The 112,536-nt window shown below is 71.8% G+C and carries 99 protein-coding genes and 1 tRNA gene (2 of these 100 cut by a window edge); 43 read left to right on the top strand and 57 right to left on the bottom strand.

What is annotated here, in order from left to right; genetic code table 11:
* Together ACFVFQ_RS08095 and ACFVFQ_RS08090 are read right to left on the bottom strand one after the other, a co-directional pair.
* Positions 1 to 690: the 5' portion of a 2-keto-4-pentenoate hydratase gene (locus tag ACFVFQ_RS08095; RefSeq protein ID WP_383410692.1), read on the bottom strand. 165 nt of this gene lie to the left of the window's left edge; the window shows 690 of its 855 coding nt (coding positions 1-690); its start codon is at positions 688 to 690; its stop codon lies beyond the left edge, outside the window.
* On the bottom strand, positions 687 to 2,144 hold the full coding sequence (locus tag ACFVFQ_RS08090) for a 2-hydroxymuconic semialdehyde dehydrogenase (protein ID WP_383410689.1): 1,458 nt from the start codon (positions 2,142 to 2,144) through the stop codon (positions 687 to 689). Before ACFVFQ_RS08090 ends, ACFVFQ_RS08095 begins: the two co-directional genes overlap by 4 nt.
* Before the next feature lie 177 nt (positions 2,145 to 2,321).
* Between ACFVFQ_RS08090 and ACFVFQ_RS08085 the strand changes: the two genes are divergently transcribed.
* Both ACFVFQ_RS08085 and ACFVFQ_RS08080 read left to right on the top strand, forming a co-directional pair.
* Positions 2,322 to 3,260, top strand: a complete 939-nt coding sequence (locus ACFVFQ_RS08085) for a LysR substrate-binding domain-containing protein (RefSeq protein ID WP_383410686.1) — start codon at positions 2,322 to 2,324, stop codon at positions 3,258 to 3,260.
* 155 nt (positions 3,261 to 3,415) lie between these two features.
* Positions 3,416 to 4,894, top strand: a complete 1,479-nt coding sequence (locus ACFVFQ_RS08080; protein ID WP_383410683.1) for a carboxylesterase/lipase family protein — start codon at positions 3,416 to 3,418, stop codon at positions 4,892 to 4,894.
* Positions 4,895 to 4,928: 34 nt separating this feature from the next.
* Here the strand turns inward: ACFVFQ_RS08080 and ACFVFQ_RS08075 are convergent, their stop codons facing one another.
* On the bottom strand, positions 4,929 to 5,390 hold the full coding sequence (locus ACFVFQ_RS08075) for a hypothetical protein (RefSeq protein ID WP_383410680.1): 462 nt from the start codon (positions 5,388 to 5,390) through the stop codon (positions 4,929 to 4,931).
* Positions 5,391 to 5,574: 184 nt separating this feature from the next.
* Here ACFVFQ_RS08075 and ACFVFQ_RS08070 point away from each other — a divergent pair, with 184 nt between their 5' ends.
* From ACFVFQ_RS08070 to ACFVFQ_RS08050, 5 genes are all read left to right on the top strand, one after another.
* Positions 5,575 to 6,735, top strand: a complete 1,161-nt coding sequence (locus ACFVFQ_RS08070) for a sensor histidine kinase (RefSeq protein ID WP_383410677.1) — start codon at positions 5,575 to 5,577, stop codon at positions 6,733 to 6,735.
* A gap of 97 nt (positions 6,736 to 6,832) precedes the next feature.
* A complete protein-coding gene (locus tag ACFVFQ_RS08065) occupies positions 6,833 to 7,465 on the top strand; it encodes a response regulator (protein ID WP_383410674.1) in 633 nt (210 codons plus the stop codon).
* Between the two features lie 212 nt (positions 7,466 to 7,677).
* Positions 7,678 to 8,556, top strand: a complete 879-nt coding sequence (locus tag ACFVFQ_RS08060) for a TIGR03620 family F420-dependent LLM class oxidoreductase (RefSeq protein ID WP_383410671.1) — start codon at positions 7,678 to 7,680, stop codon at positions 8,554 to 8,556.
* A 43-nt stretch (positions 8,557 to 8,599) separates the two neighbouring features.
* Entirely contained in the window at positions 8,600 to 8,962 is a 363-nt protein-coding gene (locus ACFVFQ_RS08055; RefSeq protein ID WP_383410668.1) for an ArsR/SmtB family transcription factor, read from the top strand.
* A 47-nt stretch (positions 8,963 to 9,009) separates the two neighbouring features.
* The gene (locus ACFVFQ_RS08050) at positions 9,010 to 9,885 is read left to right on the top strand and encodes an NmrA family NAD(P)-binding protein (RefSeq protein ID WP_383410665.1); all 876 of its coding nucleotides are present in this window, start codon (positions 9,010 to 9,012) and stop codon (positions 9,883 to 9,885) included.
* 109 nt (positions 9,886 to 9,994) lie between these two features.
* Here the strand turns inward: ACFVFQ_RS08050 and ACFVFQ_RS08045 are convergent, their stop codons facing one another.
* Both ACFVFQ_RS08045 and ACFVFQ_RS08040 read right to left on the bottom strand, forming a co-directional pair.
* Positions 9,995 to 11,056, bottom strand: a complete 1,062-nt coding sequence (locus ACFVFQ_RS08045) for a tartrate dehydrogenase (protein ID WP_383410663.1) — start codon at positions 11,054 to 11,056, stop codon at positions 9,995 to 9,997.
* Between the two features lie 114 nt (positions 11,057 to 11,170).
* Entirely contained in the window at positions 11,171 to 12,073 is a 903-nt protein-coding gene (locus tag ACFVFQ_RS08040; RefSeq protein WP_383410660.1) for a LysR family transcriptional regulator, read from the bottom strand.
* A gap of 141 nt (positions 12,074 to 12,214) precedes the next feature.
* On the opposite strand from ACFVFQ_RS08040, the gene ACFVFQ_RS08035 reads away from it, so the two are divergent.
* Positions 12,215 to 13,003, top strand: coding sequence for a phosphotransferase (locus tag ACFVFQ_RS08035; RefSeq protein ID WP_383410657.1), 789 nt, complete (start codon positions 12,215 to 12,217; stop codon positions 13,001 to 13,003).
* Between the two features lie 150 nt (positions 13,004 to 13,153).
* Here ACFVFQ_RS08035 and ACFVFQ_RS08030 read toward each other — a convergent pair whose 3' ends face one another.
* A complete protein-coding gene (locus ACFVFQ_RS08030; protein ID WP_383410654.1) occupies positions 13,154 to 13,810 on the bottom strand; it encodes a TetR/AcrR family transcriptional regulator in 657 nt (218 codons plus the stop codon).
* Positions 13,811 to 13,913: 103 nt separating this feature from the next.
* Between ACFVFQ_RS08030 and ACFVFQ_RS08025 the strand changes: the two genes are divergently transcribed.
* Positions 13,914 to 14,132, top strand: a complete 219-nt coding sequence (locus ACFVFQ_RS08025; RefSeq protein WP_383410652.1) for a hypothetical protein — start codon at positions 13,914 to 13,916, stop codon at positions 14,130 to 14,132.
* On the top strand, positions 14,129 to 14,287 hold the full coding sequence (locus ACFVFQ_RS08020; protein WP_383410649.1) for a hypothetical protein: 159 nt from the start codon (positions 14,129 to 14,131) through the stop codon (positions 14,285 to 14,287). The genes ACFVFQ_RS08025 and ACFVFQ_RS08020 overlap by 4 nt, the downstream gene beginning before the upstream one ends.
* Positions 14,288 to 14,399: 112 nt before the next feature.
* On the opposite strand, the gene ACFVFQ_RS08015 is transcribed toward ACFVFQ_RS08020, so the two are convergent.
* Complete coding sequence (locus ACFVFQ_RS08015) at positions 14,400 to 15,896, bottom strand: hypothetical protein (RefSeq protein ID WP_383410644.1); 1,497 nt, start codon at positions 15,894 to 15,896, stop codon at positions 14,400 to 14,402.
* Between the two features lie 325 nt (positions 15,897 to 16,221).
* Here ACFVFQ_RS08015 and ACFVFQ_RS08010 point away from each other — a divergent pair.
* A tRNA-Met gene (locus ACFVFQ_RS08010) sits at positions 16,222 to 16,295 on the top strand.
* A gap of 184 nt (positions 16,296 to 16,479) precedes the next feature.
* Here ACFVFQ_RS08010 and ACFVFQ_RS08005 read toward each other — a convergent pair.
* Positions 16,480 to 17,112: a class I SAM-dependent methyltransferase gene (locus ACFVFQ_RS08005; protein WP_383410640.1), complete on the bottom strand. Its 633-nt coding sequence runs from the start codon at positions 17,110 to 17,112 to the stop codon at positions 16,480 to 16,482.
* A gap of 276 nt (positions 17,113 to 17,388) precedes the next feature.
* Entirely contained in the window at positions 17,389 to 18,018 is a 630-nt protein-coding gene (locus tag ACFVFQ_RS08000; protein ID WP_383410802.1) for a class I SAM-dependent methyltransferase, read from the bottom strand.
* Between the two features lie 475 nt (positions 18,019 to 18,493).
* On the opposite strand from ACFVFQ_RS08000, the gene ACFVFQ_RS07995 reads away from it, so the two are divergent.
* Genes ACFVFQ_RS07995 through ACFVFQ_RS07985 form a run of 3 tightly spaced genes read left to right on the top strand, consistent with a single transcriptional unit; the run spans position 18,494 to position 24,318 of the window.
* Positions 18,494 to 19,477, top strand: a complete 984-nt coding sequence (locus ACFVFQ_RS07995) for a hypothetical protein (RefSeq protein WP_383410637.1) — start codon at positions 18,494 to 18,496, stop codon at positions 19,475 to 19,477.
* 57 nt (positions 19,478 to 19,534) lie between these two features.
* Positions 19,535 to 21,382, top strand: coding sequence for an HSP90 family protein (locus tag ACFVFQ_RS07990; RefSeq protein WP_383410634.1), 1,848 nt, complete (start codon positions 19,535 to 19,537; stop codon positions 21,380 to 21,382).
* A gap of 2 nt (positions 21,383 to 21,384) precedes the next feature.
* Entirely contained in the window at positions 21,385 to 24,318 is a 2,934-nt protein-coding gene (locus tag ACFVFQ_RS07985; RefSeq protein ID WP_383410631.1) for a hypothetical protein, read from the top strand.
* Between the two features lie 76 nt (positions 24,319 to 24,394).
* Here ACFVFQ_RS07985 and ACFVFQ_RS07980 read toward each other — a convergent pair whose 3' ends face one another.
* Genes ACFVFQ_RS07980 through ACFVFQ_RS07970 form a run of 3 tightly spaced genes read right to left on the bottom strand, consistent with a single transcriptional unit; the run spans position 24,395 to position 27,094 of the window.
* A complete protein-coding gene (locus ACFVFQ_RS07980; protein ID WP_383410628.1) occupies positions 24,395 to 25,177 on the bottom strand; it encodes a DNA polymerase beta superfamily protein in 783 nt (260 codons plus the stop codon).
* Positions 25,174 to 25,878 (bottom strand): DNA polymerase beta superfamily protein, encoded by a 705-nt coding sequence (locus tag ACFVFQ_RS07975; RefSeq protein WP_383410626.1) that lies wholly within the window; start codon positions 25,876 to 25,878, stop codon positions 25,174 to 25,176. The genes ACFVFQ_RS07980 and ACFVFQ_RS07975 overlap by 4 nt, the downstream gene beginning before the upstream one ends.
* A gap of 55 nt (positions 25,879 to 25,933) precedes the next feature.
* On the bottom strand, positions 25,934 to 27,094 hold the full coding sequence (locus tag ACFVFQ_RS07970; protein WP_383410623.1) for an MFS transporter: 1,161 nt from the start codon (positions 27,092 to 27,094) through the stop codon (positions 25,934 to 25,936).
* Between the two features lie 254 nt (positions 27,095 to 27,348).
* On the opposite strand from ACFVFQ_RS07970, the gene ACFVFQ_RS07965 reads away from it, so the two are divergent.
* Positions 27,349 to 28,104, top strand: a complete 756-nt coding sequence (locus tag ACFVFQ_RS07965) for a DeoR/GlpR family DNA-binding transcription regulator (RefSeq protein ID WP_383410621.1) — start codon at positions 27,349 to 27,351, stop codon at positions 28,102 to 28,104.
* Between the two features lie 60 nt (positions 28,105 to 28,164).
* Positions 28,165 to 28,743: an HAD-IA family hydrolase gene (locus tag ACFVFQ_RS07960; protein ID WP_383410618.1), complete on the top strand. Its 579-nt coding sequence runs from the start codon at positions 28,165 to 28,167 to the stop codon at positions 28,741 to 28,743.
* Between the two features lie 42 nt (positions 28,744 to 28,785).
* Here the strand turns inward: ACFVFQ_RS07960 and ACFVFQ_RS07955 are convergent, their stop codons facing one another.
* Positions 28,786 to 29,691, bottom strand: a complete 906-nt coding sequence (locus ACFVFQ_RS07955; RefSeq protein WP_383410615.1) for a LysR family transcriptional regulator — start codon at positions 29,689 to 29,691, stop codon at positions 28,786 to 28,788.
* Between the two features lie 136 nt (positions 29,692 to 29,827).
* Here ACFVFQ_RS07955 and ACFVFQ_RS07950 point away from each other — a divergent pair, with 136 nt between their 5' ends.
* Positions 29,828 to 30,796: a DMT family transporter gene (locus ACFVFQ_RS07950; RefSeq protein ID WP_383410612.1), complete on the top strand. Its 969-nt coding sequence runs from the start codon at positions 29,828 to 29,830 to the stop codon at positions 30,794 to 30,796.
* Positions 30,797 to 30,916: 120 nt separating this feature from the next.
* Here ACFVFQ_RS07950 and ACFVFQ_RS07945 read toward each other — a convergent pair whose 3' ends face one another.
* From ACFVFQ_RS07945 to ACFVFQ_RS07885, 13 genes are all read right to left on the bottom strand, one after another.
* A complete protein-coding gene (locus ACFVFQ_RS07945; protein WP_383410609.1) occupies positions 30,917 to 31,774 on the bottom strand; it encodes a hypothetical protein in 858 nt (285 codons plus the stop codon).
* A 120-nt stretch (positions 31,775 to 31,894) separates the two neighbouring features.
* Positions 31,895 to 34,492, bottom strand: coding sequence for a rifamycin-inactivating phosphotransferase (gene rph, locus ACFVFQ_RS07940; protein WP_383410604.1), 2,598 nt, complete (start codon positions 34,490 to 34,492; stop codon positions 31,895 to 31,897).
* Between the two features lie 261 nt (positions 34,493 to 34,753).
* Positions 34,754 to 35,287, bottom strand: coding sequence for a hypothetical protein (locus tag ACFVFQ_RS07935; RefSeq protein WP_383410601.1), 534 nt, complete (start codon positions 35,285 to 35,287; stop codon positions 34,754 to 34,756).
* Between the two features lie 133 nt (positions 35,288 to 35,420).
* Positions 35,421 to 35,597, bottom strand: coding sequence for a hypothetical protein (locus tag ACFVFQ_RS07930; RefSeq protein WP_383410598.1), 177 nt, complete (start codon positions 35,595 to 35,597; stop codon positions 35,421 to 35,423).
* Positions 35,598 to 35,622: 25 nt separating this feature from the next.
* On the bottom strand, positions 35,623 to 36,726 hold the full coding sequence (locus ACFVFQ_RS07925) for an NAD(P)-dependent alcohol dehydrogenase (RefSeq protein WP_383410595.1): 1,104 nt from the start codon (positions 36,724 to 36,726) through the stop codon (positions 35,623 to 35,625).
* A 197-nt stretch (positions 36,727 to 36,923) separates the two neighbouring features.
* On the bottom strand, positions 36,924 to 38,165 hold the full coding sequence (locus tag ACFVFQ_RS07920) for a beta-ketoacyl-[acyl-carrier-protein] synthase family protein (protein ID WP_383410592.1): 1,242 nt from the start codon (positions 38,163 to 38,165) through the stop codon (positions 36,924 to 36,926).
* The gene (locus tag ACFVFQ_RS07915) at positions 38,162 to 38,431 is read right to left on the bottom strand and encodes an acyl carrier protein (protein WP_383410590.1); all 270 of its coding nucleotides are present in this window, start codon (positions 38,429 to 38,431) and stop codon (positions 38,162 to 38,164) included. Before ACFVFQ_RS07915 ends, ACFVFQ_RS07920 begins: the two co-directional genes overlap by 4 nt.
* Positions 38,404 to 39,507: a beta-ketoacyl-ACP synthase III gene (locus ACFVFQ_RS07910; protein WP_383410587.1), complete on the bottom strand. Its 1,104-nt coding sequence runs from the start codon at positions 39,505 to 39,507 to the stop codon at positions 38,404 to 38,406. The genes ACFVFQ_RS07915 and ACFVFQ_RS07910 overlap by 28 nt, the downstream gene beginning before the upstream one ends.
* Before the next feature lie 25 nt (positions 39,508 to 39,532).
* Positions 39,533 to 40,375, bottom strand: a complete 843-nt coding sequence (locus tag ACFVFQ_RS07905; protein ID WP_383410582.1) for an SDR family NAD(P)-dependent oxidoreductase — start codon at positions 40,373 to 40,375, stop codon at positions 39,533 to 39,535.
* A complete protein-coding gene (locus ACFVFQ_RS07900; RefSeq protein ID WP_383410578.1) occupies positions 40,372 to 41,481 on the bottom strand; it encodes a 3-oxoacyl-ACP synthase III family protein in 1,110 nt (369 codons plus the stop codon). Before ACFVFQ_RS07900 ends, ACFVFQ_RS07905 begins: the two co-directional genes overlap by 4 nt.
* Positions 41,478 to 43,337, bottom strand: coding sequence for an acyl-CoA dehydrogenase (locus ACFVFQ_RS07895; protein ID WP_383410575.1), 1,860 nt, complete (start codon positions 43,335 to 43,337; stop codon positions 41,478 to 41,480). Before ACFVFQ_RS07895 ends, ACFVFQ_RS07900 begins: the two co-directional genes overlap by 4 nt.
* Positions 43,309 to 44,256: an acyltransferase domain-containing protein gene (locus tag ACFVFQ_RS07890; RefSeq protein ID WP_383410572.1), complete on the bottom strand. Its 948-nt coding sequence runs from the start codon at positions 44,254 to 44,256 to the stop codon at positions 43,309 to 43,311. Before ACFVFQ_RS07890 ends, ACFVFQ_RS07895 begins: the two co-directional genes overlap by 29 nt.
* A 266-nt stretch (positions 44,257 to 44,522) precedes the next feature.
* A complete protein-coding gene (locus ACFVFQ_RS07885) occupies positions 44,523 to 45,887 on the bottom strand; it encodes a hypothetical protein (RefSeq protein ID WP_383410570.1) in 1,365 nt (454 codons plus the stop codon).
* A 428-nt stretch (positions 45,888 to 46,315) separates the two neighbouring features.
* Between ACFVFQ_RS07885 and ACFVFQ_RS07880 the strand changes: the two genes are divergently transcribed.
* On the top strand, positions 46,316 to 47,662 hold the full coding sequence (locus ACFVFQ_RS07880; protein WP_383410565.1) for a hypothetical protein: 1,347 nt from the start codon (positions 46,316 to 46,318) through the stop codon (positions 47,660 to 47,662).
* Positions 47,663 to 47,995: 333 nt separating this feature from the next.
* On the opposite strand, the gene ACFVFQ_RS07875 is transcribed toward ACFVFQ_RS07880, so the two are convergent.
* From ACFVFQ_RS07875 to ACFVFQ_RS07865, 3 genes are all read right to left on the bottom strand, one after another.
* On the bottom strand, positions 47,996 to 48,736 hold the full coding sequence (locus ACFVFQ_RS07875) for a 1,4-alpha-glucan branching protein (protein ID WP_383410560.1): 741 nt from the start codon (positions 48,734 to 48,736) through the stop codon (positions 47,996 to 47,998).
* Between the two features lie 202 nt (positions 48,737 to 48,938).
* Positions 48,939 to 49,388: a GNAT family N-acetyltransferase gene (locus ACFVFQ_RS07870; protein ID WP_383410556.1), complete on the bottom strand. Its 450-nt coding sequence runs from the start codon at positions 49,386 to 49,388 to the stop codon at positions 48,939 to 48,941.
* A gap of 98 nt (positions 49,389 to 49,486) precedes the next feature.
* Positions 49,487 to 50,398, bottom strand: coding sequence for a LysR family transcriptional regulator (locus ACFVFQ_RS07865; RefSeq protein WP_383410553.1), 912 nt, complete (start codon positions 50,396 to 50,398; stop codon positions 49,487 to 49,489).
* Between the two features lie 87 nt (positions 50,399 to 50,485).
* Between ACFVFQ_RS07865 and ACFVFQ_RS07860 the strand changes: the two genes are divergently transcribed.
* Complete coding sequence (locus tag ACFVFQ_RS07860) at positions 50,486 to 50,839, top strand: DoxX family protein (RefSeq protein ID WP_383410550.1); 354 nt, start codon at positions 50,486 to 50,488, stop codon at positions 50,837 to 50,839.
* A gap of 40 nt (positions 50,840 to 50,879) precedes the next feature.
* Here ACFVFQ_RS07860 and ACFVFQ_RS07855 read toward each other — a convergent pair whose 3' ends face one another.
* From ACFVFQ_RS07855 to ACFVFQ_RS07840, 4 genes are all read right to left on the bottom strand, one after another.
* Positions 50,880 to 51,506: a hypothetical protein gene (locus ACFVFQ_RS07855; RefSeq protein WP_383410547.1), complete on the bottom strand. Its 627-nt coding sequence runs from the start codon at positions 51,504 to 51,506 to the stop codon at positions 50,880 to 50,882.
* Positions 51,503 to 51,787: a hypothetical protein gene (locus ACFVFQ_RS07850; RefSeq protein ID WP_383410544.1), complete on the bottom strand. Its 285-nt coding sequence runs from the start codon at positions 51,785 to 51,787 to the stop codon at positions 51,503 to 51,505. The genes ACFVFQ_RS07855 and ACFVFQ_RS07850 overlap by 4 nt, the downstream gene beginning before the upstream one ends.
* Positions 51,788 to 51,902: 115 nt before the next feature.
* Complete coding sequence (locus ACFVFQ_RS07845) at positions 51,903 to 52,898, bottom strand: hypothetical protein (RefSeq protein ID WP_383410541.1); 996 nt, start codon at positions 52,896 to 52,898, stop codon at positions 51,903 to 51,905.
* Between the two features lie 249 nt (positions 52,899 to 53,147).
* Complete coding sequence (locus ACFVFQ_RS07840) at positions 53,148 to 53,291, bottom strand: hypothetical protein (protein ID WP_383410536.1); 144 nt, start codon at positions 53,289 to 53,291, stop codon at positions 53,148 to 53,150.
* 130 nt (positions 53,292 to 53,421) lie between these two features.
* Between ACFVFQ_RS07840 and ACFVFQ_RS07835 the strand changes: the two genes are divergently transcribed.
* Positions 53,422 to 53,994 (top strand): RNA polymerase sigma factor, encoded by a 573-nt coding sequence (locus ACFVFQ_RS07835; RefSeq protein WP_383410532.1) that lies wholly within the window; start codon positions 53,422 to 53,424, stop codon positions 53,992 to 53,994.
* A 641-nt stretch (positions 53,995 to 54,635) separates the two neighbouring features.
* Here the strand turns inward: ACFVFQ_RS07835 and ACFVFQ_RS07830 are convergent.
* The 9 genes from ACFVFQ_RS07830 to ACFVFQ_RS07790 all read right to left on the bottom strand — a co-directional run bounded on the left by ACFVFQ_RS07830 (position 54,636) and on the right by ACFVFQ_RS07790 (position 66,788).
* On the bottom strand, positions 54,636 to 55,484 hold the full coding sequence (locus ACFVFQ_RS07830) for an ABC transporter permease (protein ID WP_383410529.1): 849 nt from the start codon (positions 55,482 to 55,484) through the stop codon (positions 54,636 to 54,638).
* Positions 55,481 to 56,371, bottom strand: a complete 891-nt coding sequence (locus ACFVFQ_RS07825; protein ID WP_383410526.1) for an ABC transporter ATP-binding protein — start codon at positions 56,369 to 56,371, stop codon at positions 55,481 to 55,483. The genes ACFVFQ_RS07830 and ACFVFQ_RS07825 overlap by 4 nt, the downstream gene beginning before the upstream one ends.
* Before the next feature lie 84 nt (positions 56,372 to 56,455).
* Positions 56,456 to 58,090: a nitroreductase family protein gene (locus ACFVFQ_RS07820; RefSeq protein WP_383410523.1), complete on the bottom strand. Its 1,635-nt coding sequence runs from the start codon at positions 58,088 to 58,090 to the stop codon at positions 56,456 to 56,458.
* Positions 58,087 to 59,034: a hypothetical protein gene (locus tag ACFVFQ_RS07815; RefSeq protein ID WP_383410520.1), complete on the bottom strand. Its 948-nt coding sequence runs from the start codon at positions 59,032 to 59,034 to the stop codon at positions 58,087 to 58,089. The genes ACFVFQ_RS07820 and ACFVFQ_RS07815 overlap by 4 nt, the downstream gene beginning before the upstream one ends.
* Before the next feature lie 137 nt (positions 59,035 to 59,171).
* On the bottom strand, positions 59,172 to 60,911 hold the full coding sequence (locus ACFVFQ_RS07810) for a hypothetical protein (RefSeq protein ID WP_383410518.1): 1,740 nt from the start codon (positions 60,909 to 60,911) through the stop codon (positions 59,172 to 59,174).
* Positions 60,912 to 60,973: 62 nt separating this feature from the next.
* A complete protein-coding gene (locus ACFVFQ_RS07805) occupies positions 60,974 to 62,995 on the bottom strand; it encodes a TOMM precursor leader peptide-binding protein (RefSeq protein WP_383410515.1) in 2,022 nt (673 codons plus the stop codon).
* Positions 62,988 to 65,132 (bottom strand): hypothetical protein, encoded by a 2,145-nt coding sequence (locus ACFVFQ_RS07800; RefSeq protein ID WP_383410510.1) that lies wholly within the window; start codon positions 65,130 to 65,132, stop codon positions 62,988 to 62,990. The genes ACFVFQ_RS07805 and ACFVFQ_RS07800 overlap by 8 nt, the downstream gene beginning before the upstream one ends.
* A 93-nt stretch (positions 65,133 to 65,225) precedes the next feature.
* Positions 65,226 to 65,432 carry a hypothetical protein gene (locus ACFVFQ_RS07795; RefSeq protein ID WP_274917858.1) on the bottom strand — a complete coding sequence of 69 codons (207 nt, stop codon included), beginning with the start codon at positions 65,430 to 65,432 and terminating at the stop codon, positions 65,226 to 65,228.
* A 252-nt stretch (positions 65,433 to 65,684) separates the two neighbouring features.
* Positions 65,685 to 66,788: an LLM class flavin-dependent oxidoreductase gene (locus tag ACFVFQ_RS07790; RefSeq protein WP_383410507.1), complete on the bottom strand. Its 1,104-nt coding sequence runs from the start codon at positions 66,786 to 66,788 to the stop codon at positions 65,685 to 65,687.
* A 249-nt stretch (positions 66,789 to 67,037) separates the two neighbouring features.
* On the opposite strand from ACFVFQ_RS07790, the gene ACFVFQ_RS07785 reads away from it, so the two are divergent.
* A complete protein-coding gene (locus ACFVFQ_RS07785) occupies positions 67,038 to 69,845 on the top strand; it encodes an AAA family ATPase (RefSeq protein WP_383410504.1) in 2,808 nt (935 codons plus the stop codon).
* A 905-nt stretch (positions 69,846 to 70,750) separates the two neighbouring features.
* Positions 70,751 to 72,172, top strand: a complete 1,422-nt coding sequence (locus ACFVFQ_RS07780) for an FAD/NAD(P)-binding protein (RefSeq protein ID WP_383410501.1) — start codon at positions 70,751 to 70,753, stop codon at positions 72,170 to 72,172.
* A 116-nt stretch (positions 72,173 to 72,288) separates the two neighbouring features.
* Here the strand turns inward: ACFVFQ_RS07780 and ACFVFQ_RS07775 are convergent, their stop codons facing one another.
* Complete coding sequence (locus ACFVFQ_RS07775; protein ID WP_383410499.1) at positions 72,289 to 73,962, bottom strand: APC family permease; 1,674 nt, start codon at positions 73,960 to 73,962, stop codon at positions 72,289 to 72,291.
* 402 nt (positions 73,963 to 74,364) lie between these two features.
* Between ACFVFQ_RS07775 and ACFVFQ_RS07770 the strand changes: the two genes are divergently transcribed.
* Positions 74,365 to 75,585 carry an erythromycin esterase family protein gene (locus tag ACFVFQ_RS07770; protein ID WP_383410496.1) on the top strand — a complete coding sequence of 407 codons (1,221 nt, stop codon included), beginning with the start codon at positions 74,365 to 74,367 and terminating at the stop codon, positions 75,583 to 75,585.
* A gap of 8 nt (positions 75,586 to 75,593) precedes the next feature.
* On the opposite strand, the gene ACFVFQ_RS07765 is transcribed toward ACFVFQ_RS07770, so the two are convergent.
* Positions 75,594 to 76,433 (bottom strand): helix-turn-helix transcriptional regulator, encoded by an 840-nt coding sequence (locus tag ACFVFQ_RS07765; protein ID WP_383410493.1) that lies wholly within the window; start codon positions 76,431 to 76,433, stop codon positions 75,594 to 75,596.
* Positions 76,434 to 76,565: 132 nt separating this feature from the next.
* On the opposite strand from ACFVFQ_RS07765, the gene ACFVFQ_RS07760 reads away from it, so the two are divergent.
* Both ACFVFQ_RS07760 and ACFVFQ_RS07755 read left to right on the top strand, forming a co-directional pair.
* Positions 76,566 to 77,009 carry a nuclear transport factor 2 family protein gene (locus tag ACFVFQ_RS07760; RefSeq protein WP_383410490.1) on the top strand — a complete coding sequence of 148 codons (444 nt, stop codon included), beginning with the start codon at positions 76,566 to 76,568 and terminating at the stop codon, positions 77,007 to 77,009.
* Positions 77,006 to 77,875 carry an ergot alkaloid biosynthesis protein gene (locus tag ACFVFQ_RS07755; RefSeq protein WP_383410488.1) on the top strand — a complete coding sequence of 290 codons (870 nt, stop codon included), beginning with the start codon at positions 77,006 to 77,008 and terminating at the stop codon, positions 77,873 to 77,875. Before ACFVFQ_RS07760 ends, ACFVFQ_RS07755 begins: the two co-directional genes overlap by 4 nt.
* A 24-nt stretch (positions 77,876 to 77,899) precedes the next feature.
* Here ACFVFQ_RS07755 and ACFVFQ_RS07750 read toward each other — a convergent pair whose 3' ends face one another.
* The gene (locus ACFVFQ_RS07750; RefSeq protein WP_383410485.1) at positions 77,900 to 78,715 is read right to left on the bottom strand and encodes an aminotransferase class IV family protein; all 816 of its coding nucleotides are present in this window, start codon (positions 78,713 to 78,715) and stop codon (positions 77,900 to 77,902) included.
* A gap of 377 nt (positions 78,716 to 79,092) precedes the next feature.
* Between ACFVFQ_RS07750 and ACFVFQ_RS07745 the strand changes: the two genes are divergently transcribed.
* Entirely contained in the window at positions 79,093 to 79,848 is a 756-nt protein-coding gene (locus ACFVFQ_RS07745; protein WP_383410482.1) for an SDR family oxidoreductase, read from the top strand.
* 73 nt (positions 79,849 to 79,921) lie between these two features.
* Here ACFVFQ_RS07745 and ACFVFQ_RS07740 read toward each other — a convergent pair whose 3' ends face one another.
* Positions 79,922 to 80,857: an alpha/beta fold hydrolase gene (locus tag ACFVFQ_RS07740; protein ID WP_383410479.1), complete on the bottom strand. Its 936-nt coding sequence runs from the start codon at positions 80,855 to 80,857 to the stop codon at positions 79,922 to 79,924.
* A 129-nt stretch (positions 80,858 to 80,986) separates the two neighbouring features.
* Here ACFVFQ_RS07740 and ACFVFQ_RS07735 point away from each other — a divergent pair, with 129 nt between their 5' ends.
* Complete coding sequence (locus tag ACFVFQ_RS07735) at positions 80,987 to 81,625, top strand: TetR/AcrR family transcriptional regulator (RefSeq protein ID WP_383410476.1); 639 nt, start codon at positions 80,987 to 80,989, stop codon at positions 81,623 to 81,625.
* 78 nt (positions 81,626 to 81,703) lie between these two features.
* On the opposite strand, the gene ACFVFQ_RS07730 is transcribed toward ACFVFQ_RS07735, so the two are convergent.
* Positions 81,704 to 82,282: a hypothetical protein gene (locus ACFVFQ_RS07730; RefSeq protein WP_383410471.1), complete on the bottom strand. Its 579-nt coding sequence runs from the start codon at positions 82,280 to 82,282 to the stop codon at positions 81,704 to 81,706.
* Positions 82,283 to 82,486: 204 nt separating this feature from the next.
* Here ACFVFQ_RS07730 and ftsH point away from each other — a divergent pair, with 204 nt between their 5' ends.
* Both ftsH and ACFVFQ_RS07720 read left to right on the top strand, forming a co-directional pair.
* Complete coding sequence (gene ftsH / locus ACFVFQ_RS07725) at positions 82,487 to 84,412, top strand: ATP-dependent zinc metalloprotease FtsH (protein WP_383410468.1); 1,926 nt, start codon at positions 82,487 to 82,489, stop codon at positions 84,410 to 84,412.
* A gap of 425 nt (positions 84,413 to 84,837) precedes the next feature.
* Positions 84,838 to 85,155 carry an SHOCT domain-containing protein gene (locus ACFVFQ_RS07720; RefSeq protein ID WP_383410465.1) on the top strand — a complete coding sequence of 106 codons (318 nt, stop codon included), beginning with the start codon at positions 84,838 to 84,840 and terminating at the stop codon, positions 85,153 to 85,155.
* 68 nt (positions 85,156 to 85,223) lie between these two features.
* Here ACFVFQ_RS07720 and ACFVFQ_RS07715 read toward each other — a convergent pair whose 3' ends face one another.
* The 3 genes from ACFVFQ_RS07715 to ACFVFQ_RS07705 form a co-directional block, all read right to left on the bottom strand.
* On the bottom strand, positions 85,224 to 85,769 hold the full coding sequence (locus tag ACFVFQ_RS07715; protein ID WP_383410462.1) for a hypothetical protein: 546 nt from the start codon (positions 85,767 to 85,769) through the stop codon (positions 85,224 to 85,226).
* A gap of 103 nt (positions 85,770 to 85,872) precedes the next feature.
* Positions 85,873 to 86,523: a SixA phosphatase family protein gene (locus ACFVFQ_RS07710; RefSeq protein ID WP_383410459.1), complete on the bottom strand. Its 651-nt coding sequence runs from the start codon at positions 86,521 to 86,523 to the stop codon at positions 85,873 to 85,875.
* A 324-nt stretch (positions 86,524 to 86,847) separates the two neighbouring features.
* Positions 86,848 to 90,201 (bottom strand): molybdopterin-dependent oxidoreductase, encoded by a 3,354-nt coding sequence (locus ACFVFQ_RS07705; RefSeq protein ID WP_383410456.1) that lies wholly within the window; start codon positions 90,199 to 90,201, stop codon positions 86,848 to 86,850.
* A 230-nt stretch (positions 90,202 to 90,431) separates the two neighbouring features.
* Between ACFVFQ_RS07705 and ACFVFQ_RS07700 the strand changes: the two genes are divergently transcribed.
* The 4 genes from ACFVFQ_RS07700 (at position 90,432) to ACFVFQ_RS07685 (ending at position 93,351) form a co-directional block, all read left to right on the top strand.
* Positions 90,432 to 90,812: a VOC family protein gene (locus tag ACFVFQ_RS07700; protein ID WP_383410453.1), complete on the top strand. Its 381-nt coding sequence runs from the start codon at positions 90,432 to 90,434 to the stop codon at positions 90,810 to 90,812.
* 383 nt (positions 90,813 to 91,195) lie between these two features.
* Entirely contained in the window at positions 91,196 to 91,693 is a 498-nt protein-coding gene (locus ACFVFQ_RS07695; protein ID WP_383410799.1) for a DUF402 domain-containing protein, read from the top strand.
* 222 nt (positions 91,694 to 91,915) lie between these two features.
* Positions 91,916 to 92,254: a DUF3040 domain-containing protein gene (locus tag ACFVFQ_RS07690; RefSeq protein WP_383410450.1), complete on the top strand. Its 339-nt coding sequence runs from the start codon at positions 91,916 to 91,918 to the stop codon at positions 92,252 to 92,254.
* Positions 92,255 to 92,364: 110 nt separating this feature from the next.
* Positions 92,365 to 93,351, top strand: coding sequence for an SDR family NAD(P)-dependent oxidoreductase (locus tag ACFVFQ_RS07685; RefSeq protein ID WP_383410447.1), 987 nt, complete (start codon positions 92,365 to 92,367; stop codon positions 93,349 to 93,351).
* Between the two features lie 180 nt (positions 93,352 to 93,531).
* Here ACFVFQ_RS07685 and ACFVFQ_RS07680 read toward each other — a convergent pair whose 3' ends face one another.
* Positions 93,532 to 93,810 (bottom strand): acylphosphatase, encoded by a 279-nt coding sequence (locus ACFVFQ_RS07680; protein WP_383410444.1) that lies wholly within the window; start codon positions 93,808 to 93,810, stop codon positions 93,532 to 93,534.
* Positions 93,811 to 93,920: 110 nt separating this feature from the next.
* A complete protein-coding gene (locus ACFVFQ_RS07675) occupies positions 93,921 to 94,298 on the bottom strand; it encodes a 5-carboxymethyl-2-hydroxymuconate Delta-isomerase (protein WP_383410442.1) in 378 nt (125 codons plus the stop codon).
* Positions 94,299 to 94,707: 409 nt separating this feature from the next.
* On the opposite strand from ACFVFQ_RS07675, the gene ACFVFQ_RS07670 reads away from it, so the two are divergent.
* Positions 94,708 to 94,866, top strand: coding sequence for a hypothetical protein (locus tag ACFVFQ_RS07670; RefSeq protein ID WP_383410439.1), 159 nt, complete (start codon positions 94,708 to 94,710; stop codon positions 94,864 to 94,866).
* A gap of 358 nt (positions 94,867 to 95,224) precedes the next feature.
* Positions 95,225 to 95,584, top strand: a complete 360-nt coding sequence (locus ACFVFQ_RS07665; protein ID WP_383410436.1) for a hypothetical protein — start codon at positions 95,225 to 95,227, stop codon at positions 95,582 to 95,584.
* Positions 95,585 to 95,629: 45 nt separating this feature from the next.
* Here ACFVFQ_RS07665 and ACFVFQ_RS07660 read toward each other — a convergent pair whose 3' ends face one another.
* On the bottom strand, positions 95,630 to 96,775 hold the full coding sequence (locus ACFVFQ_RS07660) for a LuxR C-terminal-related transcriptional regulator (RefSeq protein WP_383410434.1): 1,146 nt from the start codon (positions 96,773 to 96,775) through the stop codon (positions 95,630 to 95,632).
* Positions 96,776 to 97,070: 295 nt separating this feature from the next.
* Here ACFVFQ_RS07660 and ACFVFQ_RS07655 point away from each other — a divergent pair, with 295 nt between their 5' ends.
* From ACFVFQ_RS07655 to ACFVFQ_RS07640, 4 genes are all read left to right on the top strand, one after another.
* Complete coding sequence (locus ACFVFQ_RS07655; RefSeq protein WP_383410431.1) at positions 97,071 to 97,502, top strand: helix-turn-helix domain-containing protein; 432 nt, start codon at positions 97,071 to 97,073, stop codon at positions 97,500 to 97,502.
* A 233-nt stretch (positions 97,503 to 97,735) separates the two neighbouring features.
* Complete coding sequence (locus ACFVFQ_RS07650; protein ID WP_383410428.1) at positions 97,736 to 98,551, top strand: alpha/beta fold hydrolase; 816 nt, start codon at positions 97,736 to 97,738, stop codon at positions 98,549 to 98,551.
* 63 nt (positions 98,552 to 98,614) lie between these two features.
* Positions 98,615 to 100,000: an MFS transporter gene (locus tag ACFVFQ_RS07645; RefSeq protein WP_383410425.1), complete on the top strand. Its 1,386-nt coding sequence runs from the start codon at positions 98,615 to 98,617 to the stop codon at positions 99,998 to 100,000.
* Positions 99,997 to 101,193, top strand: coding sequence for a M20 family metallopeptidase (locus ACFVFQ_RS07640; protein WP_383410422.1), 1,197 nt, complete (start codon positions 99,997 to 99,999; stop codon positions 101,191 to 101,193). The genes ACFVFQ_RS07645 and ACFVFQ_RS07640 overlap by 4 nt, the downstream gene beginning before the upstream one ends.
* An 83-nt stretch (positions 101,194 to 101,276) precedes the next feature.
* On the opposite strand, the gene serS is transcribed toward ACFVFQ_RS07640, so the two are convergent.
* On the bottom strand, positions 101,277 to 102,563 hold the full coding sequence (gene serS, locus ACFVFQ_RS07635) for a serine--tRNA ligase (protein ID WP_383410419.1): 1,287 nt from the start codon (positions 102,561 to 102,563) through the stop codon (positions 101,277 to 101,279).
* Positions 102,564 to 103,154: 591 nt separating this feature from the next.
* On the bottom strand, positions 103,155 to 103,478 hold the full coding sequence (locus ACFVFQ_RS07630; RefSeq protein ID WP_383410416.1) for an Lsr2 family protein: 324 nt from the start codon (positions 103,476 to 103,478) through the stop codon (positions 103,155 to 103,157).
* 481 nt (positions 103,479 to 103,959) lie between these two features.
* On the opposite strand from ACFVFQ_RS07630, the gene ACFVFQ_RS07625 reads away from it, so the two are divergent.
* Complete coding sequence (locus ACFVFQ_RS07625; RefSeq protein WP_383410413.1) at positions 103,960 to 104,793, top strand: SGNH/GDSL hydrolase family protein; 834 nt, start codon at positions 103,960 to 103,962, stop codon at positions 104,791 to 104,793.
* Between the two features lie 203 nt (positions 104,794 to 104,996).
* Positions 104,997 to 105,473, top strand: coding sequence for a hypothetical protein (locus tag ACFVFQ_RS07620; RefSeq protein WP_383410408.1), 477 nt, complete (start codon positions 104,997 to 104,999; stop codon positions 105,471 to 105,473).
* 183 nt (positions 105,474 to 105,656) lie between these two features.
* Here the strand turns inward: ACFVFQ_RS07620 and ACFVFQ_RS07615 are convergent, their stop codons facing one another.
* Both ACFVFQ_RS07615 and ACFVFQ_RS07610 read right to left on the bottom strand, forming a co-directional pair.
* Positions 105,657 to 107,381 carry a styrene monooxygenase/indole monooxygenase family protein gene (locus tag ACFVFQ_RS07615; protein ID WP_383410401.1) on the bottom strand — a complete coding sequence of 575 codons (1,725 nt, stop codon included), beginning with the start codon at positions 107,379 to 107,381 and terminating at the stop codon, positions 105,657 to 105,659.
* A gap of 94 nt (positions 107,382 to 107,475) precedes the next feature.
* On the bottom strand, positions 107,476 to 108,696 hold the full coding sequence (locus ACFVFQ_RS07610; protein WP_383410396.1) for a styrene monooxygenase/indole monooxygenase family protein: 1,221 nt from the start codon (positions 108,694 to 108,696) through the stop codon (positions 107,476 to 107,478).
* Positions 108,697 to 109,151: 455 nt separating this feature from the next.
* Between ACFVFQ_RS07610 and ACFVFQ_RS07605 the strand changes: the two genes are divergently transcribed.
* Both ACFVFQ_RS07605 and ACFVFQ_RS07600 read left to right on the top strand, forming a co-directional pair.
* Entirely contained in the window at positions 109,152 to 110,138 is a 987-nt protein-coding gene (locus ACFVFQ_RS07605) for an AraC family transcriptional regulator (protein WP_383410393.1), read from the top strand.
* A gap of 492 nt (positions 110,139 to 110,630) precedes the next feature.
* Positions 110,631 to 112,536, top strand: the 5' portion of a protein-coding gene (locus ACFVFQ_RS07600; RefSeq protein WP_383410390.1) for an NACHT domain-containing protein. It continues 776 nt past the right edge of the window; the window shows 1,906 of its 2,682 coding nt (coding positions 1-1,906); it begins with the start codon at positions 110,631 to 110,633; the stop codon falls past the right edge of the window.

Below are 112,536 nucleotides of genomic sequence, written 5' to 3'. Positions count from 1 at the left end.
CCGCAGCGGATGGCCGAACCGCACCAGGGTGTCGGCCAACCACAGTGCGGCGTTGAGGGGATGGCCCAGGCAGGCCGCGCCGGTCCCGGTGGAGACCTGCTCGCCCCGGCGCTCCAGGACCATGCCGCACAGCCGCAGGTCCAGGTCGACCAGTCGGGTCGGGCGGTTGCCGAGTACGTACATGCCGCTGGAGGCGTTGTCGGCGATGGTGTCGGTCAGCGCGATGTCCCAGTCGCGGATGCGGCTGCCGACCACCTCGATCGCCGGAAGTGCGAACGCGGTGGCGCGCAGCAGATCGGCGACGGTGTGCCGCTCGTGGGTCAGGTCCCGCTCCAGTACGAGGGCGACCTCGGCCTCCGCGCGGGGTTGCAGCACCGCGCCGGCCGGGATCTGAGCGCCGTCCGGGACCGCCATGTCGGAAAAGAGCGTCCCGAAGTCCGGGCTGTCGACGCCGAGTTGGCGCTGCACCTCGGGCGAGGTCAGGCCGATCTTGCGGCCGACGGGCCGGCGGCCGGCGGCCGTCCAGGAGCGGATCAGGCACTCCTGGACCGCGTACGCCTCGTCCAGGCCGTCGATCAGTTCGCGCACCGGGTCGCAGGGCGTCCGGGTGGCGTGCGCGGCGAGCAGCCGCCGGGCGGCGGCGCCGACGCCGAGGTCGCGGGAGGTGGCCACTGTTGTCACGGCGCTCATGCCCCGATCCGGACGCAGATGTTGGTGGGTTCGGAGAAGAAGTCCAGGGAGTGCTGGCCGCCCTCCCGACCGACGCCGGACGCCTTCCGCCCGCCGAACGGGGTGCGCAGGTCGCGCAGGTTCCAGCAGTTGACCCAGACGATGCCGGCCTCGATGCGCGGCGCCACCCGGTGCGCCCGCGACAGGTCGCGGGTCCACACCGTCGCCGCCAGGCCGTAGGGGCTGTCGTTGGCGAGCTCGACCGCCTCTTGTTCGGTGTCGAACGGGGCAATGTGGCAGACCGGTCCGAAGACCTCCTCGGTGACCGCGCGGGCGGTCGGCGGCAGCCCGGTGAGCACGGTCGGTTCGGCGTAGAAGCCGTGGTCGCGGTCGTCGCCGAAGACCGGGGCGCCGCCCCCGGCGACGACCGTCGCGCCCTCCTCGACCGCCAACTTGACGTACGACAGCACCTTGTCGCGGTGGCGGGCGGAGATCATCGGCCCGTAGCCGGAGAGCTTGCGGGCCTGGGCGCCCAGTGCGGCGACGAACCGGTCGAAGACCGGACGCTCGACGTAGACCCGCTCGGTGCACAGGCAGATCTGCCCGGAGTGGGTGAACGCCGAGCGGAGGGTGCCGGCCACCGCCTCGTCGAGGTCGGCGTCGGCGAAGACCAACGCCGGGTTCTTGCCGCCGAGTTCGAAGGAGACCGGGGTGACGTGGTCGGCGGCGGCGCGCATGATGGCGGAGCCGGTGGCCGACTCGCCGGTGAACGCGATGGCGTCCACGTCCGGGTGCGCGGTGAGGAACTCGCCTGCGGCGCCCGGCCCGTGCCCGTGGACGACGTTGAACGCGCCGTCTGGCAGGCCCACTTCGTCGATCACCTCGGCCAGCAGCGTCGCCGTGGAGGGGGTTTCCTCCGAGGGCTTGGCGACCACCGCGTTGCCGGCCGCCAGCGCGGGCGCCACCTTCCAGGTGAGCAGCAGCAGCGGGAGGTTCCACGGCGCGATCACGGCGACCACGCCGAGCGGGCGGCGGACGGTGTAGTTCAGTGCCTGTCCGGTGCCGTCGCTCCAACCGGGCACGTCGGTGAGGTAGGCGCGCTCCGACTGGCCGTAGAGCAGGTCGGCGTAGGCGCGGAAGTTGCCGATGGCGCGCGGGATGTCGACGGTGGCGGCCAGGTCGCGGGGCTTTCCGGTGTTGGCCGACTCCGCAGCCACGAACGCCTCGAAGCGCCGCTCGATGCCGTCCGCGATCGCCCGCAGCGCGGCGGCCCGCTCGGTCGCCCCGGCCCGGCCCCACGGGCCCCGCAGTGCCTGGCGCGCCGCGTTCACCGCCGCGTCGACCGTCTCGCGGGTCGCCTCCGGGACCCGCCCGACCACCGCCCCGTTCGCCGGGTCGATGAGCGGGAAGCCGCCGCCGGTGGCCTCGGGCTCCGGGGGCTGGAATGCCCCGCCGATGTAGTGCGCCGGCTGCATACTGATACCGCTCCTCTCGGGTGGTTCCCGGACCGGTTTCGCCCGCCGGTCCGTGTGCTCATCATTCGTCGCCCGAGATATGCTCGTCCAATACCAATTCGCAAGACAGGTATAGCGATTCGGGTATAGCGATGCGGGTGCGGCCGCGGGGTCGGGCCCGGTAGGGGTGAGGGTGAGATGGACCTGCTGAACGGACGGCTCAAGCTGCGGCACCTGGTGCTGGCGGTGGCCATAGAGGAACACGGCAGCGTGCTGCGCGCCGCCGAACACCTGCGGCTGGCACAGCCCGCGGTGACCCGGAGCCTGCGCGAACTCGAAGACATCCTGGGCGTGGAGCTGTTCCTCCGCGGCCCCCGGGGCGCCGCGGCGACGCTCTTCGGCGCGGCCTTCATCGAGCACGCCCGCTCCGTCCTCGCCGAACTGCGCCGCGCCGGCGAACGGATCACCGGGCTGGCCGACGGGGAGGTGGGCACGGTCACCGTCGGCACCCTGATCGCCGGCTCCAACGTCCTGCTCCCCAGGGCCATCGCGGCGCTGAAGGCCACCCGGCCGGGCATCACCGTCGTCGTCCAGGAAGCCCCCTTCGACACCCAGGTGCCCCGGCTGCTGGACGGCGAGATCGACCTGATCCTGGGCCGGCTCAACCCCATCGACGACCAGCCGGCACTGCGCCAACTCACCCTCTACCGCGAGCCGGTGCAGCTCGTCGCCCGCCCCGGCCACCCGGCCCGCTCCCGTCCCCACCTGACCCTCGCCGACCTCCTCCAACACCCCTGGGTCCTCCCGCTCCGCCAGACCGCCCTGCGGCAGGAGTTGGAGGAGGTCTTCCGCGACGCCGGCCTGCCGCTTCCCGCCAACCGCGTGGAGTGCTCCTCGGCCCTCACCGTCCGCACCCTCGTCCGCGACACCGACATGATCGCGGCGCTCCCGGAACTGGTCGCCCGCACCAACGGCGAGGTCCTCCCGCTGCCCATCCCGCTGGAGCCGGTGCGCCGCACGGTCGGCGTGACCTTGCCGGACCGGCGCCCGCTCACGCCGTCGGCCCGGCTGATGCTGGATCATCTGGAGGAGCAGGCGGCCGTGTTGACCGGGTCGCAGGGGGAGGCGCCGGAGTGAGGGCGCTGCCTGGCGCGCGGCGCGGGGCGGGCCGCCACTGGCTCGGACCGGCACCGTCGGGATAGAACGGGCCCGGCAGGTGCCCGGCAGATCCACCACAGGTGCGCGGCACAGAGCGACACAGTGCGTAACAGTGATGCACGAAGGGTGAGCAGATGACGCAGGACAGCGACCAGATCGTGGCCACCGAGCAGGGCCGGGTCCGCGGCCGGGCCGAGGGCGGGGTGGCGGCCTTCCGGGGCATCCCCTACGCCGCCTCGCCCGTCGGCGAGTTGCGGTTCGCGCCGCCCCGACCGTGCCCCCAGTGGCCGGACATCCGGGACGCGCTGCACGCCGGCCCCGCCACACCCCAGAACCCGTCCCGGCTGGAGGCGGTCATGGGCCGCCGCACCCCCGACTGGGACGAGGACGACTGCCTCACCCTCAACGTCTTCGGCCCGTCCGCGGACCGCCGGGACGGCACGCCCCGCCCGGTCCTGCTGTGGTTCCACGGCGGCGGCTTCAGCAGCGGCTCCGGCGGTTGGGACTGGTACGACGGCGCCCGGCTCGCCGCCCGCGGCGACCTGGTCGTGGTCACCGCCAACTACCGCCTGGGCGCGCTCGGTTACCTCCACCTCCCGCAGATCGGCGCGGACAACCTCGGCTCCCAGGACCAGGCGGCGGCGCTGCGCTGGGTGCGGGACAACATCGCGGCGTTCGGCGGCGACCCGGACGCCGTGACGGTCGGCGGCCAGTCGGCCGGCGCGTTCTCGGCCCTGGCGCTCGCGACCGACCCGCAGACCAGCGGGCTCGTCCGCCGCGTCCTGCTACAGAGCGGACCCTGGGGCCTGCCCCCGCAGGACCCCGCCCTGGCCGCCGAACACGCCCACCAATACCTCCGCCTCCTCGACGTGGCCGACCAGCCCGACCCGGCCAAGGCCCTCCGTGCCCTCCCCGTTGAACAACTCCTCGCCGCCCACGGCCAGTTGGCCGCGCAGGTCGCCCAGGCAGGCAGCGTCGCCCCGGCGATGTACCCGGTGCTCGGCGGCGCCGGCAACCCCCATGCCTGGCGCGACGCGCTGGCCGCCGGCGCCCTGGACGGCAAGGACCTGCTGATCGGCACCACCCGCGACGAGATGGCCGCGTTCCTGGGCCTCGTCCCCGCCATCCAGTCCCTCAGCCGCGACGGCGCCCTGGGCATCCTCACCCGCCTGGCCCCCGGCGACGGCGAGGCCGAGCGGCTCTACCGGCGGTACGCCGACCAACTCCCCGACGCCACCCCGGGGTGGATCGTCATCGCGGCCCAGTCCGACAGCGATTTCCGCAGCGGCGCACTGGAGATCGCCGACCACCACGCCGCCGCCGGCAACCCCACCCACGTCTACCAGTTCGACTACGCGGCCCCCGGCGCCGACAACCCCCTCGGCGCCTGCCACTGCGTCGAACTCCCCTTCCTCTTCGGCACGTTCGACACCTTCGTCGACAGCCCCATGCTCGGCCACCCGGACGCCGCCGCCCGCGCGCTCGGCGACGCCTTCGCCGACGCCGTCGCCACCTTCGTCACCACCGGCACCCCGCAGGGCATCCCGGCCTACGCGCCCGCCACCCCCGAGAACGTCCGCCACTTCGCCCCGACACGGAACGCCGGGCACTGACCGCGCGCCGGGCCGCCGCCGGCAGCGCCTTTGGTCAACGACCGGACAGCCCCGCCGCGGCGGCCCGCCGCACCAACACCAACTGCTGCGCCAGCAACACCACCCCGAAGTAGAACAGCACGGTCACCGCGCCCAGTTGGGCCGCGACCGCGGTGTCGATCAGGAAGTGCTGCCCCAGGCTGACGATCCACAGCGCCGCGGTGAGCGCCGTGCCCTGCCGCATCACCCGCCCACCGCGCACCGACAGCCGCACCGTGAACGCGCGCACCGCCGCCAGCAGCACCCCGACCGCCAGGCTCGCCACCACCACGGCACCATCCCGCCACGACAGCGGCGACGAGGTGACATACACCCCGGTCTCGACCGCACCGATGACGAGCAGCACCAGGCCGACCGGGGACCGCTCCCGCAGCGGCCGCTCGGTGAGCTGCCGGGAGAGCAGCCACACCAACACGACGGCGGTGATGGCGAGATTGGTGGCGGTGGGATTGTTCATGACCCCCAGGACCTTCCCTGCGACGACGAGCAAGACGGGGCGGCGGACACCGCCCGACCCCTCCACCCTGTGGTCCGCCGGGCGTCCGCGGATCGGCCACCGGGTTGGAGAAACGGGTGGAGAAATGGACCAAGACCACACCCCGTGGACCCGTCCCCGGCCCGTGATCCCGCAGGATGGAGCCGTGCGGAACGACAACGTCACACCGAGCAGACCGGCCGGCGGGTTCCGGGACGGCCTCGATGCCACCCGGCTCCGCAGGCTCGCCCTGCACGCCCTGGCCCTGGCCCTCGCCGTGGTCTTCCACACCTTCACCGCCCATCCGCCTTGGAACAGCGCCGCGTTCGCCGCACTGCTCGCCCTGTGGGCGGGGACCGCGACCTTCCGGCACGTACTGGCCCGACCCTGGCCGGGCGCGGCGTGGAGCGCACTGCTCGTCGGCGGCGCGGTGCTGGCCGGGCTCAGCCCCACCGACCCCTCCGCACCGGCGTTCGTGGGTGCGGCCGGCCTGTTCATGCTGATCTCGGCCGCCGAGACCCCGGTGCGCTGGACCGGTGGCGCGCTCGCGCTCGGCGTGGCCGGTTTCGTCCTCGCCCATGAAGCCGCCGGCGGCAGCCCCCGGGTCGCCGTCTCGGTGCTGATCTCCGCCGTGACCGCCGGCGGCTTCGGCTTCCTCGCCCGCCTCAACGCCCTCGACCGCCGGACCGAACGCGGCGCCGCCGAACGACGGGCCGAGCACGCCGTACGGGAGGAACGCGCCCGGATCGCCCGGGACATCCACGACGTCCTCGCCCACTCGCTCGGCGGCCTGGTGATCCAACTCGACGCCCTGGAGGCGGTGTCGGTGGCCCGTGGCGGGGACCCGGACGTGCTGACCCGAGTCCGCGGCGCCCGCACCATGGCCGCGGACGGACTGGTGGCCGCCAAGCGCGCCGTGGACGCCCTGCGCCGGCTCCCCGCCGGCATCGACGCGGCCCTCGGCGAGATCGTCGCCGGCGTCCGCGCGCAGGGCATGACGGTGGACGTCGACGTCCGGGGCGAGTCGTCCCGAGTACCCGAACCGGTCGGCGAGGTCCTCGCCTCCCTCACCGTCGAGGCCCTGACCAACGCCCGCAAACACGCCCCCGGCGCACCCGTCTCCGTCACCGTGTCGGCCGGCCGGGACGCCGTGGAACTACGCGTCACCAACCCACTGCCGCCGCCCGCCGACCGCCCGGAACCCGACATCACCGGCGGCCACGGCGTCCCCGGCATGCGGGAACGCGCCGAGATCGTCGGCGGCAGCCTGACCGCCGGCACCGCGAACGGAGACTGGATCGTGGAATGCCGGGTGCCCTATGAGTAACCAACCGACACAACCAACTCAGCCAACTCAGACGAGCCAGCCTAGCCAGACGAGCCAGCCAACCCCACCGACTTCACGGTCCGGTCCGATCCGGGTGATGGTCGTCGACGACCAGGCCGCGGTGCGCGACGGCCTGGTGACCATCCTCGACCACGAACCCCGGATCGACGTCGTCGGCTCCGCGGCCGACGGCGCCACCGCCGTGGACCTGGCCCGCCGCCTCGCCCCCGCCGTGGTGTTGATGGACCTGCGCATGCCCGGCGTCGACGGCGTCACCGCCACCCGCACCCTCACCACCCTCGACCCGGCCCCCGCGGTCCTGGTGCTCACCACCTACGCCGACGACGAGTCCATCGTCGGCGCCCTCCAGGCCGGCGCCGCCGGCTACCTCACCAAGAGCGCCGGACGCGCCCAGATCGTCTCCGCGATCACCGCCACCGCCGACGGACACCGCACCTTCGCCCCCGAGATCGCCTCCGCCATGGTGCGCGGCCTGACGCACCGCACCGCCCTGGAACGCCTGGCCGCGGCGCACGCGTTGACGGTGCAGGAGACCCGGGTCCTCCAACTGCTCACCGAGCGCCGCACCAACCGCGCCATCGCCGAGTCCCTCTACGTCTCCGTCGCCACCGTCAAGACCCACGTCAACAACCTCTTCGGCAAGCTCCACGTCACCAGCCGCGCGGAGGCCGCGGCCCTGGTCGAACGGGTCCGCGACCAGGGCCTCTAGCGCCGTCGCTCGCAACTCCGGCCCCTGCGGGCCGCTCCGCCCTCTTGTGCTTCATATCGAAATTCTGCGATAGTTCGATGCGCTCGTTCGTGCGCTACGCGTTCGGACCTTTCGCTCGCGGTCCGTTCGTGATCCGTCGATCCGTTGATTCGTGTTCCGTTGCTGATCCGTCGGCTTCGCACGCCGGCGACATGCGTGAGGAGGGATGTGCCATGGGTGGCATTGACGGCCTGGATCTCGGGAAGTTCGGGATCTTCACCCTCGATTTCGAGGAGCAGCCGGCGGCGCAATTGCGCGATTCCGTCCAGGAGTTGGAGCAGCAGGGATGGCGGGCGTTCTGGATCCCTGAGATCGGTGGGCGCGAGGCGCTCACGCATGCCGGCTTCCTGCTGTCCTGCACCGAGCGGATGCACCTCATCAACGGCATCGCCCGGATCTGGTCCCGCGGCGCCCAGGCGACCTACGGCGCGAGCCTCCTGCTGGCCGACGCCTACCCCGACCGGCACGTCCTGGGGTTGGGATTCGGCGGCCAGCCGCAGCCCGGCATCAAGCCCCTGGCCGCCATGAACGCATACCTCGACGAACTGGACGCGCTCCAGACGCCCAACCCCCGCCCGCGGGCCCGGATGCACCGCATCCTGGCCGCGTACGGGCCCCGCATGCTGGAGTTGGCGCGCGAGCGTTCGGCCGGAGCCCACCCCTACCACGTCAACGTGGCGCACACCGCCCAGGCACGGGAGATCCTCGGCCCGGACGCGTTCCTGGGAGTGGAGCACGCGGTGCTGTTCGAGTCCGATCCGGAGGTGGCGCGCGCCCGTGCGCGCGAGCATCTGAAGGACTACTTGGGCACGCCCTACAACATCGCGAAGTTCCGTCGACTCGGCTACGCGGACGAGGAGATCGCCCACGGCGGCAGCGACCGACTCGTCGACGACCTGGTGTTCTGGGGCGACGTCGACTCCGTCGTCGAGAAACTGCACGACCATCTGCGCGCCGGCGCCGACCACGTGGCCGTGCAGGTGATCGGGACCGAGCCGGGCCGCACCGCGATGCCGCACTGGCGCAGGCTCGGCGAGGCACTGCTGCTCTGAGTCAAATCATCCGAATCAAGGGTGGGAATCTATACTCCGGGTCATGACTGACACCGCCCCTGCCGCCGCGACCCCGCCGGTTTCGCCCGACCCCGACGTCTCCGAACTCATGGATGCCGTAAGGGCGTTGGCGAATCCGATGCGGTTGCAGATGCTGGTGTGGCTGCGGGACCCCGTGCGGCACTTCGCGGAGTGGGAGGAGATCGCCGACCCGATCGAGGTGGGGGTCTGCGTGGGCCACATCCAGGCAAAGGCGGGCCTGGCCCAGTCAACGGTCTCGGCATACCTGGCGGAACTCCAGCGCGCGGGACTGGTGCGGGCGACCCGGGTCGGCAAGTGGACCCACTACAGGCGCGACGAGCAGCGCATCGCCCAGTTCGTCGCCCTGCTCGGCAGAACGTTGTAGCGACGAAACGCGGCAGCACCGCCGCTCGCATGGAGGATGGGAAGCCCATGACCGTGCTGGTCACCACACCGAACGGCATGGTGGGGCGCTATGTCACCGAGGCGCTGCGCGACCGTACCGACGCGCGGTTCCTGGTGCGTTCGGCGGCGAGCGCCGAGGCGCTCGCCGGCCTGGTGCGCGGCGAGATCATCCGCGGGGACGCCACCGACGCCGCGGCGGTGCGGCGCGCGGTCGAGGGCGTCGACCGGCTCTTCCTCGCGCACCCCTTCGCCGAGGACCAGATCGCCGCGGAGACCACGCTCGGCCTGACCGCGCTCGACGCCGGGGTGCGACGGATCGTCAAGCTGGGCGCCAGGCGGTTCGGCGGCGGTCGCACCCCCGATGCGGTCACCGGCAACCACGACATCATCGCCGACCGCCTCCGCGAGGCCGGCGTCGCCGAACTGACGGTGCTTCAACCCGACCGATTCCTCCAGAACTTCCTGCCGTCGGCCGCCTCGATCGCCCGCGGCACCCTCGCCGACGCCGCGGGCCCTGGCGCACGGGGCTACGTGGACGTGCGCGACATCGCCGAGGCCGTGGTCGCCGAACTCCTCACCGACCACCCCACGGGCGGCGAGATCGAACTCAGCGGACCGGCGTCCCTGAGCCTGTCGGAGCTCGCCGCCGTCTTCGGGGCCGCGCTCGATACGCCGGTGCGCTACGTCGACGTGCCACTCAACGACGCCTGGCGTACCGACCTGGCGGACCGCGGCACCGCCCCCAGCATCATCGACGGGCTCCACGACCTCTACGCCAACTACCGCCACGAGGGCACCGCGGACCTCGGTAACGGCGTACAACGTATCCTCGGCCGCCCACCACGCTCGGCCGAGACCTTCGCCAGGGAACTGCTACGGCCGGCGGCGCTCGGGAGTGCCTGAGCGAGGAGAGGGCCACGACCGGGTCCCACCTCTTGGATCCGGGCCCGTTCCCGGTACCTCCAGCGGGCGAGGTGGGATCAGTCCCAACAGGCCGTGCCCGCAAGGGCGTTCAGAGGTGACTCAGGAGCGCCTCGGTGAACTGTTCGGTGGAGGAGGTGCCACCCAGGTCGGGCGTGCGGATGTCCGTCGTGGCCAGGAGGGAGGCGATGGCGTCGGTGATGTCGTGGGCCGCCTGGGGGTGGCCCAGGTGGTCCAGCATCAGTGCGGCCGACCAGATCGCGCCCAACGGGTTGGCGATGCCCCGGCCCGCGATGTCTGGCGCGGAGCCGTGCACCGGCTCGAACATCGAGGGGAACTCCCGCTCCGGGTTGAGGTTGGCGGCCGGGGCGATCCCGATGGAGCCGGCCACGGCGGCCGCCAGATCGCTGAGGATGTCCCCGAAGAGGTTGGAGGCGACGATCACGTCGTAGCGGTCCGGGGCGAGGACGAGTTTGGCCGCGAGGGCGTCGATGTGTTCCTGGTTCCAGGGGACCTGCGGGTGGCCGGCGGCCCGTTCGGCGACCAGTTCGTCCCAGAAGGGGAGGGTGTGCACGATGCCGTTGGACTTGGTTGCGGAGGTGAGCCGACCGCCGCGGCCGGCCGCCAGCCTGAAGGCGTAGTCGACGACACGCGTCACCCCGGCCCGGGTGAACACCGCCTCCTGCACGGCCAGTTCCTCGGGAAGGCCGCGGTTGAGGCGCCCGCCGATCTCGCTGTACTCGCCCTCGGTGTTCTCGCGCACCACGACGAGATCGACCGCACCGGGGACCGCACCCCGCACCGGACTCTCGATCCCCTCGAAGACCCGCACCGGCCGCAGATTGACGTACTGCCGGAAGGCACGGCGGATCGGGATCAGCAGCCCCCACAGCGAGACGTGGTCCGGCACGTCCGGGTGGCCGACCGCGCCGAGCAGGATCGCGTCCGCCCCGCGCAGCCGGTCGAGACCGTCCTCGGGCATCATCGCTCCCTCCCGCACATACCGAGCGCAGGACCAGTCGTCGTACGAGGTGTAGGCCAGGTCGATGCCGTGCCGACGGGCGACGGCGTCAAGCACGCGACGCGCCGGGGGAAGCACTTCGGCGCCGATGCCGTCGCCGGGAATCAGGGCGATGCGGTGGGTCGTGGTCATGCGGTCGATTCCAACAAGCCGGGGCGCGGGGCGTCCAAGACATGATGCTGATCTGGCTGATTGGCCTGGGTTATCAGGTAGCGGAAACAGGTAGCGGACATCAGTCATCCGCCATCAGCCATCAACCGCCGGCGGATTGGCCTCCAGCGCGGTGTGGACGAACGCCGCGGCGGCCGGGGACAGGACGCCGCGGCGGCTGATCAGGCCGATGCGCAGGGCGGTGCGCGGTTCGATGTCCAGCACCCGGGCTCCGGCGCGCTCGGCCAGGCCGCGCCAGGACTCCGCCAGTACGGCCACGCCCACACCGGCGAGCACCAGGGGCAGCACGGACACCCGGTGTTCGGTCTCGGCGGCGACGACCAACTCGATGCCGCGCTCGCGCAGGCCGTCCACATACGCCCGCATGCCGGTGCCCCGCTGGCCGACGATCAGCCGCTGGCCCGCCAACTCCTCGCTGCTGATGGCGGATTGACCGGCAAACGGACCGTCGGAACCGCCCGGCGCTACCACCACGAAGCGCTGCTCGCCGAGGGGATGCACGGCCACGTCCCGGTCCGGCAGCGGGCCCGACACGGCCAGCAGCCCCACCTCGGCCGCCCCGGTGCGCACCCGCTCCACCACCTCCTCGGCGGTGAAGGCGGCCCTGATCGCCACGCACACCCCGGGATGGCGTTCGCCGAAGGCGCGCACCACCGTCGTCAACGGCTCCACCGCCTGCGACGGCATCGACGCCACGTCCAGCCGCCCGGTGCGCAGTTCCTGCACGGCCGCCACGCTCGCCCGGGCCGTCGCCAGGCTGCGGACGGCCGCCCGGGCCGGCTCGATCAGCGCCTGCCCGGCCTCGGTGAGCACCGCCCGCCGGCCGATCCGATGGAACAGTTCGCCGCCCAGGTCGCGTTCCAGCCCCCGGATCGCCTGGGACAGCGACGGCTGGGACACGTACAGCGCGGACGCCGCTCGGTGGAAGCCGCCGTGGTCGACGATGGCGAGGAAGCTCTCCAGCTGTCGGATGTCCATAGGGCGCATTCTGACGTGGTGGGGGAGGCGGACGGGTGTCGGTACCGGCAGACACGCAACCGGCACGTCGCCCGTGGGTTGCGCGATGCAGGAGAGAAAACCGAAGGTGAGCCCAGGCGCGCGTGATCTACGGTGGCAACCATGACTTCGTTGCCTTCGTTGACTTCGTTCTCCGAGGGTTGGGACAGCGAGGCGCGACTGGTCGAGGGCCGTTGGGTGGAGCGTCGCCCGCGCAGGCCGGAGGTCGCCAGGCAACTGCACACCGAGGTGCGCCTGCTGCCGTGGCTGGCCCCGCAACTGCCGCTCCCCGTTCCGGCCCCGACCGTCACCTGCACGGAGCCGCTGCTCGTGCGGCACGAACTGGTCCCAGGCGAGGCCCTCACGACGCCGGATGTCGCACAGGCCCGCCGCCTGGGCGGCTTCCTGTGCGCCCTGCATGCGGCCGATCCCGCGGAGGCAGTGCGCCGCGGTACACCGCCCGCGGAACGGGTACGCGAACAACGCACAGCCATGGTCGCGGAGTTCGACTCCCGCGTGCTGCCCCTGCTCCCCGCTGAGCGGCGGGAGTCGGCGGCCGCCCTCCTTGCCGAGGTGGCGGCGCTGCCGGCCCACACCCTCGTCCACGGCGACCTCGGGCCGGAGCACATCCTGACCCGTGACGGCGAACTCACCGGCGTCATCGACTTCGGCGACGTCCACATCGGTGACCCCGCCATCGACCTTGCCTGGGCGCTGAACGGCACCCCGCCCGCGTTCGCCGACGCGCTGGCCACCGCCTACGCCGCCAGCCCGCAACTTCGCCAACGCGCCCTGGTCTGGCACCAGTTGGGCCCCTGGCACGAGGTCACCCACGGTCTTGACCTCGACGATGCGGAGATCGTCCGGGGCGGAGTGGACGGGATTCTCGACCGACTGGACGACGGGACCTGACGCGTCGGCGGTCGCCGCCGCCGGTCGGTTCGCCACCGCGTGACGGTAACCGTTGGTGGGCGGCGCCTCTTCGGGCCGCAACTACCTTGTTGCATCGGCTCGTTGCCGTCAACCGCCAACCGCTGCTCGCTCAACGGGGCTCGCTCGGGTTTACCGTGTCGCGGTCTCCGAGGGCGACGCCGTTTCCTCCGGCGACGACAGGTCATCGAGATGCCTGGCCAGAATTTCCACGCACGTTGGTGGCGCGAGGACCTCGGGGTGGAGGACTGCGCTGAAGGCCAGTCCGTCCAGGAGCGTGGTCAGGCGCTCGGTTTCCAGGGCGAGGTCGAGGTCGGGGTGCAGGGCGCCCGCCGCGTCGAGCCGGGTGAGTACGCCGCGCACCAGGCGCCTGGTGGCCTCCGCGGTCTTGCGCGACAGGTCGCGGATCGCCGGGTTGCTGCGGGCGGCGGCGTTGAAGTCCATGAAGACGGCGACCTCGGCGCGGCGGCGCTCGTCGAGCGGTAGAAGCTCGGCCAACAGGTCGGTGGCGAGCCGAAGTTGAACCCCGCGGGGATGGCCGCTCAGGTCGCCGATCCGCTCGACGTGTGCGAGCAGGCGGTCGGTGACCCGGTCGAGCATCGACTGCATCGCGAAGTGCATCAGGTCGTGCTGACTGGCGAAGTAGTGGCGCAGGGAGCCGATGTTGAGGCCCGCCTCGGCGGCGACCGCCCGCAGCGAGGTGCGCTGGAGGCCGTCGCGGACGACGACGCGGAACAGTGCGTCGACCACGAGGCGGCGGCGGGCTTCCGGATCCACGTGCTTGGGCATGGAGCCTTTCTATCACGCCTGTGATACAACGGGGTTGCCAGGGAAATATCACAGGTGTGACAGAACGGGTGGAGGCTTTTCCGTGGAGAGGTACCTCAATTTCATGCTGATCAGGTTCGGCCTGATCGCGGGCGGAGTGGTGGTGCTCGCGCTGCTGATCTTCGCGGTTGCGGTGGTGCTCAGGCGCAAGGGGAAGCTGGAGGACGCCCGCCGGTACGCCGACCCTATGGTGCGGGCCGGACTCCGGGCCGCCGCCCGGCGGTTCGAGGACGGCGGCAGGTCCCGGGACTCCCGGACGCGACGTTGGGACGGCCGGCGGTGAGCGGCCTGGCGATGGGGTCGTCCGAGCTCCTGCATCACCTGCTGATCGACCGCGCCATCAAGATCGTCATCGTGGTGGCGGCCCTGGGCGTGGTCGCGTTGGGAATGGCGGTGATCTGGCGGTGGGCCGGCCGCCCGCGGGACCGACGGGACTGAGGCGGTTGGGGGTGGAGCGGTAGGGACGCGGCGCGGTGGAGCCAAGGGGCGCCGCCGCGTGCCATCGCCACGCGAGGTTTCCATGCAAGGTCTCCACGCAAGGTCTTCGCGCTCATTGGCCTCCGCAGCCGTGCCCTCCGCAACCATGGCCGCCTCCGCAACTGTGCCCTCCGCCGCCATGGCCGCCGCCATGTCCGCCTCCGCCATGGCCGCCTCCGCAGCTGTATCCCCCGCAGCCATGGCCGCTTCCGCAGCCGCCGCCCCCGCCGCCCCAACTGTTGGTCTTGCCATACGACCGACCGTTCGCCCCGCCGCTACGGCCCCAGCTCCTTCGCCGCGCCGAATAGGCCCGTTGCTGCTCGTGCAGACGCCGTGCCCGCTCCTCCAGACGCGTGGCCCGCTCCTCGTCCCACTTGCGCCTCTTCTGCTCCTCCTTGCGGATCTCTTCGCGCCGGGCGGCGTCCCGCGCTGCGCCGTCGGCCGGTTCCCACGGGTCGAGGCCGTGGCAGCGTCGCGGCAGCAGCGGGGCGACCATGACACCCGCATACGTGTGCTCCGACGCCTGGTATGCACTGCGTTCGATGACGGCGTACTCCAGGGCGACCTCGGCTCCCTCCCAGGGCGCGCCGTACAGGACCGCCTCGAAGGGTTCGCTGTGCGGGTCGATGTCGTAGTGCCCGTCGCTGACTTGGTAGGTGGAGCTCGTGCCCAAGAGGCGCGCCGTGCTGTCGGCGTCCCGGTCCTTGGGGAAGTACGCGATCAGGGGCCGCCCCGAGGTGGTGTGGGCATCCGGATACAGCCAGTGGTGGCCGTCCGGCGCGATCCGTACGCCCACCAACAGGGCCGGCTGGGGCTCCTCTTGTAGGCGGCGCGCCGCTCGGAACGCGACGTGGCCGCGCCCGTACACAGTGGTGCCGGCAACGAGGAACAGCAGGGCGGCGACCTGTTGCCCGACGGCGTTGTACGCGGGTGCGTGGTCCGGTGCCGTCAGGCTCTCCACGAGTCCGTCGGCGAGGAGGGCGCCGGCGATGAGACAGAGGACGAGCCCGAGGTAGAACTGCGGGTAGCCGCGGTAGTCGTCCGTCTCGGGCGTCCGGTCCGGGAGTTCGAGACGGCGTGGGCCGGCCGCGGCGAGTGCGAGCGCCCGCTGCTTGCGGCGGGCCCGAAGCCGCAGGCACGCACCGACCAACGCCCAGGCGGAGGCGGCCAGAGCCAGGACGTATCCGCTTCTGTCCAGTTGGTCGCCGGCGTTGGGCGACGCCACGGACACCGCCGCGTCCACCGCGACCACGACCGCCGCCGGCACGGTCGGCACCGGCAGATACCGGTACCACAACGGCAGCGCGACCAGCAGGACCATGGCGGGATAGCCACACCAGTCGGTGCCGCCGGACGTGGACCCGCCACCGCTCCAACGCGAGGCCGCGAACCCGGACGTCAGAACGTAGGAGACGGCGACCAGGACGACGAGGACCCAACTGCCCGCGACCGGGGCGAAGACCGCCGGGACGCGAGCCTTCCTCCAGCGCTCGGCGTCGGCGACGGACCAGGACGCCACGCCCCCCTCGGGCAAGGCTCCCAGGGGTAGGCGCTTGACGTAGTCATCCATGGCCCGCTCCTTTCTCCTTCCGCAGCACGCCGGGCAGCCGCGGCCACGGCTTTGGGCGAGAGACGTCCATCCCCATGCTGGGAGCGGCCGATGAAATCGCCGTGAACCAGCGACGAGCCGCGATCCGCTAGCCGGCGCGCTACGGTCGTACGACCGGCCAGTACGGGCCCCCAACCTCAGCAAGTAGCCGCAGACCAGGGCGGGTTGGAGGGAAGCCGCCCAGGCATCACCTCGCTCGTCCGTGAATCACCGCCGGCGAGCCGGTGAGACAGCGAACAGCCGATTGGGCCGATCCGGGCAAGTGACGTACAGTTAATCCTGCCGTCGCGGGGTGGAGCAGCTCGGTAGCTCGCTGGGCTCATAACCCAGAGGTCGCAGGTTCAAATCCTGTCCCCGCTACTGAAAGGGAAGGCCCGGTATCCACCGGGCCTTCCCTGTTTCCCGCTGCGGGAGCCTGGGAAATCCGGCCACGTGAGCAACGGCGCGCAACGCTCTCCCTCCGAGGGGCAAGCTGCCACATGGGCAGAGCAGGACGAAGAGGAGCGGGGACACCTCGGCGCGGTCGCTCACAGATAGGCGTCAACTATTGGCTGCTGAAGAGGCGAGTGCCCCAGATCTCGACAAATGCGCCCGCACTCACATGGTTGACCTCGAACCCGGCCCCGGCAACGGCATCGGCGAACGCCCCGGCGTCCCAGACCGTGTACCAGCGGCGCCCGTCGGGTTCGTCGAGCCAGCCGGTGTGGCCGACGGACTTGAGGCACGCGTACAGCTTGCCGCCGGGGCGCAGCAGCTCGGCGAACTGGCCGAGCACATCGATGGTTTCGGACTCGCGCAGATGCACCAGCGACGCGCAGGCCCAGATGCCGTCGAACGTCCCGGCCGGGAACTGGGACCCGACCTCACGAAGGTCGCACTGTGAGGTGGGCGCATGGGCGTTGGCCATGGCGACGAACACCGGGTTGAGGTCGACGCCCCGGGCGCGGTGACCGTGGGCGGTGAACCGCGCGAGGTCGCGGCCGGGGCCGCATCCGGCGTCCAGGATGCGTGCGGGCGTCGGCAGCGAGTTGGCGAACTGCGCAACCCGATCGGCCATCTTGGGGGCGTGGTTGACCGCGTAGTCGTCGGCGTGGTCGCTGTAGACCGCGACGGACTCGGCAGCCGGGTCGACCAGCGGCTCGCTCCCACTGGTCGAGTTCGGTGAAGTCTCTCGCAAGGGGTTCTCGTTTCCCTCGTCACCGCAACGTCTCAGGCCGATGTCTCCAAGCGCTCCGCTGGAACGCGAGGGTGCTGGGCGAGAGGGGGCTGGGTGACTCGGCGGCATCTGTCCATGATCCCGTCACCGGGTCGAGCAGGTCGAGCGGATTTCACCGCGATACCTGCTCGACGGCGCTCCCCAACGGTCAGATCACGGCGCCTGTCGGGGAGTTCCCGCCGAGAGGACGACCTCCACCACTACGCCGTCAAAGACCACAGGCACGATCCACACGCTCTAGGGGAGGCGGGCCAGCAGGTGCGCGTCGAGGAAGCCCCGCTCGGAGGCCGGGTCGTGGACCAGGCGGGCGAACGGAACGAGGCCGGCCCCGGCCAGCAAGTCGGCGAACTGGTCCACGGGCCAGCTATAGGCGGGCGTCACCTTGTGGTCGAAGCGGACCGGCTCCGGTCCGTCGGTCGCGAAGAACGAGACCAGGAGCAAGCCGCCCGTTGCCAGGACCCGCACCTGCTCGGCGAGCAGCGCGGGCAGTTCCGCAGGCGGCGTGTGGATCATCGAGTAGTGGGCCAGCACGCCGCCGACCGCGCCGTCCTCGACCGGCAGGGACTCCATCCGCGCCTCGTCAAACCGCAGCGTCGGATGGGCCTGCCGGGCATGCTCGACCATGCCCGGAGAGACGTCGAACCCGCAGGCGTCCAGCCCCAGTTCGTGCAACATGGCCGTCAGATGTCCGGGTCCGCACCCGACGTCGACGGCCCGCGGGTTCTCCGTCGCACGCACCAACTCGGCGAAGGTCCCGATCATGTTCCGCGAGAACGGCTGCGTCTCCAACCGGTTGGCGAACAACGACGCATACAGCTCGACGACCCCGTCGTAGGCCGCCCCGGTCTCGTCCTGGTGCTCCATCACGGGCAAGGAAGCTAGCATCCGCGCACGCTCGCAGCTCCTCCGCCCCCGTACCGCTCCCTGCGGGAGCTGTTCCATGCCGTCAGCCGTTGCGGAGGACGGGACGGGCTTGCGGTTTCGACTGGGGCGGCTCGATCCGATCGAGTGCGAGGAGCAGCGCTACCCCGGCCAGGCAACGGCCGAATAGGCAAGATAGACGGGATGGACGGGATGGACGGGATAGGAGGGTGTCAATCCCCGTCAGTCGTCCCGGGTTTGTTGAGCGAAATCTTCCGGATGGCGGGGGAAAGTCAGGGTTGTAGGGGCTGTCGATTGGTTGGGTGGGGCCTGGGGGGAGAAGTGTCGACTGCGACCGATATGCTGCTTCAGCGGTGAAAACCTGTGGAAGCGGTGTCAGTGGGGCCACTTATGCTGCGTCAGGAGATCACGGGGGACAGCCACGGGGAACAGTCACGGGGGAACAGGAGAGTTGCGCGGCATGTTTGGCAAGTTGTTCGGCAGGGGTGCGGAGAGGCCGTCGGCGAATCCGCACGCCCTTCCGGTCCCACGGAGGCAGAACGGGATCTACCCGCTGCGCGCACTCGGGGACGCGCGGGTGCTTGCGCTGGTGGAGGCCGCCGCGGCGGGTGACTGGGAGGCGGTCAAGGCAGCGCTGGCCCCCTTCGACCTCGGCCGTGACGACCGGGTCCTCGGGCAGTTGGCCGACGTGGACGGCGTGCAGGACTGGATCGGCCGGGCCGTCGAGGAGGACGGGGAACACCGGGCGGCGGCGCTGCTGATATCCGGGACGCGCCACATCAGCTGGGGCTGGGAGGCGCGTACCGCCGAGCTTGCCAAGAACGTCACGCAGGAACAGTGGCGGGTGTTTCACCAGCGGCTCAGCATCGCCGAGGAGCAGTTGCTCGAAGCCGCCGAGTTGCGGCCGGAATGGGTCACGCCGTGGAGCCATCTCCTGACCTCCGGTCGTGGCGCGTCGCTGGCCCCCGTCGTCAACGAGGCCCGGCTCCACGCCGCCCTGCGTCGCGACCCGCTGAATGTGGAAGCCCACCTTGAGTGGGTGTCGCAGTTGCAGCCCCGTTGGGGCGGGGAGCCCGGCCAGGCCCTGGCGTTCGCCCGCGGCGCACTGGCCCACGCCCCCCAAGGGCATCGCCTGGGCTGTGTGCTCGCCATGGCGCACATCGAGGACTGGGTCGAGTCGGACCAGGGGGACTGCCTCCAAACCGCCGTCATCCAGGCCGAGTTGCGGGCCGCGGCCGACCACAGCATCCTGCACCCCGCCTACGCGTACCGCCCGGGCTGGCAGCACGACTTCCACATGTTCGCCATGGCCTTGTCGTTGGCCGGTGAGCGGCACACGGTCCGGCGGGTCTTCGGGGCGCTCGACGGCGCCTACACCAGCTGGCCCTGGAGCTACTTCGCGGAGCCCGAGAAGCAGTTCGCCCGCCTCCACCGCCGCGCCTGAGCGCACGCCGGCCCCGCTTCGTCCGCCAACCCGTTTCCCCTCTCTCCGGACCGCCCGATGACTCTGCCCCACACTGCCACCAACGCCACCGGCGCCGACCGCACCTTCCAGGTGGACCTGCGCGGCCTCGTCGACCTCCTCTCCCACCACCTCTACTCCAGCCCCCGCGTCTACCTGCGCGAACTGCTGCAGAACGCGGTGGACGCGCTGACCGCCCGGCACGCCCTCGCCACGGACGCACCCGCCGACGCCCTCGGCATCCGCCTGTACGCGGACGGTTCGGTGGTGCGCGTCGAGGACGACGGCGTGGGACTCACCGAGGCCGACGTGCACGCCTTCCTCGCCACGATCGGCCGCAGCAGCAAGCGCGCCGAGGGGATCGCCGAGCAACGCGGCGACTTCATCGGCCAGTTCGGCATCGGCCTGCTCTCCTGCTTCCTGGTCGCGGACGAGATCCGCGTCCTGAGCCGCTCCGCCCGCACGCCCGACGCCCCCGCCGTGGAGTGGCGGGGACACGGCGACGGCAGCTACCGCGTCCGCACCCTGCCGGCCTCCGCCCACCCCCGGCCCGGTACGACCGTCACGCTCACGCCGCGCGCCGACGCCGGAGAGTGGACCCGACCGGCCCAAGTGCACGCACTGGCCCGGCACTTCGGTTCCCTGCTGCGCCACCCGGTGTCCTTCACCGACGGCACGGGCGGCCCAGGCACGGTGGTGAACCCCGAGCCCGCGCCCTGGGCACACACCCACCGCACGCCGGGAGCCCGCTCCCGCGCGCTGGCCGAGTACGGCGCGGAAGTCTTCGGATTCACGCCGCTGGACACCATCGAGCTGGACCTGCCGGCCGTGGGCCTGAAGGGCATCGCGTGCGTGCTGCCCGAGGCGGTGCCGGCCGGGCGTCGGCACGGCCACCGCGTGCACGTCAAGGGCATGCTGCTGTCCGAGCAGGCCGAGGAGATCCTGCCCGACTGGGCGTTCTTCGTGCGGTGCGTCATTGACGCCGAGAGCCTGCGCCCGACGGCGTCCCGCGAGTCGCTGTACGAGGACGACACCCTCGCGGCCGTCCGCGACGCCCTCGCCGAGCGGCTGCGCGGGTGGATCGCGCGGACCGCCGCCAGCGACCCGGAGCTGCTCGGCCGCTTCCTCCAGGTTCACCACCTGGCCGTGAAGTCCCTCGCGGTGCACGACGACGACATCCTGCGGATGCTGCTGCCCTGGCTGCCGTTCGAGACCACTGACGGCCACACCGCCCTCGACGAGTTCGCCCGCACCCACCGCACCGTGCTCGTGACGTCGAGTGTGGAGGAGTTCCGGCAGGTCGCGGCGATCGCCTCGGCCGCCGGCCTCGGCGTCGTCAACGGCGGCTACACCTACGACCGTGAACTGGTCCACCGGCTGCCCGAGATCAGGCCCGAGGTCAGCGTCGCCGACCTCGACCCGGCCACCCTCACCGCCCACCTCGACCCCGTCGACCGGGAGACGGAACTGGCCGCCGCGTCCTACCTCGCACAGGCCCGCGACGCCCTCGCGGCCTTCGACTGCGACGTGGCGCTGCGCACCTTCCAACCCGCCTCCGCCCCCGCCCTCCTCGTCGACAGCCGAGAGGCCCGGCACGAGCGCACCCGCTCCCAGCTCGCCCGCGAGCAACAGGGCGGCCTGTGGGGAGACATCCTCGGCGCACTTCAACAGGAGGCCCCGCGCGCCCAGTTGATCCTTAATCAGCTCAATCCGCTGGTGCGCACCGCCCTCGCCATCGACGAGCCCGAGCTTGCCCGCACCAGCGCCGAAGCCCTCTACGGGCAGGCCGCACTGCTGTCCCGGCGCCCGCTCAGGCCCGCCGAATCGAGCCTCATCAACCGCTCCTTCCTCGACCTTCTCGCCCACGCCCTGCGCAAGGACCGCTGACGATGCCGACCGCACCCCAGACCACCGACGAGCTCTACCGCGCGCTCCAGGAGAACGACCGGCGTCCCTACGGCCGGGCCCGTACCGTCACCGCCGAGGAACTCGTCGACGCCGCCGAGCGCTTCGCGGAGCCCGTCCCCCTCGTCCACGCGCTCCTCGAACTCCAGGAGGCGTACACCTACGGCTCCGAACCCCGGAAGTCGCCCGTCGTCTTCGCCCGCCTGCTCACCCTCTTCGACGAGCAGCCCGAGGTGTTCGACGAGCGCCTGCGCCACACGCTGTTCTGGCGCTTCAAGTGGGTGGCCAACGCCCTGCGTGCGCTGCCCGAGATACCGCTGGCCAGCCTGCACCAGTGGCTGAGCGAGATGCGCGACCGGTACGAGCAGGCCGGCCTCGGCCTCCAGCCCTACTACGGGCAGGCGTATCAACTCGCCGCCCACACCGGCGAGGACACCACCCTGGCCTACGAACTGTGGGCGGGCCGCACCCGCACCCAGCTCAGCGACTGCGAGGCATGCGAGATCTGCGAGCGTGCCCTGTACCACCTCAGGGCGGGCGACGACGAACGGGCGTTGCGCACCTGGGAGCCGGTCCTGTCCGGGCAGGAATCCTGCAAGGAGGAGCCGGCCCGCTCCCTCTCGTACGCACTGTTGCCCCTGCTGCGCACCGGCCACCCCGAGCGGGCCCGCGAACTGCACCTCGCCGGCTACCGCGCCTGCCGCCGCAACCCCTCGATGTCCGGGGAGGTCGGCAGGCACCTGGAGTTCTGCGCGCTGACCGGCAACGAGCCGCGCGGCCTGGAACTGCTCGCCGAGAACCGGAACTTGTTCGACGACGTCGACTCGCCGCTGGACCTGCTCGACTTCCTCACCGGCGTGGAGGTGCTGCTCCAGCGCGTCGAGCAGTTGGGCCACGGCGACCTGCCCGCCGCCGGGTTCACCGGCCGCACCTGGACGGTGGCCGAGCTGCGCGCCGAGGTGCACCGCCGCGCCGACGACCTCGCCGCGCGCTTCGACACCCGCAACGGAACCACGGCCCAGGCCGACCGCCGCAGCACCCGCCTCGACCGCGCCCCGCTCCTGGCTGCGCTGGAACTGACCCTGCGCAGCCGCACCCTGGACGACGTGGCCATGGCCGCCCCGGTCGCCATGCCCCCCGCTCCCACCGCCGCCACCGTCCCCGACACTCTGCCCGAACTCATCCTGCGGGCCCGGGCGTTGGACGAGCAGGGGCACCCGGACGCCGACGCGTGCTGGGCGCGACTGCGCACGCTCGTCGCCGCCCACGACTACACCCACCCCGACGACCCGGCCGTGGGGCCGCTCATCCGACTGCGCGCGGACCTGCTGGCCGACGAGGCGAACCAGGCCGGCGAGAAGGACGAGTTCGCCGCCGCGGCAGCCCTGAACGAGGAGGCCGCGAACCTGTACGACGCAGCCGGAGCGCCGGGTGACGCGACGCTCGCCCGGGCCTGTGCCGTGCTGGCCACCGCCGAGATTCCCACCCCGGGTGGGGACGGGGCGGAGGCGAAGGTCGCCGCGCTGACCGACGCCCACACCGCCATGGTCCGCCTGCACCAGGAGGCGTCCGCACTCGCCTCACACCAGGAGGCCCGCCTGCTGCGGCTGCGGGCCACCGCGCTCTGCCTGCGTCTGCAGACCTCGGGAGACCAGGAGCACATCGCGCCGGCCCTCGCCGAGGTGGACCTGCTGCACGCCTTCGCCACCCAACACGACGTCGCCGGGCAGATCTCCGGCGCACAGGTGCTGCGGGCCAGCACCTACGCGGTCTCCGGCGACCTGGCTGCCGCGGTCACCGAAATCGACGCTCTCCTCGACCGGTTGAAGGCGCACGGCCCCGCCTGGCACCTGCCCCGCGCGCTCGGCCTGCGCGGCCGACTCCAGCTCGGCCTCCAGGCCGCGCAGGTCGCGCACGCGGACCTGACCGAAGCCCTGCGTCTGGCCGCCGACTGGCCGGCCGGCGCGGTCAACACCGCCCGCCTCCACGGTGATCTGGCGGAGGCATGCATGCACCTGGGGCGCCCCGAGGAGGCACTGCGTCACCTGACCCGCTCCGCAGAGCTGGAACTCCGCCACGGCAACCGGACGGACGCGTACTGCACCTACAGCAACGCGGCCCAACTCGGCCTCGACCTCGGGCGCGTCGAGGACTGCATCGCCCTGCTCGACTCCCTGCTGGCCGAACCGGACGTGACCGCCGGAGAGTTGGACGACCGGCTCGTCGCCCAACTGCGCCTGACGCGCGCCCGCGCGCTGCACGCGGGAGAGGACCTCAAGGCCGCCACGACGGAGTTCGTCGCCCTCGCGGCCCAGTCGGCCGACTGGGACGACGACCCGGGAAGCCACGCCATGATCGCCGCGGAGACCGCCGTGCTCCTCGGCGAGTCCGGGGAGTACGCCCAGGCCCGCAAGGCCGTAGACCAGGCGCTCGCCACCCACGCCCAGGCCCCGCGCTACGAGCTGCTCAGCAACTGCCTGCGCGAACTCGCCCGCCTCCAGGCCCAGCAGCAGGGCGCCGACGGCCTGCCCGACGCCCGTGCCTTCCTCGCCGACGCCGGCCGGATCGCGGACGAGGCCCGCGCTGCCGGATACCAGGCCCGCGGCCGCTCCCTGGACACGGCCCTGGCCTACGAGCACGGACGGGTCAACGCCTACGCCGGCGCGTTCGAAGACGCCCTGGCCGCCCTGGAGAAGGCCCTCACCTTGCTCGGCGAGCCGGGACCGGAACAGGACCACGCCGAGGAGTGGGCCGAGTGCGTCCGCCTAGCGGGCGCCATCGAGGGCATCTACCTGGAACGCCCCGACCCCGCCCGCACCCGCCTCGACGCAGCAGCCTCCCGCCTCACGGCCCTTGGCCATACCGAGGACGCCGAGCCGCTGCTTTCCCTCGCCGCGACACTGCGCGACGAAAACTGATACCGCGGTGAAGGTGGCCGGGGGGCGGGGCGACACCCCCTAGGCTGCCTGGCAGTCGTCAGACATCGGCCGGTCGTCAGAGGTCGGCCGTCCGCAGGCGGGTCTGGATCAGCAGATCGTTCAGGTCGGGGGTGGCATCGGTGGCTGTGGGGAGCGTGGTTGACTGTTCGGCCTCGGTCAGCGTCGCGTGGAGGGCCTCGATGTCGGTCGTGATGTGCTGGTGTGCGGGGGCGCCGTCGAGCGTGGCGAGGTGGCCGTGTTCGGCTGCGGCCTTTGCCGTGATGAGGTCTCCGACGTAGTCCGGTGCCGGCACGTTGTCCAGCAACGTCGGCAGGTCCGCCTGGACTTCGTGGGAGCGCAACAGGTGAATGCCCGTGAGAAGCACGCGGAACGTGTAGAGCAGGGGCTTGAGTTCGCCGGTCCTCTCGAACAGGCGCCACTGTGTCTTGGCGAAACCGCGGTAGTGCCGGACGTGATGCGCCGTCAGGAGACGGGGGGCGAGGTCGACGAGGGCGGCGTGCTCGGGGGTGGTGTGCACCACGAGCGGGGAGAGGAGTTGCTCCAGGACGTAGCCGTTGGGGCGGAGCAGGAGCCTGGCGAACTTGGCCAGGTCGTGGGTGACCAGGTCCATCTCCAGGCCGGCGGCGTCCCACATGCGGGACCGGGTCTCCTGCGCGGGCGTCAGCCCCAGGACGTCGTGCAGGGGCAGCACGTGGACGCCGCGCAAGTCAACGTCCGAGTCGCGGGACGGGAAGCCGTAGAGGTGGGCGCCCGAGACCGTGGCGAACAGCAGGGGGTCTGGCTGTTCGGCGACGATGTGCGTCAGGTCCGGCAGGTCGGTGATGCTGTGCGTGGTCATGCGGGGGTGCTTTCGTGCGGCAGGGAGCGACGGCGGACCGAGATCAGCCAGTTCTCCACGTGGGTGGTGTCGGGGTGTTCGGGGAGCGGGCTCGTCGCCAGTGCCTGGTCCAGGCGTGCGGTCAGCTCGTCGCGCCAGGCGCAGACCTCGTCCCAGGACAGTTCGCCGCGGCGTACGGCCAACAGGCGTTCGCGGTACGGGCCGGCGTCGAGGTACATGGCGCCGCTCTCCAGCAGCAAGGCACCGCTGATCATGAGGCGGAGCATGTGCATGAGGTGCTTCCAGCGCGGCTCGGCCCCGCGCTCCCGGCGGTTCTTCGCCTTGGTGAACTGGGCGTTGGCGTACTGCGCGAACGTGGTGTGTGCCTTGCGGGAGAGGAACGCGGGGGCGAGGCCCCGCAGTTCGGCGCCGAGCGCGGTGTGCCGTTCGACGAGCGGGCTGTGCAGGACTTCGAGGACGTTGGGGTTGTTGGCGAGCGCGAGTTCGCAGAACCGCTCCACCTCCCAGCTGAACTGCTCGGGCAGCGGGCCTTCCAGGTGGGTAGGTGGTTTGGTCATGCGCCAGAAGTCGGCGGTGGGCGCGACGTAGACGCCGCGGCGATCGACGTCCGAGGTTGCCGTGGCAAGCCCGAACGCGCGCGATCCGACCACCACCGACAGGATCGTGTGCTGCTCCACCAAGTGCTGCTGCGCCTCTGACATGCGGCTATTTTCGTAAGGTGTGCCGCGAATGGCCAAAGGGTTTCTTGATGCCCAGTCAACGAGACCGGGACCGGGGGTGGCGGCGCAGGATTCCGGACGCGGTTGCCGCGATCAGGCAGAGTGCGACAGGCAGCAGGAGGGCGAGGTTGAGTGGTACGGCGTGGGTGAGTGGGCCGATGACGGCGGGGCCGGCCAGCATGCCGAGGTAGCCGAGTCCGGCGACCCGGGAGACGTTGGCGCCGGCGTTGTCGGGGTCGAAGTGGCCGGCGGCGCTGAAGAGTTGGGGGACGCAGCCGGACAGTCCGGCGCCGAACACCGCCCAGCCGGTGAGGGCCGACGGGATCCAGGGGGAGAGGGCCGCCACGGTCAGGCCGGCGGCGGCCGCGCCGGCGCCGTAGCGGAGTACCGCCACCGGGCCGACGCGGGCGGCGACCCGGTCCGCCAACAGTCGACCGACGGTCATCGCGGTGGCGAACGCCCCGTAGGCGAGGGCGGCGGTGGCCGGGGACGCGTCCAGGACGGTGCGGAGGTGGAGCACGCTCCAGTCATTGGCGACGCCCTCGCACAGCATGATCAGCAGGGCGAGGGTGGCCAGGATCCAGATGTGGCGTGGAGTGGTCCTTCGGGGGTGTGGGGTGGTCGTGGTGGCGTCTGATGGTGGGGAACTCGGCGGTCTGGACCGCGAGTTGAGGGAAGAGGTGGGCTGCGGGCTGGTGACTGGGGCGGTCGCCGGGAGTAGTGCCGGTGCGGCCAGGGCGGCGACGAGCAGGCCCAGTGCGGCCACTGCGGCCAGTGTCACCGCCGGGCTCCAGTCCAGGGCGAGTGTGCGTGCGCCCACCAGTGAAGCCAGCACGCCGCCGATGGAGTAGGTGGCGTGGAACGCGGACATGACGGGTCGTTGGTAGCCGCGCTCGACCTGGACGGCATGGGCGTTCATGCCGACGTCCAGGCAGCCGTTGCCGAGTCCGAGCAGTAGCAGTGCCGCCCCCAACGTCCAGGCGTGGGTGGCCAGTCCGGGCAGGGTCAGGGTGATGCTGCACAGTGCCGCGCCGAGTGGTACGACGGTGCGGGCGCCGAAGCGGTCGGCGAGCGGGCCGACGAGCTGCATGCCGACGAACGCCCCCGCGCCGAGCAGTAACAGGAGCCAGCCGAGCGCGGTGTGGTTGATGCCCGCTCGCTGCTCGACGCTGGGGATGTGGACGATCCACATTCCCATCAGGAAGCCGTTGAGGGCGAAGTGGGCGAAGGTGGCCGCCCGTCCGGCCCGCAGTCGACGTGACGGCGCGCCCGGTCGTGCTCCCGTGTCCGCCCTCGCTCCGGGTTCCGTCCTCGCTCCGGATTCCGTCCTCGTTCCGGAGCCCGGTCCCGGTCGCGTCTCCGGTGGTGTCTGAGAGTCCATGGGGCGAACATATCGAACATGGTTCATGTGCGAAAGTTGCGTTGCGAACATGATGGTTGTTCAATGTGGGCATGTCTGGAACAGCGCGACTGAGGCGGATCACCGAGGCCGTACGCGATGCGGGGAGCATCGGCGTCGCGGAGCTCGCCGAGTTGACCGGTGCCTCGGAGATGACGATTCGCCGTGACTTGGAGGCGTTGGCCGCGCAGGGCGTCCTTGAGCGGTACCGCGGCGGGGCCAGGAGTCTGTTGCTGCGCGGCGAGGAACCGCCGTTCGCGCTGCGCGCACAGGAGGGGGCGGAGGCCAAGCGGCGGATCGCCGTCGAGGTCGCCGGGCTGATCGCGGACGGCGAGTCGGTGGTCCTCGACAGCGGGACCACGTGTCTGGAGGTGGCTCGGGCGTTGGCTCACCGCCGGCTGACGGTCATGCCCTTGTCGCTGCATGCGGTCAACGCCCTGGCGGACGGCCCGCAGCTCACCCTGCTGGTGCCGGGCGGGCGGCCGCGGGCGGGGGAGTTGGCGCTGACCGGCCCGTTGACCGAAGCCTCGCTGACCGCGCTGCGCTTCGACACCGCCGTCCTCGGCTGCTGCGGGCTCACGGCGGAACACGGCCTGACCGCCTACGACTTGGACGATGCCGCCGTCAAGCGCACCGCGATCGGCTGCGCCCGGCGCGTCATCGCGGTTGCGGAATCCGGCAAGCTGTCCCGTACTGCCCTGGCCCATGTCGCGCCGGTCGATGCCCTGCACGCCGTCGTCACCGATGCCGTCCCGGACGACCGGACGGAGCGGCTGACCGCGGCCGGCGTGACCGTCAGGACGGTGTGAGCGGTGGCACCAGACATCGTTCTCTTTGATCTCTTCGGTGTGCTTGCCTGCCACCAATCGATGGGTGGGAAGGGTGAGTTGGAGCGGTTGGCCGGCGTGGACGGGTCGGAATTCTGGGACGCCTACTGGGCGTTGCGGGCGCCCTACGACCGCGGTGACGTCGACGGGCCCGGTTACTGGCGGCGGCTCGGCGAACGCCTCGGCACCCGCTTTGACGAGCGGCGGGTCGCCGAGCTGATCGCCGCCGATGTCAGCAGTTGGAGCGCCGTGGACGACGCCATGGTCGGCCTGGTTGCGGAGTTGGCGGCGGGCGGGCGGCGGCTCGGGTTGTTGTCCAACATCCCCGAGGAACTGGCCCGTTACTACGAAGCCCAGCATGCCTGGCTCGGCCACTTCGAGGTGCGCGCCTTCTCCTGTCGGATCGGCCACGCCAAGCCCGAACCGGCCGCCTACGACTGGTGCCGGCGCGCCCTGTCAGCCCCGTCGGAGCGCATCCTGTTCGTCGACGACCGCGAGGGGAACGTCCGGGCCGCCGAAGCAGTCGGGATGCACGGCCATCTCTTCACCTCCCCGGAGGGGTTGCGGGCCCGCCTCGGTACGTACGGGGACGGGGGAGGCGGCGGGGCGGAAGGGGCGTGAGGGGGACTGTTGGGCAGCGGCCAGGCCGCCCGCAGAAGACCCTTACACCGCCCGCGCGGACCGCTCGCTGAGCAGGTCAATCAGCAGCGCCAGCGGCGGCCAGTTCAACCGCCCGTGGCGGGCCACCGCGTGGGCGCGTAGCACCACCTCGGGGGCGGTCAACGGGACGAGGCGGACGCCCGGGACGGTGGTGATGTCGGCCGGCAGCAGGCTCACGCCGAGGCCCGCGGTGATCATGCCCTGGACGAGGTCGAGGTTGTCGGCCCGGTGGGTGATGCGCGGGGTGAAGCCGGCCATGGAGGCGAGCGTGCGGATGGCGGTGTCGTCCGCGGTGTTGCGGGAGTTCACGATCCAGTCGTGGGTGGCGAAGCGGGCGAAGACCTCGGCTGCCGTCCCGTCGTCGGCGGTGGCCTCGGCGGCATGGTCGGGGACGCCCAGGCCCCAAGGGGCGGTCCACAGCGCGGTGGCGCGGACCGCGGGGTCGAGGGTGGCCGGCGCGAGGTTGTAGTCGTAGGTGAGCGCCAGGTCCGCCTCGTCCGCGGCCAGCAGTTCCAGGGCCTCGGCCGGCTCGTGCTCGCGGATGAGGAGGTGCAACCGCGGGTGGCTGGGGGCCAGTTCGGCGGCCAGGGGCAGCAGGTGGGCGCGGATGGCGCTGGCGAAGCCGGCGATGCGGAGAGTGCCGTTGGGTTCCGCGCCGGGGGCGAGGTCGAGGTGGGCGGCCTCGACGGCGCCCAGGATCGTCACCGCGTGCTCGGCCAGGCGGCGGCCGGCGGGGGTGAGACGGACCCGGCGGCCGTGCGGTTCGATCAGGGCGGTGCCCATTTCCCGCGCGAGCACGGCGAGCTGTTGGGAGACGGTGGAGGTCGTGGTGCCGGTGGCCTCGGCGACCGCGCGCATCGAGCCCAGCCGGGAGAGCTCCACCAGCAGATGCAGTCGACGCGTTTCCATTCCGCCATTGTTCAGGACGTCCATTGTTCAGGGCGTCGTTGCCCCACTTGTTCGGAGTATCGTTCAGGATCGTCGAACGGAACGTCCGTGTTCGGCACGTGGACGCGAACGGTGAGCGGGGCATCTACTGACTCCCATGCCTGCGTTCGAGTTCAAGGGCCCAGAGGGCCGCGCCCCGTCCCGTCTCCGTACCGCCGTCGGCCGGCGGCGCCTCGGCGGTGCCGAGACCGGTTTCCTGATGGCGGTCGCCTCCATGACCTCCGTCCAACTGGGGCTCGCCCTGGCCGTCCCGCTCTTCGGGCAGCTCGGCGCGCTGGGCACGGCGGGACTGCGGCTGGCCTGTGGCGGACTGCTCCTGCTGCTCCTGATACGTCCCAGGCTGTGCTACTTCACCCGGCGGGATCTGCTTGCCTGCGGCGTGCTGGGCGCGGCCAGTGCCGGCATGATGCTCTTCTTCATGCTCGCCGTGGCGCGTCTGCCGCTGGGCACCGCGAGCGCGTTGGAGTTCCTCGGCCCGCTGGCCGTGTCGCTGTTCGGGCCGAGCGGCGGACGCAGACTGTGGGCCGGGCTGGCCGCGCTCGGCGTGGTGCTGCTGACCGAGCCCTGGCGCGGCGGCGTGGACGCGGTGGGGCTGGTCTGCGCCCTGGCCGCCGCGGGCTGTTGGGCCGGTTACATCCTGCTGACCCAGGGCGTCGGCGACCGCGTTACCGGGCTCAGCGGCCTGGCCGTCTCGATGCCGGTCGCGGGTCTGCTCGGCACGTTGATCGCCGCGCCCAGTCTGTGGGGGCATCTGACGTGGCAGGCGGTCGGGATCATGTTGGTGTTGGCCGTGGTGAGCCCGGTGCTGCCGTTCGTCCTGGAATTCCTCGCGCTGCGCCGCCTGACCACCGCCGCCTTCGGCACGCTGATGAGCCTGGAACCGGCCATCGCGCTGCTGATCGGCCTGTTGGTGCTCGGCCAGACACCGGGCCTGGTGTCCGCGGCCGGGGTGCTCTTCGTCGTCATCGCGGGCGCCGGTGCCACCCGCACCGGCGCCCGCACACCGGACGAACCCGCCGCGGTCGATGCACCCGCCCCGCGGTCGTGCGCCGCGGAAACGCCCTGAGGGGCGGGCCGGACAACCTCTTGGGCAGCGGTGGCACCCCCGCTGCCCAAGAGCCCCAACCCATCGGACTCAACAGGCCCGGCCCAACAGGCCCGGCCCAACAGTCTCAGCTCATCAGGCTCAACCCAACGGCTTCCGGACCTCGTTGCGGATCTTGCCGACGGTGTCCGCGAACGCCTGGAGATCCACCGACTGAGGGTCCTTGGCCAGGTCGGAGGCGTCGGTCTGGGCGACGTTCCCGCTGGTGCTGGCGTCCGCCCAGACACAGAAGCCCAGGGTCACCTTCTGCCCCATCTCCTCGCGCACATCCACCCCGCAGGTCAGCGGGGCGCCGCCGCCCGAGGGTGTGAACTCCCGCTCCGTCACCGCGACTTGGGTGCGGCTGTCGCTCTTCATGCCGCGGATGGCGTGCTCCACGGTCGTCCCGGGATCGTCGATCGTGCCGTACATGCCCACCATCACCAGTGACTTGGTGCCGCTGGTGTACTGCCCGCCCACGGACGAGATGCCGTGCTCGTTGGCCCCGTCGTGCGGTATGGAGCTGCTTGCCTGGGCGGAGATGTCCTTGGCGAGGGTGTAACTGCCGTCCGCCAACGTCTGCGGCACCGTCACCCGGTACTTGGGCCCGGACGCACCACCGCCCCCGCCCCCACCGCTGAACGCCACGGCCGCAGCGATGCCGCCCAGGACGACGACGCCGGCCACCGCCCCGATGATGGCCCACACCTTGCCGGCGTTGCTCTTGGGCGGGACCGGTGGCGGCATGCCTGCGCCCGGGTAGCCGTACGGGGCCTGCGGCGGCGCACCGTAGGGCGCCTGTGGCGCGCCGTACGGACCCGGTGCCTGGTATCCGCCCGCGTTCGGTGCCTGGTACCCGCCAGGCATCTGCGGCGGGGGGCCGGGCAGCGGGGCACCGCCGGGCGCGCCGAACCCGGGCGCGCCACCGAATTCCTGGGGCGAGGGCTGAGGTGTAGTCACTGACGAACTCTATCCGTCGCCGCGCGCCCGTTGATCGGCGTTAATCGGCGTGCGGTGCGGGGGGGGGGGGGACTCGCCGGACGGTGCCGCGTGAGGGGATGACGACCCTCCGGCGGTCGGTCAGGGCAGGAGCTCGATGTACCCCTCGGTTCCGTGTACGCGGATGCGCTGTCCGTCCCGGATCAGTCGGGTGGCCTGGTCCACGCCGACGACGGCCGGCAGGCCGTACTCCCGGGCGATCACCGCGCCGTGGGTCATCAGGCCGCCCACCTCCGTGACCAGGCCCGCGATTCCGACGAACAGCGGTGACCAACTGGGGTCCGTGAAGGTCGTGACCAGGATGTCGCCGGCTTCGATATCGGCCTCCGCCACGTCGAGGATGACGCGGGCCCGCCCCTCGATGGTCCCGGCGGAGACTGGAAGGCCGACGAGAGCGCCGGCCGGCACGTCGTCGCGCCGGTACGCCCCCGTGACGGCCTCGCCGTCCGACGTCAACACCCGGGGCGGTGTGAGCGCGTGGTACGAGCGGAACGCTTCCTTGCGCTGCTGGATGAGTTCGCCATCCAGCTCGTTCGAGCGCGCGACGTCGTGGAGTTCCTGGAACGTGAGGTAGAAGACGTCCTCCCTCTCCGGCAGCACGCCTGCCTGTACGAGGCGCTCGGCCTCCGCCAACAGGGCCTGTTTGTAAACGAAGTAGCGGCTGACGATGTCGTACTTCGGGTACTCCCGGTACCCGATGAAGGTGCGGACCCGGTCGATCATCCGCTTGGCCTGATCGGCCTTCTGGTCCCCGCCAGGCAGGGTCCGCAAGCGCGACAACACGTCCTGTTCCTTCTTCAGCGCCGTCTGTCGGCCTTCCTCGAAGCGCCGTTCGGCGGCGCCCGGCGCGAAGTTCCGGACGTTGTCGAGGATCAACGGCACGAGCGAGGTGGGGCGTTCGCGCCAACGCGGCCTCGTGATGTCGATCTCGCCGACGCAGCGCATGCCGTACCGGTCGAGGTAGCTCTCGATGGCGTCGCGCGCTTCGGTCCCGCCCGCGAGCTTCGCCAGGTCGTCCAGGAAGTCCTCGTCCTCGACGGCCTGGAGGAACGCCACGACCTCCGGGTGCGGGCGGATCACGTCCGCCACATCGAGCAGCGCCAGTCCCATCTCCGACGTGACGTTGCCGGGGGCGGACAGCGTGAGGGTGTCAGCCGCGTGCTTCTCGCCCAGCCACTCCGACAGGTTGTCGTTGAGCCACCACGTGGCCTCCATCCCCGCCATGATCGCCTGGAAGTTGAGCGGGTCACCAAGGACCCGCTTGTGCTCCTCGAAGGCTTCCCACAGGAAGTCGAACAGCGCCGGTCCGGTCTTCGTCCGGATGCCGCGCTCCAGGGCGGCGACGGATGCCTGGCTGCGCTCGATCAGCTCGGTGACGAGGGCCGGGTCGGGCTCGACCGGGGCGGACGCATCGCCGGCCGGCGGCCTGCCGGGCTCCGCGTCCGGGAGCGACGGGACGAAATCGTCGCGGTCGAGGACGGTCTCCAGAGCGTCTCTGACCAGCGGATCGCCCCTCCCCACGAGGTCCAGGAGGGCGGCGCGGCTCGCGGGCGGGCCCAGGCGCCGGGTGACGTCGACGAACAGCCGGCCGCCGGCCTCGTGCATCGGCACCATGGCCGTCAGCTGCCACACGGAGAGCCCCAGCGGCTTCATGGGGTCGGTCATCATCTGCTGATGACCGACGGAGACGTAGACGTGATTCTCCTGGTCGTCGGTCTCGGGGAGGGGGAACAGCGTGGTGATCGGTCGGCTCTGCACGACCTGGAAGCCGTCGTCGACCAGGCACCATTCGATGTCCTGCGGGCGGCCGAAGTGCGCTTCGATCCGGCGCCCGAGCTGCACGAGCCGCACGACCTGGGCATCCGACAGTGCCGGCTGCTCCTGCCGCTGTGCGTCGATCGCCACTTCCCGCGTGCCGCCGGCCGCCAGGGCGTGAACGGCGCGCTGCTTGGCGGCGATTGTCTTGGCAACGACTGCGTCGTCCCGCACCTTGTAGACGTCCGGGTTCACCAGCCCGGAGACCAGGGCCTCGCCGAGACCGAAGCTGGCGTCTACGGTGGCGACCTTCCGGTTGCCTGTGACGGGGTCGGCCGTGAACAGGATGCCGGCCGCCTGCGGGAAGACCATCTGCTGCACGACCACGGCCATATGGACCGCACGGTGATCGATACCGTTCCGCTGGCGGTAGACCACGGCGCGTTCGGTGAAGAGCGAGGCCCAACACCGGCCGATGTGTTGGAGGATCGCGGTCGGCCCCACGACGTTCAGGTAGGTGTCCTGCTGGCCGGCGAAGGAGGCCGTCGGCAGGTCCTCCGCCGTGGCGCTGGATCGGACGGCGTAGGCGGCCTGGTCGCCGAGCCGGGCGAGCGCGCTGGTGATCGCCGACGCGAGATCGCCCGGAATGGCGATGTGCTCGATGGTCCTGCGGATCTCCGCGCTGAGTGCGCGGACCGCCGCCCCGTCGTCCGGTCCCAGGCACGACAGTTGGTCGAGCTGATCGTTGACCGACGGCGCCTGTGCCAGGGCCCGCCGGAAGGCGTCCGTCGTCACGCAGAAGCCGGCCGGTACGCCGATGCCTTCGATCCGCGACAGCGCGCCCAGGTGCGCACCCTTACCACCGACGACCGTGACCTGAGACACGTCGATCTCCTGGAGGTCCAACACGTACTGCTCGTTCACTGCGACGCCTCCCAGGCATTCGACGACACCACACACACGCACGGTGTGCCCCTCATTTCCAAGCAGGTTGTGGTCCAGGCCGACGATTCTGCGTCACCCCCAGGGCCTTGCCGCAAGCCCCCCAGTGCGCTATAAGTTGAGAGTGGCAGGGAGAGGTTTCTCCTTGCCTTTTTGCTTTGACTGCCCGCCTTTTGCTTGTGCCGTCCGCGGTGACTGACGCGTTCCTCGCGCAGCGTGTTGTGGAGCGTTCAGCTGGCCAAGTCAGCTGTTTGGCCTCGGCTTTGGCGCTCTGAGATGTGCGACGGTGGCGACGATGATCGTGATGATGCTGACTGTCAGGAGCGTCGCGCAGATCGCAAGGGCGGGGTTCACCCAGGAAGGAACGAGGTCGAAGTCTGCGTTGCACTTGTTGTGCAGCGGGAACCAGCGGTCCGTTTCCGCCGCGTGCTGCGATCGGTAGGCGCCGTCGTAGCTTTCCTGCTGGAGTCGGCAGGACTTGTCCACGTACAAGCCGCCGGAGAAGAGCCCGATGGCGTAGGAGACGAGCAGGCCCAGGAGGGATACCGGCACGGTCGCGAGGGCGAGCAGCAACCACCCGGTGCGCCGCCGCCGCGCCAGCAGGGCGGAGACACCCCGCCGGGCGGTGTCGACGACGAGGCACACGGTAGCCAGAAGGGCGGCCGTGACGGCGGTGAACAGCCAGCCGAACACCAGGGTGAGGAAGAGGACCATCAGGGCGACACCGCCGAGGTAGAGCCTCTTCTCCGGATGGCTGAAGAAATTGCGGCCTGGCATGGATTGGTCCTTGACGGGTGTCGGTCGGAGGGACGTCTGGTGCCACGACCTGGCGGCGGAAACGGATGGGGTCTACGACGTCGGGTGGGGTATCCGCAGGCGGCGGCGTGCCGCGGTCTGTGACGGTGCAGGTTCAGCGGTGGGTCGAGAGCAGGAGCGGGATCGCGGCCGCGGCCGACGCAACTCCCGTTGCGAACAGGGCGATGCGGGCCGGGCGCACGGTGCGTCGCCAGGGCAGGAGCGCGGAGAGCAGCACGCGCACGATTCCGGCCCCGTAGAGCACCGGTGCTGCGGTGAGTGGCACGGTCACGCTCGCTGGGCAGTGGGCGGCCCGTTCACGGCATGCGGAGTACCGGCTTGATGGCCTTGCCGGTGGTTGCGGCCTGGGCGGCGTGTTCGATGTCGTGGAAGGGGAATTCGGTGATGATTTCGTCGAGGGGGAGGAGGCCCTCGCGGTAGCGGTCGATGAGGTGGGGGATGAAGTCGGCGGGTGTTGCGTCTCCTTCGATGACGCCGCGGATGCGGATGCCCTTGGTCAGGACGGTCATGATGTCGAACTCCGCGCGGCCGCCGACGCCGACCAGGGCCAGCGTCCCGCGTTGGGCGAGGGCCCCGATGGCCTGGGCGATCACGTCGGGGCGGCCGGTGGTGTCCAGGGCGAAGTGAGCGCCGCCGTGGGTGTGTTGGCGGATTTCGGCGGCGACGTCGGTGACGGTGTCGGGGGCGATGGCTGTCGCCGCGCCGAGCTTGCGGGCCATGGCGCGGCGGGCCGGGAGCGGGTCGACGGCGATGACGTGGCAGCCCTCGGCGACCGCGGTCATCACGGCGCTGAGCCCTACGCTGCCGGCGCCGAAGACGACCAGGGACGCATCGCGGTGCGGGCGGAGGACGTTGAGGACGGTGCCGGCGCCGGTCTGTACGCCGCAGCCGAGGGGTGCGGCCACCGCGGGCGGGAGGTCCGCGGGGACCTTGACGACGTTGCTGATGTGGGCCAGGGCGTGGGTGGCGAAGGAGGACTGGCCGAAGAAGTTGCCGTAGATGGGGCTTTGGTCGTCGGCCCGGGAGAGTGGGGTGCTGCCGTCGGGGCGGGTGCCGGTGGCGTTGAGGGCGAAGATGCCGGTTTCGCAGTAGGCGGGGTGGCCGGCTGCGCACTGGCGGCAGGTTGTGCAACTGCGGTAGCTCAGGCAGACGGTGTCGCCCGGTTGCACGGTGGTGACGTGGTCGCCCACGGCCGTCACCACGCCGGCGCCCTCATGGCCGAAGACCATGGGACTGCGCTGTGCCGGCCACTTCTGGCGGGTGCTCAGGTCGGTGTGGCAGATGCCGGCCGCCGTGATCTTGACCAGGACCTCGTCGGGGTGGGGCGCGTCGAGCACGAGGTCGTCGCGGAGGGTGAAGGGCCCGCCAGGGGTCTCTACGACGGCTGCCTGGATGCGCATGGGTGGGGTTGCTATCCTGTCTGGTTGGTGGTGTTGGCCGTCCCTGCGGCCGCGGCGGTGGGTGGGGTGGGTGAACCGAGCCTACTCAACTGGTGGGAGTGACGCCTGGAATGGGGTTGTCTTTCCCAGCCAGCCAGCCAGCCAGCCAGCCAGCCAGCCAGCCAGCCAGCCAGCCAGCCAGCCAGCCAGCGAGTTGGTCAGTTGGCTGGGCGGAAGGCGAGGACGGTGGTGTGGCCGCCGAAGCCGAGGGAGTTGCTGAGGGCGAGGCGGATGGGTTGGGGGCGGGCGTGGTCGGTGACCAGGTCGAGGGTGGGGGAGTCGGGGTCGGGGTGGTGGAAGTTGGCGATGGGCGGGACGAGTTGGTGTTTGAGGGTGAGCGCGGTGAGGGCGGCTTCGATCGCGCCGGCGGCGCCCATGGTGTGGCCGAGGACGCCCTTGGTTGCGGTGACTGAGGGGGCGGTGCCGAACTGGCGGTCAACGAGCGTCGCTTCGGTGCGGTCGTTGAGGGGGGTGCTGGTGCCGTGGGCGTTGATGTGGTCGGTCTCTGTCGGGGTGGCGCCGGCGGTGCGGAGCGCTTCCCGGGTGGCCAGCAGCAGGCCCCGGCCCTCGGGGTCGGGGGCGACGGGGTGATGGGCGTCGGCGGAGATGCCCTGGCCGGCGAGGTGTGCCTGGATGGGGGCGCGGCGGGCGGTAGCGTCGGTGGTGCGTTCCAGGACCAGGATGCCCGCGCCCTCGCCGAGCACGAAGCCGTCCCGGTCGGCGTCGAAGGGGCGGGAGGCGTGGGCGGGGGCGTCGTGGCGGCGGGAGAGGGCGCCCATGCGGGCGAAGGCGGTGGCGCAGAGCGGGGTGATCATGGCGTCGGTGCCGCCGGCGATCGCGATGTCGCAGGCGTGGGAGGACAGCAGTTGGGCGGCCAGGGCGAGGGCGGTGGCGCCGGAGGCGCAGGCGGTTGCGGTGTGGAGGACCGGGCCGCGGGCCCCGAGGGCGATGGCCAACTGCCCGGCGGTCATGTTGGGGAGGAAGGCGGGCAGGGTCAGGGGGGAGACGGCCCGGGGGCCGGTGTCGGCGAGCTTGTGGAGCTGCTGTTCGTAGGTGCCGATGCCGCCGGCCGCCGAGCCGAGGATGACCGCGACCCGAGCGCCGTCCCAGGTGGTGGGGTCCAGTCCGGCGTCGGTGACGGCCTCGTGGGCGGCGGCCAGTGCGAACTGGGTGGCGCGGTCGTGTTGCCAGGGGCGGGGGCCCGGCACCTGGGTGCGTGGGTCGAAGTCGGGGACGCGGCAGGAGAACGTGACGGGCAGGCCGGCCAGTTCGGGGTCGGGTGCGGCGGTGCCCCGGCCGGCGCAGACGCCTTCCCAGGTGGCCGCGGTGCCGGAACCGGCCGGGGTGACCAGGCCGATTCCGGTGACCGCGAGACGGGTGTCGTCGCCGGGGCCACTCACCGCGGGGCTCCTCCCCGCTCGGCGGTGCCGTCGGCGGACAGTTGGGTGGTGACGGTCTGCGTCAGTTGTTCCAGGGTGAGTTCGGCGGTGGCGCCGTCCTCGTCGAGCGGGATGCCCCAGTGTTCCTGGAGGGTGACGAAGAGCTCGACGACGGCGAGGGAGTCGAGGTCCAGATCGCCGAGGGTGCGGTCGGGGTGGACTTCCTTGGCGTCGACCTCGAACTTGTTGGTGAGGGTGGTCACGAGGTGGTCGTAGACAGCTTCCATGAGGAGTTCCTCCGGTGCGCGGATCGGGTGGTGGGTTGTGGAGTGCGGGGCTCCGGGGGGTGGGCGAAGGGGCGGGCGGAGGGCCAGGTCAGGGCGGCGGACGCCCAGGTGAGGCCGCCGCCGAAGGCGGTCAGGAGGGTGGGGGTGCCGGGGCGGATGCGGCGGTGGGCGGCCGCGTCGGCGAGGGCCAGCGGGATGGATGCGGCGGCGGTGTTGCCGACCTCGCGGAGGTTGCCGTAGCGGTGCCTGGGCGGGATGCCGATCCGGTCGGCGACCGAGTCGAGGATGCGTTGGTTCGCCTGGTGGCCGATGAACGCCCCGATGGTGCCGGGTTGCCAACCGGTCTTGGCCAGCACGGCGTTGGAGGAGGCGGTCATCCGGCGTACCGCCTGGCCGTACACCTCGCGGCCGCGCATCCGGAAGTAGTGTTCCTCGCGGCTCTGCCGGTGCCCCAGGTCGGGCTGTCGGGAGCCGCCGGCGGCGATCGCGATGAGGTCGCTGCCGGTGCCGTCGGAGCCCCAGTCGGTGGCGGCGACGGCACCGGGCTCGCCGCGGTTGCCGGCGCGCAGCAGGACCGCGCCGGCGCCGTCGCCGAAGATCACCGCGGTGTCCCGGTCCAGCGGGTCGATGATCCGGGAGTAGGTCTCGGCACCGATGACCAGAGGTCGGGTGCACACGCCGGTGCGGATCAGCGCGGTGGCGACGGCCAGTCCGTAGAGGAAGCCGGAGCAGACCGCGGACAGGTCGAAGGCGGGGACGGTGCCCAGGCCCAGTCGTTGGGCGACCTCCGGTGCGGTGGCCGGGCAGCGCCGGTCCGGGGTGGTGGTGGCGACCAGCACCAAGTCGGCGCGGGCGCCGGCGGATTGCTGTGCGGCCCGGCCCGCGGCGACGGCCAGGTCGCCGGTGCTGGTGTCCTCCCCGGCCTCCCGGCGCCGGGCGATGCCGGTGCGGGTGCGGATCCACTCGTCGGTGGTGTCCAGCACGCCGCGGCGCCGGACGTCGTCGTTGGTCAGCACCCGCGGTGGCAGGCAACTGCCGATGCCGTCGAGCACGGCGGTGGGGCTCACCCTTGTCATGGTGGGTTCCTCGATTCGGGTGCGGTCAGGCGGTAAACGGGGAGGGCGGTTTGGGGATGCCGGCCAGTCCGCCGTCGGGCACCGACACCCCGCCGTCGAGGACGAGGGCCTGCCCGGTGAGGTAGGAGGCGGCGGGCGAGGCCAGGAAGAGCGCGACTCGGGCGACCTCCTCGGGCTCCGCCCAGCGGCCCAACGGGACGTGTGCCGTGAGCCAGTCCGACAGCGGTGCCAGGGAGTAGGCGAAGGACGTCATGTCGGTGCGGGTCCAGCCGGGGCAGAGCGCGTTGACGCGGATGCCCTGGCGCGCCCAGCCGACCGCCAGGCTGCGGGCCAGCGAGATCTGTGCCGCCTTGGACGCGCCGTACGCCTCCATCCGCGGGGTGCCGGCGACGCCGGCCAGTGAGGACATCAGCACCACGCTGGCGCGGTGGGAGGCCGTGAGGTGGCGGTGGGCGCGCCGGCAGAGCGCCGCGGTGGCGTTGAGGTTGACCGCCATCACCTGGTCCCAGTCGGCCTGTTGGGATTCCTGGAGGGGGACCAGGGTGGGGGTGCCGTCCGCTTGGGAGGGCAGTACGCCGGCGTTGTGGACGACGACGTCGAGCCCGTCGAGTGCGGTGGCCGCCTCGTCCACCACCTCGTCCGCGGCGCCGGGTTCGGCGAGGTCGCCGGGGACGAGGACCGCGGTGCGCCCGGCGTCCTCCACCAGGGCGGCGGTCTCCTTCAGCGCCGCCGAGGTGCGGGCGGACAGGGCGAGGTCGGCGCCGGCCCGGGCCAGGGCGAGGGCGGTGGCCTTGCCGATGCCGCGGGAGGCGCCGGTGACCAGGGCGCGGGCGCCGTCGAGCCGGAACGGGTCGGGGGTTGTGGTCATGAGGAACTCCTTTGCAGGACAGGGGTGTTGGTGAGGGGCTTGACGGGGGAGGTGGCCGGCTGGGTGGTGCGGGTGGGGGCGATGCGGATGACGGGGGCGCCGGTCCAGGTCAGCAGGGCGCTGCCCCAGGTGACGCCGGCGCCGAAGACGGCCAGGAGGATGCGGCCGCCGGGTGACAGCAGTCCCCGGGCGGCCGCGCCGGCCAGCGCGTAGGGGGCGCTGGCGGCGCCGATGTTGCCGACCTCGTCGCCGACGATGACCAGGCGGCCCGGTGGGATGCCGATGCGCTCGCCCAGGTTGCGCAGCAGGACGGGGTTGGGTTGGTGGGTGATGTAGGCGTCCACGTCGGTGAGTTGGAGGCCGTTGCCGGCCAGGCTTTCGCTGACCAGGCGGGGGAAGACGTCGGCGATGAAGTCCCGTACCGCGCGGCCGTCCATGCGGACCTGGTGTTGGTGCGCGCCGAGGGTGGCGGGGCTGGCCGGGATGCGGCTGCCGCCGGCCGGGATCAGGACGTGGTGGGCGCCGGTGCCGTCGGAGCCGAGCCGGAAGTCGGTGAAGCCGGCGTCGTCGGGGACGGGGCCCAGTACCGCGGCGGCAGCTCCGTCGGCGAAGAGCACCGCGGTGCCCCGGTCGGTGGGGTCGAGGAACTTGGAGTACGCCTCGACGCCGACCACCGCCGCGTACCGGGCGCCGCCCTGGCCGCGCAGCCAGTCGTGGGCGACCCGGGCGGCGAACAGCCAACCGGCGCAGGCCGCGCTGACGTCGAGGGCGACCGCGTGCCGGGCGCCGGTCAGGGCCTGGATGCGGCAGGCGGTGGAGGGGCCGAGCTCGTCGGGGGTGGAGGTGGCGGCGATCAACACGTCGAGTTGTTCGATGTCGATGCCGGCTGCGGCCACCGCGGCGCGCACGGCGGCCGCGGCCAGGTCGGATGCGGCCTCGTCGGGGTCGGCGACGTGTCGGGTGCGGACGCCGGTGCGTTGGGCGATCCATTCGGGGGTCACGCCGGCGGCGGCCGCGATGTCGTCGTTGGAGCGGGTGTCGTGCGGGAGGTAGGTGCCCATGCCGAGGATGCCGATGCACGGGGCGGGGGTGGGGTGCGGGTTCATGACGGCCTTTCCGGTGACCGGTCGAGGGAGTCGTACAGGGCCGCGGCGTAGTCGTCGGCGCCCAGGGGGGCTGGGACCGCGCCGGGTGGTGCGCCCATCGCCCCGCACAGCAGCGGCAGATGGGGCAGGAGCCGGTCGCACAGGTCGTCGATCACGGTGGGCAGTGCGCGTGCGGTGGCGGGGGAGAGGGTGCCGGCGGCGAGCAGACTGCCGGCGGCGCGGCGGGCCTCGACGGCGCCGTGGAGCGCGGCCAACGGGTGGAGAACGGCGCGTAGTTCGGGGTCGTGGACGGCCTCGACGGCGGCGGCCACCGCGTCCGCGATGAGCCGGGCGCCGTGGGCGGCGCCGAGTTCGTGGGCGGCGTCCAACAGGGGGTTCCACAGGTCGAGCCCGGTCCTGCCGGCCCGGGTGCGGCGTTGGACGGTGCGCCGGAGGGTGTCCCGCAGGCGCCGCTCGTGGGCCCGGGCGACCGCCGGCCACCAGCCCGGGTGGTCCAAGGTGGCCTCGGCGCGCGGCACCGTGCCGGCGGCCCCGCCGCCGGCCTGGGCGAGCGCCCGACCGGCGTCCAGCAGGATCAGTTGGCTGTCGCCGCCGGCGGTGTCGAAGGCGTGCGCGAAGCCGTGGTAGCCGTCGAGGAGGTTGGGGTGCAGGAACCCGGCGAGTCCGCAACGGTGTTGGCATTCGGCGGCGACCTGCGCGGCGCGTCGCACCGTGGCTGCCTTGAGCACCGCCAGTGGGCGGTCCACGGCGGTCCACGGGGAGAACGTCATGCCGTCCGAGGGAGGGGTCGATGGGCGGTGGGCGGTCGCGGAGCGTGAGCGGGCCCAGATCTCCCGTGCGGTCCGGCCGGCGCAGGTCAGCGCGAACGCCTGGGCCAGCGCGCCGAGCAGCGCGTGTTGCTGGTTGCGCAGGTCCAACACGTGGGCGCCGGGCGCCAGTCGGCCGTGGGCGCGGCGGTGGGCAGAGAAGCGCAGTGCCTGGACGGCGCTCTGGCGGGCCATGGCGGCGACGGCCGACGGCAGGGTGGCCCACAGGAGTTGGCCGACGGACAGGGTCCGCTGGAGCCGGGCGTCGCGGTCGCCGAGCGGGTCGTGCAGGACGCCGTCCGCGTCGACGTGCGCCCGGTCGGACAGCCACTGGCGGTGCGGCACCCGCACACCCCGGAAGCGCACCAGCGCGTAGTCCAGCGGCAGCGACGGTGCCTCGATGCTCGGCGAGATCTCCACGCCCGGCAATGGACCGGCGTTGTCGGAGAGTTCGACCACGAACGAGAACACCCCGTGGTCGGTGTCGTCGACCAGGACGCGGGCGCACACCACGGCGGTCTGTGGCCCTCCGGACCCGCCGACGCTGGAGAACTTGGCCGCGCCCGGCACCGGTGTGTCGAGCACGAACTCCCTTGTGTCGGGGTCGAGTCGGGCGACGGTGCGGGTGCCCAGGTGGCTGCTGGCGTCCCCGATCTCGGTGACCAGGAAGACGCCCTTGGCGCGACCGGTGGTCAGCGCCTGCCACGGGCGGCCGATCCGCGTCGGGTCCTCGGCGAGGGTGGCCATGGAGCCCAGGCAGAGTGCGTAGTGGTTGAGGACGGCCATGTAGAGGGGCGGGTCGGTGAGGGCCACGCACTCGCTGAGGACGGCGAGTTGCTCCGGGTCGCGAAAGAGTTCGCCGGCCGGCGGGAGGTTCTTGGCGAGCAGGCGCAGCTGTCGGTGGATGCGGTGGGCCCGGTCCTCGGTGGGGTCCGGGGGCGCGGCCCGGTCGGCTGCCAGGACGGTCAGCAGGCGGCTGCGCAGGGTGTAGGGGCGGGAGCCGTTGACGATCTCGCCGAGTTCATCGAGCGGTTGCGTGCGCGTGGTCATCGTGCTGGCTCCAGAGGGCGGTACGGGTGGCGAGGGCGGCGTGGGGCGGGCGGGGGGTCGGGTCGTCGGGGCCGGGCCAGGGGAAGTCGGGGTCGGCGAGCGGTGCATGGGCGCCGGTGGTGTCCGGCGGCAGGACTTCCCGGATGCTGCGGGTCAGTGCCCGGCCGGTACCCGCCTCGAAGAACAGGGCGTGGTCGCCGCCGGCGGTCACCTGGCGCAGCACCGGCGGCAATCGCACGGGGCGGATCAGGCAGTCGGCCAGGCCCCGGTGGACGTCGTCGTCGGGCCCGTAGCGGCCGCCGCGGACGGCGGAGCGGACGGGAATGCGGGCCGGGCGGCCGTCGATGGGGGCGATCGCGGCGGCGAAGGCGTCCGCGGGGCCGGTGAGGGACGGGTGGTGGGAGGAGAAGGGCAGCCGCAGGCGGGCGGCCGGGACGTTCTGCTGCCTGGCGTGTTCCTCCAGGGCGCGTAGTCGGGGCAGGGGGCCGCTGACGATGGTCTCGTCGGGCCCGTTGACGCAGGCCAGGGCCAACTCGGGGGAGCCGGTGCGGCGCAGCAGGGCCGCCGCGCCGGCCTCGCTGGTGGACAGCAGGGTCAACCCGCCAGGGCAGCGGGCCAGTTGGTGGGCCAACAGGCAGGCGATGCGGGCGCCCTCGGCGACCTCGAACACGCCGGCCGCGGTGAGGGCGGCGATCTCCCCGAAGCTCACCCCCAGCACCTCGTCGGGTGCCAGCCCGGCGGCGCACAGTGCGCGGTGCACGGCCATCGAGGAGCAGAACAGGGCCAGTTGGGGTGTGCCCACCGGTCCGGCCGCGAGGTCCCGGCCACTGGGCGGCGCATCGCTCAGCAATGCCTTAGTCAGTGGCGCGATGCCGAATTCGCCGGCCACTTCCTCGGATTCCTCGAATACCTCGCGCACGGTATGTCGTACGGCCGGGTGGGCGCGAAGCGCCCGAATGAGCGGGCTGATCGCGAAGTCGCCCTGTCCGGGAAAGACATGGACGATTCTGAGTACGGCCGATTCGTGTTCTCCGTGCGCGGGCACGGCGCCTTGACGCATTTGCTCATCCCGTTTCCGATGGATTCTGTGCGGTTGTGCCATTCAACAACGGCTGCTCCAGCGATGGCCGGAGTTTGCGGACCGGGGCTGTTGAAGGGGGTGAACGCGCAGGCTGAGCGGGTGTCTCAGGGGTGCTGCGAAGGTGACGTCACCGCCAACGCCCGGTGCAACACCGCGCTCGCCGCCGGGAGTTTGCGGAACGGCGTCAGCATTTGCCGCAGCCGGCCCGCGGCCAAGTCCGCCGCCCCGGACCGCAGATGCCCGTAGTGGTCGAGAAAGGAATTCCAGGAGGCGCTGGCCTCTTCCACATGGCCCAGCCCGACGAGGATTTCCGCGTGCTGCGCATGACTCAGCGCCAACGCCCGGTGGTCCTCTACGGACCGGTGCGCCAGCGAGTTCATGAGGGCGGCGCGCGCGGCCGACAGGTCGCCGGTGTACCGCAGCACCTCGGCGCTCTGGAATTCCATCGACCCGGGCGAATACGCGGTGAACGGCCCCGTGTTGCCGGCCCGGCTCCCCTTGGCCAAGGACCGCTCGGCCCGATCGAGGGACTCCCGCGCCGCCCGGTGGTGCCCGCAGGCCGCCTGGGTCACCGCGAGTTGGGAGAGCAGGAACGCCCGCGCCGGCCCCTCGGGCGTGCGGGAGGCGGCGGCGGCCTCGGCGGCGTGCAGGGCGATCCGCCGGTGGCCCAACGCGAGGCCCTGCGCGCTCAGTCCGCGCAGTACGACGGCGCGGGCGGTGGGGTCGCCGGACTCGTCGGCGAGCTGCAGGGCGGTGGCGAAGTGGCGCTGGGCGAGCCCGTGGGCGGAGGCGTCCTGGTACATCCGGGCGAGCAGGAACGACAGCCGGGACGCCTCCACCAACAGCCCGCGGCGCGGGGCGCGGCCCGACGGTTCCCGTAGCCGCGGGGCGATGTCGTCGGCGAGGTAGGCGGCCAGCGACGAGCGGGCGGTGCGGCCCCCGTGGGCGTCGAACGAGGTCGAGTAGAAGCGCACCGCGAGGCGGATGACGGTGAGGTCGTCCGGGTCACCGGGCTCCCCGCGCGGCGGGCGCTGCATCGGTACCCGGTCCCCGACGTCGGTCGTCAGCTTCGCCAACTCCGCCTCGCGGTAGGGCAGCATCCGGGCGGCGGCCCGCCGCGCCGGATCGTTCTCCACGCTGCACAGGTCGGTGAGCGCGGTGCCGATCGGGGTGTCGGAGGCGGGGAGCCGTCCGGCCGCCGGACCGGACGGCTCCCCCGAAAGACCCGCGGCCGCCGGGGAGACCGCCCGGCCAAGGCGGCGGGTCAGGGCCTCGGCTATCAACTCCGGTACCGGGGGCGCCGGGTGGGTTCCGCTGAGCCAGTGGGCGACGGCGGTGCGGTCGTAGTTGAGATCGAGGTCGATCTCAGTGGCGAGGGCGTTGACCGCGCGCGCCAGTGCCGCCTGCGTCCAGCGGGCCTCTGCCAGCAGGGCCCGCAGATTCTCGTTGGGGCGACGTCTCGGGGCCATCTATGGCTCCAGGCACGGCGGTTCGGATTTCGGTCCGATCGGCCTGCCGACGTCATTCCGCGTCAATTTTGCGGTTGCTCCACGGCGGTGCGGGCGGCGGGAACCGGAGAAACGGAAGGGGCGGAAGGAGTTCATGGGAAGTGATGTTGGTACGTGGTAACGCTGTTGCACGTGTTCTCTTTCTTTTGTTCGGCCGCCGGGTCCTCGGGGGTGTCTACGGAATTCTTCCGGGGCAGCCTTACGGTGGCCTGAAAGGCGCCCTACGGATCAGGGCTCCGTAGCCAACGACCGTTCCTCAACGGAACCATGAAACGAGCTAGGGCGGAACGCCCGACCGTGGTCGGGAGCGTGAACGTGTTGAAAGGCACTCTGACACCGGACGTTACCCGAGCCGGAATCCCTGACGAGTAGAGCGAGGCATCCAGACCATGACGCCCCCGCGCCGTCCCAACCGTTTGCTCGCGGCCCTGTTGGCCGAGGCAGACTGGACCGCCACGGACCTCTCCCGCGCCGTCAACGCCCTCGGCGCCGCGCGGGGTTTGCAACTGCGCTACGACCGCACTTCGGTGGCCCGCTGGCTCAACGGGGCGCGCCCCCGGCCCCCGGTCGGCGAACTGATCGGCGAGGCGCTGGGCCGCCGCCTGGGCCGGCGGCTGACGGCCAGGGAGACCGGGCTCAGCGACCTGGCCACGGCGGGCGTACTGTCGCCGGCCTGGCGCGCCGGTGACCCCGTCCAGCGGCTGGCGGTCCTCTGCCGCGCCGAGACCGACCCGGTGCGCCGCGCGGACCTCGCCCGTACCGTCCTCTCCGCCCCGCCGCCGGTGATCACCGGCTGGGAGAGCCGGCCCCCTCTCCTACCGCCGGCCGACCCGCGCGCACCCCAGGCGTCCGCAGCGGCCCCGGCCCGGCTGGAGGTGGTGGCCGTGCGCAGCGCCCTGTTGGGAGAGCGGTACGGCGGCGCGCACGGCCGGTCGGCGCTGGCGGGGTACCTCGCCACGGAGGTGGTGCCGCTGCTCACCGCCCCGGCGCACCCCGCGGTCCGACGCGCCCTGCTCACCGGCGCCGCCCATCTGACGCTCCTGCTGGCCGGCCGCACCAGCGAGACCGGGCACCCCGCCCTCGCTCAGCACTACTACGACATCGCCCTCGAACTCGCGCACGCCGCCGGCGACCGCGGCACCCACGCGATCGTGCTGCGGTGCCTGAGCATGCAGGCGCACCAACTCGGCGACCACACCCAGGCGGTCGCCCTCGGCGAGGCCGCCACCGAGATCGCGGGTTCCGCGGTCCCCAGCGCCGTCCGCGCGTTCCTGCACGCGGGCCGCGCCGTCGTCCTGGCCGGCGCGGGCCAGGCCCGTGCCGCCACCGCGGACCTGCTGACCGCCGAGCAGCACCTGTCCCGGGCCACCGGTCCCGAGGGCCCGTTCACCAGCTATCCGGAGACCGCGCTGCGCTACCAGCGCGCCGAGATGCTGTCATGCCTGGGCGATCACAAGGCCGCCCTGGCCGAACTGGAGAGCTCCCTGGCCTGCCGGCCCGCCGACCACCACAAGGCCCACACCCTGTTGCATGCCCACCTCGCGCACACCCTGCTCGCGCTGGACGAGGTCGACGCGGCCGTGGACCACTCCCTCCACGCCCTGCGCCACCACCGTCAGCTCGCCGCCGGGTCCGTGCACGGCACTCTGCCGCGCCTGGCCCACCGCCTCGCGCCCCACCAGCGCAACCCCCGTGTCAAGGCATTCCGGGAGCGGCTTCGGGGCACGGCCCGGTGAGGCCGTCCTCCGGCCCCTCCGGGTTCCCCGGCTCGCCCTGCCGCACGGCCGCCGGCCGGGGCTCCGCCTGTTCGCCGTCCGTGCCCACTGCGAGGAAGCCGCCCAGCAAGACCATCGCCACGTCCACAGGATCAGTCACAAGCCAATAAAGACGGAGGGGGTGCCCCATTTCGATTCCCGGCACGCCCACCCGACGCACCTTCACCCAGAAGCACGCAACCCACCCGCCCCACCGGAGCACGCCCCGGATGAGGCAGCACCACCTCCCACACCCGGGAATCTCACTGCACCAGGGCCACAACCACCGTTGTTCCGGCGGTGGTTGACGGCGTATCAGCGCAAGCCGGCGCTGACGGTGACGAACACGCCCCGCTGCTCGGTACCGTCGACCGCCCGCCAGACAGCGGTGACCGACCCCAGGCACCCCCCAGGCACCGCCGCCCCACCAGGGGCATCGCCCTCGACCAACGGCTCCAGCACGCGCCGCACGTGGAGGCCGACGACCGGTCCCGCGCCCACCGACCCGTCGGGCGCCGCGCCCTTGGCTGCCGCCCCCACCACCGTCTCCACGGTGACATCCGTCCCCTGCGGCCCGTGTACGGGCCTCGGCGCCCCCACCATCGCCGCCGAACCGATCCCCGCGCCCTCGCTCAGCCACCGGACCACGGAATCGTCGCGGGCATCGCTGCTGTTCTGCGCCTGTGCCTCGACCCGGCCCTGGACGAAGGCGAGCAACTGGGCGACGAGCACGGGGTCGTGCGTCCCGTCGTAGACCCAGCGCCGGCCCAGCACCCCGTGCTCCATGGTGCCGACGAGGCCGGCCTCGGCGCCGTCCAACGGGGCCCCGCGGTAGGTGAACGGGACGAGGTACGCGCGCGGAAGCTCGCCGGACCGGTCGGTGACCACCACGAACTCGATCCCCACCGCGCCCTGTGGGTCGTCGAGCCGGAAACCGCCCGCCCTGGCCAACTCCGGTGCCTGGCCGGAGCCGGTGTACCAGGGCTGGTCCGGCAGCCAGGCGGTGAGCAGCTCCAACTTGGTGGGCTTCAGGGTGGTCTCATGAATGACAGCCATGCGCCGAAATCTAACCGGGCTGTCAATACCCTCCCAAGCCAACCCCACCCCCAGGCAAACTGGCCTCGTCAACCTCGTCAACCTCGACAGCCTCAACGAGCCCAGCAAACCCAGCAAACTCAGCACATCCAGCAACCCCACCGTCCTTGGCTCCGGTTGGCCTCGATCCGCTGTGGCCGGGCCGGGTGGCCGGGGCGAGGCGTCAGGCCACGGTGAAACGCAACTCGGGGCGTTCCCAGGGGACCTTGGGCGGCGTCGGGGCGACCGTTCCCATGCGCTCGGCGCCCAGGCGTCGGTAGAACGCCTCGGCCGGCGGGTGCGAGACGACCCGGACCTCGGCCAGGCCGGCCTCCCTGGCCTGCCCGATCATGTGCGTCATCAGCAGTCGGCCGACGCCCGTTCCCTGCGCCTCGTCGGCGACGAACGCCAGGTCCAGCTCCGGCGGATCGAGCACGAGGGAGTAGAAGCCCACGGGGTGTTCGTCCTCGTCGGTGGCGACGAAGACGCGGTGCCGGTCGAGGTGGTCGGCGGTCACTCGGTAGCCCGCCAGGATCGAGGAATAGGCCCCGAGGTAGGCACCGGACGCGTGCATCAGGGTGGTCAGTTGCTCCGCGTCGGTCGCGACGGCACGCCTGATCCTCGTGGTCTGCATGTGCGGCAGTATAGGGGCGGTAGTGGGTAGCAGTCATTACGTAGGCGGATCGCCCTGCCTGCCGGGCCTCCGGTCAACTCGCCTGCCACATAAGGTCGTTAACGTTCACCGTCCCCTCCCCCTCCCACAAGCTCCTCGCAGCAGTGGACGAACTCCCGCACGACGGGGTGGGGGTCGTCGGCCGGTGCCCAGGCGACGGCCACCTGACTGGGGCTGACGCCGCTGACCGGGCGGTAGGTGATGCCGGGGCGGGCGTAGAAGCGGGCCGCGGACTCGGGGGCGAGGGCGATGCCGTAGCCGTTGGCGATCGCGCTGAGCCAGTCGTCCGGCTGGTTGGTGACGGCGCCGATGCGGACCGGGTGCCCCTCGCGCTCGTCGGTGGCCAACCAGTACTCGCGCCACCGGCCCGTCTCCGGCGGGGCGGCCACGAACGGCTCGTCCCACAACTCCCGGAACGCGATCACCTCGCGGGTGGCCAACGGGTGTTCGGTGGCCAGCGCCACGCAGCGCGGTTCGGTGAAGAGCGGTGTGACGCGCAGCGCGTCCTGGCCGGGGAACGGCAGCCGTACCAGGGCCACGTCGACCTCCGAATCGGCCAGCCCCGCCGAGGGGTTGGACCAGGCGGCCTGCCGCATCTCGGCCCGCCAGCCCGGACGGCGGCGGGCGAACTCCGCGACGATGCGCGGCGTCGCCTCGTTGGCGCCGCTGGCCACGAAGCCGACCCGCAGCACGTGCTGCGCACGGCTCGCCGTGCCCTTGGTCTCCCGCAACGTGCGGTCCCAGTCGGCCAGCAGCCCGGGCGCCCGCTCGGCCAGGGTCCGCCCCGCCTCCGTCAGCGCCATGCCGGTCCGGGACCGGGTGAACAGCAACACCCCGAGCTGCGACTCCAACTGCCTGATCTGCTTGGTGAGCGCGGGTTGGGAGACATACAGACGCTGCGCGGCGCGGGTCAGGTTCCCCTCCTCCGCCACGGCGACGAAATACCGCAACAGCCGGGTGTCGACGTCCATGCCGCCAGGTTATCGCCGCAGGTATTGGACGCCGGCCGCCGGCGCGACGAGGCTTGCCGCGTAGGGACGGACAGGAGGCGTCGGGACATGGAACTGGCCTATGTGATCACCACGGTTCTCACCCTGGTGGCGAACGGCGCGATCGCCGTCGCGGACTTCGTGCGGGCCCCGTTCGTCCTCGCCAACTCCGCCGAAGTGGGCGTCCCGCCGCCCTGGCTCCCTTGGCTCGGCGCGCTCAAGGGTGCCGGGGCGGTCGGGCTCCTGCTGGGGCTGCTCGGTGCCCGCCCGCTCGGTGTCGCCGCGGCGGTGGGTCTCGTGCTGTTCTTCGTCGGTGCCGTCGCCGCGCACCTCCGCAGGCGCGTCTACCACAACGTGGCGTTCCCGGCGGGCTACTTGGCGCTGGCCGCGGCCTCGCTCGGCCTCGCGCTCGCCGTCGGGTAGGCGAGGCGCGCGGCCGAGATGCGGTCCCGTCAGAAGCGCCCTAGTCCTTGAGCGGATTGGACGTGAGGTCCACCAGGCTCTTGCGGGGGTCGGAGGCGACGAAGCGGTTGAACTGGGTGAGGCAGGCGAAGAGGAGGAGGCGGCTGATGTGTGGGTCGTGCACGGTGACCTCGTAGTTGGAGCGGATTCCGGCGGGGCGGGAGAACTCGAAGCCCTCGGACGCATGCGATCTGAACCGCAGGCGGTGCGAGAGGATGTTGTTCACCTGCGCGGCGTCGAACGCCATCCGTGCGGGGGAGGCCAGACGCAGCCGGTTCCCGGCGCCCACCGGCCCGCCGGTCAGCTCGCCCAGGCCGTGTTGGGCGAAGGTCCAGCGGTCCGCGCCGCTCGTGCGGCTCTTGCGCTCGACGCTGCCCACCGGAGTCCGGTCCGGCAGCCACGCCTTCCACTCGTTGACGTAACCGACGCACTCCGCCAGGGCCTGCCCGGCGGTCACGGTGTACGGGCGGGCGCCCTCGTAGTGGGTCTCCTTGTGCGCGCGGACCACCGGGTCCTGACGCCCGTTCACGCGCGCCAGGAAGGTGGTGTGCGAGCGGGCGTATTCCACCGTCACGGTGAAGGAGTTGAGCGCCTGGAACGCGTCGAGCGAGTCGGGCGACTGGGTCACGGCCGGCCGCCCCCGGGGCGCGGGCCGCTCGACCGGTCGGCGGCGTCCTCGGTGGCCACCCGGCTCAACTTGCCGATCAGGTGCTTGATGTCGTCCACCTCCGAGCCCGCGCGGAGCTGTTCGTAGATCTCCGAGGTCACGGCGTCCTGGCGGGCGGTCTTGTGCTCCAGCAACTCGGCGCCGATCCGGTCCGTGGCCGCCAGACGCACCTCGTCGGCGGGGTCCGGCGGCGAGTCCTGCTGCTCGGGGTACGGGGAGTTGACGGGCTGGTACGACGACATGGGCGCCCTCCAAAGGGTCGTCAGGGGTGGGTTGCTGGGGCTCGTGGCGGACGGAAGGGATGGCGCGAGGGGCGGGCGGTCGACCCGCGCGGGGGCCTGCCCCTCGGGACGGACCCTAGGCCGCAGGGAGCATACCGATCCGTACCGCACCGGCCGCCGGACTCCAGCCACCGCTCTTCTCGAACGAGAAGCCGCGCTGCTCCACGTCGTTGATCAGGCTGCCCACCGTCGGCATCGGGAAGTTCAGCGCGTCGGCCACCTTCTGGACCGCCTCCTCGATCTCCTCGTTGATCAGGTCGTCCACCTCGCGCAGTGCCTGGTGGAGCAGGACGATCACGACGTCGTAGCAGTCCTTGTACGCCTTGGCCACGAGCTTGGCGGCATCGCCGATCCCGCCGATGCCCATCGTCCACTGGAACAGATAGGAGTCGAAGGCCGTTCCGGTGTCGCCCTTCCACTCGCTGCCGAGCGCCCAGGAACCCTTGCGCAGGGTTCCGGCGACCGTGTAGACGGCGTCGCCCAGGTTGTCGTACGCGTCGTGGAGGTACAGGAGCCGCCCGTAGTCACCGAGGATGGGCTTGAGGAGGAGTTCGACCAGGCTCTGTCCCGTCAGGAAGCTGAAGACCTTGTCGGCGGTCTTCAGTTCGCTCTTCATCCCCAGCAGCAACAGCTGGTGGTGGATGTTCTTGGTCGTGGCCTCCTCCGCGTTGGTGGGCTCCTTCAATGAGACCGGCTCATCGGTGAAGTTGGCGACCTGGGAGGCGCCGGGGAGGCCGGCGATGTTCGGGAAGTGCGAGATCGCGCCCGGGTAGACGGCGTGCAGGTCCGTCATGGCCTGCTGGTCGGCCTTGGCGTAATCGCCGCTGGTCCGACGGGTCTTGTCCTCGATGACGCCCATACCCCGGTGGCACTGCGCCAGCTTGCCGGCGAAGAACTGCGCCGACTTCGGTACCAGCAAGCGCAGCGGTAGCAGCAGGCCCTCCAGGTCATCGTCCTTGCTGCAGTGGTGGTCGGCATAGCTCTGGATCTCGGCGAGATGGCCGGCCTGTTTCGACGTCAGGCCGGCGTACTGATGGAACTCGTCCTGCGATGGCGCCTGAAATCCCGACATGAACTCCCCCAAGTGACGTCGAGCCGGCGGCCCCGGGGGTGAGGCCAGGCTGCTGCCTGGGATCCGCCCGAACAATGGACCGTCTTTGACGGGGCTTTAACCCCTGAAGAGGTTGCTTAGGCGTTTCGTTGCCCGCTTTTGCGGGGCGCGGGGGTGGACACCGGCCCTCCCCGTCGCCGATGGGGTGATCTGCCTGAACTCTCCTGTGTGGGAGGTGAGTTGCCGGAAAGCGATGCTTCTCCCGGCCCGCTACTTCTCCTTCTCCAACAGCGTCAGCAGCAGCGTGACCACGACGACGCCGATGCCGATGGCGGCGCCGAGTACCGGGTTGACGTAGGCGAGGTAGACGGCCAGGCCGCCGAGTACGAGCACGAGTGCGGTGCGAGTCTCCATGTCTTGAGGTCCCGGTGGGGCGCCGGGAATTTTCATCGGGCCCGACGTGAAAAGAAATCGACGGTCGGCACGTCCTTCTATCGAGCCCGGGGCCGCCGCCGTGGTACCCGGTCAGTGGAGAGGACGACGCATGAGGCAGCTCTCAGGGGACGGCGACGGCTCCGGGGAGGCGCAGTGCCCACTGTCGAAGGAACGCGAGGCCGAGCTCATGGCGGAAGCGCTGCGGGCCATCGAGCCGCGGTTGATCTCCTCGATCACGCGGGTGACGCACGACTACCACCTGGCCCAGGACATCACCCAGGAAACCTGCATCGCGGTCCTCCAGGAGTTCCGCCGCGGCACCAAGTTCCAGAAGCCGATCATCGTCTTCGCAACCGTCGTGGCCCGCAACAAGCTCCGGGACCACTGGCGCAAGGCGTCCTCGGGAGAGCGGCTCTACGACGAACCTCCCGAAGGCGCCCGGCAGTTCGCCACCGGCCTGTCCGCCGGGCTGGAATACCTCGAACTGCTGGAAGCGGTGAAGACGGCGATCGCCGACGAGCGCCAGTCAGCCGTGTGGGAACTCACCCACGTGTGGGGCCTCAAGGGCATCGAGATCGCGGCGCAGTTGGAGATCTCCTCGGCGACGGTGAGCCGCGAACTGGCGGCGGCCGAGGCCAAGGCGAAGCGCTGCCGGGACGACGAGGAGAGGGCATCTGTGTAAGGGGTCCTGGGCTCCCGGCGGCCGTCGCGCGCGGCCGCCGGGAGCCCAGGACCCACCACAGTGCCGGATCGGACCTTGCCTGGGGGGCATGGCGCGGAGAGAGTCGATCCGTGGCCGCCAGGGTGGGACCGATCCCGCCAATTCTGGACATGGAAGGGTGACCATGAGCGACACCCCAACCTCTCCGCACGAGAGGATGTTGGCGTACCTCCGGGAGGGGGATCAGTACGTGCCGTCGGCCCTGTCCGGCGTGCCTGACTGGCCGGCTCGTTACGCCACGATGCTTGCGGCGACAGCGGAACCCGCTGCCACGGCTCCGCACTCCCGCGAAGCGCCTGATCTGTCGCCGGATGCCTGGTACCGGGACGGCCTCGACGAGGCGGCGCTCGGGCGGTCGGTAGTGAGGTGGCCAAGGTGGTGAAGGTGGTGAAGTGGTGACATCCAGACGACATGCAGGAGTTCGGTCTGCCTGGTGCGGACAACAGGGGGAGTGGCAACGGTCGTTGGGTTGACCGGCTGCGGAAAAATACGGGCGACGCGGCCCACTCGGGGGATTGGCCGCGTCGCCCGATCGCATGTGCAGCGCCATCGCCATTGCCATGGCTGTGGGGTGAGGTGGGGTGGGTCGCCGGGCGTTGGCGTCAGCCGTCGCTGGACCAGCGGAAGCGGCGGGCGGAGAAGAGGATGCCGAGGAGCAGCCAGGCGGCCAGGACCAGGGCGGTTTGCGGGTGTTGCCAGCCGCCGCCGACCTCCTGGCCGGCGAACGAGTCGGGGAGCAGGGCCGAGCGCATGCCTTGGGCCATCCACTTGACCGGGAAGAGCTCCGCGACGTAGCGGAGCCAGCCGGGGACGTTGCCGTAGACGAAGTACACGCCGGAGATGAACTGGAGCAGGACGGCGAAGGGGGCGACCACGGCCGAGGCGCTGCGGCCGCTGCGGATGAGGTTGGAGAGGGCGATGCCGACGGTGGCGCAGGCGGCGCAGCCCAGGATGCCGACCCAGGCGAACGTCAGCCAGCGCGCCGGGCTGGTGGGCAGCGGGACGCCGTAGCACAGGCCGGCGATGAGGAAGAGCAGGGTGATCTGCGCGGCCGAGGTCGCCACGACAAGGACGATCTTGCCGGCGAAGTAGACGGTCCGGGGCATGGGAGTGCCGGCGAACCGTTTGAGGGCGAGGTTGTCGCGTTCGATGGGGACGGTGATGGCCAGGCTCTGGAAGCCGGTGCTCATCAGCCCGGAGGCCACGATGCCGGCGAGCAGGTACTGGCTGAACTGCACGTCGGGCGTGAGGCGTTGGGAGAACGCGGAGCCGAACACGGTGAACATGATCAGCGGGAAGCAGAAGGTGAAGATCATGCTCTCCCGCTGCCTGGCGAACTGCCGCAGCTCCATCCGGCCCTGGCGCAGACACAGGGAGACCAACGACCGGCGTCGGGGCGCGGGTGCCTGTCCGGTGGCGGAGGAGGCGGGCGGGGCGGTGGTCTCGGTCATGCGCGCTCTCCGATCATGTCGAGGTAGATGTCCTCCAACGACAGGCGGGTGACGGTCAGTTCGGGGATCTCGTCGGCGAATTGGGTGGCGAGTTGGCGCACGAGTGTGGTGGGGGTGGTGGTGCGGACGGTCTGCGGTCCGTCGGGGCCGCGCCAGTGGACCTCGGCCGTGCCCGTCTCCCGGCCGCCCAGTCGCGCCGGGGTGTCGACGGCGATCACCCGGCCCTTGTTGATCACGGCGACCCGGTCGGCGAGGTTCTCGGCCTCGTCCAGGTAGTGCGTGGTCAGCAGGATCGTGGTGCCTTGGTCGCGCAGGGTCCGGATCAGGGACCAGAAACGGCGGCGCACCTCGGGGTCGAAGCCGGTGGTCGGCTCGTCGAGGAAGAGGAGTTGGGGGCGGCCGACGATGCCCAGGGCGATCTCCAGGCGGCGGCGCTTGCCACCGGAGAGCTTGTTCAGCCGGCGGTCCGCCTCCTCCGTGAGTTCGGCCAGGTCGAGGGCCTCGTCGACGGGTAGGGGGTGCGAGTAGTAGCCGCCGAAGAGGTCGACGACCTCCCGCACGGTGAGGGTGCCGAAGTCGGCGGCGCCCTGGAGGACGATGCCGATCCGGTCCCGCCAGGCGGGCGTGGGGTGTCTGGGATCGGTACCCAGGACGCGGACCTCGCCGCCGTCCGCCCGACGATGCCCCTCCAGGATCTCCATGGTGGTGGTCTTGCCGGCGCCGTTCGGGCCGAGGAGGGCGACGATCTCCCCGGTGTGGACGTCCAGGTCGATGCCGTCCAGCGCGGTGACGGAACGGTAGCGCTTGGTCAGTCCGCGGACGCGGATCGCGGAACTCCCCTCCTCCCGGGGGCGGTTGAGGGGCCGGTGCGGGGCGGGCGCGGGCATGGCGGTGTCCTTCGGGCGGATCAGCGTACTGCGGATGGCTGCGATGCGGATGAGTGCGGTGCGGATCGGTGTGCTGTGCGGTGGTCAGTCGGGCTGGGTTCGGTTTGGTGGTTGTGGTTGTGGTTGTGCGTGAGGGCGGTCGGGGCTTTGGCGGGGTGGGCCCAGACGGTGTTCGGGGCGGGTGGTTCCGTGGGCCGGGTGGCCGAGTTGGAGCAGGAGGGTGGTTGCCGGCAACTCGGTGTGCAGGCCGAGCAGTTCGTCCACCTTGCCGGCCAGGAAATCGGCGTTGACGCGGGAGGCCAGGCCGCGGGCGGCGGCGGCCAGGCCGGCGCGGTGCGCGGCGGCGCCGACGTCGGTGTACCGGAGGCGGACCCCGTCCGCGCCGTGGGTCTGCAGCGCCTGGTCCGGGTCGGCGGCCCAGATCAGCCCCGCTGCGGCGTTGAGGAACCCCTCGCGGACGAAGTCCTGGACGGCGCAGGCGGCCAGCGCCGGACCGGGGTTGCCGACGGAGACTGGTAGAAGACGGTGGCGGGCGTCGGGTAGATAACGGAACAGACCGCGGGGCAGTCCGGCCACGTCGTTGACGTAGCAGAACAGCAGGCCATCGGTGGGCTCGGCGGCCGCCAGCACGGTGGCGAAGTCCGTGGGCTCGATGGGAAGTCGGGCGAATCCGCGCAGGGCGGCGCGACGGTGGGGGAGGCCCTGGGCCAGGTCGAGTGGGTGGGGGCGAGGGAGCGTGAGGGTGGGGTGGTGAGGGTCTGGAGTGGGAGCCGTTGCGAGGGGCTCCTCCTGGAAGGCGTTGCCTGCGATCGGGGTGGCCGGGCCGCGGTGAAGGGCGCGGAGCAGCGCGGCCGTTCGGGGGAGTAGTGCGTCGACCGGGCCGGGGGGTGGCTCCAGGGTTCGGCGGGGAACGGTGGGCGCGGGGCCGGAGGGCGGTGTTGCGGGGGCGCCGGCCCGCCGGTGCCGGGCACGCGGAGTGGACGTGACGGGGTGGAAGGCGACGACCTCGGTGACTGGTTCGGCGAGCGGGTCCAGGCACAACAGGTCGGCCGCGACGGTGGGGTCGAACGGTGCGACGCGCACCGCCCGCAGCCCGGCCGCCGCGGCGACGACCTCGGCCTGCGCGGTGACGACGCCGGTCTCCACGCAGCCGTAGCGGTAGCCGAACTCGCCGTAGCGCGCGGCGATCGCGCGCAGCGACACCGTGCACACCCAGCCGAAAGCGGCCGTCGGCGCCATGCCGAGGGCCGCGCGATGGTCGCTGGCCCGCAAGGGCAACAGGCGGTGGTGCAGCGGGTCGTAGCGGTAGCAGCCCGCCGGCAGCACGCAGGAGAGGCGCACGGCGTACAGGGCGCCCGCGGACGGTACCGGGCGGCGGGGGACGGGCCCGCCGCCGGGCTCCCCGGCCAGCGCGCCGAGGTCGCCGACCAGCGGCAACCGGTCCAGTCCGGTCAGCCACTGGGCGCGGGTGAGGCCGTAGACGGTGTGCAGCAGCGTTCCCAGGTCGGGGCCGGGGAGTGGTGGCCAGGGCAGTGGGATGGCGGCAAGTCGGCCGTCAGGTGGACCAGTTGGGACGGGGCCCGAACCCGGCCAGGCGCGTGCGTCCGACGCCGCATCCGGCAGTCGCACGGGTACCGGGACGACCTGCGGCGCCAGGTAGTCGACGGCGGCAGGCTCGGGGCGGAGGCGAGGGGCAGCCGTCTCCCCACGGAGGCTCATTGGTCAAGGTCCCCCGTCTTCGGGGACGGGACCAGCGCCCGGACCGAGGCGGCCGCCAGCGCCAGCAGCATCCGATGGCGGCGGCCCGGCACTCCCAGTCGGTTGCCCATCAGCGCCGTGTACTCGTCGAGGACGCGCAGCAGTTGGACCTCCGCGGCGCCGGAGGCCGGTAACTGGGCGGCGCGGACCGCGCTGGTCAGCCTCGCCAGGAGCGGGTGGGTGGCGTCCATCCACCCGCCGAGTGCCCAGAACTCCTCCTCGCGCGGCGGCGGCGCGCCCGGCACGCACTGGTAGGGATTGACGGCGGCCCCATCCCACCCCCTGGGCAGCATCCAGATGCCCCGCAGCAGTGCGACGAACTCCTGCCGGCCGGCCGCGAACTCCGCGGTCAGCTCCGCGGAATCCAGCACGCCCGCCAGGTTGCCGGCGGCGACCAGGGCCTCGGACCGTGCGCGCAGCTCGGCCGGGCGGCGCAACTCGTGGGCGCGGTTGGCGAGGAGGAAGGAGAGCACCTCGGTGTCGCGTTCGGCCGCGTCGGGCCCGTCGAGCAGCATCCGCACGGCCACGGCGCTGGCGGAGGCCAGGTGCTGCTCCTGCCACCGGACGACCGGGGGCGGTCCGGAGACCAGCACCGGGGGACGTTGCCGGTCGAGCGGCGGGTTGAGCAGCGCCTGGCCGGGGGCGGTGAGCCGGCGGAGCAGCTGGTGCCGCACGGCCTCGCCGGCCCCCGGTTCGGTGACGTGGAACCAGGTGCGCAGCCGGCCGGCGGTCCCGACCTTCTGGTAGACGAAACGGTGCGAGGCCCCGGCCATCGCCAACTGCTCGACGGCGGGGGCCAGTACGTCCCGGACGGCGACCCCGAGGTCGGGTGCCGCGTCCAGGTCGAGCGCCACCCAGTCCGCCGTCTCCTCCGCAGTCATGTCGTCCCCTCCCGATGTCTGCATGGTTGTCTCTCCTCCTCCGCGGGGAGGTGCGTGCGGCCCCGTTCCGCCCGCCCGCCCCGTTGTTCGGATGGCCCAACGGCCGTGCTGTGCCGGCCTGTTGGTCCGGCCGTCGACCGCCGCATCCGCCGACATCCGCCCTATCCGTGGATCCGGGACATCAGGTTCGGGCCCGGTCTGCTGCGGGCCACGGAGATCTGGAACAGCGGGACGTGCCGGCGGTCGACGAGGTCGAACTGCGCGCGGACGGCGTCCGCGTGGTACGAGTTGGTGATCCGCGCCGCCGCCTGGCAGCCCGCGGCGCCCAGGCAGATGCGGTGCGCGGCCTCGCCGGCGAGCGCGTTGAGGATGCGGTAGCCGCGGGCCCCGAACCGCCGGTCGGCCCAGGCGCGATCGCCGACGACGTAGACCACGGCGTTGACGTCCACGTAGTTGGGTTGCAGCCAGCCGCCCACCTCCTGTCCCACCGGTGGTTGGTGGCGGTGCCGCAGCAGGGAGCGGCCGTCGTCCGCGAGCCGGTAGGAACCGGGCTCGACGCCCTCGACAGTGCGGAGTTGGGCGTAGATGCGGAGCGGGGGTGCGGAGTCGGGAAAGGTGTCGTGGGTGAGCTCGGTGTGAGTGCCCGCGTCTGCGCCTATCCCGAGATCCGTTCCCGTCCCGAGGCCCGTGCCCATGCCGTGTCGGGCCGCGAAGCGGAAGAGCTCGTGCAGTGCGGTGCGCGGCAGCGGCCGGCGGACGGGGGCGAAGAAGCCGGGCCCCGAATTCCGGCCGATGACCCGGGCGTCCAGGTCCGCCTCGCCCACCGGGGCGCAGTCCACGGGCGGCCCGACCGTCTCCGGTACCGACACCGCATCGGTCGCGCCCTCGGACCAGTCCACCCCCGCGGTCTCCTCCCACACCACCGCACGCTCCATGGCCACCAGCCGCGGACAGTGCACGGCCACCGGCCTGGCCGGGTCCTCCGACGGGGGCAGTGGGGCGGGTGCCGCGGTGGGCTGGGGCATGGGCGCCCGGGCGCCGCGGCCGCGCCCGTCGCGCAGCACGACCACGGCGTACGGCGACTCCTCGCCCGGCGTCAGGCCCAGCAGCCGCGTCAACTCCCCGTCCGGGAAGAGGTGGTGGACGTCCGCGGAGAGCCCCAGCGCCGCGGCGACGAGGGTGAGACTGCCGGTGACCAGGCCCGCCTCCTGGGAGCAGAGGCGGTAGGCGTAGTCCCGGTAGACGAACGCGGTCTGCCAGAACCGACTGGTCAGCACCGCGACGCCCACCACATCATTGACGCTGCCGACGCTGCTCTTCGTATCGCCGATGCCGTCCCCCGCACGCTCCGCCCCCACCAGGCCAACCAGGTACGGCACCAGGTCGCCACCGCCACCGTCACCGCCGTCACCGTCTCCGTAGTCGGCCCGGAGAGGGATCAGGGCATGGTGCGCCGGGTCATGGGTGTAGAGGCCGGGACGCAGCGGCTCGCACGACGGGGCACGCAGGGCGAGGTGGAGCTGGGTGGGGAACAGGCACCGCGGTGAGGCGACGGTGCGGTGCAGGGCCCGGCTCTGTGGGTTGGGCATCGGCTCGTAGCGGATCAGGCCGTTGGCGTGGGCGAGGAGCGTGGACCAGGTCCGCTCGTCGCAGCCGTCGCCGGGACGCGCGCCACGCTCCGGGCGCCCGACGCCCAGACGGCCGGGACGGCTGAGCGGCACCGGTCGGGCGCGCAGCCGCTTGGGGAACTGCGTCGGCGCGAGCGGGTTGTTCGGCATCTCCTGGCGGCCGGCGATCCCGTCGGCGAGGTTCTCCAGGCTGAAGTCCCAGAAGGCGGCCAACGGGTGCTCGCCTGCCGGTCCGCCGGCCAACTGGTCGGCCGGGGCCTCGACCGCCGTCATCATGTGCCTCCTGCTCGGTGTGTGGGGGTGGGCGGCCGAAGGGCCGTGGAGCTCACGCGGACTCATGGGAAGGGGTGCGGGTGCGGGTTGATCTCGTCGCGGGTGAGCGGGGTGGCTCGACGGCCCAGGGCGACCGGGACGGTGGCCAGCCGCGGCAGGTCGGCGAAGCGTTGCCTCCGGTGCCCGAAGACCATCGGCAGGGCGCCGGTGACCAGGACCTTCACCGCCCGGAACCCGCCGGCCAGATGCTCGGCGCTGCTCTGGTCGACGACCACGACCTCCTGACCGCAGTCGGCGAAGCGGGCGACCAGCGCGGTCAGCGAGGCGGTCAGATCGCTCTCCCCGGACCGCCACCACAGCCCCGCCAACTCCTGTGGCGCGACCGGTTCTCCGTGCCCCTGGCCAGGGCCTTCTCCATGACCTTCCCCCTGATCTGCTCCGCGGTCGAAGAGGAAGTCGAAGCGGGGCCGGGCCTCGGGGGTGGCGGACGCCAGAACGTGGTCCAGCAGCGTCATGACCTGATCCGGGTCGCGGGTCAACTCCCGCGCCCGGTCGCGCTCGGCGGCGTACTGGCGGGCGATGTAGTCGACCGTCTGGGACAGTTCGTGCAGCGCGCCCAGCAGACCGTCCTCGGGGACCAGCGACGAGCCGCCGGTGCAGACCACCCGCGGCCGGTCCGGGTCGCCGGTGGTGTCCTCGGCCATCACCCAGAACGTCGGGACGCCGTTGTCCACCGTGGTGGCGAAGGCGTGCACCCGGCAGCCGTGCCGGTGTCGGATCCTGGCCTCGATCAGCCGGACGTCCGGGCCGCAGCGGGTGAGGTCGATGCGGGGCGGGGTCATCCGGGTGTACCAGGTCAGCAGGAACGCGTCCCGTTCGGCCACCTCCAACAGGCCGTGCAGCGCGGCCTCCTCCAAACTGGAGCCCAGCGCGCACCCGTTGGAGATCTCGTAGGCGATGCGAGGGCCGGCACCGGGAAGGCGGTGCCGTCCGTAGTAGGCGAACTGTTCGGGTACCAGGACGGGGCGTCGGGTGGTGAGCGAGTAGCCCCAGACCCAGGGGAGGGCGAGTTCGGGGTGGTAGCGGTGGAAGGGGCCGTCGTCGGTCAGCTCGTCCTGTGGGGGGAGCCCGAGCCGGCGCGGGTCCAGGGCGTGCTCGGCCAGCTCGCGGTACGAGCCGCGCACCACCGTCCGCTTGCCGCGCGGGAGTTGGCCGGCGAGGCGCTCCAGCCCCTCGGTGACGGCGACGTCGCGGCAGGAGTCGAAGGTGGTGGTCCGCCCGTACCCGAACTCGGCCATCGGGCCGTCGGCCAGGTCGTGGGTCCCGGGTACGACCACCGGGGCCTCGGCGAACGGCAGCCCGTGGCCCATGGAGAGGGAGACCTCGGGCACGACGCCGGCGAGCGGGTCGAGGTAGGTCCGCACCAGTTGGGCGGGGTCCAGGGCGCGCTGCCGGCTGCCGCCGGGGTGTCCGGTGGGCCGAGAGGTCAGGGGCACCACTGCCCGCTCCGGGGAGTCGTCGGGGAGGTCGCCGCATACGGGGCAGCCCGGTTCGGGCAGTACCCGGTGGATGGTCAGCCGCAGGGTCCGGCGGTCGAGGACGACGACGGGGCGGGGCGCCGGGCCCCGGTCACCGTCCGCGTCCGGCACGTCAGTTGACGCCGCCTCCCAGCGGTCCCACGTGGCCACCACGCGCTCCAGCACGGCGCCGAGCAGCCCGCCGGACGGCATCGGGCGCCCCGCCGCCGGTGGCGACGCCTGCGCGCGCACCGCCGCGTCCGCCCGCCGCTGCGGGGTACGGCGCCAGGCGCGCCGGTCCACACAGGTGGGGCAGCCGGCCCGCCCGGGGGCGACGAGCGGGCCGACGACCACCTGGCCGGGCTCGGCCAGTACCGGCAATACGGGCCCGCCGCGGTGCCGGGCCAGCCGGCTGGCCTCCGCGCCGTCCCAGGTGTCGGACGCGAAGACCGTCGGTCCCTGGGGGAGCGGGCGCCGGCGCAGCGCATCGGCCAACGGGCCGCTGCCCAGGACCGACGCGGGCCCGTTCGCCGCCCGCGACACGGCCTCGATGACCTGCTCAGGCATCGCCGATCACCACCCGGATGCCGAAGCGGACCAGTTCGGCCAGCGCCGGATCGTCGTCCAACACTTGGAGCACCGCGCACAGCCCGGCGGCGCGCACCTGGGCAAGGGTCGCGTCCAGTTGGTCCGCTCCGTCGCTCGCGGCCAACCGGGGCTGCACGGCCGGCAGTTCGCCCGCAGTGTCGTGCCCCGTGGCCTCCGGGGCAGCGGACTCGGCCCGGTGGCGGGCCAGTTGCCAGGCCAGCAGGGTGTCGTGCAGGCCGGCCGAGAGCGCGGTGCGGGCGTCCGGGTGCACCTGGACGGCGACGGTCGCGCCGTCGAGCAGGAACGCGTACGCCGGCAGCGCCGCGGCGGGCGAGGCGACCCGGTGGACCGTCCAGCGCGCCCCGGTGGTCGTCAGCAGCTCCACGCAGTTCCGGTCCGCGGCGGCCAGTTCGGCGAGCGGCACGGGCCCGGCGGACGCCTCCCCGACCACCTCTCCGGCTGCTCCCTTGGCCACCGCCCCGTCGGCCGCATCCCCGGTGGCGTGCTCCGGTACGAGCCGGGCGAGTGCGGCCAGGGTGCCGGCCAGTGCCGAGCGGTCCAGGTCGGCCTCGGCGGCGATGCCGTGCGCGTAGCGGCCGTTGCCGGGGACCGGCAGCGGGCGGGCCCGCCCCGCGACGAGGTCCCAGCCCGGCTCGGACGCGGGCCGCGGCGACGCCTGCCGGGCCAGCTCCAGGGCGGTGGCCGCGGCCCGGCGCAGCGCGTGCGCGCGGGCCTCGTGGGCGGTCTGCGCCGCGCCCCAAACGGCCCGCGGCGCGGTGCGCAGCCCCGGGTCGGCGACCCTCGCCTCGGTGACAAACAGCGGCAGCTGCGGGTAGTCGCGCTCCCGCACCTCCGGGATCGGGCCCAGATGGCGGTCGCAGGCCGCCGTGAGCCGCTCCAGGAACAGCGGGTCCGGCACCGGCTCGGCGGCGCGCAGGAGTTGGACGCGGCGGGCGGGCCCCGGCTCGTCGCGAAAGTCGCCGGAGTCGGAGCCGGAGTCGGCACCGGCATCGGAGTCCAACGCCCCCGAGGGGGCGAGAACGGGATGGTGATCGATCTCCAACGTCGCGGTGTCCAGCCGAGCCATCGCGGCCAGCTCCGGCATGGCCACCCCGGTCAGGTGGCAGAACGCCCGGAACGCGAGCTGGATCGCGGCCAACTCCGGGACCGGGCCCCGGTAGAGCTCGTCGGGGCTGGGGCCCGCCCGCAGCGCCCGACGCTCGTCGTCACTACGGGTGGCCAACAACCGCCGCCACGCAACGCCCCCGTACCTGTACCCGTATCCGTCTCCGTACCCATTCCCCTTCCCGTCCGTATCCGGGGCGTCGGCCGCAGGGGTGCAGACCGGCCAGATCCACACCGCGTCGCCCACCACGAGCCCCTGGACCAACGGGATTTCGAGCCGGGCGCACCACCCACCCACCGCCTCGCGGGCGTCGGCCCCGGGGCGATCGGCGAGGTGCAGCACGACGTCGGCCGGCAGCAGCAGCGCCTTCCAGTCCGCGGGCTCCGCCCCGTTCGGCGCGGGCACGATCGTCAACGCGGCCGGCACCTCGGGCAGCGAGTCGGCGAAGTGGCGCACCGTCCGCACGTCGTCAGCATCGGGCAGGACCAACGTCAACTCCCCGGCCCCGCAGTCCGTCAGCGCGCTGAGGAACCCCCGCGCCGCATCGGGGCCGCAGACGCAGACCAGGCGGGCGGCGCGGAAGTCCTGGAAGCGGCGCTCGGCGGAGTCGGTGAAGTAGTCGATGAACTGGACGGGCGCGGCGTACCGTTCGGCGTCGTCGGCACCGAGGGTGTGCGGCCGGTCGGAGCCGGTGTCGCGGACGAAGCCGCGCTCCAGCAGCGTACCCACCAACTGCCGTACCGGGGCGCGTTGCGGGTCGGGCACGGCGGCCAGCAGCTCGTCCAGCGTCGCGGCACCGGTCAGGGCCGGGGTGAGGGCGGTGAGCAGCCGGTGCACCGAGGCGCCCTTGAGGAACAGGCTGCCGCGGGTGCTGCGGACGAAGGCGCCGTCGGGCATCGCGGCGAAGTACACGTCGCCGCGCAGTCGCGGGCGCACCGCACCGCTGGTCTGGACAGTCCCGGCTCGGTGTGTTTGACGTTCTTCTTCCATGGCCTCGGCGTCGTTTCGGGGGGAGTGGTTCGGTCCTGGAGGAACCGGTAGCGGTGGCCCGCCGGACAGCGCGGGCCACCACCTCGGTCACCGTCAGGTGCAGCAGCAGGGGCAGCAGCAACAGCAGCAGTTGCCGTGCCCGTTGTCGTCCATGCGCACCTCAAGTCCGCCGTCGGTGACGCCCGGCAGCGATCCGATGGCGGGCACCGCGGCCGAGGAGAACTCACTGGCCTCCACGACCTCGAAGTCCGCGGCCTCGATCCCGTCGAGATCCAGGCTGAGCAGAGCAGCGTTGGACATCGGTCTTCACCTCCTAAAGGTTTTCTCTGATGGGTTGTTGACTCCTCCGGCCCCGTCACGGACCGGAAGCCTGGGGTGGGGCGAGGGCGAGGCAGGGGGGCAGCTCGGCCGGAACCCGCCGGTCAAGCGGAACCGTCCGGGCCGACCACAGGCGCCGGCTCAGCCACAACTACCCGCCAGCTGGGGCTACTTGGCCGGCCACCACCGTCCGGCCGGCCGGCCGCAACCGCCCGGTCAAGCGGAACCGCCCGCTCAGCCCGCGCTGGCCGCCTGGGTACGCGCCCCGCTGCGCAGGGCCGCCAGCTTCTCCCGCAGCAGGGGCACGACCGCGACGCGGAACATCTCGATCGAGCGGCGCGCCTGCGCCAGCGGCATCGCGCCGATGTCGACCTGCCACAGGATCTGGTCCACCCCGCCGAAGTCGCGAGCCAGGCGGAGGATGCGCTCGGCGGCGGTGGTGGGGGAGCCGACGATCGCCCCGTTGATGTCCCGGATGTAGGCGGGTGTGACGCCGGCCAGTTTGCGACCGAAGTCGCCGTAGCCCCGGTAGTCGCCCGACTCGCGGCCGTTCCAGGACTCCACGGCCTCGGTCCACACCTCCAGGTAGCGCGCGATGTGCCGGTCGGCCAGCCGCTCGGCCTCCCCGTCGGTCTCGGCGAGGACCAGCGGCAGGCTGGTGGCGATCCGCGGGGTGTGCCCGGCGGCCGCCGCGGCGTCGCGGTAGAGGTCCACCAACGGCCGCATCCGCGCGGCCGGGTTGAGCGACGGGGTCATCAGCAGCCCGAAGCCGTTGGCGCCCAACCACTGGAAGCTGCCCGGTGTCATGCTGGCGGCGCCCCACACCGGCGGATGCGGACGCTGCACGGGGGAGGGGCGCCCGGTGGCCTGCCGGTAGGAGAAGTACGGCGTCTCCTCGTCGATCCGCTCCTCGGTCCACAGCCGCAGCACGGCCCGGATGGTCTCCCGGTAACGGTCGGTGGACTCGTCCAGGGAGACCCCGAACGTCTCGAACTCCTGGGGCAGATAGGCCCGGGCGAAGCCGACCTCCAGCCGGCCGCCGCTGATCGCGTCCACCATGGCCGCCTCGGCGGCGAGTTGGACGGGGTGGTGGAAGGCGGGCAGTACGCAGCCGGTGATCAGTCGCATCCGGGTGGTGCGGGCCGCGACGGCGCTGAGGAAGTTCAGCGGGCTCGGGCAGTAGCCGCCGTAGTCGGTCAGGTAGTGCTCGGTCATTTTGGCCGAGGCGAATCCGGCCGACTCCGCGAGCGTGCAGAGCGCCAACGCGTCGGAGTAGTACTCCGCCGCCGACTTCCACTCCTCGCGGCAGTCCGGGAGGAAGGACACTCCGAACTGCATGACGTGCTCCTTGGTGCGGGGCGCCCGCCGACGCCCTCATCTGGTGCGGTGCTTACGGATCGTCAGTCTCTGCGAGTGGTCATGGCGTGGTCATCCGTCGGATGACCTGGCACCCGACTGGGCCGCCGGCCACGCCGACCCCTCGAACCCGGCCGTGACCAGCGGCGGAGTTCTCCGATGACATGCAACCCAGTGGGTATACACACTCGTCATACGACGGGGGACCACCACGAGAGAGGACACCGTCGGATGCTGGTCGGGAGAGAGCTGGAGCGGGATGAGCTGGGCAGGCTCCTCGACGACGCGCGCAGGGGGATCAGCGGGGCGCTGGTGTTGCACGGGCCCGCGGGGATCGGCAAGAGCGCACTGCTGGGGGATGTGGTGCAGCGGGCCGAGCCGGACGTGTGGGTGCTCCGAGCGGTGGGCGTGGAGGGGGAGGTGGAGCTTCCGTTCGCCGCGCTGCACCAACTGCTGCTGCCGCTGATGCCGTATGTGGCGCGGCTGCCCGAGCCCCAAGCCGCCGCGCTGCGGGGGGCGTTCGGGTTGGCCAGCGCCTCCGCCGAGCCGTTCCTGGTGGCGCTGGCGGTGCTGACCCTGCTCTCGGACGCCTCCGAGGACGTGACGCTGCTGCTGGTCGTGGACGACGCGCACTGGCTGGACGGGGCGACGGCGGACGCGTTGATGTTCGTGGCCCGGCGGATGGAGCGGGAGAGCATCGCCATGGTCCTCGCGGTCCGGGACGACGCCTCCCGGCCCTTCCCGGCGCCTGGCCTGCGCCAGTTGCATGTGCGGCCGTTGTCGACGCCGGCGGCCTCGGACCTGCTGGCCCGGCACCTGCCGCAGGCCACCCCGGCCGTCCGCGAACGGCTGCTGCGCGAGGCCGGCGGCAACCCGCTGGCCCTCATGGAGCTGCCCACCGCGCTGCGTCCGGACCATCTGGACGGCAGCGCCGCGCTGCCCGAACACCTGCCGCTCAGCGAGCGGTTGCACCAGCTGTTCCGGCACCGCGCGCTGAGCCTGCCTGCCGACCACCACCGGGTGCTGCTGCTCACCGCGGCGGAGAGCGACGGGGACCTGGCCACCGTCCTCGGTGCCGCCGGCGACGCCGAGGCGGCCATGGACGTGCTCAGCGCCGCCGCATCCCAAGGACTGCTCCACCTAGACCAGCAACACGTCCGGTTCCGACACCCGTTGGTCCGCTCCGCGCTCTACCAGGGCGCCCCGCTCAACGACCGGCGCGCGGCCCACCTGGCGCTGGCCGACGCGGTCGGGGAGGAGGACGACCGGTACGTGTGGCACGCGGCGGCGGCCGCGCTCGGCACCGACGACACCGTGGCCGAGCGGCTGGCCGCGCTCGCCGAACGCACCCGGCGCACCGGCGGAGTGGCCACCGCGGCCCAGGCGTTGTGCCGGGCCGCCACGTTGGCCTCCGACCCCGGGCGTCGGGCCCGTTGGATGGTGGAGGCGGCCGAGTGCGCCTGGACGGCGGCGAAGACCACCCAGGCCGAGTCGCTGCTGGACCGCGCCGAGACGTTAACGGACGACCCGGCGCTGCGGGCGCGCACCGCCCGGGTGCGCGGCGCCATCACCCACGCCAGCAGCGATCCCGCCCTGGCCTGCCGGATGTTGCTGGACGGTGCCCGCCTGGTGGGGGACACCGATGCGGAACTGGCCGGGGAGCTTCTGGTGATGGCGGCCCGCTCGGCCTGGGTCGCGGGCGACCCGGCACGGCTGACGGAGATCGGCGACGCGATCGGCCGACTGCCGCACGGACCGATCACCCCGGCCGACGACGCCACCGCCGCCGGCGGGGACACCCCGCCCGGCCTCAGCGACGAACGCGCCGCCGCCAGCGCCTACTTCTCCCGCCACTTCCACTACTTGGGCGGCCTCGGCCACGGCTCCCGCCCAACGGGCCACTCCTCCCCGCCCGATATTCCGGTCTCCGGGATGGCCTGGCTGTCCCCCGCGCACCCCCGACCGTGGGTGTGGCCGCCGGTGTTCCTCCCGTACCTGACCGGGACGACTGAGGAGATGCTGCACGCGCACCAGCGCGCCGTCGACGAACTGCGCAAGGTCGGCGCCTTCGGTGCGCTGCCGATGTCCCTCGCCCCGTTGGTGGCGCTGCAACTCGTCACCGGCCAGTGGGCCGCGGCCGCTTCGCACGCCACCGAGGCGCTCATCTTCGCCGACGACACCGGCCAGCTCGGCGCCGCCAGCCATCTGCGCGCCATGCTGGCCTGGGTCGCCGCCGTCCAGGGCAACGGCGACCGCTGCCGCGCCCTGGCCTCGGAATCCCTGGCGCTGTCGGCGCCGCGCCGCATCAACTCGGCCATCGGGCTGGCCCAATGGTCGCTGGGACTCCAGGCGTTGGCCGAGGGGCAGCCGGACCGGGCCGCCCGACTACTGGGCGAGGTGGCCTCACCGGGTGGGCCCACCGAACACTTCATGGTGAGCTGGCTGGTGCTGCCGGACCTCGTCGAGGCGTCGGTACGGGCCGGGGACCCGGAACCGGCCCGGGCCGCGCTGCACAGCTTCGAGGAGCGGGCCGTGCCCGACCAACTCCCGCACCTGCGCGCCATGTGGCTCAGATGCCGGGCCCTGCTCGCGTCGGGCGAGGAGGCGGACGCCCTGTTCACCGAGGCCCTGGAGGCGGGGCACCCCTCGGCGTTCGACATCGGCCGGACGCACCTCCTCTACGGCGAGTGGTTGCGCCGCAACCGCCGCATCAAGCCCGCCCGGGACCATCTGCACCAGGCGGAGACGTATCTGTGCATGCTCGGTGCCCATCCCTGGGCGGAGTTGACCCGCCGCGAACTGCGCGCCGCGGGCGACCGGGCCCCGGACCAGCGGGCGCCCGAGCCGACCACCGACCTCAGCCGACTCACCTCGCGCGAGCTCCAGATAGCCCGCCTGGCCGCCGAGGGCATGAGCAACCGGGACATCGCCGCCCGGCTCTTCCTCAGCCCCCGCACCGTCGGCTACCACCTGTACAAGCTCTTCCCCAAGTTGGGCATCACCTCCCGCACCCAACTCCACGGCAAGACGTTCGATTGAAGGGAAAACCAGCCGCGAAGTGGCTTAAATTCCCCAACCAGCCCCGATCCGGACAATCTCGGGCATGTTCCGGCCAGGGCTGGCGGATCGGATTGCGGCGTAAAGCCCCTTTAAGGCGTTGTCGCCCCGTAAGCGCGAGAGGGGGTGAACCGGCACGATGTGACGGCCGCACCGCGAAGGCCACCGAAGCCCTTTTCCCGCGCCACACCAACCGCGTTGATTCTCCTGGGAGTTCCCCGGAGAGTGCCGCGTGGCACTGGGTCTTTCCCGCGCCCTTTCCGCCTGATGACCGCGGTGCTGGAAAGCGGTGTTCGGCTCGATGTCGATGGGAAAGAGAATCTGGAGAAACCGTGATCTCAGAGCCGAAGAAGGCCACGCGTTCCCTGAGCGTGGCCTTTTCCGCGGCGCCGCGCTCCCCCTCGCCGCCGCCCGGCAAGCCAGAAGATCTGGTCGCACAACGGCGGTAGCCAGCGCGTGGACTGCCGCGTCGACGCCGACAATACCCACCGCCCGCCGAAGCTCACCACCATCGAAATCCTCCAACTGGCCGGCCAGCGCACCGCTTTTCCGTGCTCTGTGCCATGAATCCCGCGCGCCCCGCTCGACCTCGGATGCCGGCCGTGCCTTTCCTGGCACGGTCGGCATCGGCCGGGGAAGACAAACGGAGCGAGGAGCCCCGAGTGCACACCGCGCAAAGGTCGGACTCCACGCCCTCAAATCCCCTCACCGGCCCCCCGAACGAATCGCGCCAAACGGCTTGTTCGCCCCGCCGCGGCAGTTCGACTCCCACCGCTTCATGAGGCAGAATTCCCCGTCCAATCCGTGCGGTCGCACCGTAGGCGACCGGGCGGACACGGCGGATACGAGGACGACAGCCAACGCAGCGGGCACAGAAGTGGTGACGGGTGAAGAGCTATCAGCCGGGCAGCGATATCGCGGTGATCGGAGCCGGTGCCGCCGGCTCACTGACGGCCACACGATTGCTTCAACACGCCGACCGCCACCGACTCCGGCTCGACGTCTGGCTCATCGACCCGGCCCGCGAGAACGGCCGGGGTCCCGCCTACGGCACCGACGACGCCCGCCATCTGCTCAACGTCCCGGCCGGCCGGATGACCGCATTCGCCGAGGACCCCGCGCACTTCGTCCACTGGCTCGCCGACTGGCACCCCCAACTCGCCGACCACGATGCCTACGTACCGCGCGCGCTCTACGGGCGCTACCTCTCGCACGTCCTGGACGACACCGCGCGCCGCAGCACCTGCGCCCGCCTGAACCGCGTGCACGCCAGGGCCATCGGCACCGCGCAGCACGCCGATGCCACCCTGTCCTTCCTCCTCAGCTCGGGCCGGACCCTCCGCGTCGACGCCGCCGTCCTCGCCCTGGGCAACCTCGCCGCGGACTGCCGCTGGGCTCCCGAGGCCCTGCGCGCGTCACACCGCTTCGTCGCCTCGCCGTGGACGCCCGACGCGCTCGCCGCCGTACCGCCCGGTGCCGACGTCCTGCTCGTCGGCACCGGACTCACCATGGTCGACCTGACGCTCAGCCTCCAACGGCCCGACCGCACGCTGATCGCCGTCTCCAGAAGCGGCCTGCTCCCGCAGCCACATGCCGCACAACCCCTGCCGAAGTCCCCACCACCGGCCGTCACCGGCCCGCCCGGGCTCGACGCGTTCCGCCGGGCGATCCTCACGCACCTCTCCCGGGCCCGGCGCGAGCACGGTGACTGGCGGCCGGGCTTCGACAGTCTGCGCCCCCTGACCACCACTCTGTGGCGCCAACTGCCGCCGGCGGATCGCGCCCGCTTCCTCAAGGAACACCTGCGCCTGTGGGAGGTTCACCGCCACCGCATGCCGCCCCCGACCGCGGCCGCCGTCCGCCGGGCGCGCGAGCTCGGTCAACTCCGTCTCGCTTCAGGCCATTTGACGGACGCCACGGTGACCGGCGACGGCGTCCGCGTACGCCTGAGCACCGGCTGCACGCTCGACGTCGGCGCGGTGGTCAACTGCACAGGGTCCCGGTCGGACGTGGGCACGCTCGACGACCCGTTCCTGCACAGCCTCTTCAAGACCGGGCTCGCCCGCCCACACGCCACCGGCCTGGGCCTCGGCGCGACCCGAAACGGTCGGCTGCTGTCCGCCCGGGGCCGCGGCGACACCACGGCGCCCCTCTGGGCGCTCGGTTCCCTGCTGCGGGGCGAACTCCTGGAGACCACGGCAATCCCGGAAATCCGGGTCCAGGCAGACGAGATCGCCGCATCGGCGGTCGCTCTCCTGACGCGGGACGACCACCCTCAAGGCCGGCAGGGCCTCTTCGCCTCCCCCTGAAACGGGAACAGACGCAAAAGAAACAGCCGCCAGACCAGGCCGTGACCTGTCTGGCGGCTGCTCACCGACCGCTCATCGACTGCCCAACTAGCGGCTGCCAAGCGGAGGGAAGCCCCTCAGGAGACGAGCGCCCCACGCTCCTCTGACCGCTGCCCAGGCACCCCGGTCGACTCCGCATCCGACTGCGGCCCCAACTCGCCGCCGACTACGGGATCGGCGGCCGTCAGACCCTCGCGATGGGCCTGGACGCCGGCGCGCACCGCCCAGAAGTAGAAGCCCAGCGCCGACACCCCGACCAGCGCGATGTCCACGCCACCCGGAATCACTCCGTGGCCGCCGAAGTCGCTGCTGCCCAGGGCCGACAGCGCCGAAAGCCACAGCAGGAAACCGATCAGCCACCAGGCAGCGGCGAACTGCCGGACCAGGTTCCGCTCGCCCCGGCGACGCTGCACCAGGGCCGCGATCGGCACCGAGACCAGCACGAGCAGGGTCACCTTGCCGGTGTTGGGCCACTTCGACCAGTACAGGGCGCAGGCGGCGAAGGCGAAGGTGATCGGGCAGAGCACCGACGCGGCCGGCAGACGGAACGGCCGAGGCAGCTCCGGCTTGGTCCGGCGCAGCACGCCCACCGCGATGGGGCCGATCAGATACGAGACGACCATGGCGGCCGAGACGACGCTGGCCAGCGCCTCCCAGCTGTGGCCGATGGTGAGCAACAGCAGCACGGAGACGCCCAGGTTGACCCACATCGCGGGGCGGGCGGTGCCGTAGCGGGGGTGCACCTCGGCGATCTTCTTGGGGAAGAAGCCGGTCTCGGCGAGGTTCTGCGCCATGTACGAGGCCGAGGCCACGTTGGCGATGTTGGCGCCGCACGGCGAGATGAACGCGCCGAACTGGAGCAGCGTGACGACCCAGTGCAGCATCAGCAGCTTGGCCAGGTCGGCGAAGGGGGAGGCGAAGTTGATCCCGTGCCACCCGGCGGCCTCGGCCAGCTTCTCCGGCGGCACCGAGCCGAGGAACGCGACCTGGAGGGCGAGGTAGATCACCAGGCCCAGGGAGAGCGCGCCGACCAGGGCGAGGGGGATGGCCCGGCCCGGGTTCCGGGCCGCGCCGCCGAGGTTGACGACCGCCTGGAAGCCGTTGAAGGCGAAGATGACGCCCGAGGTGGTGACGGCGGTCAGCACGGCCGACCAGCCGTTGGGGGCGAAGCCGCCGTGGTCGGAGAAGTTGCCGGTGTGGAAGCCGGAGGCGAGCAGGGCGACGACCGCGAGCACCGGGATGGCGAACTTCACCAGCGTCAGCATCGTGTTGGCCTTGGCCAGCAGCGCCACCGACCAGTAGCAGGCGAACCACAGGGCGAAGGTCAGGAACAGGGCCATCAGCGTGCCGGTGGCCGTGAGGCTGCCGTCGGAGACCAGCCCCTTGGCCCACCCGAAGCTCCAGGAGGACATGTACTGGGTGCCCGCGATCGACTCGATGGGGATCAGGGAGGCGATCGCGATCCACACCGCCCAACCGCTGACGAAGCCCAGCACCGGGCCGTGCGTGATCGAACCGAAGCGCGCCATCGCTCCCGGCAGCGGGTACGCGGCGCCGACCTCGGCGTACGACATGGCGATCATGCCGATGAAGACGGCGCCGATCACCCAGGCGACCAGCGCCGCGGGGCCGGCGACCTGTGCGGCCTGTCCGGCTCCGAAGAGCCAACCGGAGCCGAAGATCGACCCCAGCCCGATCATGATCAGGGCGAAGAGACTGAGGTTTTTCTTGTTGGCCGCGCTCATGTCCATGGCGGGCTACGTCCGTTCTGCTGTGCGAAGAGATCCAGACACACCTTAAATGAACTTTTTCGCAATTCCGCTCGTGCGATGCACCACTAACGATTATCGATTATCGATCAAAACCCGGAACCCCAGTCACTGCCTGGCTGGCCAGGGGTCGTTTTGGCCTGCTTTCCTGGGGGTGACGCCACCGATTCACCCCGTAAATGGCAGGCTGTCCCGCTGCCTGGATCCGACGGTGCCGAGGTGGCCGGAAATCGCTCAAAGATTCGATTTATGGGAAATGTGGCCCGCCGGTCCCGCGGGCGTCGAGTGGTGACTGGTCCTCGCCCCGGCCCGCGACCGGGCCCGGATGCGCGGCCAACCCTCGCGCCTTGACCTCAATCGCACTTCAGGTAAGAGCCTTGCGGCATGACACACGACACCACCGCTCCGCAGGATTCCCGGCCCTCCCAGGGGGAGTTGACCGCCCCTCAGCACACCGTTGCCGTCCCGTTGTCCGGCGCCACGCTGGATGAGCTTGCCGAGCAGACCGCCGCTGCAACGGTCATCGGCATCGGGGAGTCCACACGGTTCTCCCGGGAGACCTTCGAGGTCCGAGCCCAACTCTTCCGCCGACTCGTCCAGCGGCACGGATTCCGGGCACTGGCCGTACAGGACAGCGCCGGCGCCGCCGCCGACCTCGACAGGTATGTGCACACCGGCGAGGGCTCGGCCGAATCCGCCCTCGACGGTGCCTGGCGCCCCTGGCGCACCGCCGAGATGGCCGCGACGTTGGAGTGGATACGGGCGTTCAACCAGGACCACCCCCACGACCCCGTCCGGATCTTCGGCGTGAAACCCCTACAGGCACGGCCCGAGGACTACGACGCCGTCCTGGACCACGTACGGGACGCGGCGCCGGAACGGTGGGCGGAGGTGTCGTCCCACCTGGAGCCGATCCGGACCGCCCACCACACCGAGGAGCATGTGCAGCGCGCCCGGGGGACGCACCCGGGGCGGCCGTTCGTCGACCATGCCCGCGACGCGCTCGCGCTCATCCGCTCGTTGCCCGACGTCGGCCGCGCCGACCGTGCCGACGACATCCTGGCGCGCCTGCGTCTGATCGTGGACTTCCACGAACGCAGCGTCGCGGGGCGCGGCAACTATGCCGGCGACGCTGCCGTTTGGGCCGATGCCGTCGCTGACTTCCGGCGTCGGACGGGCCTGCGCGTCGTCTACTGGGACGGGATCGCGCACACCTCGGCGGCCCCCGTGACCCTGGGACTGGCACCCGAGCGCGGCCCGCAGCCGAGCGTCGGCAGCCTGCTGCGCGAGCGATACGGCACCGGGTACGTCTCCGTGGCCATCGGTTTCCATCACGGAGACCTCGGCGTCGTCACCGTGCCGGAGCCGGCCCAAGACCTGCTCGACGCGATGCTGGGCGAAGCGGAGTCGGCCGCCCACTGGCTGGACCTGCGCCTCGACGCCGTACGCCGACGATGGGACGGCCCCGCCAAGGCCCGCGTCGTCAGCGGTATCTACGACCCGTCCCGCGATGCCGCCGAACACCTCGCCGTCGCCAACCTCACCGACGCATTCGATGTGCTCATCCACATCCGCCAGGCATCCCCGGTGCGCTGGTTGTCGTGAGTGCTCCGTCAGGTGAGCCGGGCGAGGGCGGCCGCGCTGCGGGTGCCTGGTTCTGCGGTGTAGAGGACCAGGCGGAGGTCGGTGCCTGGCAGGAGCAGGGTTTGGCAGTCGAGATCGAGGTCGCCCAGTTCGGGGTGGCGCAGCTGCTTGCGCAGCGTCGGCACGGGGTGCACCTCGTGGTTGCGCCAGCTGGCGGCGAACTCCGGGCTGTGCGCGGCGAACTCGTTGACGAGTTCGCCCAGTACGCGCTCGCCCGGGTGCCGGGCGCTGGCCGCGCGCAGCTGGGCGGCCGACTGCCTGGCGAACTCGCCCTCCGCGCCGGCCGGTGCCGAGCAGAGCGTGCCGCCCAGCCGGATGGACAGCCGCACGATGTTGCGTTCCTCGGCGGGCAGCAGCCCGAAGTCGGTGAGCAGGGCGACCGCCGCGGCGTTCCAGGCAAGGATGGACTGCCGCTCGTTGACCAGGTAGCCGGGCATCGGCCCCAGCCGGTCCAGCAGTTGACGGGCGTCGGCGGGCACCGACGCCTCATCGAGGCCGGTCTCCGTGCCCGTCTCCGGCGGGGTCTGGCCGGCCAGGCGCGCCAGATGGTCGCGTTCCTCGGCGGTGAGCCGCAGCGCCGTGCCCAACGCGGCCAACACCTGCGGGGACGGGTGCGGTGCGCGGGCCTGTTCCAGGCGTTCGTAGTAGTTGGTCGAGACGCCGGCGAGGGCGGCGACCTCCTCCCGGCGGAGTCCGGGAGTGCGTCGGGCGCGCCGGCCCGGCGGATGGACCGCGGTCGCCGGCAGCTGCTCCGGGCGCAGGGCCTCCCGCCGGCGGCGCAGGAAGTCAGCCAGTTCACCTCTGCTCACCGGATCAGGTTGGCACAGCGGCGCCCGGCTTAGCCAGGGACCGGTGGTCCGGGGATCAACCGTCCGTTCCCGGGCGGCGGGCGCGCGCCCAGCCTGGAACGGTCACATCCCGCTGAACACCGGAGGACCACCGTGCCAGGCACACCCGAGGAGACCTTCCGCCGGCTGCTGGACCTGCTGCTGGCCAAGGACATGGACGCCGTCGCCGACCTGTGGGCGGCGGACGGCACCGCCGCGTTCCCGTTCGCCGTGGGGGCCGCGCCACGGCAGTTGGCCGGACGGGAGGCGATCCGCGCCTACCTGGCCGGCTACCCGGAACGGCTGGACGTACGGGCGGTGCCCGCGGTCACCGTCCACCGCACGGAACGGCCGGACACCATCGTGGTGGAGTTCACCGCCGACGGGCTCACGGTGCGCACCGGCGCGCCCTACCGGCTGGACTACATCGCGGTGATCACCGTCCGAGGCGGCCTGATCGTCCATTACCGGGACTACTGGAACCCGTTGGCCGCCGCCTCCGCGGCCGGCCAACTGCCCGAACTGCTCGACTCGCTGCACGCGGAGGCCACGCGATGACCGGCGTACTGATCACCGGAGGCACCGGCAAGACCGGCGGCCCGCTGGCGGAACTGCTGCGCCGCGACGGCGTGCCGGTCCGGGTGGCCAGCCGCCACCCCTCCGCCGGCGACCCCGACGCGGTGCGGTTCGACTGGAACGACCCGAGCACCCACCGGGCCGCACTGCGCGGGACGGACCGGGTCTATCTGGTGCCTCCGCTGCTCACCCTGGACCCGATGCCGCTGGTGGCGCCGTTCCTGGCCGAGGCCGAACGGCTCGGCGTGCGCCGGGTGGTGCTGCTCGGCTCCGCCGCCGAACTGCCGGACGCCCCCGGCCCGTTGGAGCTGGCCGAGCGGGTGCGGGCCCGGCCCGGGTGGGTCGTGCTGCGCCCGTCCGGGTTCATGCAGAACTTCCTCGGCCCGCACCCGTTGGGCGAGCGGATCCGGCGGCACGGCGAGATCCGCACCGCCGCCGGCGACGGTCGGCTCGGCTGGATCGACGCGCGGGACATCGCGGCCGCCGCCTCAGCCCTGCTGACCGCCCCCGCCCCGGAGTCCGACGACCGGCGCGACCACCTGCTCACCGGGCCGAAGGCGCTGAGCTACCAGGACGCGGCATCGATCCTCACCGCCCACACCGGCCGGCCGGTCCGCGTACGGCACGTCGAGGTGGACGAGTTGGCACACCACTTGCGCGCCGCCGGCCTTCCGGCCGAGTTCGCCGCCGCCCTCGCCGCCGTGGACGCCGACATCAGGGCCGGCCGGGAGGACGCCGTCAGCACCGCGGTCCTCGACCTGACCGGTCGCCCACCCCGCCCCTTCGCCGCGTTCGTCCGCGACCACGCGACGGAGTGGGCCGACGCCGGGTTGCCCGAACGCCGATGACGCACCGGCTCCACGCCCTCGCCCTCACGGTGAGGTCAGCGGCTCCTCCTGGTAGGCGCGGTGCAGCAGTTCCAGGAAGGTCGGGGCCGCCGGCAGCGGGACCGCGTCGATCCGGTGCACCGGCACCCCGGGCGTCCAGGAGTTCATCACCACGGCCCCGGCCAGCGCCGGCAGGTCGGCGGCGGTGATCTCCTGGACGCGCTGCGGCACGCCCGCCCGGGCCAACTGCCGCCGGACGATGCCCATCGTGGAACCGCCCAGCACCGCGGCCTCGGGCCACACCACGCTCTCGCCGTCCCAGAAGGCCAGGTTCCAGATCGTGCCCTCGCTGAGCCGTCCGCGGCGGTCGACGAAGACGGCGTCGTCGAAGCCCCGCGCCACGGCCTGCCGCAGGAAGTAGGTCTTGGCGACCTCGCCGACGTGCTTGACGGCCGGCAGGACCCGCTCGTACGCGACGGTCTCCAGCGCGAGCGGGCCCTCGGGCGCGGACGCGGGCGGCCTGGTACGGACCAGGAGCTCGGGTTCCACGTCCCGCCCGGCGCGGGTGAATTCGCCCTCGGGGGAGTAGGCGGTGGCGGTGAGGGAGAGGTCGGCCGGACCGGATTCCACCGCGGTCCGCAGGTACGACCGGACGCGGTCGTCGGGCAGGGCGCGGCCGAACAGCTCCACCGAGGCGTTCCGCAGCCGCTCCAAGTGGAGGTCGAGGCCCCGGATTTGGCCCCCGCGCACCTGGAGGGCGGTGAAGTGGGCGTAGCCGGCGAACGCGAGCGGCGCCAGCTCCGCCGCGGTCGCCGCCCGCCCGTTGCGCTGAACCACGAAGTTCTGCACGTCAGTTGACATCGCTTGGTGCACTCCAGGGGTCGTATCCGGCGCTGTGGTGACACCCGCACCGTAGAGCCTGACATCGGTGTGAGGGTCAAGTCCGGGTGGCGGGGATCACGCGACGGGGGAGGGCGGGGCGCTGGTCGAGGTGGGGCACGTCAGAACCCTTCCGGAGCTCCCCCCACCCGCGGGGGCCGGCTGTCGACCCAGGGGCCGACGGGTCCGGGCGGGTGACCTCGGGCGGTGCCTGCGGATGCGATCACCGGGGCGCCTGCATAGCGTCGACGGGGTGGCCGCGCGCCGTTCGTGCGAGGGGAGCGGCGGGGCGCGCGGGCGCGGGTGTGCGCCGGCATGCGCGCGTGGGGCCGGACATCGTTGCGCTGAGGAGATGTGTCATGCCCGCTCGTACGCTCAAGGACAAGGTCGTCGTGGTCGGCGGGGCCTCCAGGAATCTGGGTGGCCTGATCAGCCGGCATCTCGGCGAGCACGGCGCGAAGGTCGTGGTGCACTACAACAGCGACTCGTCCCGCGCCGACGCGGAGGAGACCGCCGCCGCGGTCAAACAGGCGGGCGGGGACGCGGTGACCCACCAGGCGGACCTCACGAAGGTGGCCGGCGTCGAGGGGCTCTTCGATGCCGCGATCGACGCGTTCGGGCGGGTGGACGCGAGCGTGAACACCGCGGGCATGGTGATCAAGAAGCCGGTGACCGAGACCTCGGAGGCCGAGTACGACCGGATGTTCGCGGTGAACTCCAAGGCGGCCTACTTCATGATGCGCGAGGCCGCCAAGCGCATCGACCGCGACGGCTCGATCATCACCATCGTCACCTCGCTGCTGGCCGCCTACACCGGTCTGTACTCGGTCTACGCCGGCAGCAAGGCGCCGGTCGAGCACTTCACCCGCGCGCTGTCGAAGGAGCTCTTCGGGCGCAACATCAATGTCAACAACATCGCTCCGGGCCCGATGGACACCTCGTTCTTCTACCCGGCCGAGACCGACGACTCCGTCGCGTTCCACAAGTCCTCGTCGATGAACGGCGAGTTGACGAAGATCGAGGAGATCGCGCCCTATGTGGTCTTCCTGATGACCGAGGGCTGGTGGCTCAACGGGCAGACCCTCTTCGTCAACGGCGGGTACACCACGCGCTGAGCGGGATCGGGAGAGAGGAGGGGGAGGGGCCGGTCCCGGAGTTGGGGCCGGCCCCTGGGGCGTTGGGGGGCGGTCAGCTGACCGCGTTGTCCACCGCGTTGTCGACCGTGTTCATGAAGTCCAGCATCCGCTGGTTGACCTCGTCGGCGTGGTCGATCTGCGGTCCGTGGCCGGTCTTGGCGACGATCTCGGCGCGGGCGCCCGGTATCAGGCGCGGCACGCGCTCGGCCTGTCGCTGCGGGTGCAGCAGGAGGCTGCGCTTGCCGAGGACCAGGTAGAGCGGGGTGCGGATGGTGGCCAGCTCGTCGTCGGACAGGGGGAGCGGGGCCGGGCGGCGGATGCGGTAGGCGCGCACGGCCAGGTGGACCATGCGGCGCAACTCCGGGACGACGAGCACCGGTTGCTCCAGCCAGGCCGCCAGCCGCGGCCGCAGCGCCTTGGGTGCGAACGTCGCGAAGAGGCTGGCGAAGATCCAGGTGAAGAAGCGCAGGCCCACCTTCTCCAGCCCGCCCGGGTCGAGCAGCGTGACGGAGGCGAGGCGGCCCGGCCGGCGGTGCACCTGGTTCAGGGCGAGCCAGCCGCCGTACGAGGTGCCGACCAAGTGGACGCGGTCCAGGCCGAGTTCGCCGAGGGCCTCGTCCAGCCACTGGGCGGCGCGCTCGGGTTGGTGGAGGGGTGCGCGCTGGACGCTGCGGCCGGGGTCGCCCGGGGTGTCGAGCGCGTACACCGGGCGGTCGGCGCTGAGGGCGGGGGTGTTGGGGTACCAGATGGCGGAGCAGGCGCCGGCGCCGTGCACCAGGACGATCGGGGTGCGGGACGCGGCGGCGGGGTCCGCGGGGTCGTAGCGGTAGACGTGCGTGGTGCCGAAGGAGGTCTCCACGTCGGTCTGGGCGCTCGCGGGTTCCCCCAGGGCGTAGAGCGCGTCGCAGGCCGCGAAGTAGCGCTCGCGCAGGGCGTCGCTGACATAGCGGCCGACGTCGGCCTGGGTGCGGGTCATGGTCTCGGACACGGCCACCTCCACGGGGTCGGATCTTCGTGATACGAACGTACCACGTTGTTGGTACGGCGGTATCATCAACCGGGTTGGCCGGGGCTTCCCGGCGCAGGACCTTGCCGTAGACCAGGGGAGACGCGACCGATGCCGAAGCGCGTGGACCATGCCGAACGCCGTACCGAGATCGCCGAGGCGCTGCTGCGGGTGGCGGGGCGACGCGGGCTGCACGCCGTGGGGATGCGGGACGTGGCCGCGGAGGCCGGCGTCTCGCTGCGGCTGGTGCAGTACTACTTCGAGACCAAGGAGAAGCTGCTGCTCTACGGCCTGCAACGGCTGGCCGAGGGGTTCGGGGAACGGGTCGCGGCCCGGGTCCGGGCCGCGGGGGACGACCCCGGGCCGCGGGCGACCGTCGAGGCGCTGCTGTTGGCGTCGCTGCCCACCGACGAGCAGAGCCGCACCTTCCACCTCGTCTACACCTCGTACGCCGTGCTGTCCGTCACCGACCAGGCGCTCGCCGCCCAGCCGTTCATCCGCAGCCCCGACGCCGCCGAGGACACCCTGACCCAACTCCTGGAGCGGGCCCGGGAGTCGGGCGCCACGCGACCCGGCGTCGAGGCCCGCGCGGAGGCCGTCAGCCTGCTCGCGCTGTCCGCGGGGCTCGGCACCAGCGTCCTCGTCGGCCAGCGCAGTGCGCGGTCCGCTGCCGAGATCCTGGACCGGCATCTGGACCGGATCTTCCGGGCGGGCGGCGGGCGTTCGCTGGCGGAGCGGGTGGGGGAGTGAGGCGGGGAGCACGCAGTCTCGGGCAGCCGCGGTCCGCGGTCGCCATACGGGCGGCGAGGTAGGCCGGTTCGTGGGGTGTCACTGCTGGTGGTGCCGCCATCGGGCGTCCAGCTCCGCCCACTCCTTCTCCCACTGGGCGTAGCGTCGGCGGTCGATCAGCCGGACGCCGGTCTTCCCCGCACCGAAGAGCAGCAACCCGGTGCCGGACGCGACCACCGTGCCGGCCACGACGCTCTCGGCCAGGGAGTCCGTCGGGGTGCTGGGGTTGCGCACCACCATCCCGTTCCGGTCCAGCCACACGGTCGTGCGGTCCCCGACGTGCATGCCGGGCGGCACGCTGGTCTCGCCGGTCCGCACGGTGTGGTCCGGGGCCGTCCAGCGCACCGTCGTCCGCACCCGGTCGCCGGTGGCGCTCCCGCTGTCGACGCCGCTGATCCGGGTCGCGGGCTCCCGCGCGATCACCGCGGAGGCCGCGTGCCAGCCGGCGCTCTGCCGGTTCGCCGCCGCGTCCACCGCATTGCCGGCCGCCACCCCCGCGGCCGGCGCCGCCACGGCGATGAGCACTCCCGTGGCCAGGACCAGCCAGGATTGCGCCACGTCCGTGCCGCGCCGCAGGGGACCTCGGCGCCAGGGCGGGCGGGGCTTAGCAAGAGGCATCACGCACCCCCTTCGCCTGCACTTCGAGCGTCCCACACCTGGGCGCCACCTCCCACACCACGGCGGACCGCGGCGGCCGGCCCGCCCTGCGGAACGGGGCGGAACGGTCGATCGTGGAAGGTGAACAGGGGAAACGTGCGCAGGCCGGGAACGGTCCTCGCGATCCCGGAGCACGATGGAAGCGGGAGCCGTAGGGAAGCCGTCGTGATCACCGCAGTGCGCCTGCCGTGGCGCCATGCCACGCGGTCGGCGAAGCCGGGGCCGCCGCGGGAGCCGCCCAAGCCGCCCGCCGCGCCAGGGCCCCCTGCCTGGCGGCCGTGGCTGCTGCCGATCATCCTGATCGCGGTGTTCGTCCTGCTGCTCAGCCGGCTGCACCAGCCCTCGGGCACCGCCCTCTCCTACAGCGCGTTCCTCGGCAAGGTGGACGCCGGGCAGGTCAAGACCGTCGACATCGACGACAAGGGCGGCGTCGCCGGGAAGCTCAAGGACGGCCGGGAGTTCACCACCCGGATTCCCACCGCGCTCGGCAACACCGGGCTGGAGAACCAACTGCGCGACAAGAACGTCGGCATCAACGCGTCCAGCAGTGCCGGCGGCGGGAGTTGGGTGGCGCCGCTGGCGTTCGTGCTGTTGCCGCTGTTCCTCCTCGGCGCGCTGTTCCTGTGGACCGGGCGGCAGGCCGCGCGCACGCTGAGCGGCGGGCTCAGCGGCATCGGCCGCTCCCGCGCCAAGATCATCGAGGCCGAGCGGCCCACCACCCGCTTCGACGACGTCGCCGGCTACGAGGGCGTCAAACAGGAGATCAGCGAGGTCGTCGACTTCCTGCGCCGCCCCGAGCGGTATGCGGTGGTCGGTGCCCAGGGGCCGCGCGGGGTGCTCATGGTCGGCCCGCCCGGCACCGGCAAGACGCTGATCGCCCGGGCCGTTGCCGGTGAGGCGGCGGTGCCGTTCCTGTCGGTGACCGGATCGGCGTTCGTGGAGATGTTCGTCGGGGTCGGCGCCTCCCGCGTCCGCGACCTCTTCGACGAGGCCCGCAAGCGCGCGCCGTCGATCATCTTCATCGACGAGATCGACGCCGTCGGCAGCCGCCGCGGCGGCATCCGGCTCGGCGGCAACGACGAGCGCGAGCAGACCCTCAACCAACTCCTCGCCGAAATGGACGGCTTCGACCAGAGCAGCGGCATCGTGGTGCTGGCCGCCACCAACCGCCCCGAGGCCCTCGACCCGGCACTGCTGCGCCCCGGCCGCTTCGACCGGCACGTCACCGTCCCGCTGCCCAACCAGACCGAACGCGCGGCGATCCTCGCCGTCCACGCCCGCGGCAAGAAACTGGCGCCCGACGTCGACTGGAACATCATCGCCCGCGCCACCCCCGGCTTCTCCGGCGCCGACCTCGCCAACCTCCTCAACGAGGCCGCCATCCACGCCGTGCGCGCGAGCGCCACCGTCATCACCGCCGGCGACCTGGACAGCGCCCGGGACCGGGTGCTGCTCGGACGCCGGGAGACCTCCAACGCCCTGCTCCCGGAGGAACGCCAGGCCGTCGCCGTCCACGAGTCCGGGCATGCCCTCGTGGCCGCGCTGTGTCCGCACGCCGACCCGGTCGCCAAGGTCACCATCCTGCCCTCCGGCCCCGCGCTGGGCGCCACCGAACAACTCCCGGAGGCCGAACGGCACCTCTACAGCGAGGGCTACCTCACCGACCTGCTGGCCGTCCGGCTCGGCGGTCGGGCCGCCGAGCTCGTGGTCTTCGGCGAGGGCTCGACCGGTGCCGCCGACGACCTGGCCGGGGCCACCCAGATCGCCGGCCGCATGGTCCGCGACTTCGGCCTCTCGCCGGCCCTCGGCCCGGTCGGCTACGCCACCACCGGCGCCGCGCACCGGCTCGGCGAGGAGGGCCCCGGCGAGGGCCTGCACCGCCCCTACTCCGAGCAGACCCAGCGCCTGATCGACGAGGAGGTCGCCCGCCTGGTCCGGGAGGCCGAGGAACGCGCCGTCGCCCTGCTCCGCGACCACCGCCCGGCCCTCGACCGCCTCGCCGACCTGCTCACCACCCGCGAGACGATCGACGGGGCGGTCGTCCTCGACGTACTGCGGCAGCCGCCGGGGGCGGGTAGCGGCATTCCGTAAGCGGGGCATTCCGTAAGGCGGGCCTACCGCCGTCGAGGCCCGCGTACCGCAGCAACGCGCCCGCGCCGTCCCGCAGTCGAAGCAGTCGCGTGGGGACGAGGGCCAGCTCCGCGCCCGTCCCCACCAGGGCGCGGCCCGGCGCCGCCTCCGCGCGTTCACCGCGGACCGTCCGCACACCGCACGGCCGTAACTCGCCCTCGTTCAGCGCGAGTTGCTTCGACTGGCGTCGAGCCGTTCGCCCGGCGTCCCGCGCGTCAGCGGCCACCGGCCGACCCGAGGGGCGGCGCTACACCGGGCCCCGCTCCTCACCCCAGGATGCGCCTGGTGCCGCCTCGGCGAGCGAGAATCGAAGGGAGGGCACGCGGGTGCGTGCGGGCCCCGCCAGGGTCCGCACCCCGCTCCGCGCCGGAAGGTGAGGTCCCACGATGTTCTGGTACGGGCACGGTGGCGGCGGCCTGGGGTGGCTCGCCGTCACGGTCGGCATGGTGCTGTTCTGGGCGCTGGTGATCACGGTCGCCGTACTGATCTTCCGCGCCCTGGTCCGCCCGGGAGCGTATGGCAGGGGTGGGGAGGGCCGCGGACACCCCGACTGGCGTCCCGGCGGTCCCGCGCCAGGGGCGGAGCAGATCCTCGCGGAGCGGTACGCCCGCGGCGAGATCGAGGACGAGGAGTACCGGCGCAGACTGGCGGTGCTCCGCGCCTCGCACGGCGGCCCGACGACACCGGACGCACCGGGAGGGTGATCGGCGGCGCGCGTGGCGAGGCCGGCACGCGGCCCCATGCCCCCGGCCCTCCCCGCGGCCGATCCGCCTCAGTGCAACTCTGCCTTGAGGACCACGATGATCAGGCCGAGTACGAGGTTCACCAGGGCCGAGGCCACCACCAGGCGGCGCGAGGCACCGGCGCGGATCGCCGCCGCGCTCGCCCAACCGACCTGCTCGGCCACGGCCACCGCGAGCGCGAACCACGCGGTCCCGGGCAGGTCCAGCCGCAGCAGCGGACTGATCGCCACGGCGATCGCCGGCGCCAGCGCGGCCTGCGCGATCGGCCACTCATGGCCTGCCACGTGCGAGATCCTGGCCCAGGTCAGGTGCCGGTACGAGGGCAGTTCGCCCACGAGCCGGGCGTAGACGTGCGCGAACCAGAAGACCAGGCCGGTGATGACCAGCAGCAGGATGAGCCCGGCCCGGGGGAACGGCCCGAACGCGGCGGTACCGGCCACGACGGAGGCGGCCTGGAGGGCGCCGTAGACCGCGCCCCCGTAATTGGCGCGGGGTGCGTGCGGCTCGTCCGGCCGCGCGCCACGCCCCCGTCCATCGTCGCCCGTCGGGCCTCCGGTGCCTGCGCCTTCCGTCATGCCCCACAGGATCACCGGGGACTTCCCGGCCCGCACGACGGGCCCGCGGGGGCGTGCGGACCATGGGGGTGAACGTTCGGCGGTGCCCTAACGGACCGGGCCGTCAGGCACCGCCCTTGGGGCCGCGCGGCACGACGAAGTCGGTGAGCTCCGCGCGGCCCGGCGCGAGGTCGGCCCACCCGCCGGGCAGCGTCAGCACCGCGAGCGCCGAGGTGGGGAACTTCTCCCGGGCCCGCGCGAGCGCCTCGTCGTCCCCGCCGCCGGTGAGCGACAGGACGAGGTCCTGTACGCCCGGCAGATGGCCGATCAACAGCGCGGTCCGCCACCGTTCCGGAACCGCCCGGACCACCTCCAACAGGGCCGCCCCGCTCGCCTGGTAGACCCGCGGCTCGAAGACCACCTCCGGAGCCGGGTGCGCGGCAGGGCTCGGACAAGGCGCCTGGGAAGCCGTGGAGGGCCGGAGTGCTGGGGGTGTCTGGGGCGTCTCCGGTGCCTGCTCCGGTGCCTGCTCCGGCTCCGACGGGCCGAGTTCCGCGGCGATGCGTTCCCAGGTTTCGCGGGTGCGGCGGGACGTCGAGCAGAGCACCACGTCCGGGGCGCAGTGCCGCTGCCGCAGCCACCGGCCGGCCGCCGGGGCATCCCGACGGCCCCGGCCCGCGAGCGGACGCTCGTGATCGGGCACCCCCTCCGGCCAGGCGGATTTCGCGTGCCGCAGCACGATCAAGCGGGTGTGCGCACTACCGGGGACACTCAACGAAGAACCGCCCTCACGCCAGGGGAACCAACCTCAGGAGAACCGGCCCACGCCACAGAGCCGCTGCCGAGCCGGCGCTGCCCGCAGACTACCCGCTGGAGCGTGCGGGGCGGTCGGGTGGGCGCGCCCGCGCGCCAGGCGGCGCACGCGGCAGGGTCGGTGCGCCAACCGGGCGGTCATGGCCGAGACGTGACGTGTTGTGGTGCGTACCTGGGACGGTGAGCCGGCACGCTCAATGTGCCACCAGGCCAGGTAAGTTGGCGCAAATTGACGGCCCATCAGAGGGGATCGTCCGTGAACACTCCAGTACCTCGGTGGTTCGGCCTAGGCGTCCAGTTCGATGTCGCAGAGGGGGACGGCCTGGCAGCTGAGGATCTGGTCCTCGGGCAGGTCGTCGGCGGGGGCGACGAGGTGGGCGACCTGGCCGTTGAGGAGGGGGACGGCGCAGCTTTCGCACTGGCCGAGTCGGCAGCCGTTGGGGAGGGTGAGCCCCGCCTTCTCGCCGAGTTCGAGCAGGGTGCCGTCCCCGCTGGTCCAGGTCAACTCGCGCTGCGAGCGGGCGAAACGGACGGTTGCGGTGGCGTTCGGGGGGAGTCCGACGGCGCGTGGGGTGGCGTGGAACCGTTCGGCGAAGATGTCGAACTTCGGCACGCCGCGCGCCGTCAGTCCGTCGGTCAGCGCGTCGATCATGTCCTGCGGGCCGCAGAGGTAGAAGCGGGCGCGGCGGCGGACGAGTGCGGGGTCGATGTGGTGCGCGGCGATGCGGCCGGTGGCGGTGTAGTGCTCGCCGGGGCGGTCGGTGGCGTCGGGGCGGCTGTAGTGGTCGATCACCGTGAGTTGGGGGATGGACCGTTGCAGTTCCGCGATCCGGGTCGCATAGGCGTGGGTGCGGCGGTTGCGATTGCCGTAGTGCAGTACGACCTGGGGTACCGAACCGCCGTTGGCCGCCAGGGTTTCGAGGTAGCCGAGGAAGGGGGTGATGCCGACGCCGGCCGCGAGCAGGACCACCGGCTGGTCGTGGTCGGTGGGGATCGCGAAGCTGCCCGAGGGTGCGGTGACGAGTACCCGGGTGCCTGGGGCCAGGTCGCGGTGGACGAGGGGGGAGAGGGCGCCGCCGTCGACGCGGCGCACGGCCAGTCGGTAGGTCCCCGACGCGTCGTTGCCTGCCGGGCCGGTGAGGGAGTAGGCGCGGGTGGTGGGGTTGCCTGTCTGGGCCAGGGTGATGTGTTGCCCGGGGCGGAAGGCGGGGAGCGGCCCGCCGCCGACGGGCCGCAGCAGCAGTTCGCGGATGTCGTCGGTCACCGCATGGGTCGTGTCGACGATGAACTCCCGTGCCCCGCCCCATGATTGGGTGGGAACCCGCCGGAGGTCGCAGGCGGTGGAACGCAGCGGGACCGCGCCGCTGACCGGGTCGTGCGCGGTGTCGTCGATGAGGAGGTTGTAGTTCTGCTCGCCGTCGGCCAGGGGGTTGGAACCGGGCAGGGCGAGGTCGGGGGAGCTCTGCCACCAGCCGTAGTCGGCGAGCACGGTGTTGGGGTGCAGGCCGGGGTCGATGCGGGCGCGCATCCGGACGGTGGCGTTGCGGGTCCTGATTTCCACCAGGTCGTCGTGGCCGATGTCGCGGTCGGCCGCCACCTGTTCGCCGATCTCGACGAGGGGTTCGGGGTAGCGCTTGCGCAGGGAGGACAGGCCGCGCTGTTGACTGTGGCAGTAGTAGCCGTTCTTTGCGCAGGTCAGGGTCAGCGGGAAGGCGGGGTCGGTGGGCGGGTCGGTCGGCTCGGGCACGGGGGAGTAGCCGTGGTCGAGGAGGCGCTGCGAGTACAGCTCGACGCGCCTGGTGGGGGTGGCGAAGCCGGTCACCCGGCCGTCGTGCCCGGTCTCGGCGTACTTCCGGTACCGCATCGGTAGCGGCACGTCGATGCCGCCGGGTGCCTGGCGGAGCTGGTCCACGGTCAGGCCGAGGGGCCGGAGTTGGTGGTTCCAGGCGGCCTCGATGTCGCCGTCGAAGAACTCCGTGCCGAGGCCGAGCCGGCCCGCGAGGTCGAAGACCAACTCCAGCTCGGAGCGGGTTTCGCCGAGCGGATCGAGCATCCGGGGGCGTAGTTGTACGCGCTGTTGGGCCTGGTGGGAGCCCTCGAAGCCGGCGCGCAGCCCCTCCCTCTCCCAGGGCGTGCTGGCGGGCAGGAGGAGGTCCGCGAAGCGCGAGGTGGGGTTCTCGAACAGGTCGATGTGGACGCCGAATTCGAGTTGGCGCAGGGCCTGCGCGGTGCGTCGGGGGTCGGGTTGGGACAGCAGCATGTTGCCGCCGAAGGAGACGAGGGCCCGCACCGGGTAGGGGTCGCCGTCGATGATGGCCCGGCACAGGTCGCGCGAGGTGATCCAGCCGGATGCCGGCGGGCCGAGGGGACGTTCGGCCAGTCCCAGTGCCTTGGCCGCCTGCTCGGGGGCGAGCGGTCGGGCGGCGGCGGTGAGGGGCTGTTGCGGCAGGACGACGTTGCCGCCGGGGGCGTCGTAGCTGCCGGTGAGCGCGTACAGGGTGGCGATGGCGCGGTCGGTCTGGGTGGCGTCTGCGTGTTGGCCGACGCCGGTCCAGGTGCCGTAGCTGACGGACCGGGCGGTGGCCAGGTCGTCGGCGAAGGCGGTGAGGGCGTCGGCGTCAACTCCCGTTACGTCGACGGTGCGTTGGAGCGGCCAGGCGGCCACGGCGTCGAGATACCGTTGGAAGGCGGGCCGGCAGGTGAGCGTCCCGGAGCGGGTGTGGACGCGGTAGCTGCCGCGCAGCGCGAAGCGGTCCGGTGCGGTGGCGGCGAACGCCGTGTCGTAGATCTCGGGGCCGCGGCCGGCCTCGTCCCAGACGACGAAACCGGCCTGGCCGGGGGCGAGTTCATCCGCGGTCAGGAAACGGCCGCTGTCCTCGCGTATCAGGAGCGGGCCGTTCGTCCAGGAGCGCAGGAAGTCCTGGTCGCCGCCGTGGCGGCGCAGGACGAGGTCGGCGAGCCCGAGCGCGAGGGCGGCGTCGGTGCCTGGCCTGACCCGCAGCCAGTGGTCGGCCTGCATCGCGCTGGTGGTCCGGCGGGGGTCGATGACGGCGAGTCGGGCCCCGCGGGCGCGCGCCTCGGCGAGGGCCGCCGAGCGCGCCAGCCAGGTCTTGGCCGGGTTGTGCCCCCAGAGCACCGTCAGGTCGGTGGCGGGGAAGTCGGGGGCGGGCTGGCCGGTGCCGAAGGTGAAGGCGTGCGCGAAGTCCTTGTGCCAGTTGCAGTTCTCGGTGGCGTAGCAGATGTTGGGGCTGCCGTAGAGATGGATGAAACGTTCCACCCACTCGATGGAGTCGCTCATCGGGGTGGCGCTGGGGGAGGTGACCGAGAACGCGACGCTCTCGGGTCCGGTGGTGTCCCGGAAGTACGCCAGGCGTTCGCCGATCTCCGCCATGGCCTCCTCCCAACTGATCTCCCGCCAGCGGGGGTCGGGGTCGCTGCGCGGTGTCGTGCGGCGCAGTGGGCGGGTCAGTCGGGCCGGGTTGCGGACGAGTTCGGGGGCGGCCCGGCCCTTGGGGCACAGCGCCGCGCCGGTGGGGTGGTCGGGGTCCGGGCGCACGCCCACCATCGCGCCCGACTCGATCTGGTAGATCGCGCCGCAACGGGACTTGCAGAGGGTGCAGTAGCCACGTGCCTCGGTCATGAGCGTCAGGTCTCCCGGTGTGGGTGGGGTTGATGGGCTCGCTTTCCTCCTCGACCTTCGGAGAATACCCCTAGGGGGTATATTGATCAAGGGGTGGGCGGCGAAGTCGTTGAGTCCTGGGAGTGTTGAGGGGCGAAGCCGCCAACCGTTAGGGTCGACTGCGACATCGCGTGCCGGTCGTCGACTGGGCGAGGCATGGAGGTGTCGGGACATGCCCTCGGAGGCATTCCTTGCCAGTCGACTTGAACCACACGATCGTCCACGCCCGGGACAACCGGGAGTCCGCCGCATTCTTCGCGGAGCTGTTGGACCTCGAAATCACCGAGGAATGGGGCCCGTTCATCGCGATCGGCCTCAACAACGGCATCACGCTGGACTTCGCCACCATCCCTGACGGCCAATTCGCCCCGCAGCACTACGCCTTCCTGGTCTCCGACGCGGAGTTCGACGCGGCCTACGCACGGATCAGGCAACGCGGCATCGAGCACTACGCCGACCCGCATCGACGACGGCCCAACGAGATCAACCGCAACGACGACGGCCGGCGGGTGTACTTCCTGGACCCGGCCGGGCACTTCATGGAGCTGATGACTGTGTGCGTCGAGAAGTAGTGCCTGGGCATGGCCGCGTCTCCGGGTGGGGCCTGGCGCCAAGGTCGCAGGGCCCCACCCCGTTGATCGAAGCCCTCCTCGACGCTTGCAGGGGAGACGGAGGGCTTCGCCTCTGCGCGAGACGTTGCGGGCGAGGCGCCGACAGGGCGTCGTAAGTACGTGCGTAGCTCCTCAACTCCCCAACTCTCCAGTTCCTCGGGTCATGTCCTTGTGGCATGGCCCGAGGTTGCCTGTCCCAGCTGTCTGGCAACGCAACTCCTCGTGGTCGCGCGGAAATTGAGTGGCCCGGGGGCTCCGGTGCGGGAGAAGGTGCGTTCGGCGTATGGCTATGGGGGCCGGCGGCTGCTGTGGGTGGCCCCCGCAAGGAGAGGAGCGTGGGGACTGTGACGACGGGAGCGGCGGTGGCGGTGGGCAGTGGCGTGCGCGTCAGGCTGGTGAAGGCGGGGCGGACGAAGGTGCAGTACCCCGCGACCGTCGTGAGCGACGACGGGACGCGTGCCGTGGTGCGGGCCCAATGGGCGAGGCCCACGGTCCGGGACTTCGGGTTCGTGCGGTTCGAGCCGGGCGACGTCTTCACCGAGCACTACTGGCGTGACCGTTGGTACGCGGTCAAGGAGGTGCGGGGCGCCGACGGCACGGTCAAGGGCTGGTACTGCGATGTGGTGCGCCCGGCGCGGATAGGGGCCGACGAGATCGAGGTCGAGGACCTGGACCTGGATCTGTGGCAGTCGGCCGACGGCGCGCGCGTGCTCCGGCTGGACGAGGACGAATTCGAGCAGAGCGGGATCGAGACGCGCGATCCGGCGGCGGCGGCCGAGGCACGGCGTGCCCTGGACACCCTCGAAGAGCTCGCCCGCGGTGGGAACTTGCGCACGCTGTGAGCTCGTGCTGCGAGCGTGCCTGGCGTGGGTTGTCGACCTGTTGACCGGCGCGTTCGGGCTGGTCATGGTGGCGAGTTGCCGGATCGGCGGGGTTGTGTCTGGGAGTGCGGTGGTGGGGCCGGTGTTGGGGCGTGGCCCGGTGCGATTGCCTGGGCGGCGGGGCGGGATCAGAGTGGGAGGGAGGCGGAAGATGTGGGCGCGTTCGTAGGGAGGCGCACCGCAATGACTGAGGCACTCTCCCGCCGGGAGCGTTTTCTCCTGGCACAGATCGAACAGGACCTGAGCGCGGAGGACGCCGCGCTGGACCGCCGCCTGACGACCATGCGTTGGGACGCTCCGGGGCCGCAGCCATCGACGGCCACCCGACTCGACAATGAACCGGGTGCCCGCTCGGTGTGCGCCATGTTCCGGGGCCTGTTGGCCAGGGCCGGCACGGCCGTCGCGGCGGCCGTGGTGTCGGTGTGCGCCTCGGTCTGGGGACTGGCGCTCGCCTGCCTGGCCCGGCTCGTCTGCCGGTGGTCGCGCCCCCGGAACGTACATGACTGGGGACCGGGCGACTGAACCCGGCAGCGGCGCACGAAGGCCGTGCGGTGCGCGATCGGTCGTGAGCGGTGGGTGTGGGGCGCGGTGCGCCCGGTCCGGCCCCCGCGCGGCCAGCGGAAGGGAGCGACATGGGGATGTTTCCGGCGCCGCCGTCGATCGAGGGGCTCACCGCGGTGGTCACGGGCGGCTCGCGCGGACTGGGGTTTCTCATGGCCCGGGAGCTGATGGCCCGCGGTTGCGATGTGGTGCTGTTCGCCCGCGACGGGGACGAGCTGCACCGGGCGGTCGGCCGGCTCACGCCGTCCACCGTGGGTTCCGTACGCGGCGCGGTCTGCGATGTGCGGGACAAGGCCGCGGTACGGGAGCGCATCGACGAGGTCGTCGACGGCAACGGGCGCCTGGACATCGTCGTCGCCAACGCCGGCATCATCCAGGTGGGGCCGGCCGACGCGCTCGGCACGGAGGGGTTCCACGACGCGATGGACGCGATCTTCAACGGCACGTTGAACACCGCGTTCGCCGCGCTTCCCCATCTGCGCAGCAGCCCGGCGGGCGGCAGGCTGGCGCTGATCGGTTCCGTGGGCGGGCTGCTGGCGGTGCCGCACCTGCTGCCGTACTCGTGCGCCAAGGCATCGGTGGCCGTCCTGGCCGAGGGGTTGCACGCGGAGGAGTCGCCGCACGGCGTTTCCGTGACCGGGATCCACCCCGGGTTGCTGCGGACCGGCTCGCATCTCCATGCCCAATTCGGTGGTGACCGGCGGCGCGAGTACGCCTGGTTCCAGGCACTGGCGGGTGCGCCGGTGCTGTCCATGAACGCGGAACACGCGGCGGAACGCATCGTGACGGCGGTGCAACGCCGGCGTCCGCGGATCGTCCTCAGTCCGTTGGCCAAACTGGGCGCGGTGGCCCACGGCCTGGCGCCGGCCACCACGACGCGGCTGACCACGGCGGCGGGCCGGTTGTTGCCCACCGGCGGTGGACCGGGAACGGCCGAGGGGATCGAGGTCCAGGCACAGGGCCAGGCGCCGGCACCTCGCCTGCGGGAGTGGTTGGGAGTGCTCAACGAACGGGCGGCCGACCGCTTCAACCAACGGGGGCGGCACGACGGCGCCTGAGCCCGTGGAAGTGCAACGCGGGGTGCCTGGCGGCCAGTTCGGCTTCGAGCCGGTGTGCGCCGTCGGTGGTGGGGAGCCAGGCCGTTACCAGGAGGTTGTGCGGCCCGGCGATGGTGGCGATGAATCGGATGCTGGGCGGGACGGCCAACGACGGCCAACACGCGGGCGACGGAGTCGAGTTCAGCGGGGCGTGGGGCGGACCTCGAAGCCGCTGAGCCGTTCCGGCTCCTCGTCGCGGATCTCCACGTGCGTCACCTCGGCGGCCGGCGGCCCCTGGTGCGCCCAGTCGACCATCCGCGCGACGCCCTCCTCGGCACCCTCGAAGACCGCCTCGACCTCCCCGCCGGGCAGGTTGCGCACCCATCCCGAGACGCCGCTCTCGGCGGCGGTTTGGCGGCAGGTGTCCCTGAAGAAGACTCCCTGCACCGTTCCGGACACGATCACGTGCTTCCTTAGCATGAGCAGGACTGTAAGGGAAGGGACGCGGCCGGGGGTTGATCTCCGGGCCCGGCGCGCCCCTGGGGCCGGTCCGATGGTTCAGGGTCGGACCGGCCCTACGCGATCGGCGGTCAGATGCGGTCGTCGGCCGGTGCGACGTGCTTGCGGTACGCCGCGTCGAGGTCGCGGACCTCCACGGAGGCGTGCACCGTCAGGCCCGTCGCGGCCGCGGTGTGGTGGCGCACCAGGTCGAGCGCCACCTCGCCGAGCGTGGCCTTGGCCTCGGCGGTGCGACCCGGCAGGATCGCGAAGTCCAGGTGGATCAGGGCTTGTTGGGGATCGTCGTGGGCGATGACGGCGTCGTCGACGCACCGGAAGCGGGTCTTGCAGCTCTCGACGGTGATGCCGTCGACGGTCTTCGCGGCGAGGGCGTGCAACTCGCGGGCGAAGCGTCGGCGGTCGAGGAACTCCCGTAGCGAGGCGTCGTAGTCGACGGTGATCTGCGGCATGTGGGGTCTCCTCCCCGGGGCGTGGGGCGTGGGGCGTGGGGCGTGGGGCGTGGGGCGCGTGGGGGCGTAGGGCGAACGGTGGTTCGGGACAGCAACGTTAATCGAGCGATCGGCCGCGGTCACTAGGGGCCTTGGTGGGGTGATGAGGCACGCCCGAGGGGCCTGGGTCCTGGGCCCTGGGTTGGGGTGTTACGCGGCGGACCCGTCCGTTCCGAGGCGTACGTTTCCGGTTCGTTTGTATTTCGCCCGTCTTCTCCCCCTGTCGCTTTGGCGTCCGGCAGGTTGCTGAAGAGCCCATGACATAGCGAGGGCGCCTCCGGGTGATCACCCTGGAAGGGCAACACCCCCGCACTGCACCGCCGTTGCGCCGCACCTGTCCGCAACTCGCCGCGTCCGCCCAGGAGGTCCGATGAAGTCCCTTCAGCTGCTCGGTATCGCGCTGCTCGGCCTCGCGCTGGCCACCGGCCCGACCGCCGGGCGAACGACCGCCCACGCCGGCCGAGGCGCCGAGGCCCCGGCCGCGCACCCGACCGCCGGCCAGTCGGGCGAGGACAGCGGCTGGGGCTGACGCCCCCGGACCGTGGCCTCCCCGACGGCCGCCGCGCGCCATCCGCCGTCCCCGCCGTCCCGCCTCATCCGCCGTCCCGGGCCATCTGCCGCCCTGAGCCATCCGTCGTCCCGAGCCATCCCGCACCATCGGAGGAAAGGTGTCTGAGAAAAGCCGGCTACCCCCGGCTCTCCAGTTATTCGTCGACGAACTCGCGCTCTGCGTGGCCACTTACGGGGACAAGGGGGCCGCCCTCCTGTGGACCGAGGCCGACGAACATCTCCTCCTGCTGTACCACGTATGGCTGTTGGGCCGCCTGTCGTCGATGCCTGGCCTGCCCGTGTCTGGCGCGCCCGTGTCTGACACGCCCGTGTCTGGCGTGCCCGTCTCTGACATGCCGGAGTCCAGCGGCCCGGTTGCCGCCGGTCCGGAGGCCGCGCCGCTCGCCGCCGCCCTCGGCCGGACCCTCGGCTGCTCCGTGCGGGCGTACTACCACGTACTGCCCGTGGGAGGGGCCAGCGAGCGGGTCGGCTTCGGCGACGACGAGGTGACCCTGAGCGTCGCCGAAGGTGCCTGCCGGATGCGCCTGTGGTCGCTCACGGGCACCGAGTGCGCGGCGCCGGACCTACGGTTGCGGGAGGGCGAGTCGCTCTTCGTGCCCGGCGGCCACGTCTACAAGGTGTCGGACGTGCACACCCCAACCGTCCTGCTGGTGCTCGTTCTTGGCGAGCAGGTCTGAGGATTTGGTGGGATTTGGCGGGATGGTGCCAAGGGGGCGGTGGCCTCAGACGGCGACGCCGTCGCGGACAGGCACCTCCGCCTTCGAGCCGCCCACTGCCTTGGTATCCGTTGCCTGGTCATCCGTTGCCTGGTGGTCCGTTGCCTGGGTGCCCGTCTCCGAGACGCCTGGCGGGGGCTCGTCGACCGACAGCAGCCCTCGGGTCGCTGCCGCCACCCCGGCCTGGAAGCGACTCTCCGCCCCCAACATCTGCATGATGTCGGCGATATGGCGGCGTACCGTCCGCAGCGACATGCCCAGCCGACGCGCGATCGTCTCGTCCTTCACCCCGGCCGCGAGCAGCCGCAGGATGGTCCGGTCGAGGTCCTTGGCGACGGACTCCAGCCCGTCCTCGGCGGCGTCGGAGAAGGGTTGGGCCAGTGCCCAGGACTGCTCGAAGAGGTTGCACAGGAAATGGACCACGGACGGCTGCCGGATCACCACCGCGCCCCAAGTGCCGCGGTGATCGGGCAGGAAGGCCAGCTTCCGGTCGAAGATGATGGCCCGGCCGAACAGTTGGTGTGCGGTGCGGTACTCCGCCCCCATCGCGCTGACCGTGGCCACGTATGCCTGGCTGGGGCTGTTGAAGCGGGCGGTGTGGTGGTACAGCGTGCGGATGGCGACCCCGCGCCGCAGCAGCTCGGTGTCCCGGGCCAGGGCTTCCTTGAGCACCTCGGGGCGTCGGGTGCCGCCTGGCTGGACGGTCAGCATCTCCTCCCGGCACTCGTCGGCGGCCCGGTTCAGCGCGGCCCGCACCTCGGTGGGGCCGGGGATCGTGGACAGGTCCGAGGGCGCGCTCCGCAACCCGTCGCCGTAGTACTCGGCGAGCCGGGCGAACTGGTCGTGCACGGTGCGCAGTTGGGTCTGTTGCCGGCGGATGGACTCCTTCAGCGGGCCGGTGACGACCGCCGCGACGAGCTGGGGATCGACGGCCCACAGTCGGCCGTCCTCGTCCGCGTCCGGCTGTACCAGTCCGAGCCGTTCCAACTTCTCGACGGCCCGGTGGATCTGCTCCTCGGGCAGCTCCTCCGCCTGCGCTACCTGGGCGGTCGCCAGGCAACCGTGCCGCGCCACCCACCGGTAGACGGCGACCTCCACGGCGTCGAGCCGATGCCCGGCGGCGAGCACGTCATCACCGGTCTGCTGGCTCATCCATAGCTCCTCTGCCGTTGTCCGGCGCAGGGGGAAGGAGCGCGCGATCGCCCCGCTCCTGCTCCCGCCCACCTCGTCCGTTACCGGACCTGCGCCCGGCCCCGCCGACGTGTCGTAAGGGGCGCCGGAACTTGACTATGCACAGTCCGGTACGAACCTGTCCAAGACACGTTCATCATCGGCCTCATAACCATTGGGCATGGCACCCCTACGTCCCCCCTAGATCCGCTCAACTTCCCCATTTTCCCCAACCTTCCCTATTCATCGTGCAGATGGGGAAGGTTAAGGTACTCTCATGAGTGATCGTTTCTACACCGTGGAGCAGGTGGCCTCCTGGTTGGAGCTGCATGTCCGCACCGTCCGGAACTACGTCCGCGACGGGCGGCTCCCCGCGGTCCGGATCGGCAAGCAGTACCGCATCGCCCACGAGGACCTGGAGACCTTCACCGGCCGCCCGGTCCCCGCGCCGGACGGCGCAACTGCCGGGCGGCCGCGCCACAGTGAGGCGTCGACCATCGTCGAGATCGAGGACATCGACCGCGACACGGTCGACCGCCTGAGCACGATGCTGATGGCCGCGGCCGCCGACCGGGGGCCGGGCTCCCGGTCGCTGCGGATCGAGACGGTCCATGACAGGGAACGGGCCCGGATGAAGGTCATCGTCCTCGGCGGACTGGCTGACACGGCCCGGCTATTGGAATGCATAGAGGGGGTGCTCGCGTCATGAGAACGCGCGCAGAGAAGAACGCAACGACGAGCCAACCGACGACAAGCCGACCAACGACAAGCCGACCAACGACAAGTCAACCGACGGCAAGCCAATCGACGACAAGTCAACCGGCGGCGACGCAACGGAAGGCAACGCCGTCGGCCGGGCCCTCGGGCGGCACGTCGGCGGGGGCGAGCGCCCTCTACGACTCCGAGGCCGGGGCGGCGGCGATCCTGGGCCGGTACCAAGAGGTGCTGGACGACTGGCCGGTGCCGGCGGAGCAGATGCGGGTGCCGACCAGGCACGGAGAGACCTTCGTCGTCGTCTCCGGGCCGGCGGACGCGCCGCCCGTCCTGCTGCTGCATGGCTCGGGGGCGAACGCCTCGATGTGGCGCGACGACATCGCCGCCTGGTCCAGGCACTTCCGCACCTACGCCGTGGACACCATCGGCGAGCCCGGCTACAGCGCCCCCACCCGCCTGCCCCTGGCCTCCGACGGCCATGCGGACTGGCTGGACGACGTGTTGACGGCCCTCGGCGTCGACCAGACGGCCGTGGTGGCGACGTCGCTCGGCGGATGGTTGGCGCTGGACTACGCGAACCGCCGCCCGGAGCGGGTGACGCGACTGGCACTGCTCTGCCCCGGCGGCGTCGGACGGCAGCGCATGGGCTGGCTGTTCAAGGCGCTGCTGCTACGGGCCCTCGGCCCGAAGGGCGTACGGCGGTCGGCACAGAAGGGAACGGGCCTGGAAGCCCCGGAGTTCGCACCCGTCCTCGACACCGTCGTCCTGACCTTCAGGCACTTCAAACCGCGCATGGAACGACTCCCGACCTTCACCGACGAGGAGTTGGGCCGGCTGACCATGCCGGTCCTGACGATCGTCGGCGGCCGCGACGCCCTCTTCGACTCGGCACGGACCGCCCGCCGGATGCGCGCCCACGTGCCCCACGCCCAAGTGCACCTCCTGCCCGAACACGGCCACGCCCTCCTCGGCCAGACCGCCACCGTCCTTGATTTCCTGCGCGGTCGACGAGCAGGGGACGCGCGCCCGTCACGAACTGACTGACACTGGGCAGCGCCCTGGGGCTCCGGCGGTTTGCCGGACCGCAGTCGGGGACATCTGCTGCGCATGGACCAGCCGCGCGCCAAGACCGCCGACGAGAACGCCGGTTGCCCGCTCGCGGGCGGCCGCGCGGTGCCGTCCCCGCCAACGCCCCGCGACAACGACGGTGGGGGAGAGGGCGGTGGCGACGCCCGCCGGGGTCGCCGCGCACTGCTCGCGGCGACCGTCGGCGGGGTCGTCGAGTCCTTCGACTGGACCCTCTACGCGGTACTGGCGCCGTTCTTCGCCGCGCAGGTGTTCCCCGGCGACGACCCGGTGGTCCAACTGCTCGGCGCCTACCTCGGCTTCGCCGTCGGCTTCATCGTCCGCCCGCTCGGCTCGTACCTGATGGGCCGGATCGCCGACGCCCACGGCCGCCGCTTCGGACTGACCATCAGCATGGCCGTGATCTCCGCGGCGAGCGTGCTGATCGCGGCCCTCCCGACGGCCGGGGCGATCGGCGCGGCGGCGCCGGTGCTCCTGGTGGCGCTGCGGCTCGTCCAGGGCCTGTCGATGGGCGGCGAGAACCCCAGCGCCGCCGCGTACGTCACCGAAACCGCGCCGCCCGCCCTGCGGTTCCGCTACAGCGCGCTGTCCTACTCCGGCGTCGTCGTCGGCAACATCCTCTCCTTCGGCGCGCTGACCCTGCTGCTGACCACCCTCGGCAACAACGGGGTGGCCGGCGGCGGTTGGCGGATCGGCTTCCTGGCGGCGGCCGCGCTCGGACTGCTCGCGCTGTGGATCCGGCGCGGGGCGCAGGAGAGCGCCGAGTTCACCGCGCACGCCGCCCACCGGCCCACCGGCCGCGAGCGGCGGACACTCCTGCGCGCCCACGCCCGCCACCTCCTCGCCGTCTTCCTGATCACCCTCGGCACGACGGTCGGCTACTACTTCGGCACCACCTACCTCCCCCACTACGCCGCCCAACTCGGCGTCGCCTCGGACACCGCCTCGGCCGCGGCCATGCTGCTGCCGCTGCTCGCGCTGATCGTCGCGATGGCCGGCGCCGGACAGCTCGCCGACCGGTTCGGTGCGCTGCCCACCCTGCGCACGGGACTGGCGCTACTCGCCCTGGACACCGTTCCGTTGATGACCGCGCTGGCCCACCGGACGCTGCCGATGTGGCTGGTGACCGTCGGCTATCTGCTGCTGATCGCGGCCCCCATCGGACTGGCGAACGTGCTCTTCGCCCGGCTGTTCCCGGTGCCGGTGCGCGTGGTGGCGATGGGCGTGCCGTTCACCCTGGCCACCGGCCTCTTCGGCGGGACCTTCCCGCTGCTGGCCCAGGCACTCGCCAACGCCGGCCGGCTCACCCTGGTGCCCTGGTGGGCGGCCGGCACCGCCGCCCTCTCCCTCCTCGGCACCTACCTCATCCGCCCCCCGACCTCCCCGACCCGCAAGGAGCATGCATGAACCTCCGCGACGACGCCCGCGCCCTCTCCGACGACCTGGTACGACTGCGCCGCAGCCTGCACCGCACCCCCGAGGTCGGCCTCGACCTGCCCCGCACCCAAGAGGCGGTACTCACCGAACTGGACGGTCTGCCCCTGGAGTTGACCCTCGGCGAGGGACTCAGCTCCATCACGGCGGTACTGCGCGGGGCGGCCCCCGGCCCCGTCGTCCTGCTCCGCGGCGACATGGACGCCCTGCCGGTCGCCGAACGCACCGGCCTGGACTTCGCCGCCGACAACGGGCGGATGCACGCCTGCGGCCACGACCTGCACACCACCATGCTCACCGGCGCCGCCACCCTCCTCTCCGCACACCGCGACCAGCTCGCCGGCGATGTGGTCTTCATGTTCCAACCAGGCGAGGAGGGTTTCGACGGCGCCCGACACATGCTTGCGGAGGGCCTGTTGGACGCGGCCGGTCGGCGGCCCGACGCGGCGTACGCCGTCCACGTGATGTCCGCCGGACTGCCCACCGGCGTCTTCGGGACCCGCGGCGGCCCGGCGCTGGCCGCGGCCGACGACCTGCGGGTGACCGTCCGGGGCGCCGGCGGCCATGGATCGATGCCACACCGCGCCAAGGACCCGGTACAGGCAGGCTGCGCCATGGTCACGGCCCTCCAGGCATGGATCACCCGCACCTTCGACGTCTTCGACCCGGTGATCCTGACCGTCGGCACCTTCCACGCCGGCACCCAACAGAACGTCATCCCGGACACCGCGGTCTTCGAGGCGACGGTCCGCAGCTTCTCGCCCGCCGCGCAGGCCCGGCTCAAGGACGGCACGGTGGAGGTCTGTCGGGGCATCGCCGCGGCCTACGGGGTGGAGGTGGACGCCGAGTTCAGCCACCTCTACCCGGTCACCGTCAACGACCACACCGAGGCCGAATTCGCGGCCCACACGGTCCGCGAGACTCTCGGTGAGGAGCGCTTCGCGCCCCTGCCGCGCCCCCTGCACGGCTCCGAGGACTTCTCCCGCGTCCTGGCCGAAATCCCCGGCGCCATGCTTACCCTCGGCGCCCCACCCGTCGGCGCCGATCCCGAAAACGCCCCCAACAACCACTCCCCGCGCGCCGAATTCGACGACACGGTCCTGGCCGACGGCACCGCCCTCTACGCAGAACTGGCCACCCGCAGGCTGACCCGCGCAACCGCGTAGCGGCCCACCACCTGGCTGGTGAGGGCTCCGGACCCCTGTTGTGGGGTCCGGAGCTTCTCTGCGACCGCTGCCTGCCGATGCCGTCAACGCCCGGTGTTCGGCGTCAGCACCTCGCACGGCAGCCACGTCCTCAGCACCTCAGGTACCGGAACCGTGCCGTCGGGCCGCTGGTGTTGTTCCAGGATGGCCGGCAGCAGGCGGCTCGTGGCGAGGCCCGAGGCGTTGAGGGTGTGGACGTAGGTCGACTTGCCCTGGCCGGGCAGGTAGCGGATGTTGCCGCGTCGGGCCTGGTAGTCGTGGGAGTCCGACACCGAGCTGACCTCGACGTACGTGCCGAGGCTCGGCAACCACACCTCGACGTCGAAGGTCCTCGCCATCGCACCGCTCATGTCCCCCGCCGCCAGGCGGCTGACCCGGTAGTGCAGGCCCAGCTCCGCGACCAGACGCTCGGCCTTGCCCAGGAGCTCGTCGTACGCGGCCGGTGCCTGGTCGGGCGTGGTGAACTGGAACATCTCGACCTTGTTGAACTGGTGCCCACGCAACGTCCCACGATCCGCGGCCCGGTGGGCGCCGGCCTCCTTGCGGTAGCTCGGCGTGTAGGCGAAGTACCGCTTGGGCAGCTCGGCCTCCGGCAGCGTCTCGTCCCGATGGAGGCTGGCCAAGGCGGTCTCCGCGGTCGGCAGCAGAAACCTCCCCGGGCCGCGTTCGTCGCCCTCCACGGTGAACACCTCATCGGCGAACTTCGGGAACTGCCCGGCCGCGTACCCCGCTTCGTACGTCAGGACGTGCGGCGGCAGCACGAACTCGTAGCCGTCGCGGACGTGCGCGTCGACGAAGTAGTTGAGCAGTGCCCACTCCAGCAGCGCGCCGTTGCCGCGGTAGATCCAGTACCCACTGCCCGCGAGCTTGGCGCCGCGCTGGTGATCCACGAGCCCCAGCCCGGCGGCGAGCTCGATGTGGTCCTTGGGCGGGAAGGCGAACTGAGGGGGCTGACCGACGGTACGGACGACTTCGTTGTTCTCCTTGCCACCGGCCGGCACGTCGTCGTCGGGAAGGTTGGGCAAGGGTTCCAAGAACGCCCGATGGGCCTCTTCCAGCCCGCGCAGCCGCTGCTCGGCCTCGCCCAACTGCCCGATGAGCAGCTTGGCTTGGGCGCGCAGGTCCTCGACGGCCTCACCGGCGCGCTGCCTACGAGCGATCTCGCCCGAGATCGCGTTCCGTTCGCCGCGCAGCCGCTCCACCTCACGGCGCACCTCACGCAACTCGTGGTCCAGGCGGAGGAAGGCATCGATGTCGAGATGGACGGCGCGTTTGGCCAATGCCGTGCGCACGTACTCGGGTCGCGTGCGGATCAGGGTGATGTCCAGCATCAGCTGGTTCTCCAATTCGACCAGGCCCGCTCTGCGGGCGTGATCCCTTGGGGGCGCGGGCGAGAAGGGGCAACTCGCGGTGCCACCGCGCCTTCGCCGCCAACAGTGTGGCGGCCTCGTTCACAACCCTGTGACGGGGGTCGGCCGGCGAGGCATCGGGTCACGCTGGGTGACCGTTCCTCCTCGCACTCGGGAGGGGATTCACTCCGGGACGCGAGGCCGCCGTCACAGCACCTGGCGGCTCTCTCGGCTCGCGGGATCCGGGTTACTTGTCTCCGTCATCGCGTTACAACCGAGAATAAGGGACTGCTTTCGCGAGGCGCCAGCAAATTTGTCGGCCCACGGTGTCCTAGCCCGCGGTACGGCCTCGGCGACGCCCGCTGACCAGGGGCTCGGGCCGTCCCGCAGCGCCCGACGGGACTGCGGTGGATCAAGGCACGGGGTTACGCAGCGCCCGTTCCCCGTAACTCTCTGAACGCCATCGTCTGGGCCGGGCGTCGCCCGCACCCGCTTGCGGACGTTCCCAGGGAAGGACTGCCTGAAGTCAACTCGGGGGCCCTTCGCGGTGAAAGGCCCCCGGGGGTGGATAGGTCAGTGAGCCTTGTCGTACGCCTCGCGAACGTCGGCCGGCACACGGCCACGCTCGGAGACCTCGTAACCTGCCTCCCGAGCCCAAGCGCGCACGGCCGCACTGTCATCGCGTCGGGCCGCGGCCTTCTGGCCCTTGCGGGACTTGCCGACCCGCCGTCCAGACCGGGTGAACGGTGCAAGCGCCTCCAGCAGCTGGTCGTAACTTTCGGGGGCCAGGTCAATTTCATATTCAACGCCGTCGAGGCCGAAGCGATGAGTGGCAGCCTCCGAGCTTTCCTCGCCCGTGAGGTCGTCCGTGATGATGGTTACTACTTTCTGAGCCATACAGAAACTATAGAAGACGTGGCAAGACGCTTTGACGCCTCCCTGCGCGGGTGGAGCGGAGGTGGCGTCATGACCGGGGTTCTGTAGTCGAGTTGGGGAGTGCCCGTCGGTCCGTAGGTGTCACAATGCGGCGCTTTATGCGGGTTGGCTCGGTGTGGAGTTCCCCTGTCGCTCTCCAAGCGGAGAGTTTGTTGCCAGAATTAATCATTTTTGGTCGTCGCGCCGAGCGTGCGGAGCACCGGCTGCGTCGATGCGTGGGCAACAGGGAGAAATACGGGCATGACGGCCTTCGCGGCAACCCTCGTCGGCCGGCGGACTCCCGGCCGTGGCACAACATCCAGTCACTGGCGGGTTTGTGACGGAGAGAAGTGAGAGAACTGAGAGGGCTGTGAGGACTGAGCGGGACGGTTCGGCGCCCCTTCCCGGTTCTGATAATCGCCATGCGCCGTGACTTCCGTGTGTCCTCGTCGTTGGCTGAATCATGAGGCGAACTACATGGCGCCGTCTTCTTACAACGGTGCTCGCATGTCCGTTGTCCCTTCTCCTGGCGGGGGCTGCCACGTCCGCCCCCGCCCACGCCGGCAGCAAGCCATCCGGTGAAACCCGCCAAGGCGGATACGCGGCCCTGGGTGATTCGTTTGCCTCGGGCGTGGGTGCCGGTGCGTCCAGCGGTAATTGTCGCCGCGTTGCGAACGCCTACCCCGCGTTGTGGGCCGCCGCCCACCACGGTGAACCGTTCAACTTCGCCGCTTGTTCGGGCGCGAGGATCCACGACGTCATCACCTCCCAGCTCTCCGGCCTCAGCTCTCGCACGACATTGGTGAGCATCACGGTCGGCGGAAACGACATCGGCTTCACCGACGTGATGAAAACCTGCGTGACGAGCGGTGAGAGCGCCTGTCTGAAGAGCATCGCCCGCGCTGAGCGGACCATGGATCATGTCCTGCCGGGCGCGTACGACGGCCTGCTGCGGAGCGTCACGAAGGCGGCACCCCACGCCCGTGTGGTCGTGCTCGGCTATCCGCACCTGTACGCCGACCGGGCCTGCGCCGCCGGGATGGTGACACGGAGAAGCCAGTCGGCGGTCAACGCGGCGGCCGACCACCTCGACCGTGTCATCGCCGGTCGGGCCCGTGCGCACAAGGGCGCCGCCTTCGCCGACGTTCGGCCGGCGTTTGCCGGACACGGGGTCTGCTCCGCCGACTCCTGGATCAATCCGCCGTCACTGCTCAGCGTCGACGCGTCGTACCACCCCACCGCACAGGGCCAGCGCAAGGGCTATCTTCCCGCCCTGGGAACTGCGTCAAGGCCCTGACCTCCTGGCATTTCCTCGCCGCCGCGTTACCTCGCTGGCTCGACACCCTCTGGAGCCCGGCGTGCCACGGAAGTCGTTAGCCGATGGCGCGCCGCGCTCAACTCACCAATGAGGGCATTGAGTTGGCGATTGTCGCGCCCGTGTCGCCGCGCGCTCTGGGGAGGCCGATCAGAGCGGCGCGAGGCAACCTTTAGGCTCAGCAGGTGGCAACGAATGAGGTAAGTGGCGGAAGCGTCAGCAATGCTGTGCAGATCGGCACCCTTCGCGGGCAGCTCACCGTTGGTGACGTGCAGTCCCACGGCGATGTGTTTCAAAACTTCCTCCGTGGGGCCCAGGCCGTTCGCCAGTGCCTTCATGAGTGGTGGGCGCAGGTTGAGCAGGAGTGGACGCCCGACCGTGCTGCCGAGGTGCGGGAGATCTCGGGGGAGGCATATCGACTCTTGGATGTGTTGGGTGACTTGGCGCTGCAACAGGACCTGGAGGCTCCGCAAGCCGTCGTGAACGCGTCCGTCGATGTGGAGAGCGCCTTGCGGAAAGCCGCCGGGGAACTTGAGGGCATGTGTGGTGAGGGCGGGGCGTGGGGTACGGGCAGGCCGCTCGGGTATCCCGATGCGCTATTCCTGGACGACGTCTTCTGTGACTATGCGGGAACTGTGCGCGCGCATCGGGGGCTCGCGTGACGCTTTGAGGTGCTTGGGGGGTTGGCTCGGGAGAGCCAACCCGCCCGGAGAGTTCTGCACCAGTTGCATGTTTTTGCATGCAGCCCGGTGTGAATGAGACGCCAGAGTTCGCTAGCCGAAAAAGACGACCGCAGAAAGCCTCGCCCCGTCATGGCCCCGAACGGCGCGGCCCCGTCCGCTCGTTCACACATCGGGGTGCTTCGTCGCCACGTGGTAGTAGCCCGAGTGGAACACCAAAGGGGTGCCGCCGTCCGCCTCGTACTGCTCGACCTCGCCGAGGAAGACGATGTGGTCGCCGGCGTCGAGGCGTTGGACGGTGCGGCATTGGAAGCGGGCCACCGCGCCGTCCAAGAGCGGGGTGCCGGCGATGCCGGGGGTGGTGGGGGTGCCGCGGAACTTGTCGTCGGCCGGGGTGGCGAACTGGCGGGAGAGGTGGTGCTGGTCGGCGGCCAGTACGTGGACGGCGAAGTGCGAGGCATCGGTGAAGTCCGGGAGGCTCGGGCTGTTCTTGCCGGGGCACCACAGGACGAGGGGTGGGTCCAGGGAGACGGAGGTGAAGGAGTTCGCGGTCATGCCGACGTTGCGGCCGTCGGGGGCGCGGGCCGTCACCACGGTCACGCCGGTGGCGTACTGGCCCAGTGCGCGGCGCAGTTCGCGGCCGTCGAAGCGGGCGGCGTGCTGGGCGCGCTTCTCGGCGAGGAAGCGGTGGGCCTCGGCTTCCTCGAACCACCAGCGGTAGAGGGTGCGCGGATCGTCGAAGCCGGCGGCGAGGGCGCTTGCGACCGAGGGGATTTCGGCCGCGGCCGTCAGAAGTTCGCGGTGGTGGGGGCTCAGGTCGGCCAGGAGGGAGTTGGTCCAGCCGACGGCCCATTGGGCCCAGCCGCGCCAGAAGTTGTCGAAGGTGCGCTGCATCCACTGCGGGGTGAAATCGGCGGTGCCATGGCGGAGGATGCTGTCGAGGTAGTGGGTCGCTGCCTGGGCCGCGTTGTTGGAACCCTGACCGGTGATCGGGTCGTTGAGGACGACGGCGTCGGCCATGCCGAGGACGTGCCGGCCGGAGGCCAGCCGAGCGACGGGGTGCCGGACGGTCGGAGTGATCCGGCCGCGCAACACACCGCCCGCGTCGGTGAGTTGGGCGTCCCGGTAGCGCCCGTACTCGTCGGGGAAGAACCGGTGGAGGAGCTCCAGGGAGCGGGTGAGGTGGCCCTGGGGTGTGCGGATGTCGTCCCAACAGTCCATCGGGCCGCCGGGGACGCCCTCGAAGACCATGATGTCGCAGGGGCCGGTGGTGGTGAGGGCGGGGAAGGAGAAGTATTCGCCGACGCCGGGGATCAGGCGGTAGTGGACGGCGGCCTCCCCCTCCCGCGGCGCCGTTCCCGTGACGTACGTCAGGGCGAGCGCGCGGCGCGGCCGGTCGTACGGCGAGAGTTCGGAGTTGCGCGGGAAGAGCCGGCTCAGCTCGCCCTTGCCCGTGGAGACCACGACGAGATCGTGCGTGCGGGCGTACCACTCCAGGTCGTTGACGCCCGCCTCGTGCAGCACGATCTCGCCGCGGCCGCCGTCCGCGAACTGCTCTATCCAGGCAGCACACTTGACCCGCTGGTCGACGGAGTGGGCCGGCCCCTCCAGCGGTGCGTGCCAGGAGACGCCCGGAGTTCCGTGCGGGCCGATGAGCGAGAGCGCGACCCCGGAGATGTCCGGGGCCTGGTCCTCCCAGTGGTGCAGGCCGAGTTCGCGCTCGCTCTGCAACGCGGTGTCGAACATGCACTGACTGGACATGACCGGACCGCGACGGATCGCGTCGGGGTCGCGGTCGGTGACCAGGGTGACGTCATAGCCGTGCGCCTGGAGCCCCAGGGCGAGTTGGGCCCCCGCCTGCCCGGCCCCGACCACCGCGATCCTTCTCATGCCCAGCCGCCCCGCTCTCGCCGCGTCCCTCGCTGCGTCTCTCGCTCTGTCTGTCGTTACGTACGTATCACCGCCACGTACGCATCGCCGCCGCTCAGGCAGTGACCCCGGCCAGGTAGTTCTTCGCGGCGGTCGGGTCCATGAACCAGTGGAAGAAGTCGCGCGGGTCGTCGAAGCCGTTGACGAAGCGGGCGGCGATACGGGAGTTGGCGCTCGCCGCGGCGAAGAGCTCCAGGACGTGCTGGGGCGGGGCGCCGAGCATCGCGTTGGTCCAGGCGGTGGCGGACTGTGCGTTGTCCCAGAAGCGGCCGAAGGCCAGCTCCATGAACGCGGCGTCGTAGGGGCGCTCGCCGTGGTCGAGGATGGTGGCCAGGTAGGAGGCCGCGCACTTCGAGGCGTTGTTGGAACCCTGGCCGGTGATCGGGTCGTTGAGGACGACGACGTCGGCGAGGCCGAGCAGCTGGGCGCCGGAGGGCAGCGTGGCGACGGGCCTGCGGACGGTCGGTGCGAAGCGGCCCGCGAGGGTGCCGTTCCAGTCGGTGAGCGCGACATCGGTGCAGCGCTCGGCCTCCCACGGGACGTACGTCCGCAGCAGCTCCTGGAACTTCGCCAACTGCGCGTCCGGGGCGAGCCCGTCGAAGCAGTCGAGCGGGCCACCCGGGACCCCCTCGAAGAACATGATGTCGCAGGGGCCGCTGGTGGTGAGGCTGGGCATGGTGAAGTACTCGCCCAGGCCGGGGATGACGTTGAAGCTGACGCCGGGGCGGTCGGGCAGCGGTGCCATGCCGGTGACGTACGCCAGGGCCAGCGCGCGCTGCGGAGCGTCGTACGGGGAGCGCTCGGCGTCCCGCTCGAACAGCCCGGCGATCTCGCCCTTGCCGGCCGCGACGATCACCAGCTCGGACTCGGCGGCGTAGCGCTCCAGGTCCTCGACGCCGGCCTCGTGGATCTCCAGGCGGCCGCCGCGGCGCGCGAACTCGCCCATCCAGAGCGGCATCTTGACGCGCTGGTCGATGGAGTGGGCGGTGGCCTCAAGGCGGGCGTCGAAGGAGAGCGCCCGGCCGCCCTGGCCGTTGGCGATGTTCACGCCGAGCCCGGCGATCGACGGGCAGGCATCGCCCCAGAAGTCGAGGCCGAGATTACGCTCGTGGGCCAGCGCGGTGCCGAACATGGCCTGGCTGGACATGACCCGGCCCTCGCGGATCTGGTCGCCGGTGCGGTTGGAGACGAGGGTGACGTCGTAACCGTGGTCGATGAGGCCGATACCGAGCTGGAGGCCGGCCTGGCCAGCTCCGACGATGGTGATCTTGCGCATGAGGGGATCTCCGGAGGTCGGGGTGTGGGAATGCGGCTGCCCGCCGGAGGGGGGCCGGCGGGCAGCCGCGGGGAGCTGGGTCACCTAGGACCGGGGGATGGGTCCTAGGGCACCCGGCTGGCTAACGGGGGCTGACCGGCTCGGCGGGCCGGGATAGCGGTTGCCGGGAGGCCGAGGCGTGTGGGGGCGCGCCCCCGTCGGCTCTCGCCGGCCCGGTGGCGGACGGCACGCGTGGCGACCCGCCTGCGGCGTGCTGTCTGCTGGACGTGACATTGCCCGTGACATTGCCCGTGACGAGCGCAGCCCGGCCCGGCACTCCGTGCATCGTTGCTTCCCTGGTTTCTTCTCGGGCCCGCGGCGGTCGGTGATCAACCTTGGTATGGAAAGATCACCTCCGCTATCCGCAGCACGCGGGTTGCTGTCCCGATTGCGCATCTCGGCGGTGGAGGTTCCAGATGCCCGCTGAAGAGCCGCCCCTCGCAAACCACCAGCGGTTCCACACAACGGACATTTGGGAGGCCCGGGCCGAGGTCGGCCGCGCCTTCTGTCCGCATGACCTGCGCATCACGCAGCGCTCGGCAACGCTCGACGCCCGGATGCACGGCGCGCCCTTCGACCGGACAGGTCTGTACTACCTCGACTACGGAACCGAGGTCCGCATCACGCCGGGCGACCTGGAGAGCTTCTTCCTCGTCCAGATCCCGCTCGCCGGCTACGCCGAAATCACCTGCGGCCGCGAGGAGATCATTTCCTCCCCCGAACTCGCCTCCGTCCCCTCGCCGACCGGGAAACTGGACATGCGCTGGGGCGCCGGCAACCCGCAACTGATCGTGTGGTTCGACCGGCCGTCCCTGGAGTCGCACCTGGGCAGCCTGCTGGGCCGCACCGTGCGCCGCCCGATCCTCTTCTCACTCGGCATGAACCTCACCACCCCGGGCTCCCGCTCCTGGCTCAACATCGTCGACCTGATGCGCAGAGAGGCGGAGGGGCCCGAGGGCATGACGATGGCCAACCAACCCATCGTCACAAAACAGCTCGAATCCCTCCTCATGACCCAGCTGTTGATGGCCCAGCCCAACAACTACTCGCCGGCGCTCCTTGGTGAGCAACCAAACGTCGCCCCACCCACGGTCCGCCGCGCCATGGAAATCATCGAGGGTCACGCCGCCGAGCCGCTCACCGTCGCGGAGATCGCGGAATGCGTCGGTGTCGGCGTACGCGCCCTCCAGGAAGGCTTCCGCCGCCACCTCGACACCACCCCGCTCGCCTACCTCCGCGAGGTCCGCCTCGACCACATCCGCAAGGAACTCCTGGCCTCCGACCCAGGCACCACCACAGTCACCACCATCGCCTCCCGCTGGGGCTTCCTCCACCCGGGCCGCTTCTCCATCGCCTACCGCGAACGATTCGGGGAGCCCCCTTCGGAGACGTTGCGGAGGTAGGGGAGTGGGGTGTGACTGGGGCGGAGGACCGCCGGAGGTGCGTCCGGTACCGCCCCAGCCAACTCCTCCGCATCAGACCGGGAAATGCCGTTCCTCCCGCTCGCGGTTGCGAACACGCCCAGTTCTGGGAGCAGTTGCAGGCAAGAGGGCGCGCGCCGGCGTGGCTGAAGGCGAGGGAGGAGCGCCGGGTTCGATCATGTTTGTTGTTTCCCCATCTCGGTGACGCTGGCCGGAATGGCCCCGTGGGTGGGTGAGGGTGGTTGCGGCCTCCGTCCGAGCGTCAGAACCTCGCGGCGACGTGCCGGTTTGTCGCTGTTCTTCCCCGTTCTTCGCCGGTTTCGGATAACCGGGGACACCACGACCGCTTCGCCCGCGAGGCCGCCCGGAGCGCCGATCCCGGCAAGTCCCGGGAATACAAACCTGCGGAGGGGAGAGTCAGACATACTCGATCGCCACAGCGCGTCACCGCGGTACACGGGAGGGAAGCCCAGGATGGATCTGTCGGTCATCGGAACGCGGTTGGGGGCGGCCGCACTCAAGCCGCTGGTGCAGAAGTTGCTGGCCGCGGACGTGCCGGGGGCCGGGATAGTGGAGCGTCCCATCCGGGTTTCGGGGTGGCTGTCCTACCGTGGCGAGAAGAAGAGTCTCAGTGAACAGGACTTGCTCAAGCTGGCGACGGAACTGGTGTGGCGGGCGGTCGAACCGTTGCCGGCGACCGATCGGCCGGCAGCGGACGAGGAGGCTGCCACGGCGCACGCCCTGGCTCTCACCCTGCATGCGCTCGGCGATCTCGACATGAATGACGTACAGGCCGTGGAGCTGGGGGAGGAAGAGTTCGCGCTGCGTCTTAAGGCGGCCGTACCTGCGAACACGTTCCTCTTCCTGTCGCAGGACGCTGTGATGTTGCACGACGCCGTGCTGCGTGTGGCTTGCCGGCACATTCTTCACTTCTTCACTCAGCGGTCCACGTTCGTGGCGCGCACGCTTGTGGAGCAGACACGACGCCAGGGGCGTATGCAGTCCGACGTTTCCACGTTGCTGCAGCGCGTTTCCAGTGTTGCCACCCAGGACGCGGAGTTCGAGACAAGGTACGCGCAACAACTCATCCGCCGGCACGGTGAGTTGACGATTTATGGGCTGGACCTGGGGCAGGCACGCGAGTGGCAGCTCGATGCCGCGTACATCTCTCTTGAGGCCGAGACCAGCCAGGGCCCAACGGTGCCCGTCCCCACCCAGCGCATCCTGGCGGGGCGGGACCGGGTGTTGCTGCGCGGCCTGGCGGGCTCTGGCAAGACAACCCTCCTGCAGTGGTTGGCTGTTTCCACCGTCCGTCAGGAGTTACCTGACGAGTTGGGTGCGTTGCGCGGACGTGTGCCGTTCGTGCTTCCGCTCCGTACCATCGCCCGTCAGGCGCTTCCGCGGCCAGCGGAGTTCCTGTCCTCGGTCGGCTTTCCCCTCACCGAGCCTCAGGGTTGGGCGGAACGTGTACTCACGGCCGGCCGCGGGCTCCTCCTGATCGACGGCGTGGACGAAGTCCCTCGCCACATGCGGGAGACCGCGCGGCAGTGGTTGCACCGGCTCATTGCGGCCTTCCCGAATAACCTGTGGCTGGTGACGACGCGGCCCTCCGCGGTGCAGGACGACTGGCTTCAGGCCGACACCTTCGCCGAACTGTCCTTGATGCCGATGTCGGAGGGAGACATCACCGCGTTCATCCGCCGGTGGCACGCCGCGGCAGGGCCCGGGGACGAATCGGCGGACGCCCTGCTGACGGCCGTCCGCACCAAACCCGACCTCGGGCACCTTGCTGTCAACCCACTGATGTGCGGTTTGCTGTGCGCCCTGCATCGCGAACGTCGCGGCTTCCTGCCCGAGGACCGCAAGGAACTCTACGACGCCGCCCTCGCCATGTTGCTGGAGCGCCGTGACCTTGAGCGGGGCATGCACCAGAGGGGCGACCTACGGATCGGGAGGGAACCTCAGATCGCGCTGCTGCAGCGCCTCGCACACTGGATGGTCCGCAACGACCGGTCGGAGATGGACAGGGAGGACGCGCGTGAAGTCCTGGCCGTGCACCTTCCGTCGATGACGCACATCGAAGCCGACGCGGAGACGGTCCTGCGCTATCTGCTCGACCGCAGTGGAGTGCTGCGGCAGCCCACCGCCGACACCATGGATTTCATTCACCGCACGTTCCAGGACTACCTGGCGGCCAAGGCCATCGTCGAGGCCCGTGACTTTCCCTGGCTTCAGGACAATGCCGAGAACTCCCAGTGGGAGGACGTCATCCGCATGGCAGTGGCCCACGGGCGACCGGACGAACGGGCCCGCATCCTGCGCGGGCTCGTTCCCGTCCTCACCGACGAGCAGCCCGACGAGGGAATGAGTCCGGGGCGGC

It is taken from the genome of Streptomyces sp. NPDC057743 (genome assembly GCF_042798755.1).
Classification (GTDB): Bacteria; Actinomycetota; Actinomycetes; order Streptomycetales; family Streptomycetaceae; genus Streptomyces.
Note: the sequence above shows the minus strand (reverse complement) of the source record. Positions and strands in the feature narration are given on the sequence as shown.

Coding starts and splice junctions, on each gene's coding strand:
- ACFVFQ_RS08090 (WP_383410689.1), bottom strand. CDS start 2,144: ATGCAGCCGGCGCACTACATCGGCGGGGCATTCCAGCCCCCGGAGCCC.
- ACFVFQ_RS08085 (WP_383410686.1), top strand. CDS start 2,322: ATGGACCTGCTGAACGGACGGCTCAAGCTGCGGCACCTGGTGCTGGCG.
- ACFVFQ_RS08080 (WP_383410683.1), top strand. CDS start 3,416: ATGACGCAGGACAGCGACCAGATCGTGGCCACCGAGCAGGGCCGGGTC.
- ACFVFQ_RS08075 (WP_383410680.1), bottom strand. CDS start 5,390: ATGAACAATCCCACCGCCACCAATCTCGCCATCACCGCCGTCGTGTTG.
- ACFVFQ_RS08065 (WP_383410674.1), top strand. CDS start 6,833: ATGGTCGTCGACGACCAGGCCGCGGTGCGCGACGGCCTGGTGACCATC.
- ACFVFQ_RS08060 (WP_383410671.1), top strand. CDS start 7,678: ATGGGTGGCATTGACGGCCTGGATCTCGGGAAGTTCGGGATCTTCACC.
- ACFVFQ_RS08055 (WP_383410668.1), top strand. CDS start 8,600: ATGACTGACACCGCCCCTGCCGCCGCGACCCCGCCGGTTTCGCCCGAC.
- ACFVFQ_RS08050 (WP_383410665.1), top strand. CDS start 9,010: ATGACCGTGCTGGTCACCACACCGAACGGCATGGTGGGGCGCTATGTC.
- ACFVFQ_RS08045 (WP_383410663.1), bottom strand. CDS start 11,056: ATGACCACGACCCACCGCATCGCCCTGATTCCCGGCGACGGCATCGGC.
- ACFVFQ_RS08040 (WP_383410660.1), bottom strand. CDS start 12,073: ATGGACATCCGACAGCTGGAGAGCTTCCTCGCCATCGTCGACCACGGC.
- ACFVFQ_RS08035 (WP_383410657.1), top strand. CDS start 12,215: ATGACTTCGTTGCCTTCGTTGACTTCGTTCTCCGAGGGTTGGGACAGC.
- ACFVFQ_RS08030 (WP_383410654.1), bottom strand. CDS start 13,810: ATGCCCAAGCACGTGGATCCGGAAGCCCGCCGCCGCCTCGTGGTCGAC.
- ACFVFQ_RS08025 (WP_383410652.1), top strand. CDS start 13,914: ATGCTGATCAGGTTCGGCCTGATCGCGGGCGGAGTGGTGGTGCTCGCG.
- ACFVFQ_RS08015 (WP_383410644.1), bottom strand. CDS start 15,896: ATGGATGACTACGTCAAGCGCCTACCCCTGGGAGCCTTGCCCGAGGGG.
- ACFVFQ_RS07995 (WP_383410637.1), top strand. CDS start 18,494: ATGTTTGGCAAGTTGTTCGGCAGGGGTGCGGAGAGGCCGTCGGCGAAT.
- ACFVFQ_RS07990 (WP_383410634.1), top strand. CDS start 19,535: ATGACTCTGCCCCACACTGCCACCAACGCCACCGGCGCCGACCGCACC.
- ACFVFQ_RS07985 (WP_383410631.1), top strand. CDS start 21,385: ATGCCGACCGCACCCCAGACCACCGACGAGCTCTACCGCGCGCTCCAG.
- ACFVFQ_RS07980 (WP_383410628.1), bottom strand. CDS start 25,177: ATGACCACGCACAGCATCACCGACCTGCCGGACCTGACGCACATCGTC.
- ACFVFQ_RS07975 (WP_383410626.1), bottom strand. CDS start 25,878: ATGTCAGAGGCGCAGCAGCACTTGGTGGAGCAGCACACGATCCTGTCG.
- ACFVFQ_RS07970 (WP_383410623.1), bottom strand. CDS start 27,094: ATGGGAATGTGGATCGTCCACATCCCCAGCGTCGAGCAGCGAGCGGGC.
- ACFVFQ_RS07965 (WP_383410621.1), top strand. CDS start 27,349: ATGTCTGGAACAGCGCGACTGAGGCGGATCACCGAGGCCGTACGCGAT.
- ACFVFQ_RS07960 (WP_383410618.1), top strand. CDS start 28,165: ATGGGTGGGAAGGGTGAGTTGGAGCGGTTGGCCGGCGTGGACGGGTCG.
- ACFVFQ_RS07955 (WP_383410615.1), bottom strand. CDS start 29,691: ATGGAAACGCGTCGACTGCATCTGCTGGTGGAGCTCTCCCGGCTGGGC.
- ACFVFQ_RS07950 (WP_383410612.1), top strand. CDS start 29,828: ATGCCTGCGTTCGAGTTCAAGGGCCCAGAGGGCCGCGCCCCGTCCCGT.
- ACFVFQ_RS07935 (WP_383410601.1), bottom strand. CDS start 35,287: ATGCCAGGCCGCAATTTCTTCAGCCATCCGGAGAAGAGGCTCTACCTC.
- ACFVFQ_RS07925 (WP_383410595.1), bottom strand. CDS start 36,726: ATGCGCATCCAGGCAGCCGTCGTAGAGACCCCTGGCGGGCCCTTCACC.
- ACFVFQ_RS07915 (WP_383410590.1), bottom strand. CDS start 38,431: ATGGAAGCTGTCTACGACCACCTCGTGACCACCCTCACCAACAAGTTC.
- ACFVFQ_RS07910 (WP_383410587.1), bottom strand. CDS start 39,507: ATGACAAGGGTGAGCCCCACCGCCGTGCTCGACGGCATCGGCAGTTGC.
- ACFVFQ_RS07905 (WP_383410582.1), bottom strand. CDS start 40,375: ATGACCACAACCCCCGACCCGTTCCGGCTCGACGGCGCCCGCGCCCTG.
- ACFVFQ_RS07900 (WP_383410578.1), bottom strand. CDS start 41,481: ATGAACCCGCACCCCACCCCCGCCCCGTGCATCGGCATCCTCGGCATG.
- ACFVFQ_RS07895 (WP_383410575.1), bottom strand. CDS start 43,337: ATGACCACGCGCACGCAACCGCTCGATGAACTCGGCGAGATCGTCAAC.
- ACFVFQ_RS07885 (WP_383410570.1), bottom strand. CDS start 45,887: ATGGCCCCGAGACGTCGCCCCAACGAGAATCTGCGGGCCCTGCTGGCA.
- ACFVFQ_RS07880 (WP_383410565.1), top strand. CDS start 46,316: ATGACGCCCCCGCGCCGTCCCAACCGTTTGCTCGCGGCCCTGTTGGCC.
- ACFVFQ_RS07875 (WP_383410560.1), bottom strand. CDS start 48,736: ATGGCTGTCATTCATGAGACCACCCTGAAGCCCACCAAGTTGGAGCTG.
- ACFVFQ_RS07870 (WP_383410556.1), bottom strand. CDS start 49,388: ATGCAGACCACGAGGATCAGGCGTGCCGTCGCGACCGACGCGGAGCAA.
- ACFVFQ_RS07865 (WP_383410553.1), bottom strand. CDS start 50,398: ATGGACGTCGACACCCGGCTGTTGCGGTATTTCGTCGCCGTGGCGGAG.
- ACFVFQ_RS07860 (WP_383410550.1), top strand. CDS start 50,486: ATGGAACTGGCCTATGTGATCACCACGGTTCTCACCCTGGTGGCGAAC.
- ACFVFQ_RS07850 (WP_383410544.1), bottom strand. CDS start 51,787: ATGTCGTCGTACCAGCCCGTCAACTCCCCGTACCCCGAGCAGCAGGAC.
- ACFVFQ_RS07845 (WP_383410541.1), bottom strand. CDS start 52,898: ATGTCGGGATTTCAGGCGCCATCGCAGGACGAGTTCCATCAGTACGCC.
- ACFVFQ_RS07840 (WP_383410536.1), bottom strand. CDS start 53,291: ATGGAGACTCGCACCGCACTCGTGCTCGTACTCGGCGGCCTGGCCGTC.
- ACFVFQ_RS07835 (WP_383410532.1), top strand. CDS start 53,422: ATGAGGCAGCTCTCAGGGGACGGCGACGGCTCCGGGGAGGCGCAGTGC.
- ACFVFQ_RS07830 (WP_383410529.1), bottom strand. CDS start 55,484: ATGACCGAGACCACCGCCCCGCCCGCCTCCTCCGCCACCGGACAGGCA.
- ACFVFQ_RS07825 (WP_383410526.1), bottom strand. CDS start 56,371: ATGCCCGCGCCCGCCCCGCACCGGCCCCTCAACCGCCCCCGGGAGGAG.
- ACFVFQ_RS07820 (WP_383410523.1), bottom strand. CDS start 58,090: ATGAGCCTCCGTGGGGAGACGGCTGCCCCTCGCCTCCGCCCCGAGCCT.
- ACFVFQ_RS07815 (WP_383410520.1), bottom strand. CDS start 59,034: ATGCAGACATCGGGAGGGGACGACATGACTGCGGAGGAGACGGCGGAC.
- ACFVFQ_RS07810 (WP_383410518.1), bottom strand. CDS start 60,911: ATGACGGCGGTCGAGGCCCCGGCCGACCAGTTGGCCGGCGGACCGGCA.
- ACFVFQ_RS07805 (WP_383410515.1), bottom strand. CDS start 62,995: ATGCCTGAGCAGGTCATCGAGGCCGTGTCGCGGGCGGCGAACGGGCCC.
- ACFVFQ_RS07800 (WP_383410510.1), bottom strand. CDS start 65,132: ATGGAAGAAGAACGTCAAACACACCGAGCCGGGACTGTCCAGACCAGC.
- ACFVFQ_RS07795 (WP_274917858.1), bottom strand. CDS start 65,432: ATGTCCAACGCTGCTCTGCTCAGCCTGGATCTCGACGGGATCGAGGCC.
- ACFVFQ_RS07790 (WP_383410507.1), bottom strand. CDS start 66,788: ATGCAGTTCGGAGTGTCCTTCCTCCCGGACTGCCGCGAGGAGTGGAAG.
- ACFVFQ_RS07785 (WP_383410504.1), top strand. CDS start 67,038: ATGCTGGTCGGGAGAGAGCTGGAGCGGGATGAGCTGGGCAGGCTCCTC.
- ACFVFQ_RS07775 (WP_383410499.1), bottom strand. CDS start 73,962: ATGGACATGAGCGCGGCCAACAAGAAAAACCTCAGTCTCTTCGCCCTG.
- ACFVFQ_RS07770 (WP_383410496.1), top strand. CDS start 74,365: ATGACACACGACACCACCGCTCCGCAGGATTCCCGGCCCTCCCAGGGG.
- ACFVFQ_RS07755 (WP_383410488.1), top strand. CDS start 77,006: ATGACCGGCGTACTGATCACCGGAGGCACCGGCAAGACCGGCGGCCCG.
- ACFVFQ_RS07750 (WP_383410485.1), bottom strand. CDS start 78,715: ATGTCAACTGACGTGCAGAACTTCGTGGTTCAGCGCAACGGGCGGGCG.
- ACFVFQ_RS07745 (WP_383410482.1), top strand. CDS start 79,093: ATGCCCGCTCGTACGCTCAAGGACAAGGTCGTCGTGGTCGGCGGGGCC.
- ACFVFQ_RS07735 (WP_383410476.1), top strand. CDS start 80,987: ATGCCGAAGCGCGTGGACCATGCCGAACGCCGTACCGAGATCGCCGAG.
- ACFVFQ_RS07730 (WP_383410471.1), bottom strand. CDS start 82,282: ATGCCTCTTGCTAAGCCCCGCCCGCCCTGGCGCCGAGGTCCCCTGCGG.
- ACFVFQ_RS07720 (WP_383410465.1), top strand. CDS start 84,838: ATGTTCTGGTACGGGCACGGTGGCGGCGGCCTGGGGTGGCTCGCCGTC.
- ACFVFQ_RS07715 (WP_383410462.1), bottom strand. CDS start 85,769: ATGACGGAAGGCGCAGGCACCGGAGGCCCGACGGGCGACGATGGACGG.
- ACFVFQ_RS07705 (WP_383410456.1), bottom strand. CDS start 90,201: ATGACCGAGGCACGTGGCTACTGCACCCTCTGCAAGTCCCGTTGCGGC.
- ACFVFQ_RS07690 (WP_383410450.1), top strand. CDS start 91,916: ATGACTGAGGCACTCTCCCGCCGGGAGCGTTTTCTCCTGGCACAGATC.
- ACFVFQ_RS07685 (WP_383410447.1), top strand. CDS start 92,365: ATGGGGATGTTTCCGGCGCCGCCGTCGATCGAGGGGCTCACCGCGGTG.
- ACFVFQ_RS07680 (WP_383410444.1), bottom strand. CDS start 93,810: ATGCTAAGGAAGCACGTGATCGTGTCCGGAACGGTGCAGGGAGTCTTC.
- ACFVFQ_RS07675 (WP_383410442.1), bottom strand. CDS start 94,298: ATGCCGCAGATCACCGTCGACTACGACGCCTCGCTACGGGAGTTCCTC.
- ACFVFQ_RS07670 (WP_383410439.1), top strand. CDS start 94,708: ATGAAGTCCCTTCAGCTGCTCGGTATCGCGCTGCTCGGCCTCGCGCTG.
- ACFVFQ_RS07660 (WP_383410434.1), bottom strand. CDS start 96,775: ATGAGCCAGCAGACCGGTGATGACGTGCTCGCCGCCGGGCATCGGCTC.
- ACFVFQ_RS07655 (WP_383410431.1), top strand. CDS start 97,071: ATGAGTGATCGTTTCTACACCGTGGAGCAGGTGGCCTCCTGGTTGGAG.
- ACFVFQ_RS07645 (WP_383410425.1), top strand. CDS start 98,615: ATGGACCAGCCGCGCGCCAAGACCGCCGACGAGAACGCCGGTTGCCCG.
- ACFVFQ_RS07640 (WP_383410422.1), top strand. CDS start 99,997: ATGAACCTCCGCGACGACGCCCGCGCCCTCTCCGACGACCTGGTACGA.
- serS (WP_383410419.1), bottom strand. CDS start 102,563: ATGCTGGACATCACCCTGATCCGCACGCGACCCGAGTACGTGCGCACG.
- ACFVFQ_RS07630 (WP_383410416.1), bottom strand. CDS start 103,478: ATGGCTCAGAAAGTAGTAACCATCATCACGGACGACCTCACGGGCGAG.
- ACFVFQ_RS07625 (WP_383410413.1), top strand. CDS start 103,960: ATGAGGCGAACTACATGGCGCCGTCTTCTTACAACGGTGCTCGCATGT.
- ACFVFQ_RS07615 (WP_383410401.1), bottom strand. CDS start 107,381: ATGAGAAGGATCGCGGTGGTCGGGGCCGGGCAGGCGGGGGCCCAACTC.
- ACFVFQ_RS07610 (WP_383410396.1), bottom strand. CDS start 108,696: ATGCGCAAGATCACCATCGTCGGAGCTGGCCAGGCCGGCCTCCAGCTC.
- ACFVFQ_RS07605 (WP_383410393.1), top strand. CDS start 109,152: ATGCCCGCTGAAGAGCCGCCCCTCGCAAACCACCAGCGGTTCCACACA.